The sequence below is a fragment of the Enterobacter sp. 302C9 genome (genome assembly GCF_034106085.1).
Lineage (GTDB): Bacteria > Pseudomonadota > Gammaproteobacteria > Enterobacterales > Enterobacteriaceae > Enterobacter > Enterobacter asburiae_B.
This window is the reverse complement of the sequence record NZ_JAWNBW010000012.1, coordinates 1-114,760: the sequence shown is the minus strand read 5'-3', so window position 1 is coordinate 114,760 and position 114,760 is coordinate 1. Positions and strand designations below refer to the sequence as shown.

Sequence of the window (114,760 nt, the reverse complement as noted above, 5' to 3'; positions counted from 1 at the left end):
TGATTGGCTTACATTCCAGACCGCCAACCTGCTGGAAGTAAGTGAACTGGGTCACTTCCATGCCGTTCAGCCACACTTCCCAACCCAGACCCCAGGCACCCAGCGTTGGGTTTTCCCAGTTATCTTCCACGAAACGAATGTCGTGAATGGTTGGATCCATACCCAGCTCTTTCAGCGACCCGAGGTACAGTTCCTGAATGTTGTCTGGTGATGGCTTAATCACCACCTGGAACTGATAGTAATGCTGCAGACGGTTCGGGTTCTCACCGTAACGACCATCGGTCGGACGACGGGAAGGCTGCACATACGCGGTCGCCATTGGCTCTGGCCCCAACGCGCGCAGGCTGGTCATCGGGTGTGAAGTGCCGGCGCCGACTTCCATGTCCAAAGGTTGAACAATGGTACAGCCCTGACGAGCCCAGTAATCCTGTAAGGTCAGGATCAGGCCCTGGAAGGTCTTGGTATCAAACTTTTGCATAGTATTTCGTGCTGGATACGTGTGGTTTTAAATGGAAGGGACCAGTATACCCGCTGGCTGCAAGATATACAGTACGAAACGGGGTTGTTTAGGGAAAATTGGGGAAATAAGCCTTCCGGCCAGAACGCTGACGGCGTCTGGCTGTTGATTATACGAGCAGGCTAGCGCATGGAGAGATGTAAAAACTGACCGTCCGCATCAAACGAGCAGACAAAGCCCTCTTTGCGCGACGTATGTCCCCGCAGCTCATAGCTTCCCTGAAAACGCTCAAACCCGGTGACATCAATTTTCTGTACGTCCGAGTTATAGCGGCGAGCGGCCCGATCTTTACAGAGCGCTTCCATATTCAGTGAACGTTCCGGGCTCATTTTACCCTGCTGCGCTTTCTGCACAGGTGCTTCTTGCGGCGCGCTGCATCCCGCCAGGCTCAACAGCAGAAAGAGTGACGCCACACGCTTCATCATCATTTTTATTACCGCCCTGGTCAGTGGCTGTTATTTTTAGTATCAAAGCTTTTATAGATTACGGTCCGGCATTCTGCGAATCTCGCGGCCTCCCTACAAGCCTGCTGAATAAAACTCAGAATTTTCCAAGCGAAGACTTTTGGACAATGGCAGTCACACTCAATTTACAGGGAATACGAGGAACTGATGCAGTCAAAAATTAACTGGATTGATAACCTGCGAGGAATAGCGTGTCTGATGGTGGTCATGATCCACACGACGACCTGGTACGTCACGAATGCCCACAGCATCAGCCCCGTTAACTGGGATATCGCCAATATTCTCAACTCTGCGTCACGCGTCAGCGTGCCGCTGTTCTTTATGATTTCCGGCTTTCTCTTTTTTGGCGAGCGTAGCGCGCAGCCGCGGCACTTCATCCGCATCGCGGCCTGCCTGGGGTTCTACAGCGCCGTTGCCCTGCTCTATATCACGCTGTTCACCTCCATTAACGCCGGCCTATCGCTGAAATACGTGCTGCAAAAACCGGTGTTCTATCACCTGTGGTTCTTCTTCGCCATTATCGTTATCTATCTGGTCTCCCCGCTCATCCAGGTAAAAAACGTCAGCGGTAAAATGCTTCTGGCCCTGATGGTGGTTATCGGCATTGTCGCCAACCCGAATACGCTCTCACAGAAAATCGACGGATTTGAGTGGCTGCCGGTCAATCTCTATATCAACGGCGATACTTTTTACTACGTGCTTTACGGCATGCTGGGGCGCGCCATCGGGATGATGGACACGCAAAAACGCGGGTTGAACTGGCTCTGCGGGGCGCTGTTTATCGCTGGCGTGGCAGTGATTTCACGCGGGACGCTGCACGAATTGCAGTGGCGCGGCAATTTTGCCGATACCTGGTATCTCTATTGCGGGCCGATGGTCTTTATCTGTGCCGTTTCGCTGCTCACGCTTGCCAAAAATACCCTGAACGCGCGCGCCCTTCCCGTGCTGAGTATTATCTCGCGGCACTCTCTCGGGATTTACGGTTTTCACGCGCTGGTGATCCACGCGCTGCGCACGAGAGGCATTGAGCTAAAAAGCTGGCCGGTGCTGGATATCGTCTGGATTTTTGCCGCCACGCTGGCGATCAGCCTGCTGCTGTCGATGCTGCTGCAAAAAATAGACGCTCGCCGCTTCGTCAGCTAATGCTTCGCTGCCGGGCGCGATGGTACTGGCGCGGGGAGGAAAACCCCGCCGCCAGTGAAGCCTGCTCCACGCCGCGCCCCTGCAATAGCCACTGCTCCGCCACCGCCAGACGCAGCTGTTCCAGATAATCGCGAACGCTAATCCCTAAATGTGACTGGAAAAGCCGGGTGAGATGACGCGGGCTGACGTGCGCCAGTGCGGCAATGTCAGGCAAGCTCCACGTTTTTTGCGGCTCGGCGGTGAGCGCATCCTGCGCCCGATGAATCGCCGGGTGAAGATGATTGCGATAGCGTAGCCACGGAGAGAGCTGGGGATCGTCACCGGAACGGCGGAACCAGACCACCATCTCACGCGCCACGGTCAGCGCCTTTTCGGGGCCGCACAGGCGGTTAATCATGTGCAGCGCCAGGTCGATGCCTGACGTGATCCCCGCGCTGGTCCAGATATTCTCATCCTGCACAAAGATGCGGTTTTCTTTAATCGTCGCCGTGGGGGCCGCGGTGCGTAAACGGCTAATAACGTCATGATGGGTCGTGCACTGTCGGTTGTTCAGCAGGTCCGATTTCGCCGCCAGTAAGGCCCCTGAACAGACGCACATCACGGTGATTTCCTGGCGCTGGATCTGCGGCTGCAGGCGCATCAGCCAGTGCTGGATCTGCTGCGCCTGTGGCGTTGAGAACTGACTGCGGGAGTCGCTCACACCCGGCAGCACCAGCAGACTACCTTCCGGCAGACGCTCCGGCAGCGGCTGAATGCCGCTCATCGTCAGGCCAATCGACGTCTGAACGTCAGGCTGCGGGCCAATGTAATGCAGGCGAAACGCGTCGCCTGCCAGCACAAAGGTTTCTGCCGGGCCGGTCATGTCTAATGACAGCACCCCGGGCAACATCACGAACCAGACGTCGATGCGCATTACAGTGACTCCAGCGTCTCCGCTACCGTTTTAACCTCGGCAAAACGCCCGGACAGTACCGTCTCGGTACGATGGCGAATTTCCGCTGCGCTAAGGGTTATCCCCTTGTACGTCATGGGAAACGTCAGCGTTGCCTCACTAACAAAGGTCACAGCATAACCTAGATCGGATGCCACCCGGGCGGTGGTTTCACAGCATTGTTCAGTGCGAATGCCGCAGATAATCAGCTGGTTGATATCACGCTCGCGCAGCCAGCGGTCAAGCCCGGTATCCGTAAACGCATTATGGACGTGTTTCTGGAAAACCACATCCGGCTGATGACGTAAAAAGGCCATCGGTTTGACATAGCCGCTTTCGAGGGTGAAAGGACTGTCTTCATCCACGTGAAAAATATCAACGACCGGAATATTGCGCGCCTGGCAGCCTTCGATCAGCCCCAGCATCGCCTGCTGAAAGGCAGGAATTTCGTCCTCCTGCCAGTAATTGCGGTGATGGAAGGACTGCTGAGTATCGATGTTGATTAATGCAATGCGTGACATGATAAATCTCCTCGCCAGTGGGTGTAACACCATACTGGCAAGGAAATGAAGGCACGCACAGACCAAAAAAGGACATCCTCGTGCCTCTCCCGGACAAGCGGTTTTACGACATCAGCGGCAACAGCTGTTGGTAGATTTTGCGGAACACGTCGCGCCTCTCCGCGTACCGCGCATGGCGCGCCGCGTCAGGCAAATGCGCCTGTTCAAGCGTAAGCTGCGGCAACAGTTGCGAAAGCGGTTGTTCCGGATGAATGGCTATCTGCGCCAGACGCGCGGCACCGAGCGCGGGCCCAACATCCCCTCCGGTGCGGAAATCCAGCTGCAACCCGCTGATATCAGACAGCATCTGTCGCCAGTAAGGGCTTCGCGCACCGCCGCCAATCAGGGTGACGCTCGTCGGTTTCAGGCCGCAGTCGTGCACCACGTCCATCCCGTCGGCCAGCGCATAGCCCACGCCTTCCAGAACCGCACGCGCCAGTTCTGCCGGGCCATGTTGATGGGTTAAGCCAAAGAACACCCCTTTCGCTTCCGGGTTGTTGTGCGGGGTACGCTCGCCGGAAAGATACGGTAAAAACCAGACGGTACCCGCAGCGTCATCCGCCTGCTGGGCTGCGGAAATGAGCGCCGGAACGTCGGCCATGCCGGTGAGTTTTGCCGCCCAGGCCAGGCAGGATGCCGCGCTGAGCATCACCGACATCAAATGCCATTTCCCGGGAAGGGCATGACAGAAACTGTGCACAGCGCTTTCAGGATTACTGCGATACCCGTCGCTGACGGCAAAATAGACGCCGGACGTTCCCAGCGACAGCATCGCCTGCCCCGCCTCAACCATGCCGACACCGACAGCGCCCGCCGCGTTATCGCCGCCCCCGGCCACCACCGGTACGGCAGGCATATTCCAGCGTTCAGCAACGGCTGGCAGCAGCGCGCCTGTCACCTCACAGCCTTCGTACAGCGCTGGCATATGTTCCCGGGTCAGATAGCATGCATCCAGCATCGCCTCGCTCCAGTCGCGCTTCGCCACGTCGAGCCACATGGTGCCGGCGGCATCGGACATGTCGCTGGCGAAATCGCCCGTTATGCGAAAACGCAGATAGTCTTTCGGCAGCAGGACTTTCGCCACCTGACGGAAAATCTCCGGTTCGTGGCGCTGCACCCACAGCAATTTGGGCGCAGTAAAGCCGGGCATCATCAGGTTGCCGGTAATCTCCCGGGAATTGGGCACGCGTTCCTCAAGAAGCGCGCACTCTTCCGCACAGCGGCCATCGTTCCAGAGGATCGCTGGACGCAGCACGCGATGCTGGCTGTCGAGCAGCGTAGCGCCGTGCATTTGTCCGGCAATTCCCAGCGCTTTCACGTCACGAAGGCTGTGCTGCTCACCTAAGGCTTTAATTGCGCGATCCGTCGCCTGCCACCACTGCTCCGGATCCTGTTCTGACCACAGCGGATGCGGACGTGAAACCTGCAGCGTTTCCGTCTGCGTTGCTAATACGTCGCCCTGCTCGCTCAACAGGATGGCTTTCACACCCGATGTGCCAAGATCGATCCCGATATACATTACGGTGACTCCTTTAACAGAAATGCCCGGTGGCGCTAACGCTTACCGGGCCTACGTGCATCTTCAGCTCAATCACTTATCAAACAGATAGTGGTTTACGAGATTTTCCAGCAGTTCCTGGTGCCCGCTCTGGTGCTGCGGCGCCAGCTGCTGTTGTTCAGCGTACTTCGCAATTTCCGCCAGCGATAACTGACCTTTCAAGATTTGCTGGCCCAGCTCACTGTTCCAGCCGCTGTAACGCTTCGCTACGCGTTTATCCAGCTCGCCGTCTTCAATCATACGAGCCGCAACTTTCAGCGCCAGCGCCATGGTGTCCATCGCGCCAATGTGGCCGTAGAACAGATCGTATTTGTCGGTGCTCTGACGACGCACCTTGGCGTCAAAGTTCAGGCCGCCGGTGGTGAAACCGCCCGCTTTGACGATTTCGTACATCACCAGCGCATTCTCTTCCACGCTGTTCGGGAACTGATCGGTGTCCCAGCCCAGCTGTGCATCGCCACGGTTCGCATCGACAGAGCCGAAAATGCCCAGCGCAATGGCAGACGCGATCTCGTGATGGAAAGAGTGGCCCGCCAGCGTGGCGTGGTTGGCTTCAATGTTCACTTTGATCTCTTTTTCCAGACCGAACTGCTTCAGGAAGCCATAAACCGTCGCCACGTCGTAGTCATACTGATGCTTGGTCGGTTCCTGCGGTTTCGGCTCAATCAGCAGCGTGCCGCGGAAGCCGATTTTGTGCTTATGGTCGACAACCATCTGCATAAAGCGGCCAATCTGCTCGCGCTCCTGACGCAGGTCGGTGTTCAGCAGCGTTTCATAACCTTCACGGCCACCCCACAGGACATAGTTCTCGCCACCCAGCTGATGCGTAGCGTTCATTGCCGTCACCACCTGCGTGGCTGCCCAGCTAAACACTTCCGGATCCGGATTGGTTGCCGCGCCCGCGCCGTAGCGTGGGTTGGTGAAGCAGTTTGCCGTGCCCCAGAGCAGCTTCACGCCGCTTTGCTGCTGTTTCGCCGCCAGTACATCCACCATCTGCGCAAAATTGTTCAGATACTCTTTCAGCGACGCGCCTTCCGGCGACACGTCCACGTCATGGAAGCAGTAGTACGGTACGTTCAGCTTGTGGAAGAACTCAAATGCGACATCGGCTTTGCGCTTTGCCAGCTCAATGGCCTCACCCGGCTGCTGCCACGGGCGGTCAAAGGAACCCACGCCGAACATATCGGCGCCGTTCCAGCAGAAGGTATGCCAGTAACAGGCGGCAAAGCGCAGATGATCTTCCATGCGCTTACCCAGCACCAGCTCATCCGGGTTGTAGTGACGAAATGCTAAAGGATTGGTCGTTTTTGGGCCTTCGTAACGAACACGATCGAGTTGGTCGAAATAAGCTTGCATATTGAGCTCCATAATCAGGGTATGCGGCGAGTCGTTGATACAGGAGTAATAGTGAATAGACATTTTGGGTTGCTCAATTACGTTATTTCACACTGCTATTGAGAGAATGCACAACTGTGCGCTGGCTCGCAAAATAATGCGCAGACAAACTATTTTTCGGCGCGTATTCCAGAATCAAATGTAATTAAGACGTTACGTATTTTAAAATCCGATCGCGGTCATAAATTCAGAAATAAACCAAATATCATAATGAGAAGATAAAAATCTGTAATTGCCAGCCCGCCTTTCCGCGTTAAAAATTTGCTGCGTCTCAGTAGTGAATGTTTCTTTTATCTCAGCAACACATACCCCTACAAAAAGGCCTAATAATTATGAAGATAAAGAACCTGACTCTAACGCTCTGCACTACGCTCCTCCTTGCAAGCTTTGCAGGACATGCCAAAGAGGTCAAAATTGGCATGGCGATTGACGACCTGCGCCTGGAGCGCTGGCAAAAAGATCGCGATATTTTTGTGAAGAAAGCAGAATCCCTCGGCGCTAGCGTGTTTGTTCAGTCGGCTAACGGCAACGAAGAAACACAAATGTCGCAGATCGAGAATATGATCAACCGTGGCGTCGATGTCCTGGTCATTATCCCCTATAACGGCCAGGTATTAAGTAACGTGGTGAAAGAAGCCAAACAGGAAGGCATAAAAGTCCTGGCCTATGACCGCATGATTAATAATGCGGATATTGATTATTATATTTCGTTCGACAATGAAAAAGTCGGGGAATTACAGGCGCAAAGCCTGATCGACAAAGTGCCTCAGGGCAATTATTTCCTGATGGGCGGCTCTCCGGTAGATAACAACGCCAAACTGTTCCGCGAAGGGCAAATGAAAGTCCTTAAGCCGTACATCGACAACGGGAAAATTAAAGTGGTTGGCGATCAGTGGGCCGACGGCTGGCTGCCAGAAAACGCGCTGAAAATTATGGAAAACGCGCTGACGGCCAACAACAACAAAATTGATGCGGTTGTGGCCTCCAACGATGCCACCGCAGGCGGCGCTATCCAGGCCCTGAGCGCACAGGGGCTGGCCGGAAAAGTCGCCATTTCAGGACAGGATGCCGATCTCGCTGGCGTAAAACGCATTATCGCAGGCACCCAAACCATGACGGTCTACAAACCGATTACCCAGCTGGCCAATACGGCGGCGGAAATCGCCGTGGAGCTGGGCAATGGCAAACAACCTAAAGCAGACGCAACGCTGAATAACGGCCTGAAAGACGTTCCGGCTCGCCTGCTCACGCCGATTGAAGTCAATAAAGAAAACATTGACGCTACCGTGGTTAAAGACGGTTTCCACAAGAAGAGCGAACTGTAATCCGGCGCGGCCCCTGCTCTGCGGGGGCGCATCACGTTGTACTGTTCTTCCCTCGGGTTATGTGGAGCGGTTATGCCCTATTTACTTGAAATGAAAAGCATCACCAAGCGCTTCGGCACGGTGAAAGCCGTCGATAACGTTAGCCTCCGGTTGAACCCCGGCGAAGTGGTTTCACTGTGCGGCGAGAACGGCTCGGGCAAGTCGACGCTGATGAAAGTGCTGTGCGGGATCTACCCACACGGCAGCTACGAAGGCGAAATCGTCTTTGCCGGTGAAGTGATTCAGGCGACACACATCCGCGATACCGAACGCAAAGGCATCGCCATCATCCACCAGGAGCTGGCGCTGGTGAAGCATCTCACCGTGCTGGAGAACATCTTTCTCGGTGCCGAAATTTCCCACCGCGGCGTGCTGGATTACGACACCATGACGCTCCGCTGCGAAAAGCTGCTGGCGCAGGTGAGCCTCAACATTTCACCGGATACCCGCGTGGGGGATCTGGGCCTGGGTCAACAGCAGCTGGTCGAAATAGCGAAGGCGCTAAATAAACAGGTCAGGCTGCTGATCCTTGATGAGCCAACGGCCTCGCTTACCGAACAGGAAACCGCGGTTCTGCTCAACATCATCCGCGATCTGCAAAACCACGGCATCGCCTGTATCTACATTTCGCACAAGCTGAACGAGGTCAAAGCCATTTCGGACACCATCTGCGTGATCCGCGACGGGCAGCACATCGGCACACGTGAAGCCACCGGGATGAGCGAAGATGACATCATCACCATGATGGTGGGCCGCGAGCTGACGGCGCTCTACCCGAATGAGCCTCACGCTAAGGGCGATGAAGTGCTGCGCGTGGAAAACCTCACCGCGTGGCACCCCGTTAACCGCCACATCAAGCGCGTCAATAACGTCTCGTTTTCCCTTCACGGTGGTGAAATTCTTGGGATTGCCGGCCTCGTCGGTGCCGGACGCACCGAAGCCGTACAGTGCCTGTTTGGCGTGTGGCCGGGGCGCTGGGAGGGCACGGTTTATATCGACGGCCAGCCGGTGAAAATCGACAACTGCCAGCAGGCGATTGCCCACGGTATTGCCATGGTGCCGGAAGATCGTAAGAAAGACGGCATCGTACCGGTGATGGGGGTGGGTAAAAACATTACGCTTGCGGCACTCGATCGGTTCTCCGGCGCGCTGAGCAGCCTGGACGACGCCGCCGAGCAGCAGTGCATCCTCCAGTCGCTTGCCCGGCTGAAGGTCAAAACCTCCTCGCCGGAACTGGCGATTGGCCGTCTGAGCGGGGGAAACCAGCAGAAGGCAATTCTGGCGCGCTGCCTGCTTCTCAATCCACGCATATTAATCCTTGATGAGCCAACGCGCGGGATTGATATCGGTGCCAAATATGAAATCTACAAACTGATTAATCAGCTTGTACAGCAAGGGATTGCCGTCATTGTCATTTCGTCTGAGTTACCCGAAGTGCTCGGCCTGAGCGACCGTGTGCTGGTCATGCACGAGGGAAAACTGAAAGCCAACCTGATTAACCAGAACCTGACGCAGGAGCAGGTGATGGAAGCCGCTTTAAGGAGCGAACGTCATGTCGAAAAGCAATCCGTCTGATATCAAAGTCGCTGTTCCGACGCCCGGTGCGTTCGCGGGCTTAAAAGCGCTTAACCTGCAGGTTTTCGTGATGATCGCGGCCATTATCGTCATCATGCTCTTCTTTACCTGGATGACCGATGGCTCGTACTTAAGCGCACGTAACGTCTCCAACCTGCTCCGCCAGACCGCCATCACCGGCATTCTGGCGGTGGGCATGGTGTTCGTGATTATCTCCGCGGAGATCGACCTGTCGGTCGGGTCGATGATGGGTCTCCTCGGCGGCGTGGCGGCGATTTTTGACGTCTGGCTCGGCTGGCCGCTGCCGCTGACCGTGGCGGTCACGCTGGTGCTGGGTCTGGTACTGGGAGCCTGGAACGGCTGGTGGGTTGCCTACCGTAAGGTGCCATCGTTCATTGTCACCCTGGCGGGGATGCTGGCCTTCCGCGGGATCTTAATCGGCATCACCAACGGCACCACCGTCTCCCCGACCAGTGCAGCCATGTCGCAGATTGGCCAGAGTTACCTCTCGGATAGCGTGGGCTTTACCCTCGGTGTGGTGGGGTTGCTGGGGTTTGTCGCGTGGCAGTGGCGTGGACGCATGCGCCGTCAGGCGCTGGGGCTGGCTTCTCCAGCGTCAACGTCGGTGGTGGGGCGTCAGGCGCTCACGGCGGTCATTGTGCTGGGCGCCATCTGGCTTTTAAACGACTATCGCGGTGTCCCGACACCCGTCCTGCTGCTGGCGCTTTTACTGCTGGCCGGTATGTTTATGGCGACGCGCACCGCGTTTGGCCGCCGTATTTATGCCATTGGCGGCAACCTTGAAGCTGCCCGTCTCTCGGGTATCAATGTCGAACGTACCAAGCTGGCGGTTTTCGCCATTAACGGCCTGATGGTCGCTATCGCCGGGTTGATCCTTAGCTCGCGTCTGGGCGCCGGTTCTCCCTCCGCCGGTAACATCGCCGAGCTGGATGCTATCGCCGCCTGCGTCATTGGCGGCACCAGCCTCGCAGGGGGTATCGGGAGCGTGGCGGGCGCGGTCATGGGGGCATTTATCATGGCGTCGTTGGATAACGGGATGAGTATGATGGACGTCCCGACGTTTTGGCAGTATATCGTCAAGGGGGCCATTCTTTTACTGGCAGTCTGGATGGACTCGGCCACCAAGCGACGGGCCTGATAACCGTATTGTGACTTAATTGGGAAGTGAGCCATGTTTGAAAAGCGTCACCGCATTACGTTGTTATTCAATGCCAATAAAGCCTACGACCGTCAGGTGGTGGAAGGCGTTGGTGAATATTTGCAGGCGTCGCAATCCGAATGGGATATTTTTATTGAAGAAGATTTTCGCACCCGTCTGGAGAACATCAAAGACTGGCTGGGCGATGGCGTCATCGCCGACTATGACGATCCCGTCATCGAACAGCTGCTGACCGACGTCGACGTCCCGATTGTAGGCGTCGGCGGCTCCTACCATTCGCCCGAACACTATCCGCCGGTCCACTATATTGCCACCGATAACCATGCTCTGGTCGAGGCCGCCTTTCTTCATTTAAAAGAGAAAGGCGTCCATCGCTTCGCGTTTTATGGATTACCGGCCACCAGCGGCAAGCGCTGGGCCGTCGAACGCGAGCACGCGTTTTGCCAGCTGGTCGCGCAGGAGAAATACCGTGGCGTGGTCTATCAGGGGCTGGAGACCGCGCCGGAAAACTGGCAGCACGCGCAAAACCGCCTGGCGGACTGGCTGCAAACGCTGCCGCCGCAAACCGGTATTATCGCCGTGACGGACGCTCGCGCGCGGCACGTGCTGCAGGTCTGCGAACATTTACACATTCCGGTGCCCGAAAAGCTGTGCGTGATTGGCATTGATAACGAAGAACTGACCCGCTATCTGTCTCGCGTGGCGCTCTCCTCCGTTGCTCAGGGCACGCGTCAGATGGGCTATCAGGCGGCGAAGCTGCTGCATCGTCTGCTCGATAAAGAATCTCTGCCGCTTCAGCGTTTGCTCGTGCCTCCTGTCCGCGTCGTGGAACGTCGCTCAACCGATTATCGCTCCTTAAGCGACCCGGCCGTCATTCAGGCCATGCACTACATTCGCAACCACGCCTGCAAAGGGATAAAGGTCGATCAGGTGCTGGATTCGGTGGGCATTTCGCGTTCGAATCTGGAGAAGCGTTTTAAAGAAGAGGTGGGCGAAACCATTCATGCCGTCATCCATGCTGAAAAGCTGGAGAAAGCACGCAGCCTGCTCATTTCCACGTCGCTGTCGATCAACGAAATCTCGCAGATGTGCGGTTACCCGTCTCTGCAATATTTCTATTCCGTGTTTCGCAAGGAGTATGAGACCACGCCGAAGGAGTATCGGGATCGCTACAGCGAGGTGCTGATATAGAAAAGAAAACGCCTTCCAGTGGAAGGCGTTTTTTCGAGATTACATATGGGCGGCGATTAAGCGCTGGTTATCCTGGTACATGGCGAACAGATAGTTGTTATAGCTCTGTCCCTTTGTCGAATAACCTTTCAGCTTGTGGATCATCGTACTGGCCGTCACTTCCTGGTCCGCTTTACGCAGCTGAGCGCGTGATTTACGGAACGATGAGTAGGCCGGATGCGTGTTCAGATTCACCACATAGGCGCTGACGGAATCTTTCACAGATTCAAACTGCGAATAGCCTTTCACCTTGCCAGGGGCATTATTACAACGACCTTTCACACATTTCATGCCGAAAAGGTTGTTGTTGCTACGCGCAAGCTTAGAAGTACCCCAGCCGCTTTCGGCAGCAGCCATGGTCGCAACCATGCTGCCCGGGATGATATCTACACGCTCAAGGAGAGCATTCCACGGCACACGACGCGTGTTACCGTTCCAGCTCAGCTTATAGCGCTTCGTGATATCTTTCAGACGCGCGCGCTCGGAAGGCGACCAGCGGCTATCGTACTGTTTGGAAATCAGCCAGTTACGATCCGCAGTAATCGCGGCATTTTGACTCGTGATGTAAGGCATTACCGTCCGGAGAAACGCTTTTTTCCTTGGTGTTCCGGAAGGGTATTTTCGCAAATCAGGAAGTGAACTACTCTTTGCACTATTGCGAGAATACTCTTGTTTACTGCTAACCTTACTACTTGTCGTCTTTATTACGTGGGCTTTCTTACTCGTTGTATCCGTGTGCGTCTTCGCAAGCACCTCACCCGAAAATGCCGTGGTGAGTAACATGAGTATCGCAGCCCCATATCGTCGAATGGGAGTCGATATCATTAGGTCTCCTGGTCGGATGTAATCATCCCAACACCTTATTTTTTTCACAAATTTGAGAGCGGAATCTCAAATCATATCAAAAATAGACTTCAAGAGCACGTATAGAAATAGTCCAATTCCGAAACTATGTCACCTGAAACTTGCTCATAAAAACATCATTCCACAAAAACTGTGTGCGCTATCGCAGATAACTACCTAATTTTGCGCGAGATCACTCATCCTCACGCTTCCTCCCGGCAGAAAGCGGCAGGGGATGAGTTTTTGCCCCTCGCCTGATGGCACACTGGTCAAAAATGCCGCGACAGGAAAAAGGAATGAAACGTACAGCATTAGCCTTTCTGATGTTACCCGCACTGGCGCATGCCGACTGGTCATCGCCGGGGTTTAGCGCATTTAGCGCCGAAGGCACCGGGGTCTTCACCAGCCAGGCAAAGCTTGCGAAGGGTACGCGTCCTCTGACGCTGAGTTTTGACAAGACGTGCTGGCAGCCTGCGGACGCGATAAAACTCAATGAGATGCTGTCGCTCAAGCCCTGTGACGGCACGCCGCCGCAGTGGCGCCTTTTTCGCGACGGTGACTACCAGATGCGGATTGATACCCGCTCCGGCACGCCCACCCTGCTACTGACGATTCAGAGTGCCGCAGAACAGCCGGTTGCAAACGTCATCCGCCAGTGTCCGAAGTGGGACGGTAAACCGCTGTCGCTGGACATCGGCGATACCTTCCCGGAGGGCTCCGTCGTGCGCGACTACTACAGTAAACAGACGGCGACGGTGCAGAATGGAAAAATCACCCTGCAGCCAGCCGCCCACAGTAACGGCCTGCTGCTGCTTGAGCGCGCCGAAACCGACAAGCCCGCGCCGTTTAGCTGGCAAAACGCCACCGTCTATTTTGTGCTGACCGACCGTTATGTGAATGGTGACCCGGGCAACGACAACAGCTACGGTCGCCACAAAGACGGTATGCAGGAGATTGGCACCTTCCACGGCGGGGATCTCAGAGGACTTACCGGCAAGCTCGATTATTTACAGCAGCTGGGAGTGAATGCGCTCTGGATAAGCTCCCCGCTTGAGCAGATCCACGGCTGGGTAGGCGGTGGCACCAAAGGTGATTTCCCGCATTACGCCTATCACGGCTACTACACCCAGGACTGGACGAAGCTCGACGCCAACATGGGAACCGAAGATGATTTACGCCATCTTGTCGACGAAGCGCACAAGCGCGGGATCCGCGTTCTGTTCGATATCGTCATGAACCACGTTGGCTATGCCACGCTGGCAGACATGCAGGAATTTCAGTTTGGTGCCCTGTACCTTCAGGGTGATGAGCTGAAAAAGACGCTGGGAGAACGCTGGACGGACTGGAAGCCGGGCGCGGGCCAAAGCTGGCACAGCTTTAACGACTACATCAACTTCAGCGACAAAGCCGCATGGGAAAAATGGTGGGGTAAAAAATGGATCCGCACGGACATCGGCGATTACGACAACCCCGGCTTCGACGATTTGACCATGTCGCTGGCATTTCTGCCGGATTTGAAAACGGAATCCACGACGCCTTCCGGATTGCCTAACTTTTACCAACACAAGCCCGACACCCACGCGAAGGCCATCCCCGTATATACCCCGCGCGATTATCTGACCCACTGGATCAGCCAGTGGGTACGTGACTACGGCATCGACGGTTTCCGGGTGGATACGGCGAAACACGTTGAGCTTGCGGCCTGGCAACAGCTGAAAGACCAGGCAAGCCAGGCGCTGGCCGCCTGGAAAGGGGCGAACCCGGACAAAAAGCTCGACAACGCACCGTTCTGGATGACCGGGGAATCCTGGGGCCACGGGGTGATGCAAAGCGATTATTACCGCCACGGTTTTGATGCGATGATCAACTTTGATTATCAGGAGCAGGCGGCAAAAGCGGTGGATTGCCTGGCCGATATGGATCTCACCTGGCAGCAGATGGCGGAAAAGCTGCAAAGCTTCAACGTGCTGAGCTATCTCTCATCACACGATACGCGTCTGTTCCGCGAAGGGGGCCAGCGCGCGGCGGAGCTGCTTCTGCTGGCTCCGGGCAGCGTACAAATCTATTACGGGGATGAATCCGAGCGTCCATTCGGGCCGACAGGTTCTGACCCATTACAGGGCACCCGTTCGGATATGAACTGGCAGGACGTCACGGGCAAGCAGGCCCTAACCGTCGCCCACTGGCAAACGCTGGGCCAGTTCCGTGCCCGCCACCCGGCGATTGGTGAAGGCAAACAAACCACGCTGTCGCTGAAAGAGGGGTATGGATTCGTGCGCGAGCACAAGGGCGATAAGGTAATGGTGGTATGGGCAGGTAATCAATAATTCATCCCCTCACCCTAACCCTCTCCCCGCAGGGGAGAGGGAACCGCACGGCGCCGTCTTTTCCCCCTCTCCCTTTTGGGAGAGGGTCGGGGTGAGGGCAAACCCACCAGAACTATTCACTGTATAAATCCAACTCCGCCATACAAAACAACAAATCCGACCACATCACCCGATTTGCACCAGCACGGTGCTAGCGTTATGGTTACCCACTTTCAAAATAAGCTCGACAGATCACCTGCTATGACGTTTTCACTTTTCGGCGACAAATTTACCCGCCATTCAGGCATTACTCGCCTGATGGAGGATCTCAACGACGGGCTGCGCACACCGGGCGCAATCATGCTCGGCGGCGGAAACCCGGCTCAAATCCCGGAGATGAATACCTATTTCCAGACGCTGCTCGCTCAGATGCTGGAAAGCGGCAAAGCAACCGATGCGCTTTGCAATTACGACGGCCCGCAGGGTAAAACCGAACTGCTGGCACTCCTCGCCGAAATGCTGCGTGACGAGCTGGGTTGGGATATCGAACCACAGAATATTGCACTGACAAACGGCAGTCAGAGCGCGTTTTTCTACTTGTTTAACCTGTTCGCAGGGCGTCGCGCCGACGGCACCACCAAAAAAGTGCTGTTCCCGCTGGCACCGGAGTATATCGGCTACGCCGATTCCGGCCTGGAAGAGGATCTGTTCGTCTCCGCACGCCCGAACATCGAGCTGCTGCCGGAAGGCCAGTTCAAATATCACGTCGATTTTGAACACCTGCATATTGGTGAAGAGACGGGCATGATCTGCGTATCGCGCCCGACTAACCCAACGGGCAACGTGATCACCGACGACGAACTGATGAAGCTGGATGCGCTGGCGAATCAGCACGGCATTCCGCTGGTGATCGATAACGCCTACGGCGTGCCGTTCCCGGGCATTATCTTCAGCGAAGCACGTCCGCTGTGGAACCCGAACATTGTCCTGTGCATGAGCCTCTCTAAGCTGGGTCTGCCGGGCAGCCGCTGCGGCATCATCATCGCCAACGAAAAAATCATCACCGCCATTACCAATATGAACGGCATTATCAGCCTTTCACCGGGCGGCATTGGCCCGGCGATGATGTGTGAAATGATTAAGCGCAACGACCTGCTGCGTCTGTCGAATGATGTGATCAAGCCATTCTATTACCAGCGCGTTCAGGAGACGATTGCGATACTTCGCCGCTATTTGCCGGAAGAACGCTGCCTGATCCACAAACCTGAAGGAGCAATTTTCCTGTGGCTGTGGTTTAAGGATTTGCCTGTCACCACCGAACTGCTCTACCAGCGCCTGAAAAAGCGCGGCGTTCTGATGGTACCGGGCGATTATTTCTTCCCGGGACTGGATAAGCCGTGGCCGCATACGCACCAGTGCATGCGCATGAACTACGTACCCGATCCGGAAAAAATCGAAGCGGGTGTTAAAATTCTCGCCGAAGAAATTGAAAAAGCCTGGCGCGAAGGCAATTGTTAAATATTAAGGCTCTTCGGATGAAGAGCCTTATTTATATCGTGATCTATATATTTTATAAAGGATATATCCTTCAGCTTTATTTCCCTATTATTTAAAGGGATTATTTAGGATAATTCCTGTTGTTTTAATGGCACTATAGTAATTCAAAAATAATTAAGGAAACGTTAAATAATAACTTAATCAACTCATTGTTATATAAGATTTAAAACAAGCAACGCTGGTAAGAAAATATCCTCGAAGCGCTTCCGTGTGCATTTTTAAAATAGTGCATATACTCACTAATACGCCGCTCGGCGTTCTATTGCGTGGAGTATTTTTATGCTACCTAATAATGCTAGTCGCATCAGCGTAATTGCTGCTGCGGTACTGCTCGCGTTCTCTCTTTCTGCCTGCAGTGGAAGCGGTGGCGGATCTCACTCAACAGCCAAAAATAACCCCGCAACCGGAAGTAATACCGGCTCGGGTGATGGAAGTGGCACAACAGCTAATAATGGTGGTTCAGGCAGTAACGGATCTGGCTCAGGTTCAGGGACAGGCTCGGGCTCAGGCTCAGGAACGGGAACCGGAGGTAACGGCAGCGGAGGAACCGGAACGGGCAGTGGCGGCACAACCACTGCAGGCGTGAATACTGTGCTGGGTGATGCCGGTAAAACGGTGACCAGCGTCGGCTCTACGGTGGACAGCCTGGGAAGCCAGATCCCGACAAATAATCCTGTCACATCAACCGTTTCAACCACCGTCAGCGGTGTTGGCAGCGCCGTCTCTACCGTGGGAACAGGCGTCACCTCCGGCATTGGCGATCCGGGCAACGCGAACGGTGTCGGTACGACGGTGCAGGGCGTGACCACGTCGGTCACCTCATTGGGCAATACCGTCTCTACGGTAGGCACGGGCCTGGCAAGTTCGACATCGGGAACACCGGTTAGCGGCGTAACAGGCCTGACGGGCAGCGTGGTAAACAGTACCGGGCAGTTAGTCAGTAACACCGGCACAGGTTTAACCAACACGGTCAGTAGCCCTGCGGTAGCTCAGGTAACAACCGATACGACGACTGTGGTGAACAAGACGCTGGGCGGAGTACAAGGCGTGACGCAAAGCGTGGGCACCACAACAGGTCTGGGTACTCCGGTCAACGGCCTGCTGACGCAAGTAGGAAACACCGTGAGCGGCGTAGGTACCAACGTTAGCAGCAGTAATAGCGGGCTTAGCGGCGTAGGTCAGGTCGTTCAAAACGTCGGCCAGACGGTGACGGATACCGGTACGCTAGTGAAACCCGCCACCTCGACGACCGGAGGAGGATCAGGCTCTCTCACAGCTAACGCAAATGTGGCGGCCACGAACAACAGCCTGGGTGCGACGGTCAATACAACCCTCAATACCCTGACGTCGGGCGTTACCGCCAGCACAACAACACGTTAACCACCGGTCTACTGACGCCAAAACAGTAAAACGGTTATTGCCTTTCTGCGCCCCTGCTTCAGGGGCGCTTCGTACAGCGACACTCCCCCTAACCGGGAATGATGAACAGGGATAGCGCGATGAAAAACCATTTCCTTTTTTCGCTGACGGGGCTGGTTGTGTTGAGCATGGCCCGCGCCGATACACTGCCCTCTATTATTAACCCTGATAACCCGGCGCAAGTTTCTCGTAACGTTGCCCCAGAACAGACTGAGACCGTCCCACAGCCGAAAGTCAAAATAGAAAAACCGCAGTCAACGCTGACGCCTGAAACGCCCATTACCATTCATCACATTCAGTTTATTGGCGGCACGCGTTATCCCTTGCAGGAATTACTTAAACCCTTCAGGCCTTACGCCGGAAAAACCGTGCCGCTAAAAACGCTTACGGGGCTGGTAAATGATATTACGGCGCGCTACAAGGCCGACGGTTTTCCGCTCTCTTATGCCTGGCTGCCCGATAATAATTTCCAGCAGGGAAATATTAAAATTGTCCTGGTCGAAGGGTACGTGGCGCACAGCGACATAACCAGTAACAACCCCAATATCGCCGCGCGCCTTAAACGCTTGTCAGAAAAAATCATGGCGGAAAAACCGCTGTCTCAGGATACGTTCGATCGATATAGCCAGCTGATGACCCGCACCCCGAACGTTCCGGTCACGGCCAACGCGCAGCTGCCAACCAATATCTATGGCGCGGCGGCGATGCAGATAACCGGTAATGAGGAGCGGAGCTGGAATATCGCCTCCACGATCGACACCCGTAAAGGGCAAGATGTAATGATGCTGAACGGAACGCTCAGCAACCTGACAAGCTATGGCGATCAGCTTGGCGTGGCTACGCTTATACCGTTAGATAGCAACACGCGAAAAAACTATGTGGGTCTGAACTGGCAGCAGTTTTTAAACGATGAAGGGCTGACGATGCAGATCAAAGGCAGCTATTACCGTGAAAATCCGCGGGATTTTTCCCCCCTGCTCACTTTGCCCAATAATATTCAGGTCGATTCGAAGCAAAAAACAACGCAATACAACGGCGGCGTGACGTTTGGCTATCCATTGCTGCTGACGCAAAAATCACAAATTAATCTGACCAGCGGTTTTGATTATACCGACCGCCAGGATGACTATGCCCTGCAGGCCAGACTGCAGGGCAAAACCTACAGTCTGGACTCCGTCAACCAACACGCGCGTTATCCGGCGCTGGAAGTGGGTATCAATGGTGCGCATCAATTCACAACCGCCAGCATCAGCGGCAGACTCAACGTACGACAGGGTATTGATGCGATGGGTGCCGATATCGTCTCAGTCCCTAAACCCGATATTAATTTTACGCTCACAAAAAGCTATCTGGACGCTGCCTGGCTGTTTGCCGACAAATGGCGGCTATCAACATCCTGGGAGGGAGACTGGTCAAATAACACATTGCCAGAGCCCGAACGCGTTAGCTTCGGTGCCCAGCGCTTTGGCCGTGGATATCAGGACAGTGAAGCAAGCGGTGATTACGGCTATGGCGGGCAGGTAGAACTGCGCTATATCAAGATGCGAAAAGAGAGCACCTGGCTTGCCACCATCCAACCCTATATCCTGGCCGATACCGCGCAAACCTGGTTTAACACGTCCGGTTTGCCTCATCAGCGGCTCGGGTCAGTGGCTGCCGGGGTGATGATAGGCGATACGCGCCACTATAGCGTCACGGTTGAGGCGGCACGACCCGTCGGGGATGTTCCGACAGACAGTCGCAACAGGGACTGGCGCTACAGTCTGACGTTCACGTGGAATTTCAATAAAATGCAGTAAGCTTTTCAGCCCGAATCCTGACAGGATCAACGCAGCGCAACGCGTGGGTTGGACAGGCCTCCACGCAGGCCGGTCCGCCTTCGCGATGCAGGCATAAATCACATTTCAGCGCCTGCGCCTTATTTCCCTCCAGGCGCACCTGCATCGCCCCGAACGGACACGCCACCACACAGCTTTTGCACCCAATGCAGCGCGTCTGCTCAACGAGCCAGGCTCCCGCCGTACGGCTGATGGCATGGGTTGGACAGACGTTAGCACACGGCGCGTCCTCGCACTGATGGCAACCCACTGCCGTAGTGTATGAACTTCCCTTAACCACCCGAAGGCGGGGCGTAAAGGCATGAGCGGAGACGGCGTCCTGATGCGACACCGCGCAGGCCACTTCGCAGGTGCGGCACCCAATGCATTTTTCCGCATCCGCCATGATAAATCGGTTCATGTGTTACGCCTCGCGCACGTTAAAAGCCGGTACTGCACACATCTTACATAATGCCCGATTCAGCGAAGGTGTGATGGGTCAAACAGGAGGCGCTCAGCCGGAATTATTATGCTCTTTACAATACCGCCGTTTCCAGACGGCAGGTGTTAAGCCCGTATGCTTTGAAAATATTTGCCGAAAATAGCCCACGTCATTAAAACCAAAGCGGTTTGCTACTTAGGTAAGCGACGCAGAGCCATCCAGCAACAGCTTTTCCACTGCCCTGACGCGCTGGCGATGTATCGCCTCCGTCAGGGTTAAATGGAAAGTCCGGCGAAATACGCGCCCCAGGTAATCGGCATTGCAGTGCAACGCTTTTGCCTGCTGCGACGTCGAAAGCGGTAAATGAAACTGCGTGCGAATAAGCTGCTTCGCCTTCCACGCCATCGCCGCACCGGCCTGATCCACGCTGTCTCCATTCCCTGAAGAGAGCGACACCTGCTATAAAATCATCTCCAGCGCCAGCACTGCACGCTAACCTTTATACCCCGGTTCAGTTGGGCAAATAGGGGAGTAGCAGAGATGCGGATTTGGGTGGATAAACATAAACAAGAATAATGCCACCTTTATGAATATATAATATTTTTATCGAGCATCGGTGATGCCGAGTTCACTGATAATCATCGACTGAAAGACAATGTGATCTAACCCTCGGTATTGTTTTTTTGCAGCAGTTCAGCTCAGGTATACCATTGTCTGACATGCATTTTAGTGTTATTCCATTAAGACACACAGCTAAAAATAAGGACATCCCATGGAATTCACAGAAAGATTAAATGCCTTATCAAATAAAATAAAACAACAACTTGATGTAATTAATACTGAAGAAGCAACAAAAACTGCATTTGTAATGCCATTCATTCATAACGTTCTGGGTTATGATGTTTTTGATCCTTCAGAGGTAACACCTGAGTTTGTCTGTGATGTTGGTACAAAAAAGGGCGAGAAAATCGATTATGCTATAATGAAAAATAATGACGTTCAGATACTTATTGAATGTAAGAAAATTGGCGAACCATTAAATATAAATCATGCTTCGCAGTTATTCAGGTATTTTCATGTAACAAACGCCAGAATTTCAATCCTCACCAATGGACAAAATTATAAATTTTTTACAGATCTGGATGCTCCCAATAAAATGGATGAAAAACCATTTTTGGAAGTAGATCTTCTTGATATTGACGAAAATATAATACCTGAGCTAAAAAAATTAACTAAGTCTTCGTTTGATTTAGAATCAATTATCAATGCTGCTGGTGAATTAAAATATGTCAGCCAAATCAAAAAAATCCTGCATTCTCAGCTAAATAATCCTGAAGATGACTTTGTGAAATTTTTTGCATCCCGAGTTTATGATGGGATTCTGACTCAAAAAGTCAGAGAGTCTTTTTTTAACTTGACCAAAAAAGCTGCAAGCCAGTACATAAATGATCAGGTTAATGAGCGACTTAAGTCAGCTATTACGGGCATAACCCCAGCGATCATCGATACTCCAAATGAGTCATCACAGATTGAGGAAGACGAACATAAAGATGAAAGTGATGTGGTTACAACGCTAGAGGAGCTCGAGGGATATCATATTGTTAAAGCAATCACCAGAGCAGTACTGGAGGCACCCCGTATAACTCACAGAGATACCAAAAGTTACTTTGGTATTCTTGTAGATGACAACAACCGCAAACCCCTTTGCCGATTGCATTTTAATCGTACGCAAAAATACATCGGACTTTTCGACATAGAAAAAAACGAAACGCGTCATCCTATAACGACAGTCGATGATATCTATTCATTTGCTGATATCCTGAAAGCGACAGCAGCTTTATATAATTAATTTTTTACCCAGGCAGCACGCTACGTGCTGCCTCAGCCTGGAACGTCAGGGAAAAAGCCGCTGGCGCTACCGTCGAAGTCAGAATGAATGTAAGCCGGATAAAACATAACGACTCCTGATATCCGTGCTTAATTCCCGCCTTTCGCCAAATACGGGCGAGAGTGCTCGGTTTGATTTTCTTTAAGCATGATACACATGATGCACACCTTTATTGATGGCGCAGATCGCATTAGCGTATCAGGAATATTAATGAGGAAGCCATGACGGGAAGGGAAAACGGGAGATCGGTACTCTCAAATATGCCTGGCGGCGCTTCGCTTGCACGGGCCTACGTAAAACTGCGATGGCAGTCCATGTAGGCCGGGTAAGGCGAAGCCGCCACCCGGCTTTAGCGCATCAGAAACGCCAGGTCAGACCGGTCATCAGCGCGAAGCTGTCGTCGCGGTCGATCATCGGGCTGTTCTTCACGTCGTCAGGCAATACGGTGTAGACCGCGCTGGCGTTCAGGTACAGCTTCTGGGTTAACTGATATTTGGCCGCCAGGCCAACGTATGGCGTCCAGCTGTCACCGGCGGTGTATTCATCCAGACCTGAGCGGCGAGACTCGCTGCCGGATACGCCGTAGTAGTAGTCGTTATAGCTTTCGTCGCTATAGAAAATACCGACAGAGGGCGTCAGGGTCAGGCTTTCCATCCTGATTGGACGGAAGTATGAAACCTCGCCGATCATACCGCCGCTTTCATCCGTGGCATCGCCCGAGACCGCCACTTTCAGCGAGCCCCAGCTTTCGTGGCGGTAGTACGCGCCGCCGAGGAAGGCAGAGGCTTTACGCTCATCAAGCTTTTTCATCTGATGGTCGTCGTTGTCATCAGGATCGAAATGCAACGGCATCCACGATGCGGTCAGGCTGAGTTCATTTTTTGCGTCTTTCCACAGGATCCATCCGCCCGTGGTCTGGCGAACATAAAAGCTATCGCCTTCGTAGCTAATTAACGGTACTGCGGTAGTATTTTCGTTATAGCCTTTGTAAGGAGACTCATTAAATACAGCCCCCGCTCCTAGTGAAAAGTCACCGGCCATTGCTGAGGATGTTGCAAATAACGTGGCAGCGATGAGTAAATTGTATTTAATAGTCATTACATGTAATCCATTAAAATGCCAAACAAGCGAGGCGCATAATAATGGTTACAAATTTGCCAATGCAACGCTGCGGTTTATATAATATTATATATAAAATCATATAGATGGGTGCGCATGATGAATAAATTACAGCTAAAACCACGCGAATTAAAAATTATATCCGTCATCGCAGCAACCCACAGCATTGGCGATGCCGCCGCCCTGCTGGGCATGGCGCAGGCCAACGTCAGTAAATATCTGTCTGATTTTGAAACGCGGGTTGGACTCAAGGTTTTTGAGCGCACCACGCGCCAGCTGGCCCTGACCCAGTTTGGTGAAGCGTTACTCCCTTACGTGAATGCCACGCTGGACAGGAACAGTCAACTCGTTAATTTTATTGCTGATTATAAGCATGAGAAGCGCGGAAAGGTCACGATCTATGCCCCTACAGGTATCGTAACCTATCTCGCGCGTCACGTGATCCATCAGATAGAAGATATCGGTGACATCCGCATCTCCCTGAAAACCTACAACCTCGACCGGAATGAATTTTCAGAAGGCGTTTCCTTTCCGGATGACTGCGACATTTTAATTACCTATGCGCAACCGAAAGACGAAAGTCTGGTTGCCAGCGTGTTAACAAAATATTCCGTTACGGCATTTGCAACCGTTGATTATTTAAATAAGCATCCCTTAAAGGGACCTGAAGATTTAATTAATCATTCCTGTATTCTCATTGACTCCATGCTGGTCGATGATGCAAATATCTGGCGTTTCCGCGTGCACGGCAGTGATAGCGTGCATGACTACCGGGTGACCGGTAATTATATTTGCGACAATACGCAGACGGCCCTGGAGCTGGCAAGAAATAATCTTGGGATTGTTTTTGCGCCCAAAGAGAGTCTGAAAAAAGAATTAACGCAAGGGATGCTGGTTCCCTGCTTCCCGCATCAGGAAGAGTGGTGGCTCGATCTGACGGCCATCTTCCGCAAACGCGAATACCAGCCCTGGCGCGTGCAATACGTTCTGGATGGCGTTCTGAACTGCCTGCGCCAGCAAATAGCTCAGGCCGCCCATGGACGGCCTGAGCTGGGCGATTAGAACAGCCCCAGCGGTTTATCGGAGTAGCTGACCAGCAAACATTTCGTCTGCTGATAATGTTCCAGCATCATCTTGTGGGTTTCACGCCCGATGCCCGATTGCTTATAACCGCCAAATGCCGCGTGCGCAGGATAGGCGTGGTAGCAGTTGGTCCAGACGCGCCCGGCCTGAATACCTCTACCCATTTTATAGGCCAGATTACCGTTGCGGCTCCAGACGCCTGCTCCCAGGCCGTACGGCGTGTCGTTGGCAATCTCCAGCGCCTCCTCCATCGTTTTGAAGGTAGTCACGGCCAGTACCGGCCCGAAGATTTCCTCCTGGAAGACACGCATGTTGTTCTGACCGAACAGGATCGTTGGCTCAAGGTAATACCCTTCCTGCAGATCCCCACCGAGCACCTTACGGCGACCGCCGGTCAGAATATCCGCCCCCTCTTTCTTGCCGATATCGATGTAGTTGAGGATGGTTTCCAACTGTCCGTGCGAGACCTGCGCCCCCATCTGCGTGACGTTATCGAGCGGGTTACCGCTGCGGATAGACTCGACGCGGCGAATGGCCCGCTCCATAAAGCGCTCATAGATGGACTCCTGCACCAGCGCGCGGCTTGGGCAGGTGCAGACTTCGCCCTGGTTAAACGCAAACAGCGCAAACCCTTCCAGGGCTTTATCGAAGAAAGCATCCTCTTCCTCCATCACGTCCGCGAAGAAGATGTTCGGGGATTTCCCGCCCAGCTCCAGGGTCACGGGAATGATGTTCTGCGTGGCGTACTGCATAATCTGCTGGCCCACTTCCGTCGACCCGGTAAACGCCACTTTAGCGATCCGTTTCGAGGTAGCCAGATATTCCCCTATTTCACCGCCCGCACCGTTGACCACGTTAATCACGCCCGGCGGCAGAAGATCGCCAACGATTTCCATCAGCAGCAGTACCGAGAGCGGGGTCAGACGCGCCGGTTTCAGCACAATGCAGTTGCCGGCCGCCAGCGCGGGCGCCATTTTCCAGCTCGCCATCAGCAGCGGGAAGTTCCACGGAATGATTTGCCCGACGACGCCCAGCGGTTCGTGGAAATGATACGCCACGGTGTCGCTGTCTACCTCGCTTATTCCGCCCTCCTGAGCGCGAATGCAGGAGGCAAAATAGCGGAAGTGGTCTATGGCCAGCGGCACGTCTGCAGCCATCGTTTCCCGGATCGGCTTGCCGTTATCCCAGGTTTCCGCCGTCGCCAGCAGCTCCAGATTCTGCTCCATCCGGTCGGCGATTTTGAACAAAATAGCCGCGCGGTCCTGAACGGAGGTGTGGCCCCATTTATCTTTCGCTTTGTGCGCCGCATCCAGCGCCAGATCGATATCGCGCTTGCCGGAGCTGGCTATTTCGCACAGCGGCTGGCCGGTTACGGGGGTCAGGTTGGAATAGTATTCGCCGTCGACGGGAGCTACCCAGTCGCCGCCAATAAAGTTGTCATAACGAGGCTTCAGCTTGAGGGGAAAACCATACTCGCCGGGCTGGATACGCGATGAGGGAGGATTGTTTGTCATGACCGTCTCCTTGCTGTTGGTGTACATCAAGGGTAGTTCCGGCTGGCGATTTTCTCGCCAACCGGTAACGGCTTTACGACGGGGGTCACGGAGTTTCAGGAAATAATAACGAATCGCGCAATAAATGATCGTTACCGCGACGGCGGGTGAAGCCGATGCGGTTGAAATACTCCAGGATCTGAATCGCCAGCTTGCGGCCCACGTTCAGCCGGTCGCGGAAATCGGCTGCGCAGGTAGAGCCCCGCTCCTGATCCAGCTCGCGGATCAGGTTCGCAAACGCCACAATGCGATCGTTACGGTAATAACGATCTTTCACGATCGCGACTATCAGCCCCTGCTGCGCCGCATGGCGCAATACCTGACGCATCACCTGCTCGTCGGTATTCGTTTCGCGGGCCAGATCGCGAACCCACCACGGCTCATCGCCAAACAGCGAGGCCACTTTTTGCCATACTGCCTCTTGCTCAGCGGTGAACCCGGCCTTGTGATCCGGCAGATGCAGCCAGCCGTGGTGGCTTTTGATCGCCCCGCTTTCGCGCATGTTTTCAATCAGCAGCAGCACCAGTGCATCGTCTTCCATCGGCAGCGCCATGCGCCGCAGACGCTCACGGCCCGGGCCAGGCTCATCCTGATGCTGTTCATGGTACGTTGCGAGCGTGTTCAGTATCTTACGCTGCCAGTTCGCAGCAACCGGGGCGTTTAGCAGACTGTTTCCAGCCTGAATAAAGCCCGGCTGCTGGGCCAGCAGGCGTAACCCTTCCTCGCTCAGCTGGCGTGCCCATGCAAAATCACGCAGGCTCACCGCACCGCGCTCAAGATGCACCCACAGCGCGGCGTTATCATCGCTGGCCTGCGCCAGCGCTGCCAGCCACTGCAGATATTCAGGTTTACGCTTGCCGCGTCGCGGCGGATTCAGCGCGACCACCCGTGCCCCGGCCAGCGTTTCCCGCGCGGAAATATCACGCAGAACCAGACGATCGTTGTCTGCAAGCCAGAGCGGTGAATCGAATACCAGTTCGGCAAGATCGTTTTCCAGCAGCGACACGCGCCCGGTGATATGGCTGGCCGCGTGGTGAATATGCAGCGGCTGCCATTGGGTCAGGGGCACGTTTGTCTGCAGGGAGACAATGACGCGTTCAGACGGCTCAGGCGGGGCATCGGCCAGCAGCCAGTCGCCGCGGTTAAGCTGCTCTTTTTCCGCATCCCCGGTAATGTTCAGCGCGATCCGCTGCCCGGCATGAGCACGCTCCGCGGGCTGGTTTTGCGCATGTAAGCCGCGCACGCGCATCGGTTTGTTAACGCCCGTCAGCCAGAGCGTATCACCTACGTTCACTTCACCGCTCAGCGCCGTACCGGTCACCACCAGCCCCGCGCCTTTGACGGTAAACGCCCGGTCAATTGCCAGACGGAAGCGGTGATGGCTGGCGTGGTCACGCGACGAAAGCTGCTGTAAGTGGTGGCGAAGTTCATCGATACCGCGCCCTTCTGTCGCCACGGTGACAAAAAGCGGTGCATCGGCAAAACCATACTCCTGCAAGGTCGCCTGTACCGCTTCGCGCACTTCGCTGACGCGAGCGTCATCCACGCGATCGGCTTTGGTCAGCGCCACGGTCAGCTGCGGGTTACCGGTCAGCTGCAGGATCGCCAGGTGCTCACGAGTTTGCGCCATGACGCCATCATCGCAGGCCACCACCAGCAGGGCATGATCGATACCCCCCACGCCCGCCAGCATGTTGGACAGAAACTTTTCATGCCCCGGAACATCAATAAAACCCAGCACGCGACCATCAGGCTGGGGCCAGTAGGCATAGCCCAGATCGATGGTCATGCCGCGCTTTTTCTCTTCCGGCAGGCGGTCGGCGTTTATGCCGGTAATCGCCTGCAGCAACGTGGTTTTTCCGTGGTCGACATGACCGGCGGTGGCAATAATCATTTCAACAACATCTCCAGAAATCGCTCTTCATCTTCAAGGCAGCGCAGATCCAGCCACATTCGGCCATCGTAAATCCGCCCGATAACCGGCGCGGGAAGGCCACGCCAGCGCGACGATAGGGCTTCAAGGTGGCTGCCGCGCCCGTCACGCGGGGTGAACGTGAGCGCTTCACTCGGCAGCCTGTCCACCGGCAGCGAACCGCTGCCAATCTGCGACTGGCAGGGTTCAATGCGAACGTCAAAATCGGGATAGTGCGGGGCAATGCGCGGCAGCATTAATTCGGCCTGGGCGCGAATCGAAGCGGCATCGCGGGTTAACAGACGCAGCGTGGGGAGGCGGTCGGCCAGTTTCTCCGGATGGAGATAAAGACGCAGCGTCGCCTCCAGCGCGGCAAGCGTCATTTTATCGGCTCGCAGGGCGCGCTTAAGCGGATGCTGCTGCAGCTTCGCAATCAGCTCGCGCTTGCCGACGATAATCCCGGCCTGCGGCCCGCCCAGCAGCTTGTCGCCGGAAAAGCTGACCAGGCTAACGCCTGCGGCAATCATCTCTTGCGGCATCGGCTCTCTCGGCAGCCCGTAAAGGCTCAGATCCACCAGCGAGCCGCTGCCGAGATCGGCAATCACCGGAATATTCAGTTCGCGGCCAATCGCCGCCAGCTCTGCCTCTTCAACCGTTTTGGTGAAGCCTTCAATATGGTAATTGCTGGTGTGGACCTTCATCAGCAGGGCGGTATTTTCATTCACCGCCGCGCGATAATCTTTCGCATGGGTACGGTTAGTGGTGCCCACTTCATGTAGCGTGCAGCCCGCCTGGCGCATCACGTCCGGAATACGAAACGCCCCGCCAATCTCCACCAGCTCGCCGCGGGAAACCACCACCTCTTTGCCGCTGGCGGTGGCCGCCAGCATCAGCAGCACCGCTGCGGCGTTGTTATTCACAATGCAGGCATCTTCCGCGCCGGTCAGCTGGCACAGCAGGTCCGCCAGCGCCCGGTCACGATGCCCGCGTCCGGCGCCGTCCAGATCGTACTCCAGCGTCACGGGCGCCCGCATGGCCTGCACAACCGCAGCAACCGCCTCTTCCGCCTGCTGCGCGCGGCCCAGGTTGGTATGCAGCACGGTACCGGTCAGGTTAATCACCGGGCGTAACGCGCTTTGCGCTTTCTCATCCAGCCGGTGCTCAACTTCCTGCTCCCACGCCGCGCACCAGTCGGGCAAGGCGTTTTCTGCCTGAATAGCGCATCGGGCTTCGTCCTGAAGCAGGCGTAACATCTCCACCGTCGCGGTATGGCCAAAACGCTCAACGGCAGCATGAATGCGGGGCTCGCGAAGGAGACGGTCGGTAGCGGGGATTTGGCTGTACAGCGAATGATGAGTAGTCATGAAAGCGCCTGGCGAGTAAATATCTTCCCCCCTCCCGACGGGAGAGGGAGTTAACATGTGGAGGGATTGTACCGCCTCCGACGCCGAAGTGTTATAACCCGCGTCAAGCCTTTGGCGGTTCGGTACGGGCAAAGCTCTCGCGGCTAAAAAGCGTGTCTGCAAGTTTCACCAGCTGCGGACGGTCAACGCACCAGCCAGGGGAAACCCGGCGGAAGTTGAGATAGCCGATGGCGCAGGCGATAGCGATGGTTGCCAGGTTCAGGCTGTCGGTTTGAATCTTTCCCTCCCGGATAAGTTGTTCGCACCTGTCCAGGCTGCGGCTGATTTTTTCCCGCTGGCGTAACAGTTCCGTTTCCGACTGCTGGGCGGCGGGCCTTGCCTGTTCACGCACGGAGGTTAACGCCGCATCCATAATGCCATCGGCCAGGGCTTCAATTTGCTTCACTGTCAGCGCCGCTTTTGGGTCAGCCGGCAGCATTGCCGGGGCAACGCCCAGCAGCTCGATATACTCCGCAATAATCGGGGAATCGAACCAGTATTCGCCCTCGTCCGTCACCAGCGCCGGGACTTTCCCCAGCGGGTTGTACTGCGCGACGCCGTTTTCAGCGTTGTAGGGCTGTTCATTGATGAATTCAAATTCAATCCCTTTCTCCAGCAGGAGAATCGAGATTTTTCGCACGAAGGGACTGGTGTAGCTACCGATGAGTTTCATTGCCTGATCCTGGATGCCGGAAAAAAGTCAGTATGGATCAAGCGATGAAAAAAGGGCAGGTATGCGTGTCGCATTCCTGCCCTGGAAGGATTAGTGATCGAGATAGAGGTAGTGCATCCAGCTGGTCATGCGCAGCAATACTTTACGCATCACCGAGACGTGGGCGAAATGGTCCGAGTAGACCGCCACCTGGGCATAGATACCGTCTGGCAGCGCATCGACTTCCGCATTCGGATCCAGCTCAATCGTACCCAACACGCCGTCCGTTCCCGGCACCACCGTCAGCGACTGCAGCGCACCCTGCGCCTGATAGGAGCCTCCCGGCACCACCGGCAGAATACTGGTGAGTTTACCGGTAAACACCTGGCCCGGCAGCGCGTTAAACACCACTTCCGCTTCATCGCCCGGCTTCAGGCGCAGCAGCGAGTTCTGACGGAACTGGGCCACGATCTGACGCTTCTGTTCAGGAATAAAGACCATCACCGGACGCAGCGGCAGCGCGGCGGCGTACGTCCCCGGACGGATCAGCACCTGGGTGATGTAGCCATCGCTTGGCGCACGGACCACGGTCTGATCCAGGTTGTATTTGGCTTCAGCAAGCTGCGCGCGTAAGGAGGCAATCTGCGACTGCTCGCCGTTCACCATGCTGTCCAGCTGGCTTTGAATCTGCGTCTGTTCGGCAACGGAGCCTTTCACCATCGCATCCTGTGCGAGATAATTTTGCCGCGCGTTGTCGATATCGCTTTCAGAAAACGGATTCACTTTTGCCTGGCTGCCTTTCAGGTAGCGCTGATAATCTTTAAACAGACGATCGCGTTCAGCCGACACGCGGGTGGTATTGGCGACCGCTTCCGAAAGCTGCGCTTTCAGATTGTCGATATTGTGCGTCGCGGTCACCAGGTCGGCCTGGAGTCTGTCGACGCGCGCCTGATAGCGGCCCGGATCCAGTTTAAATAACACTTCGCCTTTTTTAATTAGCTGGTTATTTTTATCGGTCACTTCACTGACCACCCCGGTAACCTGCGGCGTAATTGGAATAGAAATAACCGCCTTTTGCGCCGTAAAGGTGTACGGATGGTTATAGTTCATTAACAGAATAAGTCCGGCAACAATAAACACCCCGCCTAATGTCGCGGTGGCAAGCGTCCACTGGTTTACCGGAATACGGAATATTTTAAAAATCACCCAGGCAAATGCCACATAGGTCAAAATAATTAACAGATCCATGATTAGCGCTCCAGCGTGTTTTTATCAGCGGCGGGCTGTACCGCGGCCAGCTTTTGTTCTAATTCGGCCACGCGTTTGGCCAGCGCATCCATGCCCGGAACCTCATCAGGCTTGGTGATGTGGTTTTGCATCCCCCAGCCGCGATCTTCACGGTACAGCGTGGCCCATATCCACAGGAACGGCCAGATGGCATGGAGCGTAAACAGGCTAATCCAGCCTGCCGTGTGAATCGCATCGGCATGCGGATGGTTTCGCTTTTTGGCCATATTATAAGGAATGTCATGGATGGCGATGATTCCATAAAAGAGAACCAGAAATACAAAAATCAATACGCCCAGCGCAAAATAGTTGAGAAACATATTCTCCTCACTTAAACAACGTCAACTCATTTAATTAATAAAACAGTACGCAACCTAATTAATTTATTTTGAAATACAGAAGGTATACTGGTTATTTCAGAGCCGGGGAGTATCGTTTTTTATAATAACTCCGTGCAAGTTTATAAGCGTGTCAAAATATATCCTGAATAATAATATACTTAACCTTACAATATGAGCGTAATCCACGTTTTAACTTTTCGCCATACCACACTTCAAAAGTGGTTTTTTAGCTTAACGTGTCGCGCTATGCCATCCTGACGCCGAATCGCTAAGCAGAGTTTGCCGCCGATCGCAGCCGGAGAAATCTGCATAAAAATATTTTGTGAAATCAGTCACAATCCAGAAACAAACCCACAAAACCAAATCGTGACAAGCATCACAGAAAAGGGTGGTTTTTGCCGCATTTCTCGCCATCGTATTTTTTTTGCCCACCTTTTTTGTGACCAGGATCACCTCATTGACATCCACACCCCCTACCTTTACGTGATGTGCGTCACACAAATTTTCGCTGTCTGGACAGTTGAACGATTCAGTGCCAGATTTCACAGCATCAGAACAGGGCCCGGCTACCTCTGCCGCCTCATTAACAATAAACCTCGGGCCGCAAGCCTAAGCGTAAACAGAAGAAGGGGTGTTTTATGTCATCCGATTTCAAGATCAAAGTTCAAAGCTTTGGTCGTTTCCTCAGCAACATGGTGATGCCAAATATCGGCGCGTTTATCGCGTGGGGTATCATCACTGCATTGTTCATTCCGACAGGGTGGTTGCCTAACGAAACGCTGGCGAAACTTGTTGGCCCAATGATTACCTATCTCCTGCCGCTGCTCATCGGTTTCACCGGTGGTCGTCTGGTGGGCGGTGACCGTGGTGGCGTAGTGGGTGCCATCACGACCATGGGTGTTATCGTCGGTGCGGATATGCCGATGTTCCTCGGTGCAATGATTGCCGGTCCTCTGGGCGGCTGGGCGATTAAGAAATTCGACGTCTGGGTTGATGGTAAGATCAAATCCGGCTTCGAAATGCTGGTGAACAACTTCTCTGCGGGCATCATCGGGATGATCCTCGCGATTCTGGCGTTCCTCGGCATTGGCCCTGCGGTTGAAGTGCTGTCCAAAATTCTGGCGGCAGGCGTTAACTTTATGGTGGCGCACGACATGCTGCCGCTGGCGTCTATCTTTGTTGAACCGGCGAAAATCCTGTTCCTGAACAACGCCATCAACCACGGTATCTTCTCGCCGCTGGGTATTCAGCAGTCTCACGATCTCGGCAAGTCTATCTTCTTCCTGATTGAAGCCAACCCAGGTCCGGGTATGGGCGTACTGCTGGCGTACATGTTCTTTGGTCGCGGCAGCGCTAAGCAGTCTGCTGGCGGTGCGGCAATCATTCACTTCCTGGGCGGTATCCACGAAATTTACTTCCCGTACGTGCTGATGAACCCACGCCTGATCCTGGCCGTTATCCTTGGCGGTATGACCGGCGTGTTCACCCTGAGCGTGCTGGGCGGCGGTCTGGTGTCTCCAGCTTCTCCGGGTTCTATCCTGGCGGTGCTGGCGATGACGCCAAAAGGGGCGTACTTCGCGAACATCGCGGCCATCTGTGCGGCCATGGCCGTCTCCTTCGTGGTCTCTTCTATCCTGCTGAAAACCAGCAAAGTGAAAGAAGACGACGATATTGAAGCGGCGACCCGTCGTATGCACGACATGAAAGCCGAATCCAAAGGCGCAACCCCGCTGGCGGCTGGCGATGTGTCTAACGACCTGAGCCACGTGCGTAAAATCATCGTAGCCTGTGACGCCGGTATGGGTTCCAGCGCAATGGGTGCAGGCGTGCTGCGTAAGAAAGTGCAGGATGCGGGCCTGACCAACATCTCCGTCACCAACAGCGCCATTAACAGCCTGCCGCCGGACGTTGACCTGGTCATCACGCACCGCGACCTGACCGAACGCGCCATGCGCCAGGTGCCGCAGGCACAGCACATCTCGCTGACCAACTTCCTCGACAGCGGCCTGTACACCAGCCTGACCGAACGTCTGGTTGCGGCGCAGCGTCACGAAGACAACGAAGTGAAAGTGCGCTCAAGCCTGCAGGACAGCTTTGACGAAAGCAACGCCCACCTGTTCAAACTGGGTGCGGAAAACATCTTCCTCGGTCGCACAGCAGCAACCAAAGAAGAAGCGATTCGCTTTGCCGGCGAGCAGCTGGTGAAAGGCGGCTACGTTCAGCCTGAATATGTCGACGCAATGCTGGAACGCGAAAAACTGACGCCAACCTACCTGGGCGAATCCATCGCGGTTCCGCACGGTACGGTTGAAGCGAAAGATCGCGTCCTGAAAACCGGCGTCGTATTCTGTCAGTATCCGCAGGGCGTGCGCTTCGGTGAAGAAGAAGACGACATCGCCCGTCTGGTGATTGGTATCGCCGCTCGCAACAACGAGCACATTCAGGTGATTACCAGCCTGACCAACGCGCTGGACGATGAGTCTGTCATTGCGCGTCTGGCCAGCACCACCAGCGTGGAAGAAGTCCTGGCACTTCTTAACAAATAAGTCCTCTTCCCTCTCCCCTCTGGGGAGAGGGCTAGGGTGAGGGGAAAAAGTTCCTCACCCCAGCCCTCTCGGGTAAAAACATTGATGAAGGTTAACACTATGAAAGCATTACATTTTGGCGCAGGTAACATCGGTCGTGGTTTTATCGGTAAACTGCTGGCAGACGCGGGCATTACGCTGACATTCGCCGATGTGAATCAGGTGGTCCTGGATGCCCTGAATGCGCGTCATAGCTATCAGGTCCATGTAGTCGGTGAAAACGAGCAGGTTGAGACAGTATCCGGCGTCAACGCGGTCAGCAGCATCGGGGAAGACGTTATCGACCTGATCGCCAGCGTCGATCTGGTCACCACGGCCGTGGGTCCGGTCGTTCTTGAGCGCATCGCCCCAGCGGTTGCGAAAGGCCTGGCAAAACGTAAAGCGCAGGGCATCGACGCTCCGCTGAACATCATCGCCTGTGAAAACATGGTGCGCGGCACCTCGCAGCTGAAAGGCCACGTGCTCAACGCTGTAGCCGACGAAGACAAAGCATGGGTTGAAGCGCACGTTGGGTTTGTGGATTCCGCCGTGGATCGCATCGTTCCGCCGTCTGAATCCGCCACCAACGACCCGCTGGAAGTGACCGTGGAAACCTTCAGCGAGTGGATCGTGGATAAAACCCAGTTTAAAGGCGCCCTGCCGACCATTCCGGGAATGGAATTAACCGATAACCTGATGGCATTTGTCGAACGCAAACTCTTCACGCTGAACACCGGGCATGCTATAACCGCGTACCTCGGAAAATTGGCCGGTCATCAGACCATTCGTGATGCGATCCTCGATGAGAAGATCCGCGCGGTGGTGAAAGGGGCAATGGAAGAGAGCGGCGCGGTGCTGATCAAACGCTACGGGTTTGATGCTGATAAACACGCAGCATACATCCAGAAAATCCTCGGTCGCTTTGAAAACCCGTATCTGAAAGATGACGTTGAGCGCGTGGGCCGTCAGCCTCTGCGCAAACTGAGCGCGGGCGACCGTCTGATTAAGCCGCTGCTGGGCACGCTGGAATACGGCCTGCCGCACGCCAACCTGGTGAAAGGGATTGCCGCCGCGATGCACTACCGCAGCGAGCAGGACCCGCAGGCGCAGGAACTGGCTCAGCTGATTGATGACAAAGGCGCGCAGGCTGCGCTGGCGCAGATTTCCGGTCTGGACGCCAACAGCGACGTGGTTGTGGAGGCGGTTAACGCATACAACGCAACCAAATGATGCACAGTGAGGCGCAGGTTAACCTGCGCCCAGATAATAGATTGTCAGATATGCAGGCAATAATGGAACAAACCCAGGCCTTTGAAAATCGTGTGCTTGAGCGTCTGAATGCTGGCAAAACCGTACGAAGCTTCCTGATTGCCGCCGTCGAATTACTGACCGAGGCGGTGAATATTCTGGTGCTTCAGGTGTTTCGCAAAGACGACTACGCGGTAAAGTATGCTGTAGAACCGTTACTGGACGGAGACGGACCGCTGGGCGATTTATCCGTGCGTCTAAAGCTGATTTATGGTCTTGGCGTGCTCAACCGACAAGAGTATGAAGATGCGGAGCTGTTAATGGCGCTGCGCGAAGAGCTCAATCATGACGGTAACGAGTACACCTTTACCGATGATGAGATCCTGGGGCCCTTCGGCGAGCTGCACTGCGTCAGCGCGCTCCCTCCTGCTCCCCATTTTGATAACAGCGACCCTGAGCTCTACGCGATGCAAAAGCTGCGTTATCAACAGGTTGTGCGTTCCACGATGGTTCTCTCCCTGACTGAGCTGATTTCCCGAATCAGCTTAAAAAAAGCGTTTCAGAAGTAAGCCTGCTCACATTGGTGTATCCTTCCCTGTAAATTCCCCGTTTTCAGAGTTATTTGTCATGAAAGAAGTCGAAAAGAACGAAATTAAACGCCTGAGCGACCGCCTGGATCTGATCCGCCACCAGATGGCTGGCCTGTCACTGGTCGATTCCGCCGAGAAGTACGCCGAGCTGGAAAAAGAAGCCGCCACGCTGGAAACAGAAATCGAGCGCCTGCGCGAAGTGAAGGGCCAGAAGCTGAGCAAAGAAGCGCAGAAGCTGATGAACATGCCGCACCGCCGCGCGATCACCAAAAAAGAACAGGCCGACATGGGCAAGCTGAAGAAAAGCGTCCGTGGTCTGGTGGTGGTACACCCGATGACCGAGCTTGGCCGCGAAATGGGCCTGAAAGAGATGACGGGCTTTTGTAAGACCGCGTTCTGATACTTCCCCCTCTCCCTGTGGGAGAGGGCCGGGGTGAGGGCATCAGGCCCCACCCCGCTTCAAATTGGCCCAACCAATCCCCCTTTTCTTTCTTCCCCGGTTCACAATTCCATTATTTCCGCTCACAAACTCATTGCCTGACCATAACATTTGGTTAACCATTCATTGTCATTAACCCTACAACACAACATTGGCAGGACCACTTTTACACAACCTGTGACGCAGAGTTGAGCGGAGACTCACCCGCAGCGCAGGCTGTCTGGTCCCCAGGAGACCTGCATGAGCCTCTGGCAACAAAACTACGACCCGGCCGGAAATATCTGGCTGTCGAGCCTGATCGCATCGCTTCCGATCCTGTTCTTCTTCTTTGCGCTGATTAAGCTCAAGCTGAAGGGCTACCTCGCCGCGACGTATACCGTTGCTATCGCTCTGATGGTGGCGCTGTTCTTCTATAAAATGCCGGTCGATCGCGCGCTGGCCTCCGTCGTCTACGGTTTCTTCTACGGCCTGTGGCCAATTGCGTGGATCATCATCGCGGCGGTGTTTGTCTATAAAATCTCGGTGAAAACCGGGCAGTTCGACATAATCCGTTCGTCGATTCTTTCCATCACGCCGGACCAGCGCCTGCAGATGCTGATTGTCGGCTTCTCCTTCGGGGCGTTTCTGGAAGGTGCGGCAGGCTTTGGCGCACCGGTGGCGATCACCGCCGCGCTGCTGGTCGGTCTGGGCTTTAACCCGCTCTATGCCGCGGGCCTGTGCCTGATTGTGAACACCGCGCCGGTTGCATTTGGCGCGATGGGTATTCCGATTCTGGTGGCCGGACAGGTCACCGGGCTGGACAGCTTCGAGATCGGCCAGATGGTCGGCCGCCAGCTGCCCTTCCTGACCATTATCGTCCTGTTCTGGATCATGGCGATTATGGACGGCTGGCGCGGCGTGAAGGAGACCTGGCCTGCGGTGATGGTGGCGGGCGGTTCGTTCGCTATCGCTCAATACCTCAGCTCGAACTTCCTCGGCCCGGAGCTGCCGGACATCATCTCTTCGCTGGTGTCGCTGGTCTGTCTGACGCTGTTCCTGAAGCGCTGGCAGCCGGTGCGTATTTTCCGCTTCGCCGACATGGGCGCCTCGCAGGTTGATCAAACCCTGGCCCGTACGGGCTATACGGCAGGACAGGTGATCCGCGCCTGGTCGCCGTTCCTGTTCCTGACCGCAACGGTCACCCTGTGGAGCATCCCGCCTTTTAAAGCCCTGTTCGCCCCGGGCGGCGCGCTGTACGACATGGTGATTAACATCTCCGTACCGTTCCTCGACAAGATGGTCGCCCGTATGCCGCCGGTGGTGCACGCCGCTACGCCGTATGCCGCGGTCTATAAATTCGACTGGTTCTCCGCCACCGGTACCGCCATCCTGTTTGCCGCTATCCTTTCCGTGGTGTGGCTGCGCATGAAGCCTGCGGCCGCGGTGCAGACCTTTGCCGCGACCATTAAAGAGCTGATGCTGCCGATTTACTCCATCGGCATGGTGCTGGCGTTCGCGTTTATCTCGAACTACTCCGGCCTGTCATCGACGCTGGCGCTGGCGCTGGCCCATACCAGCCACGCCTTCACCTTCTTCTCGCCGTTCCTCGGCTGGCTGGGGGTATTCCTGACCGGTTCCGATACCTCGTCTAACGCCCTGTTTGCCGCGCTGCAGGCAACGGCAGCCCAGCAGATTGGCGTGTCGGATGTCCTGCTGGTGGCCGCGAATACCACCGGCGGCGTGACCGGGAAAATGATCTCTCCACAATCCATCGCCATTGCCTGTGCGGCGGTGGGACTGGTCGGTAAAGAGTCGGATCTGTTCCGCTTTACCGTGAAACACAGCCTGATATTCACCTGTATGGTCGGGGTGATCACCACCCTGCAGGCCTATGTCTTAACCTGGATGATCCCATGATAGTGATGCCCAGACGCCTGTCCGACGAGATTGCCTCTCGCGTACGGGCGCTGATTGAAGAACAACAGCTTGAAGCGGGCATGAAGTTGCCCGCCGAACGCCAGCTTGCCGCCCAGCTTGGCGTGTCGCGCAATTCACTGCGCGAGGCGCTGGCGACGCTGGTCAGCGAAGGCGTGCTGGTGAGCCGTCGCGGCGGCGGCACCTTTGTGCGCTGGCAGCATGACGACTGGTCCGAGCAAAACATCGTGCAGCCCCTGAAGACGCTGATGGAGAACGACCCGGACTACAGCTTCGACATCCTTGAAGCGCGTCACGCCATCGAAACCAGTACCGCCTGGCACGCGGCCATGCGGGCAACCGACGCCGACAAAGAGAAACTCATCGCCTGCTTTGAGGCCACGCAAAGCAGCGACCCGGACATCGCCTCCCAGGCGGACGTCCGTTTTCACCTGGCGATTGCCGAGGCGTCGCACAACGTGGTGCTGCTTCAGACCATGCGCGGGTTCTTCGACCTGCTGCAATCCTCCGTGAAGCAGAGCCGCCAGCGCATGTATCTGGTTCCGCCGGTTTTTGCCCAGCTCACAGAACAGCACGAGGCGGTGCTCAACGCCATTCTGGCCGGTGATGCCGAGGCCGCACGCAAAGCGATGATGGCGCATCTCGGTTTCGTGCACACCACCATTAAACGATTCGATGAAGACCAGGCCCGACAGGCGCGTATTACCCGTCTGCCTGGCGACAGTGATATTCCAGGGAGAACAAAGCATGATTATTTCAGCAGCCAGTGACTATCGCGCCGCGGCGCAGCGCATTTTGCCCCCGTTCCTGTTCCACTATATCGACGGTGGGGCGTATGCCGAATACACCCTGCGCCGCAACGTGGAAGATCTGTCGGAGGTGGCTCTGCGCCAGCGCGTGCTGAAGAATATGTCTGACCTGAGCCTTGAGACGAAGCTGTTCAACGAAACGCTCTCCATGCCCGTGGCGCTCGCGCCTGTAGGCTTATGCGGCATGTATGCCCGCCGTGGCGAAGTGCAGGCCGCCGCTGCGGCGGATGCCAAAGGCATTCCGTTTACGCTTTCCACCGTGTCCGTCTGCCCGATTGAAGAGGTAGCACCGACCATCAAGCGCCCAATGTGGTTCCAGCTGTACGTCCTGCGCGATCGCGGGTTTATGCGCAACGCGCTCGAGCGAGCCAAAGCGGCGGGCTGCTCCACGCTGGTCTTTACCGTCGATATGCCAACGCCCGGCGCGCGCTATCGTGATGCCCACTCCGGCATGAGCGGCCCGAATGCTGCGCTCCGTCGTTACTGGCAGGCCGTGACCCACCCACAGTGGGCGTGGGATGTCGGCCTGAACGGTCGGCCTCACGATCTCGGGAATATCTCGGCTTACCTCGGTAAACCGACCGGGCTGGAGGATTACATCGGCTGGCTGGCGAACAACTTCGATCCGTCGATCTCGTGGAAAGACCTGGAGTGGATCCGCGAGTTCTGGGACGGCCCGATGGTGATCAAAGGGATCCTCGATCCGGAAGATGCCCGCGACGCGGTACGCTTTGGCGCAGACGGGATTGTGGTATCTAACCACGGCGGACGCCAGCTTGACGGTGTGCTCTCTTCCGCACGCGCCCTGCCGGCCATCGCCGATGCGGTGAAAGGCGATATTGCGATCCTGGCCGACAGCGGCATCCGCAACGGGCTGGACGTGGTGCGAATGATTGCGCTGGGCGCCGACAGCGTGCTGCTGGGGCGCGCGTATCTGTATGCGCTGGCGACGGCGGGCCAGGCAGGGGTGGCGAATCTGCTCAACCTGATCGAAAAAGAGATGAAGGTAGCGATGACGCTGACAGGTGCAAGAACGATTAGCGAAATCAGTAAGGATTCTCTGGTGCAGGAGTTAAGCAAATTACCGGCGGCGCTGGCTCCCCTGGCTCAGGAAAACGCGGCCTGACCTTCTCCGATTAATCCCCCTTTCTCACGCGCCCGATTTTCCCCTCGGGCGCTTTTTTACGCCAAAAATAACATCCAGATAACATATTGGATAAGAAAATTTGACATCCCCCTGCCGCCCGCAATTGTATAGACAAGCAAATACAAGAACACAAAAACAACATCAGATTGGAGTGGAGCGTATGGCGTATTCAGGTAAGGTGGATATTCAGCAGGTGATCGATGAGAGTTCCTTTTCAGGGTTTCACTGGCTGCTCATTGTGCTGGGCTTTCTGGTTCTGGCGATCGATGGTTTTGATACGGCGGCGATGGGTTACATCGCGCCTACGCTGTCGGCAGAATGGGGGATACACAAACAGGATCTGGGGCCGGTGCTGAGCGCTGCGCTGCTGGGGCTGTCGCTGGGCGCGCTGATTGCCGGTCCGGTCTCGGACCGGATGGGGCGCAAGCGCGTGCTGGTCTTTTCGTGCCTGTTCTTCGGCCTTGCGAGCCTGGGGACGGCCTGGGCGCAAAGTCTGAATACGCTCACGCTGTGGCGCTTTCTGACGGGCCTGGGCCTCGGTGCCGCAATGCCTAACGCCATCACGCTGATCTCGGAGTTTGCCCCCCAGCGCTGTCGCGCCATGGCGATTAATACCATGTACTGCGGCTTCCCTCTGGGTGCGGCGGGCGGCGGCGCGATCTCTTCCTGGCTTATCCCCCACCACGGCTGGCGAAGCGTGCTGCTGACCGGGGCGATTGCGCCGCTGATTTTAACGCTGCTGCTGGCGCTGTTTTTACCGGAGTCCGTGAAGTTTCTGGTGCAGCGCGGGAAAGACGTCATGCAGGTCCGCCGCATCGCCAGCCGGTTCGCCCGCAGCACGCTGGATAGCGTCACGGGATTTTTCCTGGCGGAGGAGAAAGTCGCCTCTAAAAAAGGGAGCGTGTCGCAGCTCTTTTCCATGCCCTGGCTGCCCGGCACCCTGATGCTGTGGGTGACCTATTTTATGGGGCTGGTGATTTACTACGTCCTGCTAAGCTGGATGCCGACGCTGATGCAGGGGATGGGCTATGCTCTGGTGGAATCCGCCTGGCTCACCTCGCTGTTCACCTTCGGCGGCACCGCAGGCATTCTGCTCGCGGGCTGGATGATGGACCGCTGGGAAGCGCATAAAGTTGTCGCGTGTGGTTTCGTGCTGACAATGGGCCTTATTCTTTTACTGGGTATTGAGCATAACCATATCGCTCTGTTTGGTGGGCTGATTTTCCTGATGGGGATCGCGATGAACGGCGCGCAATCGGGCATGCAAACCCTGGCCGCCACCTTTTACCCTACCGAGTGCCGCGCGACGGGCATCGCCTGGATGCAGGGGATCGGCCGCTTTGGCGGCGTGGCGGGAACCATGACCAGCGCCCAGCTTCTCGCTATGCAGTGGCAGGCAGACAGTATTTTAATGATCCTCAGCGTTCCCGCTCTGGTGGCCGCTGCGGCAACCGTCTACAAAATGCTCTACAGCCGCTCGCAGGAACCCGGCGTCGCGTAGTTCCTCTCTTTTCTGCTATTCTGCCCCCGCAATTAAGGGGGCAGCATGCTTAACATCGTTTTATTCGAACCAGAAATTCCGCCAAATACCGGCAATATTATCCGCCTGTGTGCCAACACCGGTTTTCGTCTGCATATCATTGAGCCGATGGGCTTTACGTGGGACGACAAACGTCTGCGTCGCGCAGGGCTGGATTATCATGAATTTACCGCCGTCGTTCGCCATCACGATTACGCCGCGTTTCTGGAAGCCGAAAAGCCGCAGCGCATGTTCGCCCTGACCACCAAAGGCACGCCAGCGCATAGCGCCGTGAACTATCAGGCAGGTGACTATCTGATGTTTGGCCCGGAAACCCGCGGCCTGCCGGCCACGATCCTGGATGCCCTGCCCGCTGAGCAGAAAATCCGTATTCCGATGATGCCGGACAGCCGCAGCATGAACCTGTCGAACGCGGTGTCGGTGGTGGTGTATGAAGCATGGCGCCAGCTGGGGTATCCGGACGCCATTCTCAGAAGTTAAATGCCGTCACCATACTCGAACGTATGGTGAATGCCGTTGAAGTGCTGATCCATGTCCATGGAAGGCTTATCGCTGTCTGGTTTACCGACGATGCGCGCCGGTACGCCAGCGGCGGTGGTATGCGGCGGCACGGGCTGGAGCACCACGGAGCCTGCGCCGATCTTCGCGCCGCGCCCGACTTCAATATTGCCGAGGATTTTGGCACCCGCGCCAATCATCACCCCTTCACGGATTTTCGGATGGCGATCGCCGCTGGTTTTACCGGTACCGCCCAGGGTAACCGACTGCAGGATCGAGACGTCATCTTCAATGACCGCCGTTTCCCCGACGACAATCCCGGTGGCGTGGTCGAGCATGATCCCGCGGCCAATCTTTGCCGCCGGGTGAATATCGACCTGGAACGTCACGGAAACCTGGTTTTGCAGGAAGATCGCCAGCGCGCGGCGGCCTTCATTCCACAGCCAGTGGCCGATGCGGTAAGCCTGCAGGGCGTGGAAGCCTTTCAGGTACAGCAGCGGCGTAGAATATTTATCGACCGCCGGGTCACGGGTGCGCACGGCCTGAATATCGCAGGCGGCAGAGGCGATCATTTCCGGGTCTGCAGCGTACGCCTCTTCCACCACTTCACGGATGGCGATAGCAGGCATGATCGAGGAAGCCAGCTTGTTGGCGAGCATATAGCTCAGCGCGCTGCCGAGATTTTCGTGCTTGAGTAGCGTCGCGTGGTAAAAACTGGCCAGCATAGGCTCGCAGTCGGCCAGCGCCCGGGCTTCGGCTTTAATATTGTTCCAGACGATATCCAGTTCTTCACACGGCATTGCTTACTCCAGACGATAGTTAATGACCAGCCAGTTCTGCGCTGGCTGGGTCATTCAGGTGACAACGGTTCCGACTAGTTACTGCTGCGCTCGTCCTTGCGCGCACGACCTAATAAGGTCAATGCTGCCTCGCGCGCATTTTTTCCGCAATACAATACCTGATAAATTTCCTCGGTTATTGGCATTTCGACACCGAAACGGTGCGCCAACTCGCGGACTTCCCTGGTATTGCGGTAGCCTTCAACCACCTGACCAATCTTCTCCTGCGCGCCTTTAACATCGCTGCCCTGTCCGAGCATCATGCCAAAACGGCGGTTACGAGACTGGTTATCGGTACAGGTCAGCACCAGGTCGCCCAGGCCAGCCATCCCCATAAAGGTGGCCGGATCGGCACCCAGCGCTTCGCCCAGGCGGGACATTTCGGTCAGTCCTCGGGTGATCAGCGCCGTACGCGCATTGGCACCAAAACCAATGCCGTCTGACATTCCGGCACCAATCGCAATCACGTTCTTCACCGCACCGCCCAGCTGCACGCCGATAAAATCGGGGTTGCTGTAGACGCGGAAGCTCTTGCCGCAGTGCAGCAGCTGTTGAAGATCGTCTGAGAAGGCCTGATCGGTGGAGGCCAGCGAAATCGCCGTCGGCAGGCCAGCGGCCAGCTCTTTGGCAAAGGTCGGGCCGGAGATGACCGCCAGCGGGATCTCATCACCCAGCGCTTCACGGGCAACGTCCTGCAGTAGGCGTCCGGTTTCGGCTTCCAGTCCTTTTGTCGCCCAGACAATGCGCGCATCCGGGCGCATCAGCGGCTTAATCTGACGGAGCACGTCGCCAAATACATGGCTCGGGACCACAATCAGAATGTTGCGGCTGGCCGCCAGCGCGGTCGCAAGGTCGCTTTCAAGGTGCAGGGAGTCGGGGAACGGAACGTCCGGAAGAAACGCCACGTTACAACGGTCGCGTTGCAGCGTTGCGATATGTTTTGGATCGTGGCCCCAGAGAACCACTTCGTGACCATTTCTTGCCAGCGTGATGGCAAGAGCGGTGCCGTATGAGCCGGCACCGATCACAGTCATTGACGCATTAACAGTGCTCATCAGGCATCCTGATGTTGTTCAGCACCTTCGCCAGCTTGCTGCTGCAGATAGTTCATGAACAGCGCATCAAAGTTAACTGGCGCAAGGTTCAGTTGCGGGAATGTACCGCGAGAAACCAGGCTGGTGATGCATTCACGCGCATACGGGAACAGAATGTTCGGGCAGTACGCCCCCAGGCAATGCGCCATCTGGTTGCCTTCGATACCGCCGATAGAGAAGATGCCGCCCTGCTGTACTTCACACAGGAATGCAGTTTCTTCACCCAGAGATGCGGTAACGGTCACACGCAGCACGACTTCATACACGTCATCTGCCAGTTGGGTAGATGCGGTATCCAGATCAAGTTTAACCTCTGGCTGCCAATCTTTCTGGAAAACATGTGGCGCATTTGGCGCTTCGAAAGAGACGTCCTTGGTGTAGATACGCTGGATCTGGAAAGTCATCTCGGTGTTGTTTTGTTCTGACATGGAAATACCCTTTTTAATTGTCCTAAAGTCTCTTAGCTCAGCAGCGGATCGAGTCCACCACGGGCGTCGAGCGCATACAAGTCATCACAGCCGCCAATGTGCTGCGCATCAATAAAAATCTGCGGAACCGTCGTGCGACCACTACGTTTGATCATCTCTTCGCGTTTAATCGCGTCACCGTCGATCGGCAGTTCCTGGAACGTGACGCCTTTGCTGTTCAGCAGCGCTTTCGCACGATGACAGAACGGGCACGTCGCTTTGGTATAGATCTCAATATTGGCCATGACTGAACTCCTTATTTACCGCGTACCAAAGGAAGATTTTCCCCGCTCCAGCCGGAAATACCTTCTTTCAGCACCGTTACGTTTTCGAAGCCTGCTTTATGAAGCGCGCTGGCAGATTCCTGTGCCTGCATGCCGGTCGCATCGACAACGATAATCGGCTGGGCTTTGTGTTTCTCAAGCTCACCGACGTTGTTCGCTTTGATTTCAGCTGGCAGCAGGTTGATTGCGCCCGCAATGTGACCTTTACGGAAATCGTCACGCTGACGCAGATCGACCACGACGGCATCTTCTTTGTTGATCAGACGCGTCGCTTCACCACGGGTGATAACCTTAATTTTAGACGTCAGGCTCTTAAATGTGGTAAACAGCACAGCAGCCAGCAGGCCAATCCACGCGATGCTCAGAACCGGATGGCGGCTAACGAATTGCATAATTTCTTGCATGGAGGGTAACTACTCCCGACTAAGTGATAAAAAAAACCAGGACAGGAGTATACCTGTGCGTTCTGGCAAATACAGCCAGCGACCATAACCTAATCCATTTTCTGCGGCATGCCACCTAAAAAAATGCCTCAAAATGGTCTGGTGTACATCTTGCCCCTGCGCTTTCTTTGATCTTCTGCGGCTATTTGATCGATTCAGCTGTAGTAAAATTACGCAAATTTTGACTCTTGAGCATGAGGTTGTCGCAATGTCGGTTTCTAAAAAACCTATGGTACTGGTGATTCTGGATGGCTATGGCTACCGTCAAGATAGCCAGGATAACGCTATTTTCAACGCCAAAACCCCGGTCATGGATGCCCTGTGGGCGAAACGTCCGCATACGCTGATTGACGCGTCTGGCCTGGAAGTGGGCCTGCCGGACCGCCAGATGGGCAACTCCGAAGTCGGTCACGTAAACCTGGGCGCCGGGCGTATTGTGTATCAGGATCTGACGCGTCTGGACGTTGAAATTAAAGAACGCACCTTCTTCTCCAACCCAACGCTGTCTGGCGCGGTCGATAAAGCCGTTGCCGCTGGCAAGGCCGTACACATCATGGGCCTGCTCTCTGCTGGCGGCGTTCACAGCCACGAAGATCACATCATGGCGATGGTTGAACTGGCCGCCGAGCGCGGTGCGGAAAAAATCTATCTGCACGCCTTCCTGGACGGTCGCGATACGCCACCACGTAGCGCAAAAGGCTCTCTGCAAGCCTTCGAAGAGAAATTCGCCGCGCTGGGCAAAGGCCGCGTAGCGTCCATCATTGGCCGTTACTACGCTATGGACCGCGACAACCGCTGGGATCGCGTTGAACAGGCCTATGACCTGATGACCCTGGCAAAAGGTGAATTCCAGTTCGCGACCGCCGTTGAGGCGCTGGAAGCGGCCTATGCACGTGATGAAAACGACGAATTCGTGAAAGCGTCCGTGATTCGTGCTGAAGGCCAGGCCGACGCCGCCATGGAAGATGGCGACGCGCTGATCTTCATGAACTTCCGCGCTGACCGCGCGCGTGAAATCACCCGTGCGTTCGTCAACAGCGACTTCGACGGTTTTGCCCGTAAGAAAGTGGTAAACCTCGATTTCATCCAGCTGACTGAATACGCCGCAGACATCAAAGCGCCTTGCGCGTATCCGCCAGCATCTCTGGCAAATACCTTTGGCGAGTGGATGGCGAAGAACGACAAAACGCAGCTGCGTATTTCCGAAACTGAAAAATACGCGCACGTGACCTTCTTCTTTAACGGCGGCGTTGAAGAGCCGTTCAAAGGCGAAGACCGCATTCTGATCAACTCTCCGAAAGTCGCTACCTACGATCTGCAGCCCGAAATGAGCTCTGCAGAATTGACGGAAAAACTGGTTGCGGCCATCAAGAGCGGTAAGTACGACACCATCATCTGTAACTACCCGAACGGCGACATGGTTGGGCATACTGGGGTGATGGAAGCGGCAGTGAAAGCGGTTGAAGCGCTGGACCACTGCGTTGAGCAGGTAGCGAAAGCGGTTGAATCCGTTGGCGGCCAGCTGCTGATCACAGCTGACCACGGTAACGCTGAACAGATGCGCGACCCGGCGACCGGCCAGGCCCACACGGCTCATACCAACCTGCCTGTTCCGCTGATTTATGTGGGTGATAAATCACTGAAAGCAGTGGAAGGCGGCAAGCTTTCTGACATCGCGCCAACCATGCTGTCGCTGATGGGTATGCCGATCCCTGAAGAGATGACTGGTAAGCCGCTGTTCATCGTGGAATAATCGCTCCCCATGAGGGGAAAGGCGATTTTTTCAATCACATGGGTCGTGAATCCGCTTAGGTTATCAGTCAGACCTCTGTTTTACGCCAGCGCACTCAGCGCTGGCGTATTGCTGTGCGCCGCATCCGCCCACGCGGATGACCGCGACCAGCTGAAATCCATTCAGGCCGATATCGCTGCCAAAGAGCGTGCGGTACGCCAGCAGCAGCAGCAACGCTCCGCCCTGCTCGCCCAGCTTAAGCAGCAGGAAGAGGCGATCTCCGCCGCCACGCGTAAACTCCGAGAAACGCAAAACACCCTCGCCCAGTTGAATAAACAGATCGACGAGATGAACGCGTCGATTGCCAAACTCGAGCGCCAGCGTGACGCGCAGGAGCGCAATCTTGCCGCACAGCTTGATGCCGCATTCCGCCAGGGTGAACATACCGGACTCCAGCTGATCCTCAGCGGCGAAGAGAGCCAGCGCGGCCAGCGCCTGCAGGCCTACTTTGGCTATCTCAACCAGGCGCGTCAGGAGACGATCGCGCAGCTGAAGCAGACGCGCGAAGAGGTCTCCACGCAAAAAGCCGAGCTGGAAGAGAAACAGAGCCAGCAACAAACTCTGCTCTACGATCAGCAGGCCCAGCAGGCGAAGCTTGAGCATGCGCGCAACGAGCGTAAGAAAACCCTTTCCGGCCTTGAATCCTCCATTCAGGAAGGTCAGAGCCAGCTTAGCGAAATGCGCGCCAACGAATCAAAACTGCGTAACAGCATCGCCCGTGCGGAAGCGGCGGCGAAAGCGCGCGCCGAAAAAGAGGCTCGCGAGGCGCAGGCCGTTCGCGATAAGCAGCAGGAAGCGTCCCGCAAAGGCACTACCTACAAACCAAGCGAGAGCGAACGTTCCCTGATGTCGCGTACCGGCGGTTTGGGCTCTCCTCGCGGTCAGGCTTTCTGGCCCGTTCGCGGTTCAATTCTGCATCGCTATGGCGAACAGCTGCAGGGTGAGCTACGTTGGAAAGGAATAGTTATCGGTGCGTCTGAAGGTAGCGAAGTAAAAGCCATTGCCGATGGCCGCGTGATTCTGGCCGACTGGCTGCAGGGTTACGGACTGGTGGTGGTGGTCGAACACGGTAAAGGTGACATGAGCCTTTACGGCTACAACCAGAGCGCGCTGGTCAGCGTCGGCACGCAGGTGCGCGCAGGCCAACCCATCGCCCTTGTGGGCAGCAGTGGCGGTCAGGGCCGCCCGTCACTCTATTTCGAAATTCGTCGCCAGGGTCAGGCGGTCAATCCACAGCCGTGGTTGGGAAGATAAGTTTTGCTTCAATTTCGTCGAATGGTTTTCTCCGTCGTCAGCGCGCTGGCGCTGGCTGCACCAGTATACGCAGGTAAACTCGCTATCGTGATTGATGACTTCGGTTATCGTCCGCACTATGAAAATCAGGTGCTGGCGATGCCGTCGGCCATCTCTGTCGCCGTCCTTCCAAATGCGCCCCACGCGCGTGAGATGGCGACCAAAGCCCATAACAGCGGTCATCAGGTGCTGATCCACCTGCCGATGGCCCCGCTCAGCAAGCAGCCGCTGGAAAAAGACACTCTGCGCCCGGACATGAGCAGCGAGGAGATCGAGCGCATCATCCGCGACGCCTACAACAAAGTGCCGTATGCCGTAGGGCTGAACAACCATATGGGCAGCGCGATGACATCAAGCCTGTACGGGATGCTCAAAGTGATGCAGGCGCTGGAGCGTTACAACCTCTACTTCCTCGACAGCATGACCATCGGCAACAGCCAGGCGATGCGTGCCGCTCAGGGAACCGGCGTAAAGGTGATTAAGCGCAAGGTGTTCCTGGATGATACCCAGAACGAAGCCGATATCCGCATGCAGTTTAATCGCGCGGTACAGCTGGCCCGCCGCAATGGCTCAGCCATCGCCATCGGTCACCCGCACCCGTCTACCGTTCGCGTCCTGCAGCAGATGCTGCCGACCTTGCCTGCCGATATCACGCTGGTGCGTCCGAGCGATCTGCTGAACGAGCCGCAGGTAGATACCTCTACACCAAATTCTGCGCAGCCCGTCCCGACAGCGCCGCGTAATCCGTTCCGCGGCGTGAAGCGCTGTGTACCGAAGCAACCGCCTGAACCGGTCTATGCGACCCGCTTCTTCTCCGTCATCGGAGACAGCATCAGTAACAGTACCCTGGTGAAATACGTCCAGCAGCAGTGGCAGGGATGGGGTAAGAAAGCCTGACGCTTATTTCGCAATCTGAGAGTCCGTCTGCTCGTTAGCAACGGACTCTTTTTTTTCCTGATGCTGATACCAGGATTTGAAATACTTCAAAAAGCTATAGGCTGTGGCATACAGTCCCGTCGCCACCCCCACTTTGCCCTTACGCCAGGCGCCGCTAAACAGATACCATTTGAAAAAAGCCCCGATGGCGCTGATTACGCCGCGCCCTATAGAGGGCCGTATTTTTTGATGTTGAACCAGGCGGGTTGTATAACAATTTAATTTGTTAAAAAGCTCATGCAGCGTGGGAAACGTATCATGTTTTACATAACCCGGAATACGTTCACAACGGAGAAAACCTTCGACCTGATCGTCTACCGGCCTGTTATTAAACCGGGACTGTTTACGATTAAAAAGACGCACAGGATAATCAGGGGATGAAACTGGATAAATCGTCCGGACTTCTTCACCCAGAACAAACCAGTGGCGGCATATTCGCCATGCCATTCCGGGGTCTGGCTCATCGCCTGCTTTTAACGTTAAAACGGCATTAACCGTTTCCTGGTCAAGAATTTCGTCGCTGTCGATGCACAGGACCCAGTCATTGCTGGCTAAGGATATGGCATGGTTCATCTGCTCGCCATGCCAGCTAAATTTTTTATAGACAGGTAGCAGTCCAAAACTTTCACAAATATATCGTGTTTTGTCCGTACTGCCAGAATCGACCACGACAATTTCATCCGCTATTTTCAAAAGAGGCGGGATAACATCGTGCAATAATCTTTCAGAATTAAACGTTAATAAGCAGACCGTTATTTTAAACATTCTCCCACTCTCAATAGCAGCCTAAATTAATATTATTAATACTATATAAATGAGTAGAGACGATTAAAGTCCTGAATCACACTTTTCAAATAAGCACGCTTGAAATTTTGTCTAATTCTCAAGAGCAATAAAATAGAAAAATCTATTTTATTTCAACAGATTCTTTATAATGCAGTCAGATGAAGGGTAGCACACGGATTCAGACATGCCGCACAAAAGTAAAATTCTCCTCCTGGATACGGGTAAAGAATGGGGGGGAGGCACCAACAGTATGCTTGAGCTCCTGAAGCGAATCAATCGCGATAAATTCGATATTACCTGTTGTTTTTACAGTGATTATAGTCGTGCTGAAGGTGAGACAATTGGCCAGGTGCTCAACGGCATCGGCATCCCGCTCATCGTGATCCCTCAACGTCCGCAGCCGGTCTGGGCCAAATTGTTGAAGGAAGCGGGACGTAGCCTGCTGTTTTTCTCACGCAGCGCCCGCAAGGCATTGACGCGTCACGTGGATATCATGTGGCGCATCAGGCCTAACGTCAGCAAAATCGAGACCCTTTTCACGCAGGGTGGTTTCGATACGCTCTATATGAATAACCAGCCGGGCTCAAACGAGGAAGGCTATCTGGCGGCGGCGAACCTGCAGGCGCGGTTGATCCAGCACTGCCGCATTGAGCCCGTTTTAACCCCGCCGCTGGTAAAGCTGGTTAATGCCCATGCCACAAAAATCATCGCCGTCTCGCACGGCGTTGAACGCGTGTTGCTTCAGCATGGCGTCCGGCCCGAACTGTGTACGACGGTCAATAATGCCATCGACATCCACCAGCCTTTACCTGACCGACGCGCAATGCGCCAGCGCCTGAATATTGATGACGACACGTTTGTGTTCGGCAGTATTGGGTCGTTAATCCCTCGCAAAGCCAACCACCACACGCTGGAGGCGCTGGCACAGTTCAGCCAGAAGCATCCCCAGGCGAAATGGAAAATGGTGCTGGTCGGTGAAGGTGCCGAACGCCGCGCTTTAGCGGAACAGGCCCGAGCGCTGGGAATTGAAAACCACGTCATCTTCACCGGTTTTCAGAATACCCCATTTGATTACCTCGCTACGTTTGACGCCTTTATTCTGGCCTCAAAAAGCGAAGGGCTGCCGCGCGTGGTGCTGGAAGCGATGCTTCTCAATATCCCCGTGATTGGCTCTCAGGTGACCGGCACGGCAGAGTTGATTGATCATGATTCGACAGGGCTGCTCTTCCCCTGGAGCGATGTTTCACAGCTTGCACAGCATCTGGACAATATCTGGGCAGACGCGGATCTGCGGGCTCGACTGGCTGCGGCTGCATACCAGAACGTCTGTCATACCTATGCCATCGAAAACTATGTCAGCGGTGTCGAAGCCGTGCTTGGCGCGCACTAACCAAACGAGATAACTATGTTTAAATTTCTTAATGCTCGCTATCGTCATATCACCGGGCGACACAACATTCCTTACAGCTCTCTGCCCGTGACGGGCGCGCTTGCTGCGGTGGATTCTATTGTGATTCCGTGTACCGGCGCAGATTTCGTCGAAGAAGCATTACTCTCTGCCACCTTCGCGGAACGTTATGCCACCGGGGTAAGCGAAATCGTCATCGTCAGCGACCAGCCTGAATCCGCCTTTGGGGTACTGCCGCCTAAAACCCGCGTAGTGACGCTAAATCTTCCCGTTCGTGAGGAAAGCTACCGCTATAAGCAGATCTACCTCAGCCGTCTGGTGAAGCTTAACGCCCCGCTGCAGGCTCGCGGTGAAGGGGTATTGATGATCGATTCCGATCTCAACCTGCTCAAGATGCCCGAGATCAACATGGCCGATATGCACATTTACTCCAGCTTCCGTCAGGGCAAAATGATTGCCAAGCTGGACGGTGCGCCAGAGGAAAAAGTGCCGGCGTATTACAAGGAGACGGTGCGCCCGTATCTGGTCGATCACGTTAACGGCGCGTTTCTTGCGGCAACCAAAAAAACCTGGCGCCGTATCTGTCCGCTATGGCTGACGCTGTTCCAGGATACCTGGGAGCTGATGGACGACACGCAGCCGCCGACCGATCAGCTGCCGCTCGCCGCGCTGCTGGACATGCTGGATTTAAAAACGGTTAACCTGGGTGACTGGATGAACTGGCCGGTCTCGAAAAAAATTGGCGGTCAGGAAGCCGTTGTACCGAAAGAGGTGATTGGCGCGCACGGCGGCTTCCCTCTCTCTGAATGGCAGAAGTACCTTGAATCGCCGGATAACAAACTGCTGTTCAAAGGTCAGGACTACACCCGCAAGGTGCGTTACCTGACGGACGAAGAGAAAAAGAAGCAATAAAATAAGGGGCCTGAGGCCCCTTTTTGATTACTTATCCCAGCTCAGGATCACTTTTCCTGACTGGCCGGAACGCATCGCGTCGAAGCCCTGCTGGAACTCATCGATGGAGAAACGGTGAGTAATAATCGGGGACAGATCCAGACCGGACTGGATCAGCGCCGCCATCTTGTACCAGGTCTCGAACATCTCGCGGCCATAGATGCCCTTGATGAACAGCCCCTTGAAGATGACTTTGTTCCAGTCGATAGACATGTCTGACGGCGGAATACCCAGCATCGCGATACGGCCACCGTGGTTCATGGTGTCGAGCATGGTGCGGAACGCCGGTGGCGCACCGGACATCTCCAGACCCACGTCAAAGCCTTCGGTCATGCCCAGCTCTTCCATCACGTCGGTCAGGCTCTCTTTCGAGACATCCACCGCGCGGGTGACGCCCATTTTGCGTGCCAGCGACAGACGGTATTCGTTCACGTCGGTGATCACAACGTTGCGCGCGCCCACGTGCTTGGCCACAGCAGCGGCCATAATGCCGATTGGGCCCGCGCCGGAGACCAGCACGTCTTCACCGACCAGGTCGAAGGAGAGCGCCGTGTGCACCGCGTTGCCGAACGGGTCGAAGATGGAGGCCAGGTCGTCAGAGATATTGTCCGGAATTTTGAACGCGTTAAACGCCGGGATCACCAGGTATTCCGCGAAGCAGCCCGGGCGGTTTACGCCCACGCCAATGGTATTACGGCACAGGTGCGTACGCCCGCCGCGACAGTTACGGCAGTGGCCGCAGGTAATATGGCCTTCACCGGAGACGCGGTCGCCAATTTGGAAGCCTTTCACTTCCTGGCCGATACCCACCACTTCACCGACATATTCGTGACCGACAACCATCGGTACCGGAATGGTTTTCTGCGACCACTGGTCCCAGTTGTAGATGTGAACGTCAGTACCGCAGATGGCGGTTTTACGAATTTTGATCAGCAGATCGTTATGACCGACTTCCGGCTCCGGCACGTCGGTCATCCAAATCCCTTCTTCCGCTTTCAGTTTGGATAACGCTTTCATCACACGTCCTCAGGCAATTACGCCCAGCTGTTTGCCGATGCGGGTAAAGGCTTCCACCGCACGTTCAATTTGTTCAGGCGTATGCGCCGCAGACATCTGGGTGCGGATACGCGCCTGACCTTTTGGCACCACCGGGAAGAAGAACCCGGTGACGTAAATCCCTTCTTTCTGCAGTTCGCGGGCAAATTTCTGCGCGATGACCGCATCGCCCAGCATCACCGGGATGATGGCGTGATCGGCACCGGCCAGGGTGAAACCTGCGGCGCTCATTTTTTCACGGAACAGACGGGCGTTGGACCACAGGCGGTCGCGCAGCTCAGCGCCGGACTCCACCATCTCCAGTACCTTGATGGAGGCGGCAACAATGGCCGGCGCCAGGGAGTTGGAGAACAGATACGGGCGGGAGCGCTGGCGCAGCCACTCGACCACCTCTTTACGCGCGGCGGTATAGCCGCCGGACGCGCCGCCGAGCGCTTTGCCCAGCGTACCGGTGATGATGTCCACGCGGCCCATCACGTCACAGTATTCGTGGGAACCGCGGCCGTTTTCGCCGACAAAGCCGACCGCGTGTGAGTCATCGACCATCACCAGCGCGTCGTATTTATCCGCCAGGTCGCACACGCCCTTCAGGTTGGCGATCACGCCGTCCATGGAGAATACGCCGTCGGTGGCGATCAGCACGTGGCGAGCACCCGCTTCACGGGCCTCTTTCAGGCGCGCTTCCAGCTCGACCATGTCGTTGTTGGCGTAGCGGAAACGCTTCGCTTTACACAGGCGTACGCCGTCTATGATGGAGGCGTGGTTCAGGGCGTCGGAGATAATCGCATCTTCTGCGCCAAGCAGGGTCTCAAACAGACCGCCGTTGGCGTCGAAGCAGGAGGAGTACAGAATCGCGTCTTCCATTCCGAGGAAGCTCGCCAGCTTTTGCTCAAGCTGCTTGTGGCTGTCCTGCGTACCGCAGATAAAGCGTACGGAGGCCATGCCGAAACCGTGGGTGTCCATGCCGTTTTTTGCAGCGGCAATCAGCTCAGGGTGATTCGCAAGACCTAAGTAGTTGTTCGCACAAAAGTTGATCACATGGCTGCCGTCGGCAACGGTGATGTCCGCCTGCTGGGCAGACGTGATAATACGCTCTTCCTTGAACAACCCTTCCGCACGTGCGGTGTCGAGGTCGCTGTTTAACTGTTTGTAAAAATCACCACGCATTGCAATTCTCCAGACTCGGCAAATTTCGGGACATATTACCCAAACCTATAGTTCATGACGAGATGACACGTCATCTCTTGTCGTTTTTGCAGCATAAATCACGCGTACCCCTGCGCTGTGAAGGTGAATGGCTGAAGGGCAGCCATACTAATGATATGATAGAGACATTAGCGTCCGGGATTGTCCCCGGGCTCCACACTTCAAAGGTTACAGTTATGATCATCGTTACCGGCGGCGCGGGCTTTATCGGCAGCAATATTGTTAAGGCTCTCAATGACAAAGGCATCACCGACATCCTGGTGGTTGACAACCTGAAAGACGGCACCAAGTTCGTCAACCTGGTGGATCTGAACATCGCTGACTACATGGATAAAGAAGACTTCCTTATCCAGATTATGGCAGGCGAAGAGTTCGGCGAGATCGAAGCCATCTTCCACGAAGGTGCGTGTTCTTCCACCACCGAGTGGGACGGCAAGTACATGATGGACAATAACTATCAGTACTCCAAAGAGATCCTGCACTACTGCCTGGAGCGTGAAATTCCGTTCCTGTATGCCTCCTCCGCGGCAACCTACGGCGGCCGCACCTCGGACTTTATCGAATCCCGCGAGTATGAACAGCCGCTGAACGTCTACGGTTACTCCAAATTCCTGTTCGACGAGTACGTGCGTCAGGTGCTGCCAGAAGCGAACTCGCAGATCGTCGGCTTCCGTTACTTCAACGTCTACGGACCGCGCGAAGGTCACAAAGGCAGCATGGCGAGCGTGGCGTTCCACCTGAACACCCAGCTGAATAACGGCGAAAGCCCGAAACTGTTCGAAGGCAGCGACGGCTTTAAGCGCGACTTCGTTTACGTGGGCGACGTTGCCGCAGTGAACCTGTGGTTCTGGGAAAACGGCGTATCCGGCATCTTCAACCTGGGTACCGGCCGCGCGGAGTCCTTCCAGGCGGTGGCTGACGCAACGCTGGCGTATCACAAAAAAGGCAGCATCGAGTACATTCCGTTCCCTGACAAGCTGAAAGGCCGTTATCAGGCGTTCACCCAGGCTGACCTGACCAACCTGCGCGCCGCAGGCTACGACAAGCCGTTCAAGACCGTTGCCGAAGGCGTAACGGAATATATGGCCTGGCTGAACCGCGACGCATAAGTATGAAGATTCTGGTGATCGGCCCGTCATGGGTGGGCGACATGATGATGTCGCAAAGTCTCTATCGCACGCTCAAGGCGCGTTATCCCCAGGCGATAATCGACGTGATGGCACCCGCGTGGTGCCGTCCGCTGTTGTCGCGTATGCCGGAAGTGAACGAGGCGATCCCGATGCCGCTTGGCCACGGGGCGCTGGAAATCGGCAAACGCCGGAAGCTCGGTCATAGCCTGCGCGAGAAGCGCTACGATCGCGCGTATGTCCTGCCAAACTCCTTTAAATCCGCCCTTGTGCCTTTCTTTGCGGGCGTCCCACATCGCACCGGCTGGCGCGGTGAAATGCGCTACGGCCTGCTGAACGATGCGCGGGTGCTGGATAAAGAGGCCTGGCCGCTGATGGTGGAGCGCTATGTGGCGCTGGCCTACGACAAAGGCGTGATGCGCAGTGCGAAAGACCTGCCGCAGCCGCTGCTCTGGCCACAGCTTCAGGTTAACGACGGTGAAAAATCCCAGACCTGTAACGCGTTTGGTCTATCGTCTGAACGCCCGATCATTGGCTTCTGCCCCGGCGCCGAGTTCGGCCCGGCAAAACGCTGGCCGCACTACCACTATGCGGAGCTGGCGAAACAGCTGATTGACGAAGGCTACCAGATTGTCCTGTTCGGTTCGGCAAAGGACCACGAGGCAGGCAACGAAATTCTCGCGACGCTCAGTAATGAACAGCAGGCCTGGTGCCGCAACCTAGCGGGAGAAACGCAGCTTGAACAGGCGGTTATTCTGATTGCCGCCTGTGAGGCCGTGGTCAGCAACGATTCGGGCCTGATGCACGTCGCCGCCGCGCTCAACCGCCCGCTGGTGGCGCTGTATGGCCCAAGTAGCCCGGACTTCACGCCCCCGCTTTCTCATAAAGCGCGCGTCATCCGCCTGATCACCGGCTATCACAAAGTACGCAAGGGCGATACCGCAGAAGGCTACCATCAGAGCCTGATCGACATTACGCCAGAGCGCGTTCTCGAAGAGCTTAACGAACTGCTGTTGAGCGAAGAAGGATAACGAATGCGGGTACTGATCGTTAAAACCTCTTCGATGGGCGATGTTCTGCATACGCTCCCGTCACTGACGGACGCGATGCGTGCCGTTCCCGGCATTCGTTTTGACTGGGTGGTGGAGGAAGGCTTCGCGCAGATCCCCACCTGGCATGAATCGGTTGACCGCGTGATCCCGGTGGCGATCCGCCGCTGGCGCAAAGCGTGGTTCTCCGCGCCGATTAAAGCCGAACGCAAAACCTTCCGTGAGGCGGTGCAGGCGCAGCGATACGACGCTATCATCGATGCTCAGGGGCTGGTGAAAAGCGCCGCGCTGGTGACGCGTCTGGCACATGGCGTAAAGCACGGCATGGACTGGCATACCGCCCGCGAACCGCTGGCGAGCCTGTTCTATAACCGTCGCCACCACATCGCAAAGCAACAGCATGCCGTAGAACGTACCCGCGAGCTGTTTGCAAAAAGCCTGGGCTATGCGAAACCGGAAACCCAGGGCGACTACGCCATTGCGCAGCACTTTTTGCGCAATACAGATCCCTGTGCTCAGCCTTATCTTGTCTTCCTGCATGCCACAACGCGCGACGATAAACACTGGCCGGAAACGCACTGGCGAAGCCTGATTGAACTAATGCAACCTACCGGCATCCATATTAAACTGCCCTGGGGCGCTGAACATGAGCGGCAGCGTGCAGAGCGTCTGGCAGCAGGTTTTTCACACGTCGAGGTATTGCCGAAACTCACGCTGGCGCAGGTTGCCGCGCAGCTGGCGGGAGCGAATGCTGTTGTTTCCGTTGATACAGGTTTAAGCCATTTAACCGCGGCGCTGGATCGTCCGAATATTACGATTTTTGGTCCGACCGATCCCGGATTGATCGGGGGTTACGGTAAAAACCAGCATCAGATGGTCAGCCCGACCCAGCAAACGAAGGATATCAGCGCAGATGCTATTTTTTCATTTTTACAGGGCAGCCGTTGGCTTTCCAACAGGGATATCTAACGCATGAGTTACGTATTTCTGCTGATTTTACTCTTTCCGGTGAAGCTTATCCGGAAGCTGTTCCGCAAAGAGACAGGTAAAAACCTGGTCATTCAGACAGCAAAAATCGGCGATTTTGTTAATGCAACGCCCCTTCTGGCATACCTGCAAAAAAGCGACGTGCTCATCAGTCGTAGCGTGGGTGCGCTGGCGAAGCATGATGAGACGATCGATGAGATTTTTTTTATCGAGCAGCATAAGCGTAACCTGTGGCGAAAGCTGGTCTTTGCCTGCTGGATCATGAACCGCTATGACAATGTCTATCTTCTGCAACCTAACAGCGTGAACCTCTTTTTCGCCTCCGCGTGTAACGCTAAAAACAAACAGTTTTTAAGCACATACACGCGCAGATGGTATCACGGTATTTTCTATGCAACGGCAGACGGTACTGTTGAACACGGTAAGAAGACTCTTTCAGTCACGAACTATCTCAAACTGGCCGATCGCACCTTAACCTGGCAAGACTCGCCAAAGCACGCCACAAAGCCACTTTTCAAACCTGCGACCTATCCGGCAATCCTCGATAAACCCGGCGTGATCCGCATTGGTATCAGCGTAGCCGCCGGGAATAAAGCGAAAACCGTTCCGCCGGTCATCTGGAAGCAAATTGCCGATCGTCTCGCCGACCTGCCCTGCGAATTTTATGTGTTTGGCGCCCCAAATGAACAATCGTGGATGGATGATATCACCCGCGCTTACGGTGAACTGCCCAACTTTATTAACCTGATTGGCAAAATCTCGCTTGAAGAGCTGCCGTGGGCCATTTCTAAAATGGATTGCTATATCGCGTCTGACTCGGGGAATGTCTATATTGCTGATGCTGTTGATGTACCAGTGGTATTGCTGTTTGGGCCTTGTTGTCACTATGAACAACGTCCGCTGGGCAACGTATTGCTGATTGGTAATGATGACAACATTTGCTCATATGTTTTTGAAACACGATATTACTTCTCACAGAGCCGGGAAGAACTCTTCGCTGTAACAGACGAAGCGCTACGTGAACTCAAACACTTCATTTGCGAGTTACCCACAATTAATACAGACGCATACTCCTTTGATGCTCAGGGAAACTAATTATTATGGCTTTTCTAAGCATCATTATTGCCGCGCATAACGCCAAAGATACGCTTCACACTACGCTAGAAAGCCTGCAAAACGCGATTGAGGGTGCGGGGGATGATGTAGAGATCATTATCTTTAACGACAGTTCAAACGACTCAACGCAGGATATTATTGAAGCGTGGCTGCCAATGCTTCCGAATGCGCAATCCCGATACGTCGAGTACCGTAACGTAGGCCATGTTCGAAACAGTGCCCTCTCGCTGGCCACAGGTGAATACATTACCATGCTGGATAGCGATGACCGGATGAAACCGGGCAGCATCAGGGACGCGGTGGCGTTTCTCAAATCAGAGCGCCCTGATATGCTCCTGACGCGCCTGCTGGAAATTCGCGACACCAAAAAAATGACAGCCGACTGGCAGGGGTTCTCTCCTGTTGCTTTGTCACAACATGAGGCAATAAAGCGGTTCCTGCAGCACAAAGATTTTCAGGCACATCTCATCGGGCAATTCATTCATCGGGAATTGTATGTGAATAACCCGATTCCTTCGATGGTCTGCTATGAAGATTTTGCCGTGTTTCCCGGCATGCTGATGCAATCGAGTAAAATAGTCTATCAGCGTCAGGGACATTATTATTACATCAAACGTAACGACAGTTTGTCGAGCCGTCTCGACGCCAGTAAAATCGCTACGCTGGTTGATTGCACATTACAAATGGAAGAAACATTCCCTCGTTCTTTTAAGCATCTTGTTAATTGTCACTGGTTTGATATCTACAGAAACCACCGGCAGCATCTGACTGACCTGCAACTCAAACTGGTTAAACAGCGGGTCAATGCACTTTATTCTCTCTCTTTCTTCTTTACCAGAGATGTACGTTTCAGCTACAAAAAAAGGGTCATTGAGGCATTATGGAAAAAGTAAAACTGCGGCTTTATCAGCTGACGCTGATTTTGAGCCTTATTTCGCTTGCGCTGGCGCTGCTGAGTTCAGGTAAGCAGCGAGAGTTTTTCTATATTGCGATTTATGCCAGCATTATCGGCTTAGCGTGCGAATATAAAAAAATCACAATGCGTCCTTTTTCTATCGCATTGCCGATTTTATTGATCGGCCTGCTTAATCTTGGCTGGTATCTGGTGTATGAATATCATAGCGAAGGTCTGAACGTTTATAGCGATTATCTCGGTGCAAGTAAAAAATTAATTCTGGCAAGTATTCTCATTTTTTATCTTGACCGGTTTAAGTCTTATATTGATAAAGCATCCTTCCAGAAATATTTTTTATACGCCTCTGGTGCAGGGTTTATACTCGCCACTGGCTATGGCTTATGGCAGGCTTCACAGGGTATGGGGCGTATCGAGATGGCCATAAACCGTGCGACCGTGTCGGCCTATGTTTATTCTGTATTGTCACTGGCGTTTGTATACAGCCTTTATCTAGAGAAAAATATCAAACTGTATGTAGCCGCAGGACTCATCATCTTAATATCTTATTTCGTCATTCTTCTAACGGGCACCCGTGCCGCAATGGGGTTATATCTACTCCTGGCGATTGTACTCACGCTTTATCACTTCAGAAGAATCCACCTTAAATCTACGCTGATTTTCTTATGTATTGTGGCGGGTATTGTTATCGTTAGCTACAAGCCATTAATCTTACCTAAGATACAACAAACACAAGCTGAAGTTGAAAGTTATCAGAAAGGCTATGATGCAACCTCACTCGGCGCACGTTTTTCTATGTGGAGTGTTGGCATTCAAAACGGGCTGGCCCATCCTTTAGGGCAGTCAGTTGAAGACCGAGAAATATGGACACAGCAATATGTGAAAAATGGGCACCCACACCTCGCGGCTGCACTCGAGTTTATCAGGGTGCATCTGCACAATGAGTTTATTGAAAAATATTCTCTGCAGGGGATCCCAGGGCTGGCGATATTAGTGTTTTTCTATATATCGATGATCGTTTACGCCCTTAAAAACAGAAATGGCCTGCTGCTGACGACCATGCTTCTTTTATTACTCTATGGCCTGACTGACGTCATACTGTTGAGTTCTGAGGCTTTAATCTTCTTTGTCACCGTGTTTGCGCTGAGTACCCCTTTTTCGCAAACCAGGCAACGCTAATGATAATGCCCGCCTGGCGGGCATTATTTTTTCTTGTATTGATAAAACTCCGCCAGCGTCATCCCTACCGTCTTATCGGATAACCAGCTAAAGAGCGTTTCTAAATCCTGATACAACCCTTCAATCGCCGCCTCATCTTTAAACGTCGGGCTTCCGCCAGGCATAAATTCCGACGAATGAAGCATAAACTCCACGTACTCACTTCCCTGCGACAGGCTTTGCTGTGCGACCTGAATCATTTGCGCCGCATTCCCACCGGACGGTCTTAGCCAGTTCACAGAGGGAGAGCGGTATTTACCGCGAAGCCTGTCGTAACCCTGTTTGATCGTGTTCAACCACGCCGGGTGTTTATACTGAATGCTCATCGGCACTTCGAGTAATGGGCTATGGCCTGCCCGGGAAATATTGTCTAAATCCATGAAATAGGCGTGGTCGGGGAAATGCTGATAATCCGTTCCGCCATTACCCTGTGGGGCGCCTTTCGCATTGCGCCAGTTCACGCGTGGCGTCACGGAGCAATCCACCTGGTAGCCCAGTTCAACGAGCAATTTTGCGTAGCGACTGTCAAATGCCCAACGTCCGGCACGGTGGCTTAACATTTTGGTCTGGAAGGTCTCTTCCAGCAGGCGTGTCATGAACAGCACTTTTTCGCGCATCACCTCATCCGAAAATTCAACCAGATAAGGCTGCCATCGCCAGTCATCGCCCGTGAGATCGTGCTCCGGCGGGCTATTCCATGCGTGAAGGTGCATTCCCACCTCCCCCTGACCGCGGGCGATTGCGTCCCTGGCGAATTCGATGAAAACGGGTTCGATCGCCATCTCGTAATTGGTCAGCCACACGGGCTTAAAGCCGAAACGCTCACAAAGCGCCTGGAAACGCGCCAGATAACGCGCATTTTCCGTTTTAATGACGCGGTGATTTTGCCAGAGATTATCGCCCTCAGTATCAATTGTGATGATAAACGCTGGTTTGTTCATAATGAGTCCGCAAGACAGGAAAGTTAGCGCTATGTTACGCACTCTCCAAAGCATGAGTAAACCCTTCCAGGGAAATTACTGAGATTATGGAGAAAGAGTGCAAGTCGCTATCAGGTCTATTAGAATTGCCATCAGTACAACGCCGATAAGATGATGATGAATAACTTACCTGACACACCTGATTTGCGCATTTTACTTATCAAACTCCGCCATCATGGCGACATGTTGCTGACCACTCCCGTCATTGATTCGCTACGTCAAAAATGGCCGCAGGCGCAGATTGATGTCCTGCTGTATGAAGAAACGCGCGATATGCTCGCCGCGCATCCGGCGATCGGTACAATTTATGGAATCGATCGTAAATGGAAACAGCTTGGCACGCTCAAGCATCTTCAAAAAGAGTGGCAGTTGCTGCGTGCGTTAAGAAATCAGCATTATCATCTGGTGATTAACTTGGCCGATCAATGGCGTAGCGCGATCGTCACCCGTTTCACCGGTGCACCCGTTCGCCTCGGATTCGCGTTTAACAAACGCAACAGTGCATTCTGGCGTTTTTGTCACACCGATCTGGTCTCTGTCGACGGCCACAAATCCCTGCATACGGTCGAACAGAATCTTTCCATTTTGGCGCCATTACCGGTCGCGCCGCAGCCTGCCGTCACCATGGCTTACACCGCAGAAGACTGGCATCATGCCCGCCAAAAGCTGACGCAGACGGCCGTGGGCGACAGCTATATCGTGATCCAGCCGACGTCCCGCTGGTTCTTTAAATGCTGGAGCGAAGACAAAATGGCGCAAACCATTACTGCACTGCAGCAGGATGGTCATACGGTTGTGCTCACCGCGGGGCCGGATAAAAAAGAGCTGGCGATGATCGATCGCATTCTCGCCGCCTCGCCGAAGACGGGAGTCGTCTCGCTGGCGGGCCAGCTAACGTTGCGCCAGCTGGCCTCACTCATCGATCATGCGCGTCTTTTTATCGGCGTTGACTCCGTTCCAATGCATATGGCCGCCGCGCTGCAAACACCCTGCGTGGCGCTGTTTGGTCCTTCTAAACTCACGTTTTGGTCTCCATGGCAAGTCAACGGTGAAGTCATCTGGGCCGGCGATTACGGCCCTTTACCCGATCCGGATGCCATTGATACCAAAACGAAAGAACGCTATCTCGACGCCATTCCCGTTGATGCTGTCGTCTCCGCCGCAAGGAGATATCTGTCATGAAACACCATCGTCTGGCCATTGTTCGACAAAAGTATCGCCCTGATGGCGGAGCGGAACGCTTCGTTTCGCGCGCTCTCACCGCGCTGAGCAATCAGAACCTTGAGCTCAACGTCATCACGCGTGAGTGGCAGGGAGAGAAGCAAGACGACTGGCATATCCATATTTGCAACCCTCAAAAATGGGGCCGCATCAGTCGAGAGCGCGGATTTGCACAGGCCGCGCGCGCGCTGTGGCAGCAACAGCAGTTTGATATTGTTCAAAGCCATGAGCGCATCCCGGGTTGTGATATCTATCGCGCGGGTGATGGGGTGCATCGTCGCTGGCTGCTTCAGCGCGCGCGCATTTTACCTGCCTGGCGTGCGCAAATGCTGATGTATGACCGCTATCACCGCTACGTGATGCGTGCGGAACGGGAAATGTATCAGGCGCCTGAGTTGAAAGCCGTAATCTGTAATGCGGAGATGATCAAACGCGAAATCGTTGAAGACTTTGATATTGACGCAAATAAAATTCATGTGATTTATAATTCTATTGATTCCAGCCGCTTCGTTCCGGCCCAGGAGGCACAGCGTGCGATGCTGCGCCAGCAATTTGGTTTGCCAGCCGATGCCGTTGTGTTCTGTTTTGTTGGCTCAGGGTTTGAACGAAAAGGATTAGCCAGCGCCATACGCGCTATCGCTGGAACATCAGCCTGGCTGATTGTGGTTGGGCAAGATAAAGCAGAGCGTCGTTATCGCGACCTCGCCCGTTCGTTAGGCTGCGAGGGGCAAATCCGTTTCCTGGGGGTGCAAAAAGAAACTCTGCCTTTTTATCAGCTATCCGATGGTTTACTGTTGCCAACGCTGTATGATCCCTTTCCTAACGTCATTCTTGAAGCGATGGCCTGCGGCTTGCCCGTCATTACTTCAGAGAGTTGCGGTGGTGCAGAGTTTATTCAACAAGGCCAGAACGGATTTTATTGTGACGCACTTGATATCAGTACATTGAAGGAAGCGGTAGCCGCCATTCCTTCACTGGAAAAAAATAACAATATGGGACGAGCGGCACGTGAACGTGTAAAAGACGCCACTCCCGAAAAACTATCAAGTCAGCTTATTACGCTTTATCAAAAATTACTGGATTAAAAATGCGCATCCTAATGATTATTGATGGTTTACCCGGTGGAGGAGCTGAAAAAACGGTTCTTACACTCTCCCGTGGATTAATAGAAATGGGACATCAGGTCTCTCTATTCTCTCTGCGGAAAGTGTGCGACTACGCCATCCCGGAAGGCATCGATTATCGGGTTGTTCAGGACACATGTAAAAAACCGTGGCGAAAGCTGACGGAAATCCCACGCCGCGCCCAACTGCTGGATCAGGCGATTGAGCGAGCTGAGCGCAGCGGCAAATTTGATGTGGTGTTCTCTCACCTGCACAAAACCGACCGCATTGTGTCGCACTGCCGCGCGCTGGAACGTGATAAAGTCTGGTTCTGCGTGCACGGCATGTTCTCGTTTTCCTATCTTCGCCATCGCAGCGGACTTTCGCGCTGGTTTAAACATCTTAAAATCCGTCATACCTACGAAAACCGCAACGTTGTCGCCGTCTCAGGCGCCGTGTTGACAGATCTTTCCGAAACGCTGGCGCTCAATCTTCGACGCAAAGCGGTTATCCATAATCCTTTCGATATTCCTGAAATTCAGCGTCTGGCGGATGCGCCCTTCGAGATGCAGGGAAAGGATTACATTATTCATGTTGGCCGCTTCCATGAGCACAAACGCCACGACCGACTCTTACGTGCGTTCGCCCTGAGTAAAATTGACACCACGCTGGTCATGATGGGTAATGGATCTGACGTTCAAATTCAAAAACTCAAGCAGCTTGCTGCCGAGCTGGGTATTGAAAACAAAACGGTTTTCCGCCCGTTCGAGTCCAATCCCTATCCCTGGATTAAAGGGGCACGCCTTTTAGTGTTAAGTTCTGACTGCGAAGGTTTTGGTAATGTGCTGGTCGAAGCCATTATCTGCCAGACGCCACCGGTCAGTACAAATTGCCCCGGAGGCCCTGCCGAAATCCTCACCGGCGCTTTAGCGCGCGGGCTGGCAGAGTTAAATGACGAGTCACTGGCAAAAACGCTGGCGGATATTTATACCGCCCCGCCGGTCGTTGGCGATACAACCATCGCGTCGTTCGGTATCAATGCCATTTGCCAGCAATATGTTGCTCTGGTCGACAATCAAAAATAATCAGGTTTCTTATGCAAAATTCAGCCCCATTGTTAAGCGTGGTGGTTGCCGTTTATAACGGTGAAGCTTTCCTGGATCAGTTCTTTACCTGCCTTGTCAATCAACGCATCGACAGCATGGAAGTCATCATTGTCAATGACGGCTCTACTGACCGCTCGATGGAGATCGTCGAAAACTGGCGAGAAAAACTGCCGCAGCTGCAGGTCATAGAACAGCAAAACCAGGGCGTATCCATCGCGCGTAACACCGGTCTGGCCGTTGCGACGGGTCAATATCTCTCTTTCCCGGATATTGATGATGTCTTTAAACCCGGCATGTACCAGCGCCTGCTGGATATGGCCGTCACGCAGGATCTGGATGTCGCCACCTGTAACGGGAACTACGTCTGGGAGAATAACAAGAAACCCTCGCGCCCGATCTTCCCTGAAGACAAACTGGCTTCGACTGGGGTCATGGCTGGCCCTGCGTGGTTAAAAATGGCGCTGGACTCTCGTAAATTCCTTCACGTCACCTGGCTGAACATCTATCGCCACGACTTTATCCGTAAACACAATTTCCATTTCGAACCCGGCCTGCGCCATCAGGATATTCCGTGGACCACCGAAGTGCTGCTCGCGGCAGAGCGGGTTCAGTACACCAGTGAACGTTATTACGACTACTACATTCACTCTGCATCGGTGTCCCATATGCCGGACAATGACGACACGCTGATTCGTTCCGCGCGTCACTACATGAAAATCCTGCAGATGCTCGATGCCATCAATCAGCGCTACCCGGATAAAGTTAAAGGGATCCCTGCATGCCACTGGCAAATTGCCAAAGAGGGGCTGGGCATTATTCACACCTTCGACAACATGAAGGATGAGAAGAAGAAATCAATGATTATTAAAGAGTTCTTCGAAACAGGCATCTGGAAACTCATCTGGAAAAGTGCAAAAAGTCCGCGTCTGCGCTGGCGGCTGGGTCGACGTTATTTCCGTTTGAAACGGTATCTGGCATAAGAGATAGCTTTACCTGGCCTAAATGCTTAGAATTTGCCCGCCGAAACTAAAAAAACGGATAATCGCTTGGAATTGTTGTATACCGCTCTGCTCTACATCATTCAGCCACTGGTGTGGCTGAGACTGTTGCTTCGTAGCCGGAAAGCGCCTGCGTATCGTAAACGCTGGGCTGAACGCTATGGCTTCTGCCGCAATAAAGTCGTACCGGACGGTATTTTGCTGCATTCCGTTTCTGTCGGTGAAACGCTGGCGGCGATCCCGCTGGTTCGCGCCCTGCGTCACCGCTACCCTTCGCTGCCAATCACCGTCACGACGATGACGCCAACCGGCTCGGAGCGCGCGTTATCCGCTTTCGGTAAAGACGTGCAGCACGTCTATCTGCCTTACGATCTGCCCTGCGCCATGAATCGTTTCCTGAATACCGTTCGCCCGAAGCTGGTGATCGTGATGGAAACCGAACTGTGGCCGAATATGATTTCCGCCCTGCATGCCCGTAAAATCCCGCTGGTCATTGCCAACGCCCGCCTTTCAGAGCGCTCGGCGAAAGGTTACGGCAAGCTGGGTAAGTTTATGCGCCGCCTGCTGAGCAAAATTACGCTGATTGCCGCGCAGAACGAAGAGGATGCGGCACGCTTTATCGCGCTGGGCCTGAAACGCAACCAGCTTGCGGTAACGGGCAGCCTGAAATTTGATATTTCCGTTACCCCGGAACTCGCCGCCCGTGCGATCACGCTGCGTCGCCAGTGGGCCCCGCGTCGTCAGGTCTGGATTGCCACCAGTACTCATGATGGCGAAGAAGAGATCATTCTGCAGGCTCACCGCAAGCTGCTGGAAAAATTCCCTGATTTACTGCTGATCCTCGTGCCTCGCCATCCGGAGCGTTTTAAAGATGCCCGTGAAATGGTCCAGAAAGGCGGATTCAGCTTCACGCTGCGCAGCAGCGGTGAAATTCCTTCCGGCAGCACCCAGGTGGTGATTGGCGATACGATGGGCGAGCTGATGCTGCTGTACGGAATCGCTGACCTCGCGTTTGTCGGTGGCAGCCTGGTCGAGCGCGGCGGTCATAACCCGCTGGAGCCGGCAGCCCACGCCATTCCGGTACTGATGGGACCACACACGTTTAACTTCAAAGATATCTGCGCGAAATTACAGCAGGCCGATGGTTTAATTACCGTGACCGATGCGGATTCGGTGGTTAAAGAGGTATCGACCCTTCTGACTGACGAAGATTATCGCCTGTGGTACGGGCGTCATGCCGTCGAAGTGCTGCACCAGAACCAGGGCGCGCTGACCCGACTGCTGCAGCTTCTGCAACCTTATCTGCCCCAGCGGAGCCACTGATGTCAACGCGCCTGTCGGTCGTCATGATCGCCAAAAACGCCGCCGACCTGCTTCCGGATTGCCTGGCGTCGGTTGCCTGGGCTGACGAGATAGTCATTCTCGACTCCGGAAGTACAGACAACACGGTGGACGTTGCCCGGGCAGCGGGCGCAAAAGTCTTTGTCGACGCTGACTGGCAGGGCTATGGCATCCAGCGCCAGCGCGCGCAGGGGTATGCCACAGGTGATTATGTCCTGATGCTCGACACCGACGAACGCATCACGCCTGAGCTTCAGCAGGCCATTCAGGCGGTGATTTCCTCGCCCCAGCCTGGCGCCGTATACAGCATTGCCCGCCGCAACTACTTCCTTGGCCGTTTTATGCGCCACAGCGGCTGGTATCCTGACCGCGTGATGCGCCTCTACGAGCGCGAGCGGTATCAATACAACGACAATCTGGTGCATGAATCCCTGAGCTGCGATAGCGCCCAGGTCATTCCCCTGACGGGCGATTTGCTGCACCTGACCTGTCGTGATTTCGCGAGCTTCCAGCGTAAACAGCTCAACTATGCCACCGCATGGGCTCAGGAGCGTCACCAGCGCGGCAAGAAGGCCTCGCTGACGGGTATCTTCACCCACACGCTGGGCGCGTTCCTGAAAACGCTGCTGCTGCGTGGTGGCGTGCTGGACGGTAAGCAGGGCTGGTTACTCGCGGTAGTGAATGCCCAGTATACTTTCAACAAATACACCGAGCTGTGGGCGCTCTGCCGCGGCTACTCAGAGAAAACGTGAGCCATGAGCACAAAAGCGATTTATCCGGGTACCTTCGATCCGATCACCAACGGTCATCTTGATATCATCACCCGTGCGGCGTGCATGTTCGACAAGGTGATCCTGGCCATTGCCGCCAGCCCCAGCAAAAAGCCGATGTTTGACCTCAACGAGCGGGTACAGCTCGCCACCGATGCCATTTCGCACCTGCCGAATGTTGAGGTGGTCGGGTTTAGCGACCTGATGGCTAACTTCGCCCGCGCTCAGCAGGCAAACATTCTTATCCGTGGTTTACGCGCGGTGGCAGACTTCGAGTATGAGATGCAGCTGGCGCACATGAACCGCCACCTGATGCCGGAGCTGGAGAGCGTGTTCCTGATGCCCTCCAAAGAGTGGTCGTTTATCTCTTCCACGCTGGTAAAAGAGGTGGCGCGTCATCACGGCGATGTCACCCATTTCCTGCCGACGAACGTCCACCAGGCATTGATGGAAAAGCTAAAGTAGCCTTATTTCTGGCACTGACGGCAGTAGAACGTGGCGCGCTGGGCGTGCTTCGTGGCAATCACTGGCGTGCCGCAGACTCTGCACGGTTCGCCTTTACGGCCATACACCTGCAGCTCCTGGGCAAAATAGCCCGGCTTGCCGTCACTTTGCAGGAAGTCCTTCAACGTTGTCCCGCCCTGCTCAATCGAGCGAAGTAATACGGCTTTAATCACCCGGACCAGCAGCTCGCACTCCTGCGCCGACAGCGAAGAGGCCAGCCGATCGGGATGGATCCCCGCCGCAAACAGCGATTCGCTGGCGTAGATATTCCCCACGCCGACCACCAGCTTGTTATCCATCAGCCAGGGCTTAATCGGGCTTTTCTTCTTCGCACACTTCGCCTTGAGGTATTCTGCGTTAAACGCGTCTGAGAGCGGCTCCGGGCCCAGATGCGCCAGCACGTTATGCCCTTCCAGCTCCTTCGTCCACAGCCACGCGCCAAAGCGCCGTGGGTCGGTGTAACGGAGCACTTTGCCGTTGCTCATCACCAGATCGACGTGGTCGTGCTTTTCCGCAGGCAGTTCTTCGGTAAGAATGCGCAGGCTCCCGGACATCCCCAGGTGGATAATAATCCAGCCGTCGGGCAGTTCCAGCAGCAGGTATTTCGCGCGACGCTGTACGCTAAGGACGGGTTTATCGCTCAGGGCATGGATCTCATCGGACACCGGCCAGCGCAGACGTCCATTGCGGACCACCGCGTGAAGAATCGTCGCGCCGACCAGATGGGGCTCAATGCCGCGACGGCTGGTTTCTACCTCAGGTAATTCAGGCATGGTTCCTCCGTTGAGATGCAGAATGCAAAAAACCCCGCAGTTGCGGGGTTTTTCGATACAAGGAGACTAAAATTATTTGATTTTAGCTTCTTTGTACAGTACGTGCTGGCGTACAACTGGATCGAATTTTTTCAGTTCCAGTTTTTCCGGCTTAGTACGTTTGTTCTTCGTGGTGGTGTAGAAGTGACCTGTACCAGCAGAAGAAACCAGCTTGATTTTCTCGCGAATACCTTTAGCCATGATTTATTTCCTCTTTAAGTACTTAGTACTTTTCGCCACGGGCACGCAGTTCGGACAGAACTGTATCGATGCCTTTCTTATCGATTACACGCATACCTTTAGCAGATACGCGCAGGGTGACAAAACGCTTCTCGCTCTCAACCCAGAAACGGTGAGAGTGCAGGTTCGGCAGGAAACGGCGTTTAGTCGCGTTCAGTGCGTGGGAACGGTTGTTACCGGTCACCGGACGCTTGCCAGTAACTTGGCAGACTCGGGACATGTCTATTCTCCAAAAATCAAATTAGCTCGAGCTTCGTATGGGGTATCGGCGCCTCGTCAGGCTTTACAGCCCGGTCATCGCATAGTTCTAAGTGAACTCTCGATTGCCAGGCCCAAATGCCAAACCCGAGATTCTCAAAGGTGGCGTAGTATACGCTGACTCGGCGGTGTGCTCAAGTCCCGAACAGACAAAGATCCCGATGGATCGCGAGAAATAGCCTAAATCCAGCCATGTTCTGCGAAAGAAATGTACTCACCGCGGCCAATTATTAGATGGTCCAGCACACGAATGTCCATGAATTGACAGCATTTGATAATGCGTTCGGTGATTTCTTTGTCCGCTCTGCTCGGTTCTGCACAGCCAGAGGGGTGATTATGCGCGAGGATCACGCCCGCTGCATTCACTTTTATCGCTTCCCGCACAATTTCACGCGGATGCACCTCAACGTGACTCAATGTGCCCGCAAAGAGACAGCTATGTTTCAGCACCCGATTTCTGTTATCGACAAAGATCACCATAAAGATCTCGCGTTCGATATCGGTTAACTGGCTTTGCAGGAATTCGCGCGTCATCGCGGGCGTCAGGATCGGATCTTCCTTCTCCATGCGGACATTGTAAAAACGGCGGGCAAGTTCAGCAATGCCCCTCAGCTGGGCATATTTCGCCACGCCAATTCCCTCAACGTGCTTAAACTGCGCCAGATCGGCGGTCAATAAACCGTACAGCGAACCGAAATGTGCTATCAGCTCTTTTGCCAGCGTAAATACCGTTTTTCCGGGCGTTCCGGTACGTAAAAAGAGCGCCAGCAGTTCATCGTCTTTTAACAGGGTGACGCCATAGCGCAGCAGTTTTTCGCGCGGCAGCAGCTCCTCATCCTCTTCTTCCATGCTCTTTCTCCCCTTTTTAACCTCATGCTGCCACAGGCCAATCCGTCGCTCGACAGCCACATTGCGTTCTTGCGTAGCGCCTCGCAAAGTGGACGAAGGACAAAATCACCCCGCTTTGGGGATTGTGATAAAATGCCCGCTCTCTGGTGAAACCCAACAGGAAAGAATCATGATGAGCCTGGCCGGTAAAAAAATCGTTCTTGGCGTGAGCGGCGGCATTGCTGCTTATAAAGCGCCGGAGCTGGTGCGTCGTCTGCGCGAGCGCGGAGCTGACGTGCGGGTCGCGATAACCGAAGGCGGTAAAGCCTTTATCACTCCCCTGAGCCTGCAGGCCGTTTCAGGATACCCGGTATCTGACAGCCTGCTCGATCCGGCCGCCGAAGCCGCGATGGGCCATATTGAGCTGGGAAAATGGGCAGACCTGGTTATCCTCGCTCCCGCCACGGCTGATTTAATCGCTCGGGTGGCAGCCGGTATGGCAAACGACCTGGTCTCCACCATTTGTCTGGCCACCCCTGCGCCTGTTGCCGTCGTTCCTGCCATGAACCAGCAGATGTACCGTAACGCGGCCACCCAGCACAATCTGGAGACGCTGGCCTCACGCGGCCTGCTTATCTGGGGTCCGGACAGCGGCAGCCAGGCCTGCGGCGACGTTGGCCCGGGCCGCATGCTTGACCCGCTGACGATTGTTGATATGGCCGCAGCCCATTTTTCGCCTGTCAACGATCTGCAACATCTCAACATCATGATTACCGCGGGCCCCACGCGCGAGCCGCTGGATCCGGTGCGCTACATCACCAACCACAGCTCCGGCAAAATGGGCTTTGCGATTGCCGCCGCCGCCGCAAGGCGTGGCGCGAACGTCACGCTGGTGAGCGGCCCGGTATCGCTGCCTACCCCTGCGTTTGTGAAACGAATTGACGTGACCACCGCGCTGGAGATGGAAGCCGCCGTGCAGGCACATGCGCAAAGCCAGCAGATTTTTATCGGCTGTGCGGCCGTCGCAGACTATCGTGCCGAGACGATCGCCGAGGCTAAAATTAAAAAGCAAGGCGATGAATTAACACTAAAAATGGTGAAAAACCCGGACATTGTTGCCGGCGTCGCCGCACTAAAAAGCCATCGTCCATACGTTGTTGGGTTTGCCGCAGAAACGAATAATGTGGAAGAATATGCCCGGCAAAAACGTACCCGCAAAAACCTCGATTTGATTTGCGCGAACGACGTATCGCTGGCCACACAAGGATTTAACAGCGACAGCAACGCACTGCACCTTTTCTGGCAGGATGGAGATAAAGTCTTACCGCTTGAGCGCAAGGAACTCCTGGGCCAACAATTACTGGACGAGATCGTTACCCGTTATGATGAAAAAAATCGACGTTAAGATTCTGGACCCGCGTGTTGGCGAGCAATTCCCGCTGCCAACCTATGCCACCTCCGGCTCTGCCGGTCTTGACCTGCGCGCCTGTCTCGATGACGCCGTAGAACTGGCTCCGGGTGCCACTACCCTGGTTCCAACTGGCCTGGCAATTCACATTGCTGACCCGTCTCTGGCAGCAGTGATCCTGCCGCGTTCTGGTCTGGGCCATAAGCACGGCGTTGTGCTGGGTAACCTGGTCGGCCTGATCGACTCCGACTACCAGGGTCAGCTGATGGTCTCCGTCTGGAACCGCGGTCAGGACAGCTTCACCATTGAACCTGGCGAACGTATCGCCCAGATGGTCTTTGTACCGGTGGTACAGGCAGAATTTAACCTGGTGGCAGACTTTGACGCCACCGACCGTGGCGAAGGCGGCTTCGGCCATTCCGGGCGCAAATAACGGCCCGAAAGACACGTATCTCACAGCGTCATAATGCAATAACAAACCGCAAACGCCCGTTTGCGGTCGCTGTGTGGATGCCAGCCTGGCAAGTGCTTATTTTCAGGGGTATTTTGTAACATGGCAGAAAAACAAACCGCGAAAAGGAATCGTCGCGAAGAAATACTTCAATCTCTGGCTCTGATGCTTGAATCCAGCGATGGCAGTCAACGCATCACCACCGCTAAACTGGCCGCCTCTGTAGGCGTGTCTGAGGCGGCGCTGTACCGTCATTTCCCGAGCAAGACCCGGATGTTTGACAGCCTGATCGAGTTTATTGAAGACAGCCTGATCACGCGCATCAACCTGATTCTGAAAGACGAAAAAGACACGACCGCGCGTCTGCGTCTGATTGTGCTGTTAATCCTGGGCTTCGGTGAACGCAATCCGGGCTTAACCCGTATCCTCACCGGCCACGCGCTGATGTTTGAACAGGACAGACTGCAGGGCCGCATAAACCAGCTTTTCGAGCGTATTGAAGCGCAGCTGCGCCAGGTACTGCGCGAAAAGAAAATGCGTGAAGGCGAAGGTTATACCATCGATGAGACGCTGCTGGCGAGCCAGATCCTGGCGTTTTGTGAAGGGATGCTCTCCCGCTTTGTGCGCAGCGAGTTCAAATACCGTCCAACGGACGATTTTGACGCCCGCTGGCCGTTAGTGGCTGCTCAGTTGCAGTAATCCGTAAGCCCGGTAAGCGTAGCGCCACCGGGCAATTTAATTACACCCCGAACTCTTCCCGGTACGCACGTACCGCCGCCAGATGGTCCGCCATCTCAGGCTTCTCTTCCAGATACGCAATCAGGTCTTTCAGGGTAATAATCGACGTCACTTTGCAGCTGTAATCGCGTTCGACTTCCTGAATAGCGGAAATTTCACCGCGACCACGCTCCTGACGATCCAGAGAAATCAGCACGCCAGCAAGCGTCGCACCGTTGGCCTGAATAATCTCCATCGATTCACGGATCGCCGTACCCGCGGTAATCACGTCATCGACCAGCATGACGCGACCCTGCAGCGCGCTGCCGACCAGATTCCCGCCTTCGCCATGGGTTTTAGCTTCTTTGCGGTTAAAGCAGTACGGCACGTCGCGGTCATGGTGTTCCGCCAGCGCCACCGCGGTGGTGGTCGCAATCGGAATACCTTTATAGGCCGGGCCAAACAGCAGATCAAAATCAATCCCGGAATCCACCAGCGCTTCAGCATAGAAACGGCCTAACAGTGCCAGATCGCGCCCGGTATTAAACAGCCCGGCGTTGAAGAAATAGGGACTCTTACGCCCGGATTTCAGCGTAAATTCGCCAAACTTAAGTACCTGCTTGTTAAGCGCAAACTCAATAAACTGGCGCTGATACGATTTCATGGATTCGCTCCTTTGGTTTTTCTGTCTTACAGGCAAAAAAAAGGCGACTCATTGGTCGCCTTTAAAATCAATTTTCTAACGCCGCTTTCTGCGTCGTTACAATGGATTCGATTCCCCCTCGGGCCAACGCCAGCAGGGAGAGAAGCTCTTCGTGGGTGAACGGCTCGCCTTCCGCCGTGCCCTGCACCTCAATGATGCGACCGTCTTCGGTCATCACCACGTTCATGTCGGTTTCGGCTGCGGAATCTTCAACGTATTCCAGATCGCAAAGCGCTTCGCCGTTAACGATACCGACAGAAACCGCCGCAACCATGCCTTTCATTGGGTTGGTTTTCAGCTTACCGGCAGCAACCAGCTTGTTCAGGGCATCGGCCAGCGCTACGCAGGCACCGGTAATGGACGCGGTACGCGTGCCACCGTCAGCCTGAATCACGTCGCAGTCCAGCGTGATGGTGAATTCGCCGAGGATTTTCAGGTCAACGGCGGCGCGCAGCGCACGCGCGATCAGACGCTGAATCTCCATGGTACGGCCGCCCTGCTTACCCTTTGCCGCTTCACGGGCATTACGGGTATGGGTCGCACGCGGCAGCATGCCGTATTCTGCGGTGATCCAACCCTGGCCCTGACCTTTCAGGAAGCGCGGAACGCCTTCTTCGATGGAGGCGGTGCACAGCACTTTAGTGTCACCAAACTCAACCAGCACGGAGCCTTCAGCGTGTTTTGTATAGTTACGGGTCAGGGTGACGGGACGCACCTGGTTGGCGCTACGACCTGATGGACGCATGATGGATTCTCCGGCTTGAAACGAATGTGGCTGCGCATTATACGGATAAAGGACGCTTATTCCTATCCTGAGAAGCCCCCGAAAGCTATAATCCCCCCATCTCTCCTTTAAAAACGGGAATGTCTATGATCCGCAGTATGACCGCCTACGCCCGGCGTGAAATCAAGGGTAGCTGGGGTAGCGCCACATGGGAAATGCGCTCGGTAAACCAGCGTTACCTGGAAACGTATTTCCGTATGCCGGAGCAGTTCCGCAGCCTTGAGCCTGTCGTACGTGAACGTATCCGTACGCGTCTGACGCGCGGAAAAGTGGAATGTAACCTGCGCTTTGAGCCTGATGCGAGCGCACAGGGCGAGCTCATCCTCAACGAAAAACTGGCAAAACAGCTCGTGAATGCGGCGAACTGGGTCAAAATGCAGAGCGATGAAGGCGAAATCAACCCGGTTGATATTCTGCGCTGGCCTGGCGTCATGGCCGCCGGTGAGCAGGATCTGGACGCCATTGCCGCTGAAATCCTGGCAGCTCTCGACGGCACGCTGGACGACTTTATCATTGCCCGCGAAACCGAAGGCCAGGCGCTGAAAGCGATGATTGAGCAGCGTCTTGAAGGCGTGAGCACCGAAGTAGCGAAAGTCCGCACCCATATGCCAGAAGTGCTGCAATGGCAGCGCGAGCGCCTTGTCGCCAAACTGGAAGAAGCGGAAGTTCAGCTGGAAAACACCCGTCTGGAACAAGAACTGGTGCTGATGGCGCAGCGTATCGATGTCGCTGAAGAGCTGGACCGTCTGGAAGCGCACGTTAAAGAAACCTACAACATTCTGAAGAAAAAAGAAGCTGTGGGCCGCCGTCTGGACTTTATGATGCAGGAGTTCAACCGCGAGTCGAACACCCTGGCGTCTAAGTCGATCAATGCAGAAGTGACGAATTCAGCGATTGAGCTGAAAGTGCTGATTGAACAGATGCGCGAGCAGATCCAGAACATCGAGTAATGCTTTTCGGGTGGTGTCGACAGCACCACCCATTACTATTTCTAATCCATCTTAACGCCCATTTTGTCGATTTATCGCCTTTCATCAAGCTTTCTCTATAGAACTTGATAAAAATTTATAGGGCAAACTGGCTCGCCTTAGAAAATCTCAATCGTGATCTTGCGCACAAATCGCTAACCTCCCCCGCGTTCACACCGGAGGGTATATGCTGCTTCACATCCTTTATCTCATTGGCATCACCGCAGAAGCCATGACCGGCGCGCTTGCCGCCGGACGTCGTCGTATGGATACCTTCGGCGTGATCATTATTGCTACGGCGACCGCGCTGGGCGGCGGTTCCGTGCGCGATATTCTGCTTGGCCATTACCCGCTCGGCTGGGTTAAACACCCTGAATACGTGATTATCGTGGCAACAGCCGCCGTGTTAACCACCATAGTGGCGCCCGTTATGCCCCATCTTCGCCGCCTGTTCCTGGTGCTTGATGCGCTGGGGCTGATTGTATTTTCGATCATCGGCGCGCAAATCGCGCTCGATATGGGGGAAGGACCGGTTATCGCCACCATCGCCGCCGTGGTCACGGGCGTATTCGGCGGCGTGCTGCGCGATATGTTCTGCAAACGCATCCCCCTGGTCTTTCAAAAAGAGCTGTATGCCGGCATCTCCTTTGCGGCAGCGGTGCTTTATATCGCTCTGCAGCATTACGTTTCTAACCATGACGTGGTGGTCATCTCGACGCTGCTGTTTGGCTTTACGGCCCGCATGCTGGCGCTGCGTCTGAAGCTCGGACTGCCCGTTTTTCATTACAAACACAGCACCCACTAGCTTCAGAACCCGTTGATGTGCTGTTCAGCGAGCCATTTCGCCAGCACATCAATCTGAGGCGCGTGAATCCAGTTTACGATTTGTCGCGCTTTCTCCTCTCCCGTTCCCGGCAGGGTCTGCCAGTCCTTTGCGTTGCGCCCGCTCATCTTCTGCCACGATATGTCTCCCATCGCCTTCAGCGAAGCCTGGGTCAATGGCACACCCATTGCCATGAGCCAGCGGATAAACGGCTTCTCGCGCACCAGATTAAATCGGTGCCAGAGCGCCAGCCCGCGTGCTGAGGAAAACCCCGGTGTAGCCTGCAGCTGCGCCTGCGTTAATAACAGCCATGAAAAGAGATGTTCAAAATGATGCGCCTGCCAGATGGCCCGCCAGGCTGACTCGCCTACTCCTTCAATATCAAGTACCTGCTTTGAACTGAGCCAGGTTAGCCGGGCAAAGAACTGCTCCATACACTCCGGCGAAGCATAGAAACAGCTAAGAGCATGATAGCGTGAGGCCGGAGGCTCTGGTTTATGTCTGTCCGTTCCGCGCCAGAGCACCTTATCAAACCGGGGGATACCCTGCCCGGCCAGGCTGAGCTGTATCTGATCCCCCGGAGCAATATCCAGACTCTGCCAGCGCCCAACCGAGCCCAGACTCACCCGCTGCACCTGTTTATCATCCAGTTGCACGGTTTCCAGCGCTGCTACAACGGAAATTTTGCCCGTGCGCCCCACGGAAAAATGAATATCACTCACCTCAGCGACCTGGGCTGCGGGAGGATATTTCCACGCGACAACCCAGCGGCCTTCTCCCGGTAACCACTCTTCGCCCGCAGGTTCATCTTCCGAACGCACCACAATGCCATCCGTGGCAAAGGGTAATGCGGTCACGTGCCAGTCCGCGCGCTGTTTCTCGACGGCATCGACAGATTCGGCGGGTAGCGTATACCGTGCCGACAGCGTAAAACCGGCCTGAGACAGTTCAGCTAAAGATGTACGCATATCTTTCGGTCCGTCCGGCCAGGCCCAGATGAATACGCCGATCTTGCTCAATAGCGAGTTATCCTTTTGCCGCATCATCGCCCCCGCCACCTTTGCGCGAGCGTTCATTCCGCCCAACTGGCTCTGAATGTGGTTGTCGCGTAGCCAGTAAAGCTCGCCCTGCAAGACGCTATTCGCCAGCGCGCCGGTGAGATTTTGCGGAACAGACGGGATTAAACGTACCTTCCCGGTCCAGTCTTCCCCTTTGAGGCCATCACCGCGACTGATGGCCTGGGTTAACTTTCCGTTGCGATAGACCAGCGTCACCGCCACACCGTCAACTTTGGGCTGCAGCCACAGATGCTGTCGGACACGCATCCACTGTCTCAACTCCTCTTTGCTGGTCACCTTATGCACACCCGTGTGGGCAACGGGATGTTTTACGCTTCCCGTCAGCGCCGGGAGTTTCTCTTCTGAAGGCTCACTGCCAAAACAGCGCTGCCACTGCGTTAACCGCCCGTGAAGCTGGTCGTAAGCCTCGTCGCTGATCTCGCTCACGCCCTGCTTCCAGTAAGCCTCATCCCAGCCTTTGATTTGGGCGCTTAACGACGCCATCTCTTTTTCTGCTTTTGCCTGCGACCACACCGGACACACCGCCGCGCCAGAGCCACACCACAACAGCATTAACCCGCTTATCCATCGCCACATCGCTACCCCTCCTTTGCATTGCAGGAGGTATACCCGGATGCCTGAAACAACGCTAACGACAACGTTTCACAATGCGAGACGCTATCCGGTGTTTCTTTTGGTTGCTGAAAACCACAGATAAAACCTGAAAACGGCACGCAAAATTCAATAATCCAGGGGAAAAAGTGTGACAAAGGCTACGTCACGGTGCGCCGACGTGTATAATAAGCCCGTATGTAGGACTTCTTCGTTAACACATACAAAAGACTCTCATGGCTCAAGGCACGCTTTATATTGTTTCTGCCCCTAGTGGCGCGGGTAAATCCAGCCTTATTCAGGCACTGTTAAAAACCCAACCGTTGTACGACACACAGGTTTCTGTTTCTCACACCACGCGAGCGCCGCGTCCGGGTGAAGTGCACGGTGAACACTATTTCTTTGTGGATCACGACGAATTCAGAGCGATGATCGGCAGAGACGCGTTTCTTGAACACGCTGAAGTATTTGGTAATTACTACGGTACCTCGCGTGAAACCATTGAGCAGGTTCTGGCCACGGGCGTGAATGTGTTCCTGGATATCGACTGGCAGGGCGCACAGCAAATTCGTAAGAAAATGCCTGATTCGCGCAGTATCTTTATTTTACCGCCATCGAAAGATGAGCTGGATCGCCGCCTGCGTGGCCGCGGTCAGGACAGCGAAGAAGTGATCGCAAAGCGTATGGAACAGGCTGTTGCAGAAATGAGCCATTACGCGGAATATGATTACCTTATTGTGAATGATGATTTTGATGCCGCACTGAGCGATCTCAAAACCATTCTTCGTGCAGAACGTCTGCGTATGAGCCGCCAGAAGCAGCGACATGACGCATTAATCACCAAACTGTTGGCAGACTGAACCCACTTTCAGTATCATGCCCAGTCATTTCTTCACCTGTGGAGCATTTTAAGTATGGCACGCGTAACTGTTCAGGACGCTGTAGAGAAAATTGGTAACCGTTTTGACCTGGTGCTGGTCGCCGCGCGTCGCGCTCGTCAGATGCAGGTAGGCGGTAAAGATCCGCTGGTACCGGAAGAAAACGATAAAACCACCGTTATTGCACTTCGCGAAATCGAAGAAGGTCTGATCAACAACCAGATCCTCGACGTGCGTGAGCGCCAGGAGCAGCAAGAGCAGGAAGCCGCAGAACTGCAGGCCGTAACCGCTATTGCTGAAGGTCGTCGTTAATTAAACCTGCGGGTCGCCCTTGTATCTGTTTGAAAGCCTGAATCAACTGATTCAAACCTACCTGCCTGAAGACCAGATTAAGCGTCTTCAGCAGGCGTATCTCGTTGCACGTGACGCTCACGAGGGCCAGACACGTTCAAGCGGTGAACCCTATATCACGCACCCGGTAGCGGTGGCCTGTATTCTGGCCGAGATGAAACTCGACTACGAAACGCTGATGGCCGCTCTGCTGCATGACGTGATCGAAGATACCCCTGCCACTTATCAGGACATGGAACAGCTGTTTGGCAAAAGCGTTGCCGAACTGGTGGAAGGGGTCTCTAAGCTTGATAAGCTGAATTTCCGCGACAAGAAAGAGGCGCAAGCCGAAAACTTCCGCAAGATGATTATGGCGATGGTGCAGGATATCCGCGTCATTCTCATCAAACTCGCTGACCGTACCCACAACATGCGCACGCTGGGCTCACTTCGCCCGGATAAACGTCGCCGCATTGCCCGTGAAACCCTCGAAATCTACAGTCCGCTGGCGCACCGTTTAGGTATTCATCACATTAAAACCGAGCTGGAAGAGTTGGGTTTTGAAGCGTTGTACCCGAACCGCTATCGCGTGATTAAAGAGGTGGTGAAAGCCGCACGCGGTAACCGCAAAGAGATGATTCAAAAAATCCTCTCGGAAATTGAAGGGCGCTTACAGGAAGCGGGAATTCCGTGCCGCGTCAGCGGTCGCGAAAAACATTTGTACTCCATCTACTGCAAAATGGTGCTCAAAGAGCAGCGTTTTCACTCGATCATGGATATCTACGCCTTCCGCGTAATTGTCCACGACTCGGACACCTGCTATCGCGTGCTGGGGCAGATGCACAGCCTCTACAAACCGCGTCCGGGCCGCATGAAAGATTACATCGCCATTCCAAAAGCAAACGGCTATCAATCTTTGCACACCTCGATGATCGGGCCACATGGCGTACCTGTTGAGGTGCAAATTCGCACCGAAGACATGGACCAGATGGCAGAGATGGGTGTTGCCGCACACTGGGCGTATAAAGAGCACGGTGGCGAAAGCAGCACAACTGCACAAATCCGCGCCCAGCGCTGGATGCAGAGCCTGCTGGAGCTTCAGCAGAGTGCGGGTAGCTCGTTTGAATTTATCGAGAGCGTTAAATCCGATCTCTTCCCGGATGAGATTTACGTTTTCACCCCAGAAGGGCGCATTGTCGAACTGCCTGCGGGCGCAACGCCGGTCGACTTCGCTTACGCCGTGCATACCGATATCGGGCATGCCTGCGTCGGCGCGCGTGTCGACAGACAGCCTTATCCGCTGTCTCAACCGCTCTCCAGCGGCCAGACGGTAGAAATTATTACCGCACCGGGCGCACGTCCGAACGCGGCCTGGCTGAACTTTGTCGTGAGCTCCAAAGCACGCGCCAAAATTCGCCAGCTGCTGAAAAATCTCAAGCGCGATGATTCCGTCAGCCTGGGGCGTCGTCTGCTCAACCACGCGTTGGGCGGTAGCCGTAAGCTGGCTGAAATTCCGCAGGAGAACGTCCAGCGTGAGCTGGAGCGCATGAAGCTTGCGTCGCTTGACGACCTGCTGGCAGAGATTGGCCTCGGCAACGCCATGAGCGTGGTGGTGGCGAAGAATCTGCAGCAAGGCGACACGACAGCGGTGCCTGCAACCACGCAAAGCCACGGACACCTGCCGATTAAAGGCGCAGACGGGGTGCTGATCACCTTCGCAAAATGCTGTCGTCCAATTCCTGGCGACCCGATTATTGCGCATGTCAGCCCGGGTAAAGGGCTGGTTATCCACCACGAGTCCTGTCGTAACATTCGCGGCTACCAGAAAGAAGCCGAGAAGTTTATGGCGGTCGAGTGGGATAAAGAGACCGCGCAGGAATTTATCACCGAAATTAAGGTGGATATGTTCAACCATCAGGGTGCCCTGGCGAACCTGACGGCAGCGATCAACACGGCTTCATCCAACATTCAGAGCCTGAATACGGAAGAAAAAGATGGCCGCGTGTACAGCGCCTTTATTCGTCTGACCGCCCGCGACCGCGTGCATCTGGCGAATATTATGCGCAAAATCCGCGTCATGCCGGACGTGATTAAAGTCACCCGAAACCGAAACTAGGTTTATGAATTCACAACGTTATGCACGTATCTGCGAAATGCTCGCCAGGCGTCAGCCTGACCTGACGGTCTGCATGGAGCAGGTGCATAAACCTCATAACGTCTCTGCTATCGTCCGTACCGCAGATGCCGTCGGTGTGCATGAAGTGCACGCCGTCTGGCCGGACGGCCGTATGCGCAATACGGTCTCGGCGGCGGCAGGCAGCAACAGCTGGGTGTCTGTCAAAAATCATCACACCATTGGCGAAGCCGTATCGCACCTGAAAGGGCGCGGGATGCAGATCCTCGCCACTAACCTGTCCGCTAAAGCCGTAGATTTCCGCGAGATCGACTACACCCGCCCGACCTGCATTTTGATGGGTCAGGAGAAAACCGGGATCTCCCGGGAAGCGCTGGATCTGGCGGATCGTGACATCATCATTCCGATGATCGGCATGGTGCAGTCTTTGAACGTCTCCGTGGCGTCCGCGCTCATTCTGTATGAAGCGCAGCGCCAGCGTCAGAACGCCGGGATGTACGAGCGCAGCAACAGCATGCTGCCGGAAGATGAGCAGCAGCGCCTGCTGTTTGAAGGTGGTTATCCGGTGCTGGCTCGCGTTGCGAAGCAGAAAAAATTGCCTTACCCCCACGTCAACGCGCAGGGCGAAATTGTAGCCGATGCCGAGTGGTGGGCCACCATGCAGTACGCCGGGTAAGCGATGAAAGGCCGCCTGCTGGATGCTATCCCGCTTAACAGCCTGACGGGCGTGGGCGCGGCGCAAAGTAATAAGCTGGCAAAAATTGGCCTGCACACCGTTCAGGATCTCCTGCTTCACCTCCCCCTGCGTTACGAAGACCGCACCCAGCTCTACAAGATTGGCGATCTTCTTCCCGCCATTTACGCCACCGTTGAAGGCGAAGTCCTGAACTGCAACATCACCTTCGGCGGACGCCGGATGATGACCTGCCAGATCAGCGACGGTACCGGCATTCTCACCATGCGTTTTTTCAACTTCAGCGCGGCGATGAAAAACAGCCTGGCGACGGGCCGCAGGGTGCTGGCCTATGGCGAAGCCAAACGCGGGAAATACGGCGCAGAGATGATCCACCCGGAGTACCGCGTGCAGGGCGATCTCAGCACGCCGGAAATGCAGGAGACGCTTACCCCGGTTTACCCGACAACCGAAGGCATCAAGCAGGCGACGCTGCGTAAGCTCACCGATCAGGCACTGGAGCTGCTGGATACCTGCGCCATTACCGAGCTGCTGCCGCCCGAGCTGGCGCAGGGCATGATGAGCCTGCCCGAGGCGCTGCGCACCCTGCACCGCCCGCCGCCAACGCTGCAGCTCAGCGATTTAGAAAGCGGCAAACACCCCGCACAACAGCGTCTTATCCTTGAGGAATTACTGGCCCATAACCTGAGCATGCTGGCGCTTCGCGCGGGCGCGCAGCGTTTCCACGCTCAGCCGTTAAGCCAGAATGATGCGCTCAAAGATAAGCTGCTGGCCTCTCTGCCGTTTAAGCCCACCGGCGCGCAGGCGCGCGTCACCGCCGAGATTGAACGCGATATGGCGCTCGACGTGCCGATGATGCGCCTGGTTCAGGGCGACGTGGGCTCCGGTAAAACGCTGGTTGCCGCCCTGGCGGCCCTGCGCGCGATTGCTAATGGTAAACAGGTGGCGCTGATGGCGCCGACCGAGCTGCTGGCTGAACAGCACGCCAACAATTTCCGCGCCTGGTTTGCGCCGCTCGGAATTGAAGTGGGCTGGCTTGCCGGGAAGCAAAAAGGCAAAGCGCGCCTTGCGCAACAGGAGGCTATTGCCAGCGGGCAGGTGCAGATGATTGTCGGCACGCACGCCATCTTCCAGGAGCAGGTGCAGTTTAACGGTCTTGCGCTGGTGATAATCGACGAGCAGCACCGCTTCGGCGTGCATCAGCGTCTGGCGCTCTGGGAAAAAGGCCTGCAGCAGGGCTTCCACCCGCACCAGCTGATCATGACCGCCACGCCGATCCCGCGCACCCTGGCGATGACCGCGTACGCCGATCTGGATACCTCCACCATCGACGAACTGCCGCCGGGCCGTACGCCGGTCACCACGGTCGCCATTCCCGACACGCGCCGCAGCGATATCATTGACCGCGTGCGCAACGCCTGCACCCAGGAAGGGCGTCAGGCCTACTGGGTCTGTACGCTGATTGAAGAGTCTGAACTGCTGGAAGCACAGGCTGCCGAAGCAACGTGGGAAGAGCTTAAGCTGGCGCTGCCCGAGCTGAACGTGGGTCTGGTTCACGGACGCATGAAGCCCACCGAAAAACAGGCGGTGATGCAGTCGTTCAAACAGGGTGATTTGCATCTGCTGATTGCCACCACGGTGATCGAAGTCGGCGTGGACGTCCCCAATTCCAGCCTGATGATCATCGAAAACCCGGAGCGTCTCGGCCTTGCCCAGCTCCACCAGCTGCGCGGGCGCGTCGGCCGCGGCGCGGTTGCGTCCCACTGCGTACTGCTCTACAAAGCCCCGCTTTCCAAAACCGCCCAGATGCGGTTGCAGGTGCTGCGCGACAGCAACGACGGTTTTGTGATTGCGCAAAAAGACCTGGAGATCCGCGGCCCGGGCGAACTGCTGGGCACGCGTCAGACGGGTAACGCGGAGTTCAAAGTAGCGGACTTGCTGCGCGATCAGGCCATGATCCCCGAGGTTCAGCGCCTCGCCCGCCATATTCATGAACGCTACCCCGAACAGGCGGCAGCGTTAATTGAGCGCTGGATGCCGGAAACCGAGCGGTATTCCAACGCCTGATCTCAGGCAAACATCGGCAGCATCAGGTACAGCTTGATCACTAGCGCGTTCACGATATCAATAAAGAACGCCCCAACCATCGGGACCACCAGAAACGCCATGTGCGATGGCCCGAACCGTTCGGTGATCGCCTGCATGTTGGCGATAGCCGTTGGAGTGGCCCCCAAACCAAACCCGCAGTGACCCGCTGCCAGCACCGCCGCATCGTAGTTTTTGCCCATCATGCGCCAGGTCACGAACATGGCGTACAGCGCCATAAACAGCGCCTGCACCGCCAGTATCGCCACCATCGGCAGCGCCAGCGAGGCCAGCTCCCACAGCTTGAGGCTCATCAGCGCCATCGCCAGGAACAGCGACAGGCAGACGTTGCCCAGCACCGATACCGCCCGTTCAAACACGCGGTAGAAGCCCATCAGCGCCAGACCGTTGCTCAGGATCACCCCGATAAACAGCACGCAGACAAACGTCGGCAGTTCAAACGCGGAACCCGCCAGCCATTGCGCAACCACTTTGCCCACGGTCAGGCAGATGGCGATCATCGCGATAGTTTCAATCAGCACCAGCGAGGTGATGCTGCGGCCAACGTCCGGCTTTTCGAAGGCGGTCGGCACCAGCTCATCGTCCGGCCTGCCGTTCGGCGTGGTAGAGTGCTTAACCAGATACCGCGCCACCGGACCGCCAATCAGGCCACCCAGCACCAGGCCAAAGGTCGCACAGGCCATCGCCACTTCCGTCGCGTTTTCAAACCCATAGCGCTCGATGAACAGCTTGCTCCACGCGGCCCCGGTTCCGTGACCGCCCGAAAGTGTAATCGACCCCGCCAGCAGTCCCATCAGCGGATCCAGCCCCAGCAGCGTTGCCATGCCGATGCCAATGGCGTTTTGCATCAGCAGCAGCCCCACCACCACAATCAGGAATACGCCGAGCACCTTACCGCCCGAGCGCAGGCTCGCCAGGTTGGCATTCAGGCCGATAGTGGCAAAGAAGGCCAGCATCAGCGGATCTTTCAGGGACATATCAAAATCGATTTCCCAGCCCATGCTTTTTTTCAGTAACAGCAGGGCCAGCGCCACCAGCAGGCCACCGGCGACAGGTTCAGGAATGGTGTATTTCTTCAGAAGGGAAACGCTATGTACCAGCTTGCGACCAAGCAGAAGAACCAGCGTTGCGGCAACAAGGGTCGACAACGTATCGAGATGAATCATAAAAGGCTCCTGTTATGCGCGTGTTCCATACACACGCGGCGTTATCCTGGGCCGGTTTGCGCTCTTCATGAGCCCCCGGCGCAAAAAGTGTAATTTTTTTTCCCCACGCGTTGTAGAAAACCTGCTCACAGCGGCAGATTTTCTTCCCTTTTTTTGCTGGCAATCGTTTGCTTTTACCAGGTGGTCAGATAAAATGCCCGCTTTTCCACCGTGGGATTGCCGCCGATGTCCGTTAACACCATAGAGTCGCCTGATGCGCAACCGATTGCGCAGAAGCAAAATAGCGAACTGATTTACCGCCTTGAGGATCGCCCGCCGCTGCCGCAAACGCTTTTCGCCGCCTGCCAGCATCTTCTGGCGATGTTTGTTGCGGTGATCACCCCGGCGCTGCTGATTTGCCAGGCGCTCGGCTTACCGGCGCAGGACACGCAGCACATTATCAGCATGTCTCTCTTCGCCTCCGGCGTGGCCTCGATTATTCAAATTAAAGCGTGGGGGCCGGTGGGGTCGGGATTATTGTCGATTCAGGGCACCAGCTTTAACTTCGTGGCACCGCTGATCATGGGCGGTACGGCGCTAAAAACCGGCGGTGCGGATGTCCCTACCATGATGGCGGCGCTGTTCGGCACCCTGATGCTGGCCAGCTGTACGGAGATGGTCATCTCCCGCGTTCTGCATCTGGCTCGCCGCGTCATCACCCCGCTGGTTTCCGGCGTGGTGGTGATGATTATCGGGCTGTCGCTGATTCAGGTGGGCCTCACCTCCATCGGCGGCGGCTATGCCGCAATGAGCGACCACACCTTCGGCGCGCCGAAAAACCTGCTGCTGGCGGGTGTCGTGCTGGCGATCATTATTCTGCTTAACCGTCAGCGAAATCCTTACCTGCGCGTCGCCTCGCTGGTGATCGCCATGGCGGCGGGCTACCTGCTGGCGTGGGCGCTGGGCATGCTGCCGGAGAACACCGCGCCGACCAACAGCGCGCTGATCACTGTCCCCACGCCGCTGTACTATGGTCTGGGCATTGACTGGGGCCTGCTCCTGCCGCTGATGCTGGTCTTTATGATCACCTCTCTGGAAACCATCGGCGATATCACCGCTACCTCCGACGTCTCCGAGCAGCCGGTGTCCGGACCGCTGTACATGAAGCGTCTGAAAGGCGGCGTGCTGGCGAACGGCCTGAACTCGTTTGTCTCTGCGGTATTCAACACCTTCCCGAACTCCTGCTTCGGTCAAAACAACGGCGTGATCCAGCTGACCGGTGTGGCCAGCCGCTACGTCGGTTTTGTGGTGGCGCTGATGCTGATCGTTCTCGGCCTGTTCCCGGCGGTAAGCGGCTTTGTGCAGCACATTCCTGAGCCGGTGCTGGGCGGCGCAACGCTGGTGATGTTCGGGACCATCGCGGCCTCCGGCGTGCGTATCGTCTCCCGCGAGCCTCTGAACCGCCGCGCGATCATGATTATCGCCCTGTCGCTGGCCGTCGGTCTGGGTGTTTCCCAGCAGCCGCTGATCCTGCAGTTTGCGCCTGACTGGGTGAAAAACCTGCTCTCTTCCGGCATTGCCGCGGGCGGTATCACCGCTATCGTTCTGAACCTCGTTTTCCCGCCTGAAAAGAACTGATCCTCTTCACGGCAGGCAGCCAATGCCTGCCGTGACATCTAATTACACCATTCCCGCCTTGAGGATTGCGCATAAATCGTGCATAACTCCCTTATGTGCGTTTTGCGGGATGGAAGACCATGAAATTTATTGGAAAGCTCCTCATCTATCTTCTGGTAGCCCTGCTCATTGTGCTGCTGGCGTTCTACATTTTGCTCCAGACCCGCTGGGGCGCGTCTCAGGTCAGCAGCTGGGTGACGGTGAATACCGACTACGAACTCAGTTTCGACAAGATGAATCACCGCTTTTCGTCGCCTTCCCACATCATTCTGGAAAACGTCACCTTCGGTCGGGACGGTAAACCCGCCACGCTGGTAGCCAAAAAAGTCGATATCGGCCTGAGCAGCCGCCAGATAACCGATCCGCTGCATATGGACACCATCACCCTGTTCGATGGCACGCTGAATCTCTCGCCCCAGACGGCACCGCTGCCTTTCCAGGCGGATCGCCTGCAGCTGAACAACATGGCCTTTAACAGCCCGAATACTGAATGGGACTTGAGCGCGCAGAAGGTCACGGGCGGCGTCAGCCCGTGGCAGCCGGAAGCGGGCAACGTGCTGGGGAACAACGCGCAGATCCAGATGAGCGCGGGCTCGCTGACCCTGAACGGCGTACCGGCGACCAACGTGCTAATCGAGGGCCAGCTCAACGGCAAGGAAGTGGTGCTGAAAACGATTGGTGCCGACATGGCCCGTGGCTCGCTTACCGGCTCCGCCCTGCGCAACGCCGACGGGAGCTGGATTATCGACACGATGCGCCTGAATGAAATTCGCCTGCAGAGCGATAAAACGCTGATGGCGTTCTTCGCGCCGCTGGCCTCCATCCCCTCTCTGCAGATTGGTCGTCTGGACGTGACCGACGCCCGGCTTCAGGGCCCGGACTGGGCGGTGACCGATCTCGATTTAAGCCTGCGCAACCTGACTCTCAGCAAAGGCGACTGGCAGAGCCAGGAAGGCCGGCTGTCCATGAACGCCAGCGAGTTTATCTACGGCTCGCTGCATCTTTTCGACCCGATCCTGAATGCGGAGTTTTCCCCGCAGGGCATGGCGCTGCGACAGTTCACCTCCCGCTGGGAAGGCGGCATGGTGCGCACGTCCGGTAACTGGCTGCGCGACGGTAAAGCGCTGGTGCTGGACGATGTTGCCATCGCCGGGCTGGAGTACACCCTGCCGCAGAACTGGAAAACGCTGTGGATGGAGCCTCTGCCGGAATGGCTGAACAGCGTCACGCTGCAAAAATTCGGCCTGAGCCGCAACCTGGTGATCGACATCGATCCCGCCTTCCCGTGGCAGATCACCTCTCTGGACGGCTACGGCGCAAACCTGCAGCTGGTGAAAGATCGCCAGTGGGGTATCTGGGGCGGCAGCGCAACCCTGAACGGCGCGGCGGCGACCTTTAACCGCGTGGACGTGCGCCGTCCGTCGCTGGCGCTGAATGCGAACGCCGCCACGGTGAACATTACCGACCTGAGCGCCTTTACCGAGAAAGGCATTCTGGAAGCCACGGCGACGGTTTCTCAGCTGCCGCAGCGACATACCACGGTGAGCCTGAACGGGCGCGGCGTGCCGCTCAACGTGCTGCAGCAGTGGGGCTGGCCTGCGCTGCCGATTACGGGCGACGGCAATATTCAGCTCACCGCCAGCGGCAGCGTGCAGGCCAGCGTACCGTTGAAACCAACGGTGAACGGCAAGCTGAACGCGGTGAATATGGATAAACAGCAGGTGCAGCAGACGATGACGGGCGGTGTGGTTTCAACACCACCCTCACCCCAGCCCTCTCCCTGAAAGGGAGAGGGAGTAAACCATTCCCTCGCCCCTTTGGGGAGAGGGTTAGGGTGAGGGGAATCAAAGGTGAACCACCACCTCATTCCCCTCCGCTTTCACCACCACACCCCATTCGCTACCTGCGTGTGAACCACCTTTTACGCCGCTCACCTTCTGTATGTTGCGCAAGCACACCGACCAGTTTTGTGCGTCTCCCGCGCCGGTAAAGGTCACGATGTCGCCCCGACGTGACGCCTTCAGCGTAAACGCCACGGAGCCGTCCGCCGCAGGTACTTCGCTCACCGCCGTTGCGCCATCGTCCAGGTTAAACAGCTGGAAGGCCGTCCCCGCGTTCCACGCGTAGTCCGGCTTCTGGTTATTGTTGCCCAGCGCCAGCAGGGTGTTGTCGCGCACGTAGACCGGCAGGCTCATGAAATCGTGCTGCTGCTTATGCCAGCGGCTGCCCTGAATTTCGTCGTTATGCCACAGATGCGTCCAGCGTCCTTCCGGCAGGTAGAACTGCACGTCGCCCGCCTCGGAGAACACCGGCGCGACCATCACCGCATCCCCCAGCATGTACTGGCGGTCGAGGTAATCGCATGCCGGATCGTCCGGGAACTCCAGCATCATCGCCCGCAGCATCGGCGTGCCGAACTCGCGGGCCAGCGCCGCCTGACGATACAGGTACGGCATCAGCTGACACTTCTGCTGGGTGAAGTGGCGCACCACGTCGCAGGACTCGTCATCGTACGCCCACGGCACGCGATAGGATTTGCTGCCGTGCAGGCGGCTGTGGCTGGAGAACAGCCCGAACCCGCACCAGCGTTTGTAGACGTGCGCCGGGGCGGTGTTTTCGAATCCGCCGATATCGTGGCTCCAGAACCCGAAGCCGGACAGGCCAATCGACAGCCCCCCGCGCAGGCTTTCGGCCATCGACTCGTAGTTGGCGTAGCAGTCACCGCCCCAGTGCACCGGGAACTGCTGCGCCCCGACGGACGCCGAGCGGGCAAACAGCACCGCCTCTTCCTCCCCCACCGTCTCCTTCAGCACGTTCCACACCAGCTCGTTATAGATGTAGGCGTAGTGGTTGTGCATCTTCTGCGGATCGGACCCGTCGTACCACTGCACGTCCGTCGGGATACGCTCGCCGAAGTCGGTCTTAAAGCAGTCGACGCCGATATCCACCAGGCCTTTCAGCCTGTCGGCATACCACCGGCACGCGTCCGGGTTGGTGAAGTCGTAGATTGCCAGCCCCGGCTGCCATTTGTCCCACTGCCACAGGGAGCCGTCCGGGCGCCTGAGCAGGTAGCCCTTCTCTTTCAGCTCCCGGAAGATCGGGGATTTCTGGCCGATGTACGGGTTAATCCACACGCAGACCTTCAGGCCTTTCTCTTTCAGGCGGCGGATCATCCCTTCCGGATCCGGGAAGGTCACCGGGTCCCACTCGAAGTCGCACCACTGAAAGGCCTTCATCCAGAAGCAGTCGAAGTGGAAGACGTGCAGCGGCAGGTCGCGCTCGGCCATGCCGTCGATAAAGCTGTTTACCGTCGCTTCGTCGTAGTTGGTGGTGAACGAGGTGGTGAGCCACAGGCCGAACGACCAGGCAGGCGGCAGCGCCGGACGCCCGGTGAACCGCGTATAGCGGTTCAGCACCTCTTTCGGCGTCGGGCCGTCGATCACGAAGTATTCGAGATATTCCCCTTCCACGCTGAACTGCACTTTGGAGACCTTCTCGGAGCCGACTTCAAACGAGACGTTCTCGGGATGATTCACCAGCACGCCGTAGCCGCGGTTGGTCAGGTAGAACGGGATGTTTTTGTAGGACTGCTCGGTGCTGGTGCCGCCGTCGCGGTTCCAGGTTTCGACCGTCTGGCCGTTGCGCACCAGCGCGGTAAAGCGCTCGCCCAGACCGTAGACCGTTTCCCCCACGCCCAGATCTAGACGTTCGAACACGTAATTGCGGTCGGTATTGCTGTCCTGCACGTAGCCGTTGTTTTTCAGCTGGCTGCCGGTAATGCGCTGGCCGTTGCGCAGGAAATCCAGCGCCCAGAACTCGCCTTTGGTGACGCGCACGCTGACGCTTCCGCTTTTCAGCTCGGCAAAGTCGGCGTTGTTTTCAATCTCTACCTTCACGTCTTTCAGAACGTTCAGCGGATAGTGCGGGCCGTTATTCAGCACGCCCTGGAAATGCTCGATGCGCACCCCGACAATCCCTTCCTGCGGGGAAAACAGGCGCACCGTGAACATCAACGTGTCGAGCTGCCAGGTGCGTTCGCGCACGTCGCGCGGCGCCACATACACCACAAGGTCGTTGCCCTGCTGCTCCACGTCGAACACCTGAACCGGATACGTCACGTTCAGGCCCGGTTGAATAAGCCAGTTTCCATCACTGATTTTCATGCTTGCGTCCTCTTAGTTCTGCAATTCTTTGCTGACCGGCAGGTTTTCAAACTCCTGCTGATTGCGGCGCGCCCCCTGCGCCAGCTCGCCCAGGATTTTGGTCAGGAAGGGGGTTTTCAGCGTGTAGTAGCGTTTAGCGATGATGGCGCTCAGCACGTAGCAGGCCGCCGGGGCCAGGGTAAACAGGCCGATAATGATGCTGATGGTCGCGCTGTTCTGGCTTTTGGCTGCCGCGTCGTAGCCGCCGCCAGCCAGCATCCAGCCGATCATTGCCCCGCCCAGCGCCAGGCCGAGCTTCAGCACGAACAGCGTGCCCGCAAAGCTGATGCCGGTCAGGCGTTTGCCGTTGGTCCATTCACCGTAGTCGACGGTATCGGACATCATCACCCACTGGATCGGCGTCACCAGCTGGTGCAGCACGCCGATGACGAAGATAAAGGCGAACATCAGCACGGTGGCGTGCATCGGCACGAAGAACATCGCCACGCTGACCACCGCCAGCGCGGCGTTGGTCCACCAGAAGATGCTGACCTTGCACTTCCAGTCGGTGAGCGGTTTCGCCAGCGCGGAGCCAATCAGGTTGCCGACGCAGTAGGTAGTGAGGAACGCGACGAACACCTCCGGCGAGCCCATGATCCAGGTGCAGTAGTACATCATCGCGCCGCCGCGCACGCAGACTGCGAGGATGTTGAGGATGGTGAGTACGCCGACGATGCGCCACTGGTCGTTGTGCCAGATGTCGCGCAGGTCTTCCCGCATGGAGGTGGTGCTCGGCGGCACCTGGATGCGCTCTTTGGTGGTGAAGAAGCAGAACGCCAGCATCAGGAACGCGACCACCGACAGCACGGCGATGCCGCCCTGGAAGCCGAACGCCTTATCGTCGCCGCCAATCAGGTTCACCAGCGGCATCATCAGCACCGTGGAGAGCATGCCGCCCGCCGTTGCCAGCACAAAGCGCCAGGACTGAAGGGAGATACGCTGCGTTGGGTCGTTGGTGATCACGCCGCCCAGCGCGCAGTAGGGGATATTGACCACGGTATAGAGCAGGGTCAGCAGGGTGTAGGTAACTGCGGCGTAAACCATTTTGCCGTTGAGGCTGAGGTCCGGCGTGGTGTAGGCCAGCACGCAGACGATGCCGAACGGGATGGCACCAAATAAAATCCACGGACGGAACTTGCCCCAGCGGCTGCGGGTGCGGTCAGCAATCAGACCCATGCACGGGTCGGAGATCGCATCCAACGCGCGCGCCAGCAGAAACATGGTGCCGACAAACCCGGCGGGAATGCCGAAAATATCGGTGTAGAAAAACATCATGTACAACATGACGTTATCAAAAATGATGTGGCTGGCGGCATCTCCCATGCCGTAGCCAATCTTCTCTTTTACTGACAATACTTCGCTCATCTTTTTTTATCCTTCACGCTGTAGGGGGCGCTGAGACCGGTTACAGAGTTTTAAACCATTGTTTCAGGAGCGGGTATTGCGTTTTCTGGTTAGCAGATTACGTTTCTTGTTTTTTGTGATCGCGGTAAATGTTGGAAGCACGAGGGGCTAACATGAGGATTTTCTTAGGAATTAACTGAAACAGGGGTGTACAGGTCAAAAGAGAGGTGAAAAAAGTGTGTCGGGGTATGTGGTAAATGCCTGAAAGTAGCTATAATGCGCCCCGCCTCCATGTAGCAATCGAGGCGCGGAAGATCGTCATCTCCGGTGAGGTGGCTGGACTTCAAATCCAGTTGGGGACGCCAGCGTTCCCGGGCAGGTTCGACTCCTGTGATCTTCCGCCAAAATGCCATCCCCTTTAATAAAAACTTTATTAATAAATAAATTCCCCACATCCCAGTCACCTTATGTGAACATGATCATTTATTCATTTAAATTCTGTAAGGTAAAGATGCTCGAACTATTAATGGGCATCTCATGAAAAATTTTTCTGGTCGCAAAGTTGATTAACATTCAACTATCCGATTATCCCGGATAGTTCACTAGTTAGGAAAACGCCAATTTTCAGAGAGATAGATCGCTATAATCTCGAAGCAATACACACCAGCATGAATAGAAAAAACGCTGGAAAGCGCCTCGCAATTTCTTAATTGCACGATCCCGTTTGATACCTCAACTTTGTCATACTCTTGCCACTAACAGCCTGGCTATCGATGACAGCCATTGCATTTATTAACTACAGCTTATATTCTTTTTTTATAAGCTACAGCTTATCATGGACGAAAGCATGTGGACGGTTCTGTTCGGTAAGGTATTCGAGCAATGGCTGCTTGAACAGGAAGAAGGATTACAGGATAAGGTACTGGCAGACCTGCTAAATCTGCAAAAATATGGGCCACGTCTTCCACGGCCCTATGCTGATACGGTTAAAGGCTCATGGTATAACCATATGAAAGAATTACGTATTCAATATGCTGGACGTCCGATACGTGCTTTCTTCGCATTTGATCCTGTCCGTCAGGCCATTGTGCTTTGCGCGGGCGATAAGAGTAACGACAAAGCCTTTTATGAAAAAATGATTCGCATCGCAGATACCGAATTTTCCTTCCATCTGACAAGCCTGGAGGCAACCAAGTGAAAACCTTAAATGAAGTGATTGCGTCACGTTCACCGGAAAGCCAACAACGTATTAAAGAGATGGCAGATGAAATGATCCTCGAGACGGGTCTGCAACTTTTACGTGAAGAGCTGAGACTTTCGCAAAAAAATGTTGCCGATTTGATGGGGGTGAGTCAGCCCGCAGTAACGCAGCTAGAGCAACGTGGAAATGAACTCAAAATTGCCACGCTTAAGCGCTACATTGAGGCAATGGGGGGGAAACTTCATATCGATATTGAACTTCCCACAGGAAAACGCGTTGCATTTCATATCTAAAAGTGTGATTTCTGCGTTAAGTTAATATTCATTCACCCAACCGCATATGCAGCAACGGAAACGGATTCCCCTGCCCGTCCAGTTCTGAGCGCCCGACCTGCTCAAACCCCATATGGCGATAAAACGCGACGCCCTGCGGGTTCTGCTCATTCACGTCCACCTCGTTCGCGCCGAACTCTGTGATGGCGTGTTGCAGCAGCAATTTCCCGACGCCCTTTCCGCGGCTCGCGTCGTCAACAAACAGCATTTCAATACGGTTTTCATCCACGCCTAAAAAGCCGTGAATAACGCCTGCGTCATCGCGAGCGATCACGACCTTGAGGTTAGGCAGATAAGCGTTAAGCAATAGCGGGCGCAACGCCGCAATATCGCTTTCCTGTAAAAAGTGATGGGTGGCGCGGACGGAGGATTCCCAGATCGCGACCAGACGTTCGAAGTGTGTGGGGAGTGCGGTTTCTATTTTCATGGGGGGATCATGATTGGAAAACCGAACTATTTCAAGCCACGCTTTGCGGTCTGTTCCCCCTCACCCTAACCCTCTCCCTCAGGGAGAGGGAACTGACCGTGCGGTTTCTGGCCAACACAGCGTATGTACCCACTAAACCCTAATCTCCATCACCGCATACACCCCATCCTTCGGCACCACCACGGTGACGTTTTCCACCGGCACGCCCGCCGCGAGGTGGATATCCTGCAGCTGCTGTAACGACCTCGGGTGAATATCCTCCCAGCCGATACCCCGCAGCACAAAGTCAATTTGCGGGCTGCTGGTCAGCATGTTCGACACAATCACCGCGCCGCCGGGTTTGACCAGCCGCAGGGCGCGCTGGAGAAAAATCACCGCATCGGTATCGTTGAAGTATTCGAAAATCCCAAGCGCGTCGACCAGTTCGGCCTGATGCTCGCCGAGCTCCAGCAGCAGGTCTTCGTTACGCACCAGCGTATGGAGCAGGTTGCGCCTGAGCAGCGTCAGCTGTTCGCCCACCACAATCCCTTCCTGCGCCGCCATGGTTTCGGCCCAGCTGAGCGCCACAGGGTCTTTGTCCACCAGCGTGAGATACACCCGCTGGCCGTCGAGCTTTGCTTCGCGCAGCGCCTCCAGCACCGGAATGGCGGCACCGCTTGCGAGGCTAACCCAGTTATTTTCACTTTCGTTGTGAATGTACTTATCCACCAGCGCGGCCAGCACCCTGGCGCGGGATCGCACGCCAACCGCATCGTTAGCGTGGATAAACCACTGGCGGCTGTCGCTGTCCATTTTCGTGCCGTCGGGCAGGCGGTCCTCCAGCGGGTTTTGCACCACAAACAGCGCCAGCGCGGAGGGCACCAGCCGGGTGCGCCACGCGGTGAGCGCCGGGCGGTTGCGGAAGGCCTGTTCGGAATAGCGGTTCTGCGGGACGAGCACGGCCTGCCCCCCTTCGTCGTATTCTACCCTCGGAGGCCGGAGCGCTGGCTCGGCTTTCAGGGCGCGGTCAAGGGAGGCGATTTCACGGGCAGCGTCGTCTTTCATCGGCCACTGGTCGCTGACGTCGGGAAATGACGCGCTGAAAATCGTCATATTTTCCGGTGCATCGCCGCGAAAAGGCTGCCAGTTCATGTCGTCTTCCCTCCGTTAGGCTTTTAACGGAAGTCTATCCAGGCGAGCCAGTAATACCCTACGAAGAAAGCACGAAATAGGTGCATCAGTTCTGCGACGTGCGCCATACCCCCGGCGTGCAGCCGTACTCGGTCTGAAAATGACGAATAAAATGGGCGCAGTCGCTAAACCGCATCCGTCGCGCAATATCCGTCACGCTTTGCTGAGAGTTTTTCAGCAGCCAGCAGGCATAGCGCAGCCTGGCGCTGCGAATAAATTCCCGCGCCGTTTTGCCAAACTCGGCGTGAAACAGGCGGTTAAGCTGGCGTTCGCTCAGCTTAACGTCCTGCGCGAGCCTGGCGGCGTTCAGCGGGTGAGTCAGATACTGTTCGACGATCGTCACCGCCCTGCGCAGCCGTGAATCAGGGATCATGGCGATATTCGCGGGCCGCGGCGTGGCGGCGTCATGCGGAGGAAGGGACAACCGCCGGGAGGTGGTGGCCGCAATGTCGTCTCCCCCGTGGGCGCGGATCAGCGCCGTTACCAGGGTGAGCGTTGAGATCCCGCCCGGGCAGGTCAGCACATCGCCTTCGTCGATAAAATCGAGGCCTTGCTCAGCATAAACCTGCGGAAACCGCTGCGTGAAAACGTCATGGTGATGAGGATGAATCGAGGCGCGGCGCTCGTTCAGTAACCCTTCCTCCGCCAGAATAAAGCTGCCGGTACCAATACCAATCAGGGGAACGTTGTTGTGATAAGCCTCCGTGAGAAACGCTCTGTCGCCACGGTGTCCCTGGTGAAGATGCTCCAGACCTCCGCCGATCGCCGCAATATAGTCGAAATCGCCGGGCGGCGCATGGGCGGCCTCGGGCCGCACGCTGAGCCCTGAGCTGCTCACTATCGGTAAGTCGGGATAAGTGCTTATCAGGCTGAGTTTAAAGCGTATTTTCTGGCTACGCTTCTGGACGCTGGATGCAATACGTAACGCCTCTATTAATCCTGAATATGCGAAAAGCGAGAAATGGGGCCACAGGAGTAAACCCATATGCAGGGATTTATTCCGTGCAGGCGTCATTCTGACGCTATCATCAATTATATTTTTCATTAACTTGCCGAAGAATAATTACATTATCGCAACATTATTGTCGCTGTTATATTTTCCTAAGATAGGTCCTGGCTGTTAAATCAAGCATAAATGATGCCCGCAAAAACTTAAAAACATTTCTCCCTGTCGCTATCCGTTTTTTGACGTGTGGCACACATAGGTCGGCAGCGTCCCCAGAACAAATAAATAATTCTCATTCTGCTGTTTCTTAATACGCATATAAATATTCTTATTCGGATAGATAAAAAATAAGGGCTCGTACTTCCCCAGCCAGCTGTCGCTGATGTTGTCGTCCGGAAATTTCATATTGCGTATGGACGTTAGATTATAGACGCTGTCTTTGCGCTCAATCTGAAAGAAAACTTTGCGATTCAGGGTCTTCGTAGGATCGCTTTTCAACCGGCCATTCATGCTGAGTATTCCGCTGTTACCCTCCACGGTGTAATTCAGCCACAGAGAGAGCGTTTCATCACGGTGATGCTGAATAAAGTTCGCCTGGCAGGAAAAGGGCTGGATGTAATGGCGATGCCAGAGGTAATACGCTGCCACGATAGCCCCCATCAACAGGCACAGGCAGAGCGCAACAAGCGTTTGACGGTAGCGAACCATACTAGCGATCCTCTATAAAATAATCGGACATACAGCGGTTGGGTTCCGTCATTGGCCTGTCACAGCGAATGACCGATGCGCGAGGCAGCAGGATGTAGCCGCTGACGTAAACCCAGGGATAGTTAGCGCACTGGTCCTTAAACGGGGCGGCATAGGCCAGGGCTTTATCCCTGTCGCGCTGCGTTTCAATATCGCGAGAAAAATAGAGCTGGCATTCGCCCATCTTCATCGCGAAGCGATACCCGTCAACGAAATAGCTGTCATGCAGCAGGTTATGGCTGATAACGCTCACGCCAGCCAGCATCAGCAATAGCACCAGCGCGCCCGGCAGCCAGAAGCGGCGTGTCGGGGGCGTCGGGCCGACAGTCTCTTCGCAGACATCCGGAGCAGCACGTTCTTCCTCATCAGCCTGCGGCTGCGTCTCTTTAACGGTGATTTGCGTATCGCTTGCGAGCGTCAGTCCAATCCGCGGGATAGTGACAATCGGATCGGTTTCAAACCCCACTTTCTTCAGCCCCTTACGCAGAATAGAAATATTCTGGTAGTAGGTATTAGGCGAAACCAGCATCCCCCGGCGCTGCCAGACAATATCCATGCACTCCTGTTGAGTCACAATACTTCCGACTCTTTCTATTAATAACAACAAACAGCGGCCCGCCGGGGAATTTAATACCACCACCCGGTCAGGATTGTTGAGATCGCGTAATGTGCTGGCCGCTGGATGAAACTCTACCAGGCCATTAATAATGTAATGCTTATGCATAGAATGGGCTAAATACCTCCGGTCAACGCCTGTTGCTCCAGTAGATTCCCTTCACGGTTAACCTGCGTATCCCTCGCCTGTGTAAGGATTAATGTGACGGATAAATGCGCAACTGTATATCCTGGCGCCTGGCGAAAAATCTTATTTTTCCTTTCTCTTTATCTGACCAGTCTGAAGTTTTCTTAACCGCCATTTTAAGCCGTCTTGACACTGACAAAACTCGACAAAGGCGCCCGTTGAACGCTTTAGCCATCATTGTCTGAATTATTCAGCGCGCTTAATTTGTTTTTTTAATAAAAAGCAGAGAGAACGCGCTCTGCCAGCGGGTTTCGAAATTACGACCAATTCGAAAGCTGTCGTCTTAATTAACAATTTCGGTGCGAAACTGTTAGCCACCGTCAGTAACAACCCGCGTCGCATGACGTCTCCAGACTATTTCCTTACAAAACATTTATTAAAGCCAACTTTTCAATAAAAACTACCGGTATGATTATTTACAGGCAAATAAGCAAAAGCCGGTTCAGCGAGGAGAAATTGACGCTACACCTAAACCGTACTTAAAACAAATTAAGATTAATTCAGGTTACCTCTTTTACGCCCTGAGTATAGTGGGCTCACACCGTGCAATGCTTAATTGCTTCGAAAATACAGGCATCGTTCTGCCAGACAGACGAGTCTCATTACAATTATAAATCGAGGGAATGACATGGCGAATAAGCTCAACAACACACGTCATTTAAATGTCGCGCTATTGGGTGGAGATCACTTTGCGCGCCAGGGGATCGCCGCGTTATTAAAAAATATTGTCCCGGCTATGCAGATTACAGCATCGATCGATAATTACATGGAGATCGAAACGATACTCGCAGCCGCACCGGTAGACGTGATTTTTTTGTCCGGCATGGAGAAATATCACGCGGGATATGACTGCCTGAAATATATCAGGAAGATGAAAGTACTTTATCCCGACGTACTTATTTGCATGTATTCCGCACCGGCAAATTCCTGGCTGTGGATACGCGGTGAAATAGACGCCTATCTCTCGCTGCAGGACCCGCTGTATCACTGGCGAGCCAGCGTATTAAAAATGGTCGATAGCCGTTATCGCCCACTAAAAAAACCCACGGCGTTATCGCTGACGCCGGGTGAATGGAGGGTATTGAAGGAACTGCGAAAGGGTCTGGATATGCGTTACATCGCCGAAACAGAGCAGCTTTCTTACCGTCGTGTCAGCGCGTTAAAAAGCTCAGCGATAAGAAAACTCGGGCTCAGGAACAAGACAGATTTGCTGGTCTTTTTAACCAGTTAGACCTGCTGCTTTCAGAGCAAATCTCGACATAACACCATAATGGAATCAGGACAATGAAAGCTCAATTCAATAATAAAACGCTGCTCGCGATCGCTATTGCGGCATTACTGCCAGCGGGCACGGCCCTGGCTGCCGGCACCAGCGGCGGCACGGTAAACTTTAGCGGCAAAGTGGTGACCTCCGCCTGCGCCATCAGCGCAGGAAGCGCCAACATTGACGTGGATATGGGTGAAGTGCGTACCGCAACGCTGAAGACGGCAGGCAGCGTTGCCAGCACGGCAAAAGCGTTTGCCATCACCCTGGAAGATTGCGAAATCGCCGATACCTCAGCCTCTACGGATGAGAACCCGATTGCCGCCACAACCGTGGCCGTCACCTTCACCGGCACGCCGGACACCTCCGATGTTAATAGCTTGTCCGTCGGGGCAAACGGCAGCGCCAACTCTGCGCAAAACGTGGCTATTCGCCTTTATGACGAGCAGGGCAACGTGGTGAACCTGGGTGAACCTGCTGCGGCCATCCCTCTGCGTAAGGGTGCCAACACCCTGAACTTCAGCGCGAAATATTACTCGCCGAAGGGCGGCGCCACCGCGGGTGATGCCAGCGCCGTCGCAACCTACACCGTGACCTATTCGTAATCCTCAGGCCCGGTCTACGGCCGGGCCTCTCTTAGCTTTCAGGAGAAACACTATGCGCGTAAACACATGGATTTGCCTGGCGGGTGCGTTATGTTCCTCCGCCGTCTATGCCGGCGGCGTGGGGCTGGGCGCAACGCGAATGGTCTACTCCAGCGCCACCAGCCAGGCCATGATGCAGGTGAGAAACACCCATCCCGACGCTACGTTCCTCATCCAGTCGTGGATGGAGAATGAGAAAGGCGAGCGCACCAACGACTTCGCGATCACGCCGCCGCTGTACGTCATAAAACCGGCCAGCGAAAGCGCGGTGAAAATCATGTTTAACGGCAAAGCCCTGCCAGCGGATCGGGAGACGCTCTACTGGATGACGGTCAAAGCCATCCCCCAGCAGGCGAAAAGCGGCGCCGGGAATACGCTGCAGTTTGCGTCGGCTAACCGCATCAAGGTCTTTTATCGCCCGGAGGGACTCAGCGAGAGCCCGGGAGAGGCGTGGAAAAAACTGGCCGGTGTCTACCGCGCCGGAAAGGTCACGCTCAGCAACCCCACGCCGTACTACCTCACCACCATCAACGTGAAAATTGACGGTATGCCGGTGCAGCCGGTGATGGTGCCCCCGAAAGGCAGCGTGACCCTGGCCGAAACCTTCAGCCATGCGGGCAGCATGAGCTATCAGACCATTAACGATTACGGGGCATGGACCCCCGCCACGCGCGCGTCGTTATCCCAATAATAAAAACAGTAAGGCGTGACCACGTGAAAATAAAAATCCTGTGCGCCACGGTGATCTCCCTGGTGATTCGGCAAGCCGTGGCTGCTGAAAGCGAGCTGCAATTTAACCCCGCGTTCCTCAACGGCGAGAGCGCAAACAGCGCCGATCTCGCCTGGGTCAACGCCGGGAGCACGTTGCCGCCGGGTGATTACAACCTCAACGTGTATATCAATACGAATTATGCGTTCACGGGTAACGTCACGTTCCGCCTTGCTGAAGACAGCACGGGTGAAGCGCTGCCCTGCCTCACGCCTGAACAATTCGCCGCGCTGGGCATCGATAGCCATCAGGCGAAGGGTGGCGACCTGCCGCTGGCGCAGCGCTGCATCTTCCTAACGAAGGCGTTTGCGGATACGCAGTTTGATCTGGACCAGAAGACGCTCACCCTGAGCTTCACCGTACCGCAAAGTGCGATGCGCAATTTGCCGCGCGGGTACGTCAGCCCGGAAAGCTGGGAGGCGGGCATTCCTGCCGCGTGGCTGAATTACGTGGTCAATGGCTCGAACAATGAGTATCGCGGCGAGACGCGCACGCGGGAACAGCAGCTGTTTGCGAGCCTCAACAGCGGCGTCAACCTGGGCGCGTGGCGGCTGCGTGATTTCACCACGTGGACCAAAGACAGCAATGAGCTCACCCACGTGCAGACCTGGCTGCAGCGCGATATTCACGCCCTGCGCGCGCAGGTGTATGCCGGGGAAACGTACACCTCGGCGCAGGTGTTCGACTCCGTGGGCCTGCGCGGTATCGCCCTGAAAACCGATGACAACATGCTGCCCGCCAGCCTCAGCGGCTATGCGCCTGAAGTTCGCGGCATCGCGCGCAGTAACGCCACGGTCACGGTTCGCCAGAACGGCAACATCATCTATCAAACCTCCGTCCCGCCGGGGGCGTTTGTGCTGAAAGATCTCTACCCGACCTCCTCGGGAGGCGATCTGGCGGTCACCATTCAGGAGAACGACGGCAGCAAAACGCAATACACGCTCCCCTTTGCCAGCGTGCCGAACCTGGTGCGTAACGGACAGGTGAAATATGCCCTCGGCGCCGGGAAATACCGTCCGACGGGCAATCAGGACGCGCCCTCTTTCGCGCAGGGCGAGCTGTTCTACGGCTGGCGATACGGCCTGACGTTTTACGGCGGGGCGCAGTTTGCCGATCGCTATAACGGCCTGGCCTTCGGGTTTGGGCAAAACCTCGGCCGCTTTGGCGCCTACTCCATCGACCTGACCCACGCCCGCAGCCAGCTGGCGGACGATCGGCGCTATACCGGTGATTCGGTGCGCCTGCGCTACAGCAAGCTGCTGAACGACATTGGCACGCGGGTGAATTTCTTCTCGCTGCGCTACTCCACGAAAGGGTTTTATACCCTCAGCGACACCACGTACAAAGGCATGTCGGGCGGATCGCCAAAGCAGACGGTGGAAGACGATGGCACCGTCACCACCCAATACGACACCGTGTACAACCTGCGCATGTCGCGCAAGGCAAAAAACCAGCTGCTGCTGTCGCAGCCGATGGGACAATACGGCTCGCTGTCACTGTCGTGGGATCAGCAGACCTACTGGAACACGTCAAATACCACGCAAAGCCTGCAGTTTGCGTGGAACGCCACGTTTCGCAACGTGTCGCTTGGCGTCAGCGTCCAGCGAAGCTCGAGCCTGTATGACGACAAGAAAGATAACATCCTTTCGATGTCGATTTCGGTCCCGCTGGGCAACCCGACGCTGTCGACCCGCGCGCGCTTTACCACGACCCATGCGGATTCCACCGGCACCACCACCAGCACGGGCGTGAGCGGCTACCTGCCGGGTGAGGAGAATCTGTTCTATAGCGTCAACCAGCGCTACAGCTCCCGACAGCACTACGGCGGCGATGCCACCCTGCAATACGAAGGCGCGTGGGGAGACTACAACCTGGGCTACAGCTACGCCAGCGACTCCCGCAACCTCAGCTACGGCATCAGCGGCGGCGCGGTAGTGCATGAAGATGGCCTGACGCTGAGCCAGCCGCTCGGAAATACCAACATTCTGGTAAAAGCCCCGGGAGCCAGCAATGTCGCCGTGCTTAACCATAAGGGCATCAAAACGGACGGCCGTGGCTACGCGGTGATCCCGTACGCCACGCCGTACCGCGTTAACCAGGTCGCGCTGGACGTGACGACCGCCGGCAACGACGTGGAGCTGGAAAACGCCATCGCCAACAAAACGCCTACCGATGGCGCCCTGGTTCGCGCCACCTTCACCACGCACCAGGGGGCAAAAGCGATGTTTATCGTACGTCACGGCAACGACGTGCTCCCCTTCGGCACGCTGGTCTCGCTCGATGATGACAAAACCAGCGGCATCGTTGGCGATGGCGGCAGCCTGTATCTCTCCGGTTTGTCAGAGAAGGGCACGCTGAACGCCGTGTGGGGCCGCGGCAGCCGCCAGCGCTGCGCCATTACCTACGCCTTAAACAAGCAGAACTATAACGCCCGCACCGGTCTTTATTCTCAGGAGGTGGTATGTCAGTAACGCTTCGGATCGGCTGCCTTGCGCTGCTGTTGGTTTTCACGCTCCCCGTTCGCGGCTACGACGTGCTGGTTTCCGTCACCGGCAATTTGATCGGCAACACCTGCGTGGTGGCGCAGGACTCCGGGGAGCAGAACGTGCCGCTGGGCACCATTGGTATTAAACAGTTCAGCCGTGCCGGGGCCGTCAGCAATATCAAAACGCCCTTCACGCTCAGGCTTGAAGCGTGCGGGCCAACCTTTGCTGGCGTAAAAATCCGCTTCAGCGGTACGCCGGATGATGCCAACCCGCAGCTGCTGAAAATTGCCGACGGTGGCGCTACCGGCGTGGCGGTACAGATCCTCGATAAAGAGAGCGTACTCATTCCCCTGAATACAAAGACCACCGCATACGGAACGGCGGGGGATGACAGCGTACAGATGACCTTCTACGCGCAGCTGGTTGCCACCGCTACGCCGGTGAGCGCCGGTGATGTGTCAGCCCTCGCCACCTGGACAACGGAGTATCTATGATGCGTTTAGCGTTTCTTCTCAGCGGATTACTTTTCTGCGCCAGCGTGCAGGCTCTGGACTGGAAATCGGACATTACGCTCTCCCCTCAGCCGATGACCTACAGCGGGCCAGCGGATTCCGTGGTGCCGGGCAGCATTATCGGCTCGACCTGGAGCGCCACCGCCAGCGTGCAGCAGGTGTTCTGGTGCGGGCTTATTTTTACCTGCAACAAAGGCACGCTGCAGCCCAGCAGCAGCGCCATCTCAAGCGGTGCGACGGTCACCGTCGACGGCGCGAATTACACCATTTTTGAGACCGGCGTACCGGGCGTGGGGTATATCATCGGGCTGAAGGATTTTAAGAGTACGCAATATATTCCCCTGCAAACCGGTATCACGCAAAGCTACCCGGCAGAGGGCACCAGTGGGTTTGCCCAGGATCTGGGATGGTCAGCAAAGGTCACCTTTATTAAAACCGGTGCCGCCCTGAAATCCGGCGTCTATAACATCCCGACCATCAACGCCGCGGTGCTCACCGCCTATAACAACGAAACGAAAACGGCGCAGGTGATTATCAGCCCGACCACCATCACGGTGACCGCCAGCGGGTGTACGGTCGGCAGCAAAAACGCCAGCGTGGCGCTGGGCACCATTGATATTCGCACCCTGCCCACGGTGGGAAGCACGTCGCCATCAGGGACGTTTACCGTCGGCCTGACCTGCGACGCGAACGTGGCGGTTCACGCGGTGATGACCGATCAGACCACGCCGTCGAACACCTCGTCGGTGGTGACCCTGACCGGAGATTCCACGGCGTCCGGCGTTGGGGTGCAGTTTTTCTACAACGGCAGCGGGCCGCTGACGATGGGGCCGGACAGCTCGGCCGCGGGTGCGACCGGCCAGTTCTTCATCCAGAGCACCACGGCGGCGCAGACGCTCACGTTACCGTTCCAGGCGCAGTACATCCGAACCGGCGAACTGGTCCCCGGCTCGGCCAACGCGCTGGCCAGCATTACGTTTTCCTACCAGTAGGGCTACTGCTTCACCCACACCAGCTGATCGGTTCGGAAGCCCAGACCGCGCGCGGTGTTCAGGTAATCCTGCTTCACCGCATCCGGAATGGTTGGCGTGCGCGACAGGATCCACAGGTAATCGCGGTTCGGGCCGCTGACCAGGGCGTACTGGTACTTATCGTCCAGCCTGATCACGTTATAGCCGCCGTAGAACGGGCCGAAGAAGGACACCTTCAGCGCGGCGGTGGTTGGCTCGCCGGTAAAGTACGCTTTGCCTTCGCTCTCGTTCCACTTGTTCTTCACCGGATCGTAGCCCCGGTTGAGCACGCTGATGCCGCCGTCGCTGCGCTTGCCGTAGGTGGCGGTTACCTGCTCCAGCCCGCGTTCAAAGCGGTTTTCCAGACGGGCGACCTCATACCATTTTCCGAGATAGCGGCTGGCGTCAAAACCAGAAATCGGCTGCACGCCCTTCGGCGGCGTGGGGGATTTACAGGCGACCAGCGTCAGCGCAATGGCAACACCGGTCACAACAGGCCATAGCTTCATGAGAATTCCTTTCATTTGCACGGTTGGACGTTAAGTGTAGTGCACCGTTTCGGCGCTTCATCCCGTTCGGGAAAATTCGTAGTATATTGAGAGTATTCCTCCACTCTGGACACGGACATGGCTTACTCCATCGGCGAATTCGCCAGACTCAGCGGCATCACCGCCACCACCCTGCGGGCGTGGCAGCGTCGCTATGGTTTACTCAAGCCACAGCGCACGGAAGGCGGCCACCGCCAGTACAGCGACGAGGACGTCCAGCAGGCGCTAAAAATCCTCGACTGGGTCAAAAAAGGCGTCCCGATCGGTCAGGTCAAACCGCTGCTGGAGCGCCCGACGCCAGGACGGACCAACAACTGGCAAACCCTGCAGCAGAACATGCTGCAACGTCTGCAGGACGGCAAGGTCGAGTCCCTGCGCCAGATGATTTACGACGCCGGACGCGAATACCCAAGGCCGGAGCTGGTCGCGAACGTGCTGCGCCCGCTGCGCAGCCAGGTCTCGGCCAACGTCGCCGCCGCCATGACCCTGCGCGCGATCCTCGACGGCATCATCATCGCCTACACCTCGTTTTGCCTCGAAGGCGATAAAAAAGCGCCGGGCGATAACATTCTGCTCAGCGGCTGGCACCTCAACGACCCGTGCGAGATCTGGCTCGAAGCCTTAACGCGCACCGGGCAGGGCCACCGAATCGACATCCTGCCGGTTCCGCCTGACGCGCTGGCACCGGAAATTTTCCCGGAGCGCAAATGGCTTCTGGTCACCAGCGGCAAACTCACCGCCGGGCGGAAAAAACAGGTGGAGCAGTGGCAGCAGCAGGTATCGCTTGAAGTGATTATCCTCTGATAATTTTCTCCTGCGGGAATCTTCACGAAAAGTTGAATATTTTCCCGCGCCGCAGATGCTAACGTTTTCCTGTGACGAATAACTCAACAGGAAAACACCATGAAAAAATCTGCCCCTCTGCTGATCCTGGCCTCGATGGCCTTTGCCCCTGCTGCCTTTAGCGCCCCTGCCGGCACGCTGAGCGTCCACATTCTCGACCAGCAAACCGGGATGCCGCCATCAGACGTGACCGTTACGCTGGAGAAACAGCAGCAGGACAAATGGACCCCGATTGCCAGCGGTAAAACCGACCACGACGGCCGCATCAAATCGCTCTATCCGCAGGATCAAGACATGCAGCCTGGCGTGTATAAAGTGACCTTCAAAACCGCAGAGTACTTCCACGGCAAAAAGCTGGACTCCTTCTTCCCGGAGATCCCGGTGCTGTTTACCGTGACCCGCACCAACGAGAAGCTGCACATCCCGCTTCTGCTGAGCCAGTACGGTTACTCGACCTACAAGGGCAGTTAAGACGCATTGATTTTAAAGGAATAAAAAAAATAGTTCCGCTAATACTTGGACAAATTAGTCATGTTGTGTAAGTTTTAATTATATGAACGGGAGGACTACACCATGACAACGAAACCTGTGCTCGGTATTAGCGGATGTTTGACCGGATCCGCCGTTCGCTTTGACGGCGGACACAAGCGTATGGGCTTCGTCATGGATGAGCTGGCCCAGTGGGTGAATTTCAGGCCCGTCTGCCCAGAAATGGCCATCGGCCTGCCGACGCCTCGCCCGGCCATACGCCTGACGCTGATGGACAGCGGCGAAACGCAGCTCCGTTTCAGCAAGCCGCCTCATGATGACCTCACGCAGAAAATGGTCGACTTTACGGCGGACTATCTGCCAAAAATCGGCGATCTGTCGGGATTTATCGTCTGTGCAAAATCCCCAAGCTGCGGCCTGGAACGCGTGCGGCTGTACGATGAAAACGGCAACCGGGGCCGCAAGGAGGGCGTCGGGCTGTTCACCGCCGCCCTTCTTGAAACCTACCCGTGGCTGCCCGTCGAGGAAGACGGTCGGCTGCACGACCCGGTGCTGCGGGAAAACTTTATCGAGCGGGTATTTGCCCTGCACGAGCTAAACACGCTGCGCGCTAAAGGTCTGACGCGGCGTGGGCTGCTGGATTTCCACAGCCGCTATAAATTGCAGCTGCTGGCGCACCATCAGGCGGGCTACCGCGAAATCGGCCCGTTCGTTGCCTCGCTGCACGAGTGGGAAGACCTGGACGCCTTCTTCGTGGCGTACCGGGAAAAACTGATGACCATCCTGAAAAAACCCGCCTCGCGGAAGAATCACACCAACGTGCTGATGCATATCCAGGGATATTTCCGTAACCAGCTGAACACCCGCCAGCGCGGCGAGCTGCGCGACGTGATCCTGCACTATCGCAACGGACAGTTGCCTATTCTCGCCCCGATCACGCTGCTGAAGCACTACCTGGCCGAATACCCCGACCGGTATCTGATGACGCAAAACTACTTTGATCCCTATCCTGATGATTTGGGTCTGCGTCTGGCAGTCAAGTGATCATAAAAATGCGAAGGCCCCATTGACCCGTAGAGGCCCAAAGCAGTACCCCGTTTAGACGACATCCTCACTGTCGTCTCTTTTTTGCATTTCATCTCAAAGACTGTGATTATATACAGGCTTATTCTGCAAAAAGGGGCCTGCCAGTGATCAACACCCTGCACATTCAAAACTACCGATCCATCCGCGACATGTCGCTGGAGCTGGAGCAGCTCAACATCGTCTTCGGGCCGAACGGCACCGGGAAATCCAATATCTACAAGGCGATACACCTGATGCACAGCGCCGCTCAGGGACAGTTTTCCCAGGCGCTGGCAAACGAGGGCGGCATTCTGAAGGTGTTCTGGGCAGGTAAAACCCGCAGCGACCAGCTGCGGCGGATGAATCTGGCGGTGGAAACAGAGACCTACGAATACGAGCTGCAGGTCGGGTTTGTGGAGAAGCTGCCCTATCCCTCGCAGTTTCAGCTCGATCCGGTGATCAAAGAGGAGTCCATCTGGCTGAGCGGTCAGCACCGTCGGCCTTCGTCACAGCTGATGAAGCGTAAGAACCAGGCAGTATTTCTGAACAATGTGCATCACGAGAAAGTGACCCACAGCGGCACGCTGTACGAGAACGAATCGGTGTTCGGGCAGCTCGGCGAACCGCATCTTTACCCGGAAGTGTCGCAGATGCGCGAGTCCCTGCGTAACTGGCGCTTTTATCATGAGTTTTCTGTATCAATCGGCTCGGCGATGCGCGCCCCGCAGGTCGGCTTCCGCTCCCCGGTGCTGGCCAGCGACGGTGCCAACCTGGCGGCCGCGTTTCAGACCATCGTCGAGATCGGCGACGAGCTGCTGCTGATGCGCATCCTTGACCAGGCCTTCCCCGGCTGCGTGTTTTACAGCGACAACACCGGCGGACGTTTTCGCATGATGATGCAGCGCGAGGGTCTTAGCAGGCCGCTGGAACCGGCGGAGTTCTCCGACGGCACCCTGCGCTTTCTGTGCCTGGCGGTAGCGCTGTTAAGCCCGCGCCCACCGGCGTTTATCGCGTTGAACGAACCGGAAAACAGCCTGCACCCACAGATGCTGCCCGCGCTGGCGAGCTTAATCGCCGAGGCCAGCCGCTACTCGCAGATTTGGCTCACCAGCCACTCGCCGGAGCTGGCGAAGTTGATTGAGAAACAGCGATCGTTTTCGCTGTATCAGCTGTCAATGGTGGAGGGGGAGACGAGGGTGGAGAGGCTGGGGTAGTCTCCAGGGGCACGGAGACTGTTTTGCAGTATCTCGCTTCAGTGAAGCATGCCAATAAAGAACCCCAGATACCCGGACCTGCTTAACCATATAAAGGGGCTGGTGAGGCCGGACCGCCGGAGATTAATCAACTCTCTCATGGGAGCCAGGCCATCATTTTTGATAACGACATTTTTTGCACAATAGCGACAATGCATAATCAGAAATAAAATCCCGGCGATCCCAAAACCAAAATAGCTTTCGCGACTGCCCCAAAAATGAGTGCTTAATTTTAAATAAGTTAATCCCCAGATAGTGACTAAAAAGGCGATAAATGAACATGCTGCGATGTTCATGTCTCGCTTACTACCCAGACCAAAAAAGAGCGCGTCAAAGAAAAACATCGGGGTAAACGGTGACTGGACGCTTCTTCCCGTCGCTTTACTAAAACGAAAAAAAACGACCGTTCCGACGAAAAATGCGAACAGCGCAATTCCTAATAGCAGATAAATCATTTAATTAATCCTTTTTGAAGGGCCAGGATATGAGTTCGGTACTGATAGAGTCGTTAAGTTTGGAGAGCAATAGCTCAGTAAAAACTGTAAAAACTTTTATCCAATCCCGTTAGGACGCTATTCCACACTCATTAGCATCTAATAAATGCTTGTTTTTTCTTATCTGTTCCCAGCTTTTTCAAATCAGACAGAAGCTATTCCCTCTCGTCCTCAGCCTCCGCACTTACGTACTTTTCGGTGAAGATTGTGATGTCCTTATCACCCCAAAAATATTCTCAACAACAACCAAATTCTATTATTTATATTTTTTCATTTTCAAGAATAAATTCACAAAAAACATGAGCACACCAAAAACAAACCCATTGAAGAGACTAAAGTTAAAGTCATCAAGGAAATTAACAATCGAATAAGAAGGCCAATGTCCTTCTATCAGTAAAGCAGTCAATCTGCTAGACACTGAAACTAAAACACATCCTGCTAAAAGGGTAACGAAACCCATAAGTAAAAAAAGAAGAAAGGAAAAAATTATTTTTTTCATTTCAATTTCCCCTTGACGTAATCTTCACCTGCTTTTCCCGCTCTCTCAGATAGATAGCCACCTGCTGTAGCACCTGCTATTGCTGGTAATTGGTTTACTTTAGGTGGCTCTATTATTGATGGCATTCTCGAATTTTGATAATCTTTAAACCCATTACTCCAAGGATTCCATACCTTATTATCAACCTTCTGAACACCCAACCCAAACAAATAACCTAACGTAGCTCCACCTGCAGCCCCGATCATAGGCGCTGTTGGATTCTTACCATCAATGAGGCTACTTATCCCTGCTCCTGCGGTGCTCACTGCTGTAGTTCCAACATATTTCATACCAGTTGTAGCTGCTCCAGTAATCATTGCTGTGATAAGACTATTCGGGCTAAATACCTCACTTGGATCATTATGGATATTGTACGCTTGAGACGTGGCGTTTGCGATTCCACTTGTAGCCGCAGAAACACCTCTTGTTGCTAATGTTGAACTGCCAATCAAGTCCGCAACAGCAGGAGCAACGGCACGACCAAGAATCGGTATTGAAAGAGAAATCGTTGCGATAGCTGCTTTAGGTATGTTGTTTGATCGCTGCATCTCGTCATAGTTATCAATCACTGGCGACAGCTGATTAATGCTGTACTGTGCCAGTTGCTTACAATCTGCATCACAACCCGGTGATTGCATAAGCTGAATAAGGTCATCCTGTTGTTTAACAAGATAATCCTTACTGATCTGTGTGTTCAGCGCTTTTTGCTGTTGAGCCGCATTCGCTTTGCTCGCAACATCCACCAGTTTCTTACGCTCTTCATCCGTTGATGCCGATTTATATTTCTCAAGCCATGAGGTTGTCTGGTCAGCGCTGAGATAATTATTCTCAACACTATTCTTCCCGGCACTGGCCCCGGCCGCCGCACCAGCCGTATTTCCCCCAGCAATCCCGCCGGCTATGCCCGCTGAAACAGATGCCAGCGTACTCACGGTCTGCTTCTGCTCTTCCGTCAGCTTCGACGGGTCTGTGTCCGGATAGAACTGTCTGGCGATAGCTGTCGCAATCAGTTCGCCGGATGCGGCTCCCACAGCGCCTGCTGCGGCACTGTTGCCCTGAAGGGCTGCGGTTACGCCGCCGAGGATGGCATGGGCAATCGCTTTTGCCGCCTTGTCGTCGTTAATGCCTGCGCGGTGACCGATGATGTACGCCAGCTCCGGTGCCGACGCGCCCGCCAGCGCCCCTCCGATATTGCCGCCCGCCAGTCCCTGCAGCGCTGCCGTGGCCGCCTGGATGCCGCGCTGCATATCGCTGCCGGTTCCGTACGTCACCATCACGTTTTTGTATGCCTGGGTATCTCGCAGTTTCGCCAGATAATCCTGCCGCTGTTTCTCTGTCGCGTTTGCGGGGAGTGTTGCGCCGGTTTCTTTCTGGGCCGCCTTCAGCCCGTTCAGGTCACCCTGCGTCCTGGCAATATCCGCCACCTGGCTGCCAATGTCGCTGATCATCCCAACCGCGTTCAGGCGGTTCTGCTCTTTCTCCTTGTCGAAGATCGGGCTGATGCTGTCGTTGGCATGTTCGGTGTCGCGGCTCAGATCGGCCACGTCCTGCTTCTGGTTTGCCTTGTCGCGGATGGTGAGGGAGCCCTCTGCCACGGCGGCCTGCGTGGTGCCTTCCTTATGGCCTTTATTACCCGCAGCGGAGATCATGCCGCCCGGCAGGTTGCCCTGGAATTTATCCCCGAAGCTGCCGCCGCCGCTCAGGCTGATACCGGAGTGCGAGGTTTTAAAGTCCGCTTCGTTGTGGATATCGCTGAAGCCCAGCGTTCCGGTATCGAGGCTATTTTTGTCCGGCGTGGCGGTGGAGGCGATAACCGCGCCATCAAGCTGGGTGTGATGCCCCACGGTGATGTCGAAGCCCCCGTCCCCGGCATACAGCCCGGTCTGTTCGGCCACCGAATCAAAGCGGCTCTTCATCTTGTCCTGGCTGGCGTTGATATAGCCTGAACCGGACATGGTTCCGAAGGTGAAGCTGCCCCCGGCCGCAACGCTGGTCTGCTTGCTGTCGTAGTCGCTGTTGTTCTGCTGGCTGCGCATCAGCAGGTCGTGACCAACGTCTGCCACGATTTTATTGCCGTTAACCTGGGCGCCATCAAGCACGGTGTCGTGCCCGCTTTTTAGGGTGACGTTTTTGCCGCTGTCGATTGTGGTTTCGGTCCAGTCGGTACCGTTACCTTTATCCTTGCCGTGCGCGGCGTTAACGTTGGCAAACACGCTGATACCCGCGCCGTTGCCTCCGGCACCGATGCTTACCCCAATACCGCCACCGCTGCTGCTGTTCTTGCCGCTGGTTTTTTGGGTATTCGCCGCGCCGGACAGCAGAATATCGTTCTGTGCATCCAGCGTGGTGTCGCCCCCGGCTTTCAGCTGGCTGCCCGCAATCACGATGTCGCCGCTGTTTGCACCTTTGTTTTTGCCGTTCGCGGTGATGGAGAGATTGTTGCCTGCGTTCAGCGTGCTGCCTGCCACCGCATCACTCTCAGCATGCTGCTGTGATTTCGACTTCTGGGTCGTCAGCGAGAGGCTCACACCCATTGCGTTCGGGTCGCCGGTGGTTGCCGCCATATCCGCAGCCTGCCCGGCCTGCACGCCGGACAGCACCGTTTTGGTGGCCTGAAGGGCTTTCAGACGGCCATCACTTTGCTCTTTGGTCTCCTGCGCCGCGCTCACGGCATTGTTAATAGCGCTACCGACGGTGCCGGAGAGCGCCACGGTGAGCCCGCTTTTCTTCTGCTCGAAGGTTTCATCCCGGGTGCGCCTGTCGTGCCCCGGCTCGATGATGACGCTGTCGCCGCTGAGGCTTAAATCCTTCCCGGCGATAAGATCCGCCCCGCCGACATGGGCCTGGTTTCCGGCAGAAATCGCGACGTTACCGCCCGTCGAGCCCACCGTACTGAAGCTCTGGCTCTGGGTGGTACCCTTCTCACGAAGATCGTGCGTGCTTTTACTGCTGCCGATGGTGAAGCCAATCCCGCCCGAGCCCATCAGGCCGGATTTTTTCTCTTCCTTAAATCGCCACGAGGTGTCGGTGTTGGTGGCCGCAACGATATCAACATTGTTGCCCGCCTTAAGCTGCACGTCGCCATCGCCCGCCACGGCGGAGCCGAACACCCGCAGGTTATTGCCCGCCACCACCTGCACGTTATCGCCGCTCAGCAAGGAGCCGGATTCACGCGTCGCGCTGTCCTCCTCGATGGTGTGGGTGGTTTTCTTGCTGAGGAAACCTTTTTTGGTTTTGGTCTGCTCTTTGTAGTGATAATCGCTTTCGGTTGCGGTATTGAGGCTGACGTCGCGGCCTGCCGCCACGCCGATATCGCCCTTCGCCGTCACCTGCGCGGCTTCGGTGGTGACATCGCGTCCGGCGAGGATTAGGGTATTCTCCCCGCTGGCGATCTCGGTTCCCTGCTGACGTACCGATTCGTTAATAACGGTTTTCTTGCCTGACCTATAGCTGTCGCCCTGCGTGGTCTCTTCCGCAGCCAGATTCACGTCGCGACCCGCCTGCAGCCCGACGCTTTTCTCCGCTGCCAGCGCGGCGGCCTGAGCGTTGATATCCTGCCCGGCCTTCAGGACCAGGTTATCGCCTGCGGAAATCGTGGTGCGGTCGAGCCCGGTGCTGTGGGACTCGCTTTTCCCTTTACGGCTGCTTTCGCTTGTCTGTGCCGCGTTCAGGTTCAGATCGTTGCCCGCGCTCAGCCCCGCGCTGCCGCCCGCCTTCAGGTCGCTGGCGGTCACGTCAAGGTTGTGCCCGGCATTCACCAGCAGGTTGCCGC

105 protein-coding genes, 1 tRNA gene and 3 pseudogenes (1 of these 109 cut by a window edge) are annotated in these 114,760 nt (G+C 55.5%); 64 read left to right on the top strand and 45 right to left on the bottom strand.

The features are described from left to right. Positions 1–478 carry the 5' portion of a glycine--tRNA ligase subunit alpha gene (glyQ, locus tag UR289_RS18760; protein ID WP_003860141.1) on the bottom strand. It extends 434 nt beyond the left edge of the window, so 478 of the gene's 912 nt are visible here — the first part of the coding sequence; its start codon is at positions 476–478; its stop codon lies off the left edge, out of view. Positions 479–639: 161 nt separating this feature from the next. After that, positions 640–945, bottom strand: coding sequence for a YsaB family lipoprotein (locus UR289_RS18755; protein ID WP_033147005.1), 306 nt, complete (start codon positions 943–945; stop codon positions 640–642). 183 nt (positions 946–1,128) lie between these two features. On the opposite strand from UR289_RS18755, the gene UR289_RS18750 reads away from it, so the two are divergent. After that, a complete protein-coding gene (locus UR289_RS18750; protein ID WP_047059754.1) occupies positions 1,129–2,124 on the top strand; it encodes an acyltransferase in 996 nt (331 codons plus the stop codon). Here the strand turns inward: UR289_RS18750 and UR289_RS18745 are convergent. The 4 genes from UR289_RS18745 to xylA form a co-directional block, all read right to left on the bottom strand. Beyond that, positions 2,117–3,037 (bottom strand): GlxA family transcriptional regulator, encoded by a 921-nt coding sequence (locus tag UR289_RS18745; RefSeq protein WP_320711256.1) that lies wholly within the window; start codon positions 3,035–3,037, stop codon positions 2,117–2,119. The two genes, UR289_RS18750 and UR289_RS18745, sit on opposite strands and share 8 nt — an antisense overlap. Beyond that, positions 3,037–3,576 carry an isochorismatase family protein gene (locus UR289_RS18740; RefSeq protein ID WP_320711254.1) on the bottom strand — a complete coding sequence of 180 codons (540 nt, stop codon included), beginning with the start codon at positions 3,574–3,576 and terminating at the stop codon, positions 3,037–3,039. The genes UR289_RS18745 and UR289_RS18740 overlap by 1 nt, the downstream gene beginning before the upstream one ends. 103 nt (positions 3,577–3,679) lie before the next feature. Next, entirely contained in the window at positions 3,680–5,134 is a 1,455-nt protein-coding gene (gene xylB / locus UR289_RS18735) for a xylulokinase (protein ID WP_320711252.1), read from the bottom strand. A 72-nt stretch (positions 5,135–5,206) separates the two neighbouring features. After that, positions 5,207–6,529: a xylose isomerase gene (xylA, locus tag UR289_RS18730; RefSeq protein WP_087823749.1), complete on the bottom strand. Its 1,323-nt coding sequence runs from the start codon at positions 6,527–6,529 to the stop codon at positions 5,207–5,209. A gap of 371 nt (positions 6,530–6,900) precedes the next feature. On the opposite strand from xylA, the gene xylF reads away from it, so the two are divergent. The 4 genes from xylF to xylR all read left to right on the top strand — a co-directional run bounded on the left by xylF (position 6,901) and on the right by xylR (position 11,878). Beyond that, positions 6,901–7,893: a D-xylose ABC transporter substrate-binding protein gene (xylF, locus tag UR289_RS18725; RefSeq protein ID WP_032650791.1), complete on the top strand. Its 993-nt coding sequence runs from the start codon at positions 6,901–6,903 to the stop codon at positions 7,891–7,893. A gap of 72 nt (positions 7,894–7,965) precedes the next feature. Further along, positions 7,966–9,507 (top strand): xylose ABC transporter ATP-binding protein, encoded by a 1,542-nt coding sequence (locus tag UR289_RS18720; protein WP_320711251.1) that lies wholly within the window; start codon positions 7,966–7,968, stop codon positions 9,505–9,507. After that, complete coding sequence (gene xylH / locus UR289_RS18715) at positions 9,485–10,666, top strand: xylose ABC transporter permease XylH (RefSeq protein WP_039261156.1); 1,182 nt, start codon at positions 9,485–9,487, stop codon at positions 10,664–10,666. The genes UR289_RS18720 and xylH overlap by 23 nt, the downstream gene beginning before the upstream one ends. Positions 10,667–10,699: 33 nt before the next feature. Further along, positions 10,700–11,878: a D-xylose utilization transcriptional activator XylR gene (gene xylR / locus UR289_RS18710; RefSeq protein WP_048975573.1), complete on the top strand. Its 1,179-nt coding sequence runs from the start codon at positions 10,700–10,702 to the stop codon at positions 11,876–11,878. A gap of 39 nt (positions 11,879–11,917) precedes the next feature. Here the strand turns inward: xylR and UR289_RS18705 are convergent, their stop codons facing one another. Continuing rightward, positions 11,918–12,742 carry a protein bax gene (locus tag UR289_RS18705; protein ID WP_032661838.1) on the bottom strand — a complete coding sequence of 275 codons (825 nt, stop codon included), beginning with the start codon at positions 12,740–12,742 and terminating at the stop codon, positions 11,918–11,920. Between the two features lie 314 nt (positions 12,743–13,056). Between UR289_RS18705 and UR289_RS18700 the strand changes: the two genes are divergently transcribed. The 4 genes from UR289_RS18700 to UR289_RS18685 all read left to right on the top strand — a co-directional run bounded on the left by UR289_RS18700 (position 13,057) and on the right by UR289_RS18685 (position 19,841). Continuing rightward, positions 13,057–15,087 carry an alpha-amylase gene (locus tag UR289_RS18700; protein ID WP_320711249.1) on the top strand — a complete coding sequence of 677 codons (2,031 nt, stop codon included), beginning with the start codon at positions 13,057–13,059 and terminating at the stop codon, positions 15,085–15,087. A gap of 240 nt (positions 15,088–15,327) precedes the next feature. Next, complete coding sequence (gene avtA, locus UR289_RS18695) at positions 15,328–16,584, top strand: valine--pyruvate transaminase (RefSeq protein ID WP_033147014.1); 1,257 nt, start codon at positions 15,328–15,330, stop codon at positions 16,582–16,584. Positions 16,585–17,205: 621 nt separating this feature from the next. Next, on the top strand, positions 17,206–18,003 hold the full coding sequence (locus UR289_RS18690) for a collagen-like triple helix repeat-containing protein (protein WP_223862643.1): 798 nt from the start codon (positions 17,206–17,208) through the stop codon (positions 18,001–18,003). A 119-nt stretch (positions 18,004–18,122) separates the two neighbouring features. Further along, positions 18,123–19,841: a ShlB/FhaC/HecB family hemolysin secretion/activation protein gene (locus UR289_RS18685; RefSeq protein WP_143346367.1), complete on the top strand. Its 1,719-nt coding sequence runs from the start codon at positions 18,123–18,125 to the stop codon at positions 19,839–19,841. Here UR289_RS18685 and UR289_RS18680 read toward each other — a convergent pair. Next, a complete protein-coding gene (locus tag UR289_RS18680) occupies positions 19,825–20,280 on the bottom strand; it encodes a 4Fe-4S dicluster domain-containing protein (RefSeq protein WP_320711245.1) in 456 nt (151 codons plus the stop codon). The two genes, UR289_RS18685 and UR289_RS18680, sit on opposite strands and share 17 nt — an antisense overlap. A 93-nt stretch (positions 20,281–20,373) precedes the next feature. Then, positions 20,374–20,727: pseudogene (locus tag UR289_RS18675) on the bottom strand (helix-turn-helix domain-containing protein); the annotation flags it as partial. A 48-nt stretch (positions 20,728–20,775) separates the two neighbouring features. Here UR289_RS18675 and UR289_RS18670 point away from each other — a divergent pair. After that, positions 20,776–20,877 (top strand): annotated as a pseudogene (locus UR289_RS18670) (hypothetical protein); the annotation flags it as partial. Between the two features lie 196 nt (positions 20,878–21,073). Beyond that, complete coding sequence (locus tag UR289_RS18665; protein ID WP_033147017.1) at positions 21,074–22,150, top strand: type I restriction endonuclease; 1,077 nt, start codon at positions 21,074–21,076, stop codon at positions 22,148–22,150. Positions 22,151–22,185: 35 nt separating this feature from the next. On the opposite strand, the pseudogene UR289_RS18660 reads toward UR289_RS18665, so the two are convergent. Further along, a pseudogene (locus UR289_RS18660) lies at positions 22,186–22,257 on the bottom strand (type II toxin-antitoxin system HicB family antitoxin); the annotation flags it as partial. 289 nt (positions 22,258–22,546) lie between these two features. Further along, complete coding sequence (locus tag UR289_RS18655; protein ID WP_320711243.1) at positions 22,547–23,287, bottom strand: MipA/OmpV family protein; 741 nt, start codon at positions 23,285–23,287, stop codon at positions 22,547–22,549. Between the two features lie 117 nt (positions 23,288–23,404). Here UR289_RS18655 and UR289_RS18650 point away from each other — a divergent pair, with 117 nt between their 5' ends. Continuing rightward, the gene (locus tag UR289_RS18650; protein ID WP_126797159.1) at positions 23,405–24,370 is read left to right on the top strand and encodes a LysR family transcriptional regulator; all 966 of its coding nucleotides are present in this window, start codon (positions 23,405–23,407) and stop codon (positions 24,368–24,370) included. On the opposite strand, the gene aldB is transcribed toward UR289_RS18650, so the two are convergent. The 7 genes from aldB to UR289_RS18615 form a co-directional block, all read right to left on the bottom strand. Next, positions 24,367–25,905: an aldehyde dehydrogenase AldB gene (gene aldB, locus UR289_RS18645; RefSeq protein WP_023309928.1), complete on the bottom strand. Its 1,539-nt coding sequence runs from the start codon at positions 25,903–25,905 to the stop codon at positions 24,367–24,369. The genes UR289_RS18650 and aldB overlap by 4 nt on opposite strands. Before the next feature lie 85 nt (positions 25,906–25,990). Next, positions 25,991–27,838 carry a selenocysteine-specific translation elongation factor gene (selB, locus tag UR289_RS18640; protein ID WP_320711241.1) on the bottom strand — a complete coding sequence of 616 codons (1,848 nt, stop codon included), beginning with the start codon at positions 27,836–27,838 and terminating at the stop codon, positions 25,991–25,993. Further along, positions 27,835–29,220: an L-seryl-tRNA(Sec) selenium transferase gene (gene selA, locus UR289_RS18635; RefSeq protein WP_320711239.1), complete on the bottom strand. Its 1,386-nt coding sequence runs from the start codon at positions 29,218–29,220 to the stop codon at positions 27,835–27,837. Before selA ends, selB begins: the two co-directional genes overlap by 4 nt. Before the next feature lie 103 nt (positions 29,221–29,323). Continuing rightward, positions 29,324–29,932: a glutathione S-transferase gene (locus UR289_RS18630; RefSeq protein ID WP_320711237.1), complete on the bottom strand. Its 609-nt coding sequence runs from the start codon at positions 29,930–29,932 to the stop codon at positions 29,324–29,326. 90 nt (positions 29,933–30,022) lie between these two features. Then, a complete protein-coding gene (locus tag UR289_RS18625) occupies positions 30,023–31,159 on the bottom strand; it encodes an HlyD family secretion protein (RefSeq protein WP_033147023.1) in 1,137 nt (378 codons plus the stop codon). Between the two features lie 2 nt (positions 31,160–31,161). Next, positions 31,162–31,518 carry a DUF3302 domain-containing protein gene (locus UR289_RS18620; RefSeq protein WP_023334046.1) on the bottom strand — a complete coding sequence of 119 codons (357 nt, stop codon included), beginning with the start codon at positions 31,516–31,518 and terminating at the stop codon, positions 31,162–31,164. Positions 31,519–31,770: 252 nt separating this feature from the next. Beyond that, on the bottom strand, positions 31,771–32,007 hold the full coding sequence (locus UR289_RS18615) for a hypothetical protein (protein WP_217072015.1): 237 nt from the start codon (positions 32,005–32,007) through the stop codon (positions 31,771–31,773). Positions 32,008–32,177: 170 nt separating this feature from the next. Here UR289_RS18615 and UR289_RS18610 point away from each other — a divergent pair, with 170 nt between their 5' ends. The 9 genes from UR289_RS18610 to trmL all read left to right on the top strand — a co-directional run bounded on the left by UR289_RS18610 (position 32,178) and on the right by trmL (position 42,270). After that, positions 32,178–34,085 (top strand): PTS mannitol transporter subunit IICBA, encoded by a 1,908-nt coding sequence (locus tag UR289_RS18610; protein WP_023309922.1) that lies wholly within the window; start codon positions 32,178–32,180, stop codon positions 34,083–34,085. A 99-nt stretch (positions 34,086–34,184) separates the two neighbouring features. Further along, positions 34,185–35,333 (top strand): mannitol-1-phosphate 5-dehydrogenase, encoded by a 1,149-nt coding sequence (gene mtlD / locus UR289_RS18605; protein WP_320711236.1) that lies wholly within the window; start codon positions 34,185–34,187, stop codon positions 35,331–35,333. Next, positions 35,330–35,920: a mannitol operon repressor MtlR gene (gene mtlR / locus UR289_RS18600; protein ID WP_045887681.1), complete on the top strand. Its 591-nt coding sequence runs from the start codon at positions 35,330–35,332 to the stop codon at positions 35,918–35,920. Before mtlD ends, mtlR begins: the two co-directional genes overlap by 4 nt. Positions 35,921–35,978: 58 nt before the next feature. Next, positions 35,979–36,341: a YibL family ribosome-associated protein gene (locus UR289_RS18595; protein ID WP_010436679.1), complete on the top strand. Its 363-nt coding sequence runs from the start codon at positions 35,979–35,981 to the stop codon at positions 36,339–36,341. Positions 36,342–36,620: 279 nt separating this feature from the next. Beyond that, entirely contained in the window at positions 36,621–38,276 is a 1,656-nt protein-coding gene (gene lldP / locus UR289_RS18590; RefSeq protein WP_032650757.1) for an L-lactate permease, read from the top strand. Then, positions 38,273–39,064, top strand: a complete 792-nt coding sequence (gene lldR / locus UR289_RS18585; protein WP_320711234.1) for a transcriptional regulator LldR — start codon at positions 38,273–38,275, stop codon at positions 39,062–39,064. Before lldP ends, lldR begins: the two co-directional genes overlap by 4 nt. Then, complete coding sequence (gene lldD, locus UR289_RS18580) at positions 39,042–40,229, top strand: FMN-dependent L-lactate dehydrogenase LldD (RefSeq protein WP_048975588.1); 1,188 nt, start codon at positions 39,042–39,044, stop codon at positions 40,227–40,229. The genes lldR and lldD overlap by 23 nt, the downstream gene beginning before the upstream one ends. Before the next feature lie 181 nt (positions 40,230–40,410). Continuing rightward, positions 40,411–41,751: an aromatic acid/H+ symport family MFS transporter gene (locus UR289_RS18575; protein ID WP_320711231.1), complete on the top strand. Its 1,341-nt coding sequence runs from the start codon at positions 40,411–40,413 to the stop codon at positions 41,749–41,751. A 45-nt stretch (positions 41,752–41,796) separates the two neighbouring features. After that, entirely contained in the window at positions 41,797–42,270 is a 474-nt protein-coding gene (gene trmL, locus UR289_RS18570; RefSeq protein ID WP_320711229.1) for a tRNA (uridine(34)/cytosine(34)/5-carboxymethylaminomethyluridine(34)-2'-O)-methyltransferase TrmL, read from the top strand. Here trmL and cysE read toward each other — a convergent pair. The 5 genes from cysE to UR289_RS18545 form a co-directional block, all read right to left on the bottom strand. After that, a complete protein-coding gene (gene cysE / locus UR289_RS18565; RefSeq protein WP_008502718.1) occupies positions 42,267–43,088 on the bottom strand; it encodes a serine O-acetyltransferase in 822 nt (273 codons plus the stop codon). The two genes, trmL and cysE, sit on opposite strands and share 4 nt — an antisense overlap. 74 nt (positions 43,089–43,162) lie before the next feature. Beyond that, positions 43,163–44,182 (bottom strand): NAD(P)H-dependent glycerol-3-phosphate dehydrogenase, encoded by a 1,020-nt coding sequence (gpsA, locus tag UR289_RS18560; RefSeq protein ID WP_033147029.1) that lies wholly within the window; start codon positions 44,180–44,182, stop codon positions 43,163–43,165. Then, positions 44,182–44,649, bottom strand: coding sequence for a protein-export chaperone SecB (secB, locus tag UR289_RS18555; protein ID WP_003860835.1), 468 nt, complete (start codon positions 44,647–44,649; stop codon positions 44,182–44,184). Before secB ends, gpsA begins: the two co-directional genes overlap by 1 nt. Positions 44,650–44,681: 32 nt before the next feature. After that, the gene (grxC, locus tag UR289_RS18550) at positions 44,682–44,933 is read right to left on the bottom strand and encodes a glutaredoxin 3 (RefSeq protein ID WP_023309914.1); all 252 of its coding nucleotides are present in this window, start codon (positions 44,931–44,933) and stop codon (positions 44,682–44,684) included. Positions 44,934–44,944: 11 nt separating this feature from the next. Then, on the bottom strand, positions 44,945–45,376 hold the full coding sequence (locus tag UR289_RS18545) for a rhodanese-like domain-containing protein (protein WP_023309913.1): 432 nt from the start codon (positions 45,374–45,376) through the stop codon (positions 44,945–44,947). 247 nt (positions 45,377–45,623) lie between these two features. Between UR289_RS18545 and gpmM the strand changes: the two genes are divergently transcribed. From gpmM to UR289_RS18530, 3 genes are read left to right on the top strand one after another with little or no spacing between them, the layout of a single operon-like run. Next, positions 45,624–47,168, top strand: coding sequence for a 2,3-bisphosphoglycerate-independent phosphoglycerate mutase (gene gpmM, locus UR289_RS18540; RefSeq protein WP_320711227.1), 1,545 nt, complete (start codon positions 45,624–45,626; stop codon positions 47,166–47,168). Positions 47,169–47,201: 33 nt separating this feature from the next. Then, a complete protein-coding gene (gene envC / locus UR289_RS18535) occupies positions 47,202–48,461 on the top strand; it encodes a murein hydrolase activator EnvC (protein WP_320711266.1) in 1,260 nt (419 codons plus the stop codon). A gap of 3 nt (positions 48,462–48,464) precedes the next feature. Beyond that, positions 48,465–49,397 carry a divergent polysaccharide deacetylase family protein gene (locus UR289_RS18530; RefSeq protein ID WP_047651778.1) on the top strand — a complete coding sequence of 311 codons (933 nt, stop codon included), beginning with the start codon at positions 48,465–48,467 and terminating at the stop codon, positions 49,395–49,397. Between the two features lie 3 nt (positions 49,398–49,400). Here the strand turns inward: UR289_RS18530 and UR289_RS18525 are convergent, their stop codons facing one another. Continuing rightward, positions 49,401–50,201 (bottom strand): glycosyltransferase family 2 protein, encoded by an 801-nt coding sequence (locus UR289_RS18525; RefSeq protein WP_039261118.1) that lies wholly within the window; start codon positions 50,199–50,201, stop codon positions 49,401–49,403. A gap of 205 nt (positions 50,202–50,406) precedes the next feature. Here UR289_RS18525 and UR289_RS18520 point away from each other — a divergent pair, with 205 nt between their 5' ends. Further along, the gene (locus UR289_RS18520) at positions 50,407–51,612 is read left to right on the top strand and encodes a glycosyltransferase (protein WP_320711224.1); all 1,206 of its coding nucleotides are present in this window, start codon (positions 50,407–50,409) and stop codon (positions 51,610–51,612) included. A 15-nt stretch (positions 51,613–51,627) separates the two neighbouring features. Next, entirely contained in the window at positions 51,628–52,542 is a 915-nt protein-coding gene (locus tag UR289_RS18515) for a hypothetical protein (RefSeq protein WP_069303478.1), read from the top strand. Between the two features lie 27 nt (positions 52,543–52,569). Here the strand turns inward: UR289_RS18515 and tdh are convergent, their stop codons facing one another. Next, positions 52,570–53,598, bottom strand: a complete 1,029-nt coding sequence (gene tdh / locus UR289_RS18510; protein ID WP_023309906.1) for an L-threonine 3-dehydrogenase — start codon at positions 53,596–53,598, stop codon at positions 52,570–52,572. A gap of 9 nt (positions 53,599–53,607) precedes the next feature. After that, the gene (gene kbl / locus UR289_RS18505) at positions 53,608–54,804 is read right to left on the bottom strand and encodes a glycine C-acetyltransferase (protein ID WP_214580244.1); all 1,197 of its coding nucleotides are present in this window, start codon (positions 54,802–54,804) and stop codon (positions 53,608–53,610) included. A gap of 215 nt (positions 54,805–55,019) precedes the next feature. Between kbl and rfaD the strand changes: the two genes are divergently transcribed. Genes rfaD through UR289_RS18475 form a run of 6 tightly spaced genes read left to right on the top strand, consistent with a single transcriptional unit; the run spans position 55,020 to position 61,214 of the window. Continuing rightward, a complete protein-coding gene (rfaD, locus tag UR289_RS18500) occupies positions 55,020–55,952 on the top strand; it encodes an ADP-glyceromanno-heptose 6-epimerase (RefSeq protein WP_008502707.1) in 933 nt (310 codons plus the stop codon). A gap of 2 nt (positions 55,953–55,954) precedes the next feature. Beyond that, entirely contained in the window at positions 55,955–57,001 is a 1,047-nt protein-coding gene (gene rfaF / locus UR289_RS18495; RefSeq protein WP_320711221.1) for an ADP-heptose--LPS heptosyltransferase RfaF, read from the top strand. 3 nt (positions 57,002–57,004) lie between these two features. Further along, a complete protein-coding gene (gene rfaC / locus UR289_RS18490) occupies positions 57,005–57,988 on the top strand; it encodes a lipopolysaccharide heptosyltransferase RfaC (RefSeq protein WP_167819025.1) in 984 nt (327 codons plus the stop codon). Between the two features lie 3 nt (positions 57,989–57,991). Continuing rightward, positions 57,992–59,101 (top strand): glycosyltransferase family 9 protein, encoded by a 1,110-nt coding sequence (locus UR289_RS18485; RefSeq protein ID WP_320711219.1) that lies wholly within the window; start codon positions 57,992–57,994, stop codon positions 59,099–59,101. Positions 59,102–59,106: 5 nt separating this feature from the next. Beyond that, positions 59,107–60,015, top strand: coding sequence for a glycosyltransferase family 2 protein (locus tag UR289_RS18480; RefSeq protein ID WP_143346354.1), 909 nt, complete (start codon positions 59,107–59,109; stop codon positions 60,013–60,015). After that, positions 60,003–61,214 carry an O-antigen ligase family protein gene (locus UR289_RS18475; RefSeq protein WP_320711217.1) on the top strand — a complete coding sequence of 404 codons (1,212 nt, stop codon included), beginning with the start codon at positions 60,003–60,005 and terminating at the stop codon, positions 61,212–61,214. The genes UR289_RS18480 and UR289_RS18475 overlap by 13 nt, the downstream gene beginning before the upstream one ends. A 23-nt stretch (positions 61,215–61,237) precedes the next feature. On the opposite strand, the gene UR289_RS18470 is transcribed toward UR289_RS18475, so the two are convergent. Beyond that, a complete protein-coding gene (locus UR289_RS18470; RefSeq protein WP_094935082.1) occupies positions 61,238–62,194 on the bottom strand; it encodes a polysaccharide deacetylase family protein in 957 nt (318 codons plus the stop codon). A 150-nt stretch (positions 62,195–62,344) separates the two neighbouring features. On the opposite strand from UR289_RS18470, the gene rfaQ reads away from it, so the two are divergent. The 7 genes from rfaQ to coaD all read left to right on the top strand — a co-directional run bounded on the left by rfaQ (position 62,345) and on the right by coaD (position 69,237). Then, positions 62,345–63,415 carry a putative lipopolysaccharide heptosyltransferase III gene (rfaQ, locus tag UR289_RS18465; RefSeq protein ID WP_072196584.1) on the top strand — a complete coding sequence of 357 codons (1,071 nt, stop codon included), beginning with the start codon at positions 62,345–62,347 and terminating at the stop codon, positions 63,413–63,415. Continuing rightward, entirely contained in the window at positions 63,412–64,539 is a 1,128-nt protein-coding gene (locus UR289_RS18460) for a glycosyltransferase family 4 protein (RefSeq protein WP_033147040.1), read from the top strand. The genes rfaQ and UR289_RS18460 overlap by 4 nt, the downstream gene beginning before the upstream one ends. Positions 64,540–64,541: 2 nt before the next feature. Further along, entirely contained in the window at positions 64,542–65,642 is a 1,101-nt protein-coding gene (locus UR289_RS18455; protein ID WP_033147041.1) for a glycosyltransferase, read from the top strand. Positions 65,643–65,653: 11 nt separating this feature from the next. Beyond that, positions 65,654–66,643 carry a glycosyltransferase gene (locus UR289_RS18450; protein ID WP_033147042.1) on the top strand — a complete coding sequence of 330 codons (990 nt, stop codon included), beginning with the start codon at positions 65,654–65,656 and terminating at the stop codon, positions 66,641–66,643. 66 nt (positions 66,644–66,709) lie between these two features. Then, the gene (waaA, locus tag UR289_RS18445) at positions 66,710–67,984 is read left to right on the top strand and encodes a lipid IV(A) 3-deoxy-D-manno-octulosonic acid transferase (RefSeq protein ID WP_032661923.1); all 1,275 of its coding nucleotides are present in this window, start codon (positions 66,710–66,712) and stop codon (positions 67,982–67,984) included. Then, positions 67,984–68,754 carry a glycosyltransferase family 2 protein gene (locus UR289_RS18440; RefSeq protein WP_045887674.1) on the top strand — a complete coding sequence of 257 codons (771 nt, stop codon included), beginning with the start codon at positions 67,984–67,986 and terminating at the stop codon, positions 68,752–68,754. Before waaA ends, UR289_RS18440 begins: the two co-directional genes overlap by 1 nt. Positions 68,755–68,757: 3 nt before the next feature. Beyond that, positions 68,758–69,237, top strand: a complete 480-nt coding sequence (coaD, locus tag UR289_RS18435) for a pantetheine-phosphate adenylyltransferase (RefSeq protein WP_023334018.1) — start codon at positions 68,758–68,760, stop codon at positions 69,235–69,237. 2 nt (positions 69,238–69,239) lie between these two features. Here the strand turns inward: coaD and mutM are convergent, their stop codons facing one another. From mutM to radC, 4 genes are all read right to left on the bottom strand, one after another. Beyond that, on the bottom strand, positions 69,240–70,049 hold the full coding sequence (gene mutM, locus UR289_RS18430) for a bifunctional DNA-formamidopyrimidine glycosylase/DNA-(apurinic or apyrimidinic site) lyase (RefSeq protein ID WP_023309890.1): 810 nt from the start codon (positions 70,047–70,049) through the stop codon (positions 69,240–69,242). Between the two features lie 72 nt (positions 70,050–70,121). Then, entirely contained in the window at positions 70,122–70,289 is a 168-nt protein-coding gene (gene rpmG / locus UR289_RS18425) for a 50S ribosomal protein L33 (protein WP_003024094.1), read from the bottom strand. A gap of 22 nt (positions 70,290–70,311) precedes the next feature. Then, positions 70,312–70,548: a 50S ribosomal protein L28 gene (rpmB, locus tag UR289_RS18420; protein ID WP_002436699.1), complete on the bottom strand. Its 237-nt coding sequence runs from the start codon at positions 70,546–70,548 to the stop codon at positions 70,312–70,314. Between the two features lie 218 nt (positions 70,549–70,766). Then, entirely contained in the window at positions 70,767–71,435 is a 669-nt protein-coding gene (radC, locus tag UR289_RS18415; protein WP_033147044.1) for a RadC family protein, read from the bottom strand. 172 nt (positions 71,436–71,607) lie between these two features. On the opposite strand from radC, the gene coaBC reads away from it, so the two are divergent. The 3 genes from coaBC (at position 71,608) to slmA (ending at position 73,972) form a co-directional block, all read left to right on the top strand. Beyond that, entirely contained in the window at positions 71,608–72,819 is a 1,212-nt protein-coding gene (gene coaBC, locus UR289_RS18410; protein ID WP_087823747.1) for a bifunctional phosphopantothenoylcysteine decarboxylase/phosphopantothenate--cysteine ligase CoaBC, read from the top strand. Then, positions 72,797–73,255, top strand: coding sequence for a dUTP diphosphatase (gene dut / locus UR289_RS18405; protein ID WP_008502691.1), 459 nt, complete (start codon positions 72,797–72,799; stop codon positions 73,253–73,255). The genes coaBC and dut overlap by 23 nt, the downstream gene beginning before the upstream one ends. 120 nt (positions 73,256–73,375) lie before the next feature. Beyond that, positions 73,376–73,972, top strand: coding sequence for a nucleoid occlusion factor SlmA (gene slmA, locus UR289_RS18400; protein WP_010426428.1), 597 nt, complete (start codon positions 73,376–73,378; stop codon positions 73,970–73,972). A gap of 40 nt (positions 73,973–74,012) precedes the next feature. Here slmA and pyrE read toward each other — a convergent pair whose 3' ends face one another. Both pyrE and rph read right to left on the bottom strand, forming a co-directional pair. Next, positions 74,013–74,654, bottom strand: coding sequence for an orotate phosphoribosyltransferase (gene pyrE, locus UR289_RS18395; RefSeq protein ID WP_010426430.1), 642 nt, complete (start codon positions 74,652–74,654; stop codon positions 74,013–74,015). Positions 74,655–74,721: 67 nt separating this feature from the next. Beyond that, positions 74,722–75,438 (bottom strand): ribonuclease PH, encoded by a 717-nt coding sequence (gene rph / locus UR289_RS18390; protein ID WP_010426431.1) that lies wholly within the window; start codon positions 75,436–75,438, stop codon positions 74,722–74,724. Between the two features lie 125 nt (positions 75,439–75,563). Between rph and UR289_RS18385 the strand changes: the two genes are divergently transcribed. Beyond that, positions 75,564–76,427, top strand: a complete 864-nt coding sequence (locus UR289_RS18385) for a YicC/YloC family endoribonuclease (protein ID WP_048975620.1) — start codon at positions 75,564–75,566, stop codon at positions 76,425–76,427. 205 nt (positions 76,428–76,632) lie between these two features. Continuing rightward, on the top strand, positions 76,633–77,250 hold the full coding sequence (locus UR289_RS18380) for a trimeric intracellular cation channel family protein (protein ID WP_048980250.1): 618 nt from the start codon (positions 76,633–76,635) through the stop codon (positions 77,248–77,250). Between the two features lie 2 nt (positions 77,251–77,252). On the opposite strand, the gene ligB is transcribed toward UR289_RS18380, so the two are convergent. Further along, the gene (gene ligB / locus UR289_RS18375; protein ID WP_320711206.1) at positions 77,253–78,923 is read right to left on the bottom strand and encodes an NAD-dependent DNA ligase LigB; all 1,671 of its coding nucleotides are present in this window, start codon (positions 78,921–78,923) and stop codon (positions 77,253–77,255) included. 251 nt (positions 78,924–79,174) lie between these two features. Between ligB and gmk the strand changes: the two genes are divergently transcribed. Genes gmk through recG form a run of 5 tightly spaced genes read left to right on the top strand, consistent with a single transcriptional unit; the run spans position 79,175 to position 85,041 of the window. After that, positions 79,175–79,798, top strand: a complete 624-nt coding sequence (gene gmk, locus UR289_RS18370; RefSeq protein ID WP_010426438.1) for a guanylate kinase — start codon at positions 79,175–79,177, stop codon at positions 79,796–79,798. Positions 79,799–79,852: 54 nt separating this feature from the next. Beyond that, a complete protein-coding gene (gene rpoZ / locus UR289_RS18365) occupies positions 79,853–80,128 on the top strand; it encodes a DNA-directed RNA polymerase subunit omega (RefSeq protein ID WP_000135058.1) in 276 nt (91 codons plus the stop codon). A 19-nt stretch (positions 80,129–80,147) separates the two neighbouring features. Beyond that, entirely contained in the window at positions 80,148–82,262 is a 2,115-nt protein-coding gene (gene spoT, locus UR289_RS18360; RefSeq protein WP_023309883.1) for a bifunctional GTP diphosphokinase/guanosine-3',5'-bis pyrophosphate 3'-pyrophosphohydrolase, read from the top strand. Positions 82,263–82,266: 4 nt separating this feature from the next. Beyond that, on the top strand, positions 82,267–82,956 hold the full coding sequence (trmH, locus tag UR289_RS18355; RefSeq protein ID WP_193138764.1) for a tRNA (guanosine(18)-2'-O)-methyltransferase TrmH: 690 nt from the start codon (positions 82,267–82,269) through the stop codon (positions 82,954–82,956). Positions 82,957–82,959: 3 nt separating this feature from the next. Next, entirely contained in the window at positions 82,960–85,041 is a 2,082-nt protein-coding gene (gene recG, locus UR289_RS18350) for an ATP-dependent DNA helicase RecG (RefSeq protein ID WP_039263520.1), read from the top strand. 2 nt (positions 85,042–85,043) lie between these two features. On the opposite strand, the gene gltS is transcribed toward recG, so the two are convergent. Continuing rightward, the gene (gene gltS, locus UR289_RS18345; RefSeq protein ID WP_232938877.1) at positions 85,044–86,246 is read right to left on the bottom strand and encodes a sodium/glutamate symporter; all 1,203 of its coding nucleotides are present in this window, start codon (positions 86,244–86,246) and stop codon (positions 85,044–85,046) included. Positions 86,247–86,471: 225 nt separating this feature from the next. Here gltS and xanP point away from each other — a divergent pair, with 225 nt between their 5' ends. Then, a complete protein-coding gene (xanP, locus tag UR289_RS18340; RefSeq protein WP_014881972.1) occupies positions 86,472–87,863 on the top strand; it encodes a xanthine/proton symporter XanP in 1,392 nt (463 codons plus the stop codon). Between the two features lie 119 nt (positions 87,864–87,982). Further along, positions 87,983–89,686 (top strand): AsmA family protein, encoded by a 1,704-nt coding sequence (locus UR289_RS18335; RefSeq protein WP_210867569.1) that lies wholly within the window; start codon positions 87,983–87,985, stop codon positions 89,684–89,686. 60 nt (positions 89,687–89,746) lie between these two features. On the opposite strand, the gene yicI is transcribed toward UR289_RS18335, so the two are convergent. Together yicI and UR289_RS18325 are read right to left on the bottom strand one after the other, a co-directional pair. Continuing rightward, a complete protein-coding gene (gene yicI / locus UR289_RS18330; RefSeq protein WP_232938876.1) occupies positions 89,747–92,065 on the bottom strand; it encodes an alpha-xylosidase in 2,319 nt (772 codons plus the stop codon). A 12-nt stretch (positions 92,066–92,077) separates the two neighbouring features. Beyond that, a complete protein-coding gene (locus UR289_RS18325; protein ID WP_033147057.1) occupies positions 92,078–93,469 on the bottom strand; it encodes a glycoside-pentoside-hexuronide family transporter in 1,392 nt (463 codons plus the stop codon). Between the two features lie 288 nt (positions 93,470–93,757). On the opposite strand from UR289_RS18325, the gene UR289_RS18320 reads away from it, so the two are divergent. From UR289_RS18320 to UR289_RS18310, 3 genes are all read left to right on the top strand, one after another. Then, positions 93,758–93,852: transfer RNA gene (locus tag UR289_RS18320), tRNA-Sec, on the top strand. 443 nt (positions 93,853–94,295) lie between these two features. Continuing rightward, positions 94,296–94,646, top strand: coding sequence for a type II toxin-antitoxin system RelE/ParE family toxin (locus UR289_RS18315; protein ID WP_033147058.1), 351 nt, complete (start codon positions 94,296–94,298; stop codon positions 94,644–94,646). Continuing rightward, entirely contained in the window at positions 94,643–94,942 is a 300-nt protein-coding gene (locus UR289_RS18310; protein ID WP_023309874.1) for a helix-turn-helix domain-containing protein, read from the top strand. The genes UR289_RS18315 and UR289_RS18310 overlap by 4 nt, the downstream gene beginning before the upstream one ends. A 28-nt stretch (positions 94,943–94,970) precedes the next feature. Here the strand turns inward: UR289_RS18310 and UR289_RS18305 are convergent, their stop codons facing one another. The 5 genes from UR289_RS18305 to UR289_RS18285 form a co-directional block, all read right to left on the bottom strand. After that, positions 94,971–95,408 carry an acetyltransferase gene (locus tag UR289_RS18305; protein WP_033147059.1) on the bottom strand — a complete coding sequence of 146 codons (438 nt, stop codon included), beginning with the start codon at positions 95,406–95,408 and terminating at the stop codon, positions 94,971–94,973. Positions 95,409–95,540: 132 nt separating this feature from the next. Then, positions 95,541–96,539 (bottom strand): class I SAM-dependent methyltransferase, encoded by a 999-nt coding sequence (locus UR289_RS18300; protein WP_064673829.1) that lies wholly within the window; start codon positions 96,537–96,539, stop codon positions 95,541–95,543. An 85-nt stretch (positions 96,540–96,624) separates the two neighbouring features. After that, complete coding sequence (locus tag UR289_RS18295) at positions 96,625–97,563, bottom strand: GlxA family transcriptional regulator (RefSeq protein WP_047059676.1); 939 nt, start codon at positions 97,561–97,563, stop codon at positions 96,625–96,627. A gap of 189 nt (positions 97,564–97,752) precedes the next feature. Beyond that, positions 97,753–98,232, bottom strand: a complete 480-nt coding sequence (locus tag UR289_RS18290; protein WP_320711201.1) for a hypothetical protein — start codon at positions 98,230–98,232, stop codon at positions 97,753–97,755. A 1-nt stretch (position 98,233) separates the two neighbouring features. Beyond that, on the bottom strand, positions 98,234–98,995 hold the full coding sequence (locus UR289_RS18285; RefSeq protein WP_320711199.1) for a winged helix-turn-helix domain-containing protein: 762 nt from the start codon (positions 98,993–98,995) through the stop codon (positions 98,234–98,236). 706 nt (positions 98,996–99,701) lie between these two features. On the opposite strand from UR289_RS18285, the gene UR289_RS18280 reads away from it, so the two are divergent. The 6 genes from UR289_RS18280 to UR289_RS18255 are packed head-to-tail and all read left to right on the top strand — an operon-like array spanning position 99,702 to position 105,740. After that, positions 99,702–100,304: a helix-turn-helix transcriptional regulator gene (locus tag UR289_RS18280; protein WP_320711197.1), complete on the top strand. Its 603-nt coding sequence runs from the start codon at positions 99,702–99,704 to the stop codon at positions 100,302–100,304. A gap of 53 nt (positions 100,305–100,357) precedes the next feature. Continuing rightward, a complete protein-coding gene (locus tag UR289_RS18275; protein WP_032661969.1) occupies positions 100,358–100,942 on the top strand; it encodes a fimbrial protein in 585 nt (194 codons plus the stop codon). A 52-nt stretch (positions 100,943–100,994) separates the two neighbouring features. Next, positions 100,995–101,672 (top strand): molecular chaperone, encoded by a 678-nt coding sequence (locus tag UR289_RS18270; protein WP_033147064.1) that lies wholly within the window; start codon positions 100,995–100,997, stop codon positions 101,670–101,672. Positions 101,673–101,695: 23 nt separating this feature from the next. Beyond that, on the top strand, positions 101,696–104,221 hold the full coding sequence (locus UR289_RS18265; protein ID WP_320711194.1) for a fimbria/pilus outer membrane usher protein: 2,526 nt from the start codon (positions 101,696–101,698) through the stop codon (positions 104,219–104,221). Further along, positions 104,212–104,730: a fimbrial protein gene (locus UR289_RS18260; protein WP_039263502.1), complete on the top strand. Its 519-nt coding sequence runs from the start codon at positions 104,212–104,214 to the stop codon at positions 104,728–104,730. Before UR289_RS18265 ends, UR289_RS18260 begins: the two co-directional genes overlap by 10 nt. Next, complete coding sequence (locus UR289_RS18255; protein WP_045889361.1) at positions 104,730–105,740, top strand: fimbrial protein; 1,011 nt, start codon at positions 104,730–104,732, stop codon at positions 105,738–105,740. Before UR289_RS18260 ends, UR289_RS18255 begins: the two co-directional genes overlap by 1 nt. A gap of 2 nt (positions 105,741–105,742) precedes the next feature. Here UR289_RS18255 and UR289_RS18250 read toward each other — a convergent pair whose 3' ends face one another. Further along, positions 105,743–106,267: a lipocalin family protein gene (locus UR289_RS18250; RefSeq protein ID WP_047059663.1), complete on the bottom strand. Its 525-nt coding sequence runs from the start codon at positions 106,265–106,267 to the stop codon at positions 105,743–105,745. A gap of 117 nt (positions 106,268–106,384) precedes the next feature. On the opposite strand from UR289_RS18250, the gene UR289_RS18245 reads away from it, so the two are divergent. The 4 genes from UR289_RS18245 (at position 106,385) to UR289_RS18230 (ending at position 109,917) form a co-directional block, all read left to right on the top strand. Continuing rightward, on the top strand, positions 106,385–107,110 hold the full coding sequence (locus UR289_RS18245) for a MerR family transcriptional regulator (protein ID WP_029740778.1): 726 nt from the start codon (positions 106,385–106,387) through the stop codon (positions 107,108–107,110). A 99-nt stretch (positions 107,111–107,209) separates the two neighbouring features. Beyond that, positions 107,210–107,620 (top strand): hydroxyisourate hydrolase, encoded by a 411-nt coding sequence (uraH, locus tag UR289_RS18240; protein ID WP_210867566.1) that lies wholly within the window; start codon positions 107,210–107,212, stop codon positions 107,618–107,620. A 102-nt stretch (positions 107,621–107,722) separates the two neighbouring features. Continuing rightward, positions 107,723–108,682 carry a DUF523 and DUF1722 domain-containing protein gene (locus UR289_RS18235; RefSeq protein WP_320711191.1) on the top strand — a complete coding sequence of 320 codons (960 nt, stop codon included), beginning with the start codon at positions 107,723–107,725 and terminating at the stop codon, positions 108,680–108,682. A 146-nt stretch (positions 108,683–108,828) separates the two neighbouring features. Then, complete coding sequence (locus tag UR289_RS18230) at positions 108,829–109,917, top strand: AAA family ATPase (protein ID WP_047059659.1); 1,089 nt, start codon at positions 108,829–108,831, stop codon at positions 109,915–109,917. A gap of 38 nt (positions 109,918–109,955) precedes the next feature. Here UR289_RS18230 and UR289_RS18225 read toward each other — a convergent pair whose 3' ends face one another. Then, on the bottom strand, positions 109,956–110,411 hold the full coding sequence (locus UR289_RS18225) for a hypothetical protein (protein ID WP_058841828.1): 456 nt from the start codon (positions 110,409–110,411) through the stop codon (positions 109,956–109,958). 534 nt (positions 110,412–110,945) lie between these two features. Next, positions 110,946–114,760 (bottom strand): hemagglutinin repeat-containing protein (locus UR289_RS18220; protein WP_320711188.1); only part of this gene is annotated, 3,815 nt, incomplete at its 5' end.

What these genes read in the sequence shown, in the direction of transcription:
- UR289_RS18755 (WP_033147005.1), bottom strand. Translation starts at nt 945, where the DNA reads ATGATGATGAAGCGTGTGGCGTCACTCTTTCTGCTGTTGAGCCTGGCG.
- UR289_RS18750 (WP_047059754.1), top strand. Translation starts at nt 1,129, where the DNA reads ATGCAGTCAAAAATTAACTGGATTGATAACCTGCGAGGAATAGCGTGT.
- UR289_RS18745 (WP_320711256.1), bottom strand. Translation starts at nt 3,037, where the DNA reads ATGCGCATCGACGTCTGGTTCGTGATGTTGCCCGGGGTGCTGTCATTA.
- UR289_RS18740 (WP_320711254.1), bottom strand. Translation starts at nt 3,576, where the DNA reads ATGTCACGCATTGCATTAATCAACATCGATACTCAGCAGTCCTTCCAT.
- xylB (WP_320711252.1), bottom strand. Translation starts at nt 5,134, where the DNA reads ATGTATATCGGGATCGATCTTGGCACATCGGGTGTGAAAGCCATCCTG.
- xylA (WP_087823749.1), bottom strand. Translation starts at nt 6,529, where the DNA reads ATGCAAGCTTATTTCGACCAACTCGATCGTGTTCGTTACGAAGGCCCA.
- xylF (WP_032650791.1), top strand. Translation starts at nt 6,901, where the DNA reads ATGAAGATAAAGAACCTGACTCTAACGCTCTGCACTACGCTCCTCCTT.
- UR289_RS18720 (WP_320711251.1), top strand. Translation starts at nt 7,966, where the DNA reads ATGCCCTATTTACTTGAAATGAAAAGCATCACCAAGCGCTTCGGCACG.
- xylH (WP_039261156.1), top strand. Translation starts at nt 9,485, where the DNA reads ATGTCGAAAAGCAATCCGTCTGATATCAAAGTCGCTGTTCCGACGCCC.
- xylR (WP_048975573.1), top strand. Translation starts at nt 10,700, where the DNA reads ATGTTTGAAAAGCGTCACCGCATTACGTTGTTATTCAATGCCAATAAA.
- UR289_RS18705 (WP_032661838.1), bottom strand. Translation starts at nt 12,742, where the DNA reads ATGATATCGACTCCCATTCGACGATATGGGGCTGCGATACTCATGTTA.
- UR289_RS18700 (WP_320711249.1), top strand. Translation starts at nt 13,057, where the DNA reads ATGAAACGTACAGCATTAGCCTTTCTGATGTTACCCGCACTGGCGCAT.
- avtA (WP_033147014.1), top strand. Translation starts at nt 15,328, where the DNA reads ATGACGTTTTCACTTTTCGGCGACAAATTTACCCGCCATTCAGGCATT.
- UR289_RS18685 (WP_143346367.1), top strand. Translation starts at nt 18,123, where the DNA reads ATGAAAAACCATTTCCTTTTTTCGCTGACGGGGCTGGTTGTGTTGAGC.
- UR289_RS18680 (WP_320711245.1), bottom strand. Translation starts at nt 20,280, where the DNA reads ATGAACCGATTTATCATGGCGGATGCGGAAAAATGCATTGGGTGCCGC.
- UR289_RS18665 (WP_033147017.1), top strand. Translation starts at nt 21,074, where the DNA reads ATGGAATTCACAGAAAGATTAAATGCCTTATCAAATAAAATAAAACAA.
- UR289_RS18655 (WP_320711243.1), bottom strand. Translation starts at nt 23,287, where the DNA reads ATGACTATTAAATACAATTTACTCATCGCTGCCACGTTATTTGCAACA.
- UR289_RS18650 (WP_126797159.1), top strand. Translation starts at nt 23,405, where the DNA reads ATGATGAATAAATTACAGCTAAAACCACGCGAATTAAAAATTATATCC.
- aldB (WP_023309928.1), bottom strand. Translation starts at nt 25,905, where the DNA reads ATGACAAACAATCCTCCCTCATCGCGTATCCAGCCCGGCGAGTATGGT.
- selB (WP_320711241.1), bottom strand. Translation starts at nt 27,838, where the DNA reads ATGATTATTGCCACCGCCGGTCATGTCGACCACGGAAAAACCACGTTG.
- selA (WP_320711239.1), bottom strand. Translation starts at nt 29,220, where the DNA reads ATGACTACTCATCATTCGCTGTACAGCCAAATCCCCGCTACCGACCGT.
- UR289_RS18630 (WP_320711237.1), bottom strand. Translation starts at nt 29,932, where the DNA reads ATGAAACTCATCGGTAGCTACACCAGTCCCTTCGTGCGAAAAATCTCG.
- UR289_RS18625 (WP_033147023.1), bottom strand. Translation starts at nt 31,159, where the DNA reads ATGGATCTGTTAATTATTTTGACCTATGTGGCATTTGCCTGGGTGATT.
- UR289_RS18620 (WP_023334046.1), bottom strand. Translation starts at nt 31,518, where the DNA reads ATGTTTCTCAACTATTTTGCGCTGGGCGTATTGATTTTTGTATTTCTG.
- UR289_RS18610 (WP_023309922.1), top strand. Translation starts at nt 32,178, where the DNA reads ATGTCATCCGATTTCAAGATCAAAGTTCAAAGCTTTGGTCGTTTCCTC.
- mtlD (WP_320711236.1), top strand. Translation starts at nt 34,185, where the DNA reads ATGAAAGCATTACATTTTGGCGCAGGTAACATCGGTCGTGGTTTTATC.
- mtlR (WP_045887681.1), top strand. Translation starts at nt 35,330, where the DNA reads ATGATGCACAGTGAGGCGCAGGTTAACCTGCGCCCAGATAATAGATTG.
- UR289_RS18595 (WP_010436679.1), top strand. Translation starts at nt 35,979, where the DNA reads ATGAAAGAAGTCGAAAAGAACGAAATTAAACGCCTGAGCGACCGCCTG.
- lldP (WP_032650757.1), top strand. Translation starts at nt 36,621, where the DNA reads ATGAGCCTCTGGCAACAAAACTACGACCCGGCCGGAAATATCTGGCTG.
- lldR (WP_320711234.1), top strand. Translation starts at nt 38,273, where the DNA reads ATGATAGTGATGCCCAGACGCCTGTCCGACGAGATTGCCTCTCGCGTA.
- lldD (WP_048975588.1), top strand. Translation starts at nt 39,042, where the DNA reads ATGATTATTTCAGCAGCCAGTGACTATCGCGCCGCGGCGCAGCGCATT.
- UR289_RS18575 (WP_320711231.1), top strand. Translation starts at nt 40,411, where the DNA reads ATGGCGTATTCAGGTAAGGTGGATATTCAGCAGGTGATCGATGAGAGT.
- trmL (WP_320711229.1), top strand. Translation starts at nt 41,797, where the DNA reads ATGCTTAACATCGTTTTATTCGAACCAGAAATTCCGCCAAATACCGGC.
- cysE (WP_008502718.1), bottom strand. Translation starts at nt 43,088, where the DNA reads ATGCCGTGTGAAGAACTGGATATCGTCTGGAACAATATTAAAGCCGAA.
- gpsA (WP_033147029.1), bottom strand. Translation starts at nt 44,182, where the DNA reads ATGAGCACTGTTAATGCGTCAATGACTGTGATCGGTGCCGGCTCATAC.
- secB (WP_003860835.1), bottom strand. Translation starts at nt 44,649, where the DNA reads ATGTCAGAACAAAACAACACCGAGATGACTTTCCAGATCCAGCGTATC.
- grxC (WP_023309914.1), bottom strand. Translation starts at nt 44,933, where the DNA reads ATGGCCAATATTGAGATCTATACCAAAGCGACGTGCCCGTTCTGTCAT.
- UR289_RS18545 (WP_023309913.1), bottom strand. Translation starts at nt 45,376, where the DNA reads ATGCAAGAAATTATGCAATTCGTTAGCCGCCATCCGGTTCTGAGCATC.
- gpmM (WP_320711227.1), top strand. Translation starts at nt 45,624, where the DNA reads ATGTCGGTTTCTAAAAAACCTATGGTACTGGTGATTCTGGATGGCTAT.
- UR289_RS18525 (WP_039261118.1), bottom strand. Translation starts at nt 50,201, where the DNA reads ATGTTTAAAATAACGGTCTGCTTATTAACGTTTAATTCTGAAAGATTA.
- UR289_RS18520 (WP_320711224.1), top strand. Translation starts at nt 50,407, where the DNA reads ATGCCGCACAAAAGTAAAATTCTCCTCCTGGATACGGGTAAAGAATGG.
- UR289_RS18515 (WP_069303478.1), top strand. Translation starts at nt 51,628, where the DNA reads ATGTTTAAATTTCTTAATGCTCGCTATCGTCATATCACCGGGCGACAC.
- tdh (WP_023309906.1), bottom strand. Translation starts at nt 53,598, where the DNA reads ATGAAAGCGTTATCCAAACTGAAAGCGGAAGAAGGGATTTGGATGACC.
- kbl (WP_214580244.1), bottom strand. Translation starts at nt 54,804, where the DNA reads ATGCGTGGTGATTTTTACAAACAGTTAAACAGCGACCTCGACACCGCA.
- rfaD (WP_008502707.1), top strand. Translation starts at nt 55,020, where the DNA reads ATGATCATCGTTACCGGCGGCGCGGGCTTTATCGGCAGCAATATTGTT.
- rfaF (WP_320711221.1), top strand. Translation starts at nt 55,955, where the DNA reads ATGAAGATTCTGGTGATCGGCCCGTCATGGGTGGGCGACATGATGATG.
- rfaC (WP_167819025.1), top strand. Translation starts at nt 57,005, where the DNA reads ATGCGGGTACTGATCGTTAAAACCTCTTCGATGGGCGATGTTCTGCAT.
- UR289_RS18485 (WP_320711219.1), top strand. Translation starts at nt 57,992, where the DNA reads ATGAGTTACGTATTTCTGCTGATTTTACTCTTTCCGGTGAAGCTTATC.
- UR289_RS18480 (WP_143346354.1), top strand. Translation starts at nt 59,107, where the DNA reads ATGGCTTTTCTAAGCATCATTATTGCCGCGCATAACGCCAAAGATACG.
- UR289_RS18475 (WP_320711217.1), top strand. Translation starts at nt 60,003, where the DNA reads ATGGAAAAAGTAAAACTGCGGCTTTATCAGCTGACGCTGATTTTGAGC.
- UR289_RS18470 (WP_094935082.1), bottom strand. Translation starts at nt 62,194, where the DNA reads ATGAACAAACCAGCGTTTATCATCACAATTGATACTGAGGGCGATAAT.
- rfaQ (WP_072196584.1), top strand. Translation starts at nt 62,345, where the DNA reads ATGATGATGAATAACTTACCTGACACACCTGATTTGCGCATTTTACTT.
- UR289_RS18460 (WP_033147040.1), top strand. Translation starts at nt 63,412, where the DNA reads ATGAAACACCATCGTCTGGCCATTGTTCGACAAAAGTATCGCCCTGAT.
- UR289_RS18455 (WP_033147041.1), top strand. Translation starts at nt 64,542, where the DNA reads ATGCGCATCCTAATGATTATTGATGGTTTACCCGGTGGAGGAGCTGAA.
- UR289_RS18450 (WP_033147042.1), top strand. Translation starts at nt 65,654, where the DNA reads ATGCAAAATTCAGCCCCATTGTTAAGCGTGGTGGTTGCCGTTTATAAC.
- UR289_RS18440 (WP_045887674.1), top strand. Translation starts at nt 67,984, where the DNA reads ATGTCAACGCGCCTGTCGGTCGTCATGATCGCCAAAAACGCCGCCGAC.
- coaD (WP_023334018.1), top strand. Translation starts at nt 68,758, where the DNA reads ATGAGCACAAAAGCGATTTATCCGGGTACCTTCGATCCGATCACCAAC.
- mutM (WP_023309890.1), bottom strand. Translation starts at nt 70,049, where the DNA reads ATGCCTGAATTACCTGAGGTAGAAACCAGCCGTCGCGGCATTGAGCCC.
- rpmG (WP_003024094.1), bottom strand. Translation starts at nt 70,289, where the DNA reads ATGGCTAAAGGTATTCGCGAGAAAATCAAGCTGGTTTCTTCTGCTGGT.
- rpmB (WP_002436699.1), bottom strand. Translation starts at nt 70,548, where the DNA reads ATGTCCCGAGTCTGCCAAGTTACTGGCAAGCGTCCGGTGACCGGTAAC.
- radC (WP_033147044.1), bottom strand. Translation starts at nt 71,435, where the DNA reads ATGGAAGAAGAGGATGAGGAGCTGCTGCCGCGCGAAAAACTGCTGCGC.
- coaBC (WP_087823747.1), top strand. Translation starts at nt 71,608, where the DNA reads ATGAGCCTGGCCGGTAAAAAAATCGTTCTTGGCGTGAGCGGCGGCATT.
- dut (WP_008502691.1), top strand. Translation starts at nt 72,797, where the DNA reads ATGATGAAAAAAATCGACGTTAAGATTCTGGACCCGCGTGTTGGCGAG.
- slmA (WP_010426428.1), top strand. Translation starts at nt 73,376, where the DNA reads ATGGCAGAAAAACAAACCGCGAAAAGGAATCGTCGCGAAGAAATACTT.
- pyrE (WP_010426430.1), bottom strand. Translation starts at nt 74,654, where the DNA reads ATGAAATCGTATCAGCGCCAGTTTATTGAGTTTGCGCTTAACAAGCAG.
- rph (WP_010426431.1), bottom strand. Translation starts at nt 75,438, where the DNA reads ATGCGTCCATCAGGTCGTAGCGCCAACCAGGTGCGTCCCGTCACCCTG.
- UR289_RS18385 (WP_048975620.1), top strand. Translation starts at nt 75,564, where the DNA reads ATGATCCGCAGTATGACCGCCTACGCCCGGCGTGAAATCAAGGGTAGC.
- UR289_RS18380 (WP_048980250.1), top strand. Translation starts at nt 76,633, where the DNA reads ATGCTGCTTCACATCCTTTATCTCATTGGCATCACCGCAGAAGCCATG.
- ligB (WP_320711206.1), bottom strand. Translation starts at nt 78,923, where the DNA reads ATGTGGCGATGGATAAGCGGGTTAATGCTGTTGTGGTGTGGCTCTGGC.
- gmk (WP_010426438.1), top strand. Translation starts at nt 79,175, where the DNA reads ATGGCTCAAGGCACGCTTTATATTGTTTCTGCCCCTAGTGGCGCGGGT.
- rpoZ (WP_000135058.1), top strand. Translation starts at nt 79,853, where the DNA reads ATGGCACGCGTAACTGTTCAGGACGCTGTAGAGAAAATTGGTAACCGT.
- trmH (WP_193138764.1), top strand. Translation starts at nt 82,267, where the DNA reads ATGAATTCACAACGTTATGCACGTATCTGCGAAATGCTCGCCAGGCGT.
- recG (WP_039263520.1), top strand. Translation starts at nt 82,960, where the DNA reads ATGAAAGGCCGCCTGCTGGATGCTATCCCGCTTAACAGCCTGACGGGC.
- gltS (WP_232938877.1), bottom strand. Translation starts at nt 86,246, where the DNA reads ATGATTCATCTCGATACGTTGTCGACCCTTGTTGCCGCAACGCTGGTT.
- xanP (WP_014881972.1), top strand. Translation starts at nt 86,472, where the DNA reads ATGTCCGTTAACACCATAGAGTCGCCTGATGCGCAACCGATTGCGCAG.
- UR289_RS18335 (WP_210867569.1), top strand. Translation starts at nt 87,983, where the DNA reads ATGAAATTTATTGGAAAGCTCCTCATCTATCTTCTGGTAGCCCTGCTC.
- yicI (WP_232938876.1), bottom strand. Translation starts at nt 92,065, where the DNA reads ATGAAAATCAGTGATGGAAACTGGCTTATTCAACCGGGCCTGAACGTG.
- UR289_RS18325 (WP_033147057.1), bottom strand. Translation starts at nt 93,469, where the DNA reads ATGAGCGAAGTATTGTCAGTAAAAGAGAAGATTGGCTACGGCATGGGA.
- UR289_RS18315 (WP_033147058.1), top strand. Translation starts at nt 94,296, where the DNA reads ATGTGGACGGTTCTGTTCGGTAAGGTATTCGAGCAATGGCTGCTTGAA.
- UR289_RS18305 (WP_033147059.1), bottom strand. Translation starts at nt 95,408, where the DNA reads ATGAAAATAGAAACCGCACTCCCCACACACTTCGAACGTCTGGTCGCG.
- UR289_RS18300 (WP_064673829.1), bottom strand. Translation starts at nt 96,539, where the DNA reads ATGAACTGGCAGCCTTTTCGCGGCGATGCACCGGAAAATATGACGATT.
- UR289_RS18295 (WP_047059676.1), bottom strand. Translation starts at nt 97,563, where the DNA reads ATGGGTTTACTCCTGTGGCCCCATTTCTCGCTTTTCGCATATTCAGGA.
- UR289_RS18290 (WP_320711201.1), bottom strand. Translation starts at nt 98,232, where the DNA reads ATGGTTCGCTACCGTCAAACGCTTGTTGCGCTCTGCCTGTGCCTGTTG.
- UR289_RS18285 (WP_320711199.1), bottom strand. Translation starts at nt 98,995, where the DNA reads ATGCATAAGCATTACATTATTAATGGCCTGGTAGAGTTTCATCCAGCG.
- UR289_RS18280 (WP_320711197.1), top strand. Translation starts at nt 99,702, where the DNA reads ATGGCGAATAAGCTCAACAACACACGTCATTTAAATGTCGCGCTATTG.
- UR289_RS18275 (WP_032661969.1), top strand. Translation starts at nt 100,358, where the DNA reads ATGAAAGCTCAATTCAATAATAAAACGCTGCTCGCGATCGCTATTGCG.
- UR289_RS18270 (WP_033147064.1), top strand. Translation starts at nt 100,995, where the DNA reads ATGCGCGTAAACACATGGATTTGCCTGGCGGGTGCGTTATGTTCCTCC.
- UR289_RS18260 (WP_039263502.1), top strand. Translation starts at nt 104,212, where the DNA reads ATGTCAGTAACGCTTCGGATCGGCTGCCTTGCGCTGCTGTTGGTTTTC.
- UR289_RS18255 (WP_045889361.1), top strand. Translation starts at nt 104,730, where the DNA reads ATGCGTTTAGCGTTTCTTCTCAGCGGATTACTTTTCTGCGCCAGCGTG.
- UR289_RS18250 (WP_047059663.1), bottom strand. Translation starts at nt 106,267, where the DNA reads ATGAAGCTATGGCCTGTTGTGACCGGTGTTGCCATTGCGCTGACGCTG.
- UR289_RS18245 (WP_029740778.1), top strand. Translation starts at nt 106,385, where the DNA reads ATGGCTTACTCCATCGGCGAATTCGCCAGACTCAGCGGCATCACCGCC.
- uraH (WP_210867566.1), top strand. Translation starts at nt 107,210, where the DNA reads ATGAAAAAATCTGCCCCTCTGCTGATCCTGGCCTCGATGGCCTTTGCC.
- UR289_RS18235 (WP_320711191.1), top strand. Translation starts at nt 107,723, where the DNA reads ATGACAACGAAACCTGTGCTCGGTATTAGCGGATGTTTGACCGGATCC.
- UR289_RS18225 (WP_058841828.1), bottom strand. Translation starts at nt 110,411, where the DNA reads ATGATTTATCTGCTATTAGGAATTGCGCTGTTCGCATTTTTCGTCGGA.